The 80755-nt window shown below is 41.0% G+C and carries 75 protein-coding genes and 3 pseudogenes; 29 read left to right on the forward strand and 49 right to left on the reverse strand.

Features of this window, described 5'->3' with window-relative positions:
* Positions 1 to 125: 125 nt before the first annotated feature.
* Entirely contained in the window at positions 126 to 584 is a 459-nt protein-coding gene (locus F972_RS16570; protein ID WP_033198370.1) for an IS630 family transposase, read from the forward strand.
* Between the two features lie 183 nt (positions 585 to 767).
* Here the strand turns inward: F972_RS16570 and F972_RS06450 are convergent, their stop codons facing one another.
* Both F972_RS06450 and F972_RS06455 read right to left on the reverse strand, forming a co-directional pair.
* Positions 768 to 2141 (reverse strand): ABC1 kinase family protein, encoded by a 1374-nt coding sequence (locus F972_RS06450; RefSeq protein WP_004758108.1) that lies wholly within the window; start codon positions 2139 to 2141, stop codon positions 768 to 770.
* Positions 2142 to 2336: 195 nt separating this feature from the next.
* The gene (locus F972_RS06455) at positions 2337 to 2639 is read right to left on the reverse strand and encodes a hypothetical protein (protein WP_004683793.1); all 303 of its coding nucleotides are present in this window, start codon (positions 2637 to 2639) and stop codon (positions 2337 to 2339) included.
* Positions 2640 to 2808: 169 nt separating this feature from the next.
* Here F972_RS06455 and ybaK point away from each other — a divergent pair, with 169 nt between their 5' ends.
* The 15 genes from ybaK (at position 2809) to F972_RS06530 (ending at position 20429) form a co-directional block, all read left to right on the forward strand.
* The gene (gene ybaK / locus F972_RS06460; protein WP_004758106.1) at positions 2809 to 3276 is read left to right on the forward strand and encodes a Cys-tRNA(Pro) deacylase; all 468 of its coding nucleotides are present in this window, start codon (positions 2809 to 2811) and stop codon (positions 3274 to 3276) included.
* 316 nt (positions 3277 to 3592) lie between these two features.
* The gene (locus F972_RS06465) at positions 3593 to 5377 is read left to right on the forward strand and encodes an IucA/IucC family protein (RefSeq protein ID WP_004758104.1); all 1785 of its coding nucleotides are present in this window, start codon (positions 3593 to 3595) and stop codon (positions 5375 to 5377) included.
* Positions 5370 to 6851, forward strand: a complete 1482-nt coding sequence (locus tag F972_RS06470; protein ID WP_004758102.1) for a lysine N(6)-hydroxylase/L-ornithine N(5)-oxygenase family protein — start codon at positions 5370 to 5372, stop codon at positions 6849 to 6851. Before F972_RS06465 ends, F972_RS06470 begins: the two co-directional genes overlap by 8 nt.
* On the forward strand, positions 6848 to 8665 hold the full coding sequence (gene acbC, locus F972_RS06475; RefSeq protein ID WP_004769322.1) for an acinetoferrin biosynthesis protein AcbC: 1818 nt from the start codon (positions 6848 to 6850) through the stop codon (positions 8663 to 8665). Before F972_RS06470 ends, acbC begins: the two co-directional genes overlap by 4 nt.
* A gap of 27 nt (positions 8666 to 8692) precedes the next feature.
* Positions 8693 to 9331: an acinetoferrin biosynthesis acetyltransferase AcbD gene (acbD, locus tag F972_RS06480; RefSeq protein WP_004769323.1), complete on the forward strand. Its 639-nt coding sequence runs from the start codon at positions 8693 to 8695 to the stop codon at positions 9329 to 9331.
* The gene (locus tag F972_RS06485; RefSeq protein WP_004758096.1) at positions 9328 to 9699 is read left to right on the forward strand and encodes a hypothetical protein; all 372 of its coding nucleotides are present in this window, start codon (positions 9328 to 9330) and stop codon (positions 9697 to 9699) included. Before acbD ends, F972_RS06485 begins: the two co-directional genes overlap by 4 nt.
* Positions 9696 to 10934 carry an MFS transporter gene (locus F972_RS06490; protein ID WP_004758095.1) on the forward strand — a complete coding sequence of 413 codons (1239 nt, stop codon included), beginning with the start codon at positions 9696 to 9698 and terminating at the stop codon, positions 10932 to 10934. Before F972_RS06485 ends, F972_RS06490 begins: the two co-directional genes overlap by 4 nt.
* A 9-nt stretch (positions 10935 to 10943) precedes the next feature.
* Positions 10944 to 13190 carry a TonB-dependent receptor gene (locus F972_RS06495; RefSeq protein ID WP_004758093.1) on the forward strand — a complete coding sequence of 749 codons (2247 nt, stop codon included), beginning with the start codon at positions 10944 to 10946 and terminating at the stop codon, positions 13188 to 13190.
* A 26-nt stretch (positions 13191 to 13216) separates the two neighbouring features.
* Entirely contained in the window at positions 13217 to 14473 is a 1257-nt protein-coding gene (locus tag F972_RS06500) for an MFS transporter (RefSeq protein WP_004769324.1), read from the forward strand.
* 195 nt (positions 14474 to 14668) lie between these two features.
* Entirely contained in the window at positions 14669 to 16801 is a 2133-nt protein-coding gene (mtlD, locus tag F972_RS06505; RefSeq protein WP_004769325.1) for a bifunctional mannitol-1-phosphate dehydrogenase/phosphatase, read from the forward strand.
* A gap of 73 nt (positions 16802 to 16874) precedes the next feature.
* Positions 16875 to 17498 (forward strand): 2'-5' RNA ligase family protein, encoded by a 624-nt coding sequence (locus tag F972_RS06510; protein WP_010589527.1) that lies wholly within the window; start codon positions 16875 to 16877, stop codon positions 17496 to 17498.
* Between the two features lie 2 nt (positions 17499 to 17500).
* The gene (gene cobU / locus F972_RS06515; protein ID WP_004683800.1) at positions 17501 to 18019 is read left to right on the forward strand and encodes a bifunctional adenosylcobinamide kinase/adenosylcobinamide-phosphate guanylyltransferase; all 519 of its coding nucleotides are present in this window, start codon (positions 17501 to 17503) and stop codon (positions 18017 to 18019) included.
* Between the two features lies 1 nt (position 18020).
* Complete coding sequence (cobT, locus tag F972_RS06520; RefSeq protein ID WP_004683802.1) at positions 18021 to 19088, forward strand: nicotinate-nucleotide--dimethylbenzimidazole phosphoribosyltransferase; 1068 nt, start codon at positions 18021 to 18023, stop codon at positions 19086 to 19088.
* Positions 19081 to 19686 carry a histidine phosphatase family protein gene (locus F972_RS06525; protein WP_004683804.1) on the forward strand — a complete coding sequence of 202 codons (606 nt, stop codon included), beginning with the start codon at positions 19081 to 19083 and terminating at the stop codon, positions 19684 to 19686. The genes cobT and F972_RS06525 overlap by 8 nt, the downstream gene beginning before the upstream one ends.
* Positions 19686 to 20429 carry an adenosylcobinamide-GDP ribazoletransferase gene (locus F972_RS06530; RefSeq protein WP_004758088.1) on the forward strand — a complete coding sequence of 248 codons (744 nt, stop codon included), beginning with the start codon at positions 19686 to 19688 and terminating at the stop codon, positions 20427 to 20429. Before F972_RS06525 ends, F972_RS06530 begins: the two co-directional genes overlap by 1 nt.
* Before the next feature lie 540 nt (positions 20430 to 20969).
* On the opposite strand, the gene F972_RS06535 is transcribed toward F972_RS06530, so the two are convergent.
* Entirely contained in the window at positions 20970 to 21716 is a 747-nt protein-coding gene (locus F972_RS06535; RefSeq protein WP_004681963.1) for an iron-containing redox enzyme family protein, read from the reverse strand.
* Positions 21717 to 22168: 452 nt separating this feature from the next.
* Here F972_RS06535 and F972_RS06540 point away from each other — a divergent pair, with 452 nt between their 5' ends.
* Positions 22169 to 23398, forward strand: a complete 1230-nt coding sequence (locus F972_RS06540) for a GGDEF domain-containing protein (protein ID WP_004758084.1) — start codon at positions 22169 to 22171, stop codon at positions 23396 to 23398.
* 109 nt (positions 23399 to 23507) lie between these two features.
* Here F972_RS06540 and aroC read toward each other — a convergent pair whose 3' ends face one another.
* Positions 23508 to 24599 carry a chorismate synthase gene (aroC, locus tag F972_RS06545; RefSeq protein WP_004758083.1) on the reverse strand — a complete coding sequence of 364 codons (1092 nt, stop codon included), beginning with the start codon at positions 24597 to 24599 and terminating at the stop codon, positions 23508 to 23510.
* A 10-nt stretch (positions 24600 to 24609) separates the two neighbouring features.
* On the reverse strand, positions 24610 to 25620 hold the full coding sequence (gene prmB, locus F972_RS06550; RefSeq protein WP_004758081.1) for a 50S ribosomal protein L3 N(5)-glutamine methyltransferase: 1011 nt from the start codon (positions 25618 to 25620) through the stop codon (positions 24610 to 24612).
* A 185-nt stretch (positions 25621 to 25805) separates the two neighbouring features.
* On the opposite strand from prmB, the gene F972_RS06555 reads away from it, so the two are divergent.
* Positions 25806 to 26072, forward strand: coding sequence for an antitoxin (locus F972_RS06555; RefSeq protein ID WP_004758079.1), 267 nt, complete (start codon positions 25806 to 25808; stop codon positions 26070 to 26072).
* The gene (locus tag F972_RS06560; protein WP_004681970.1) at positions 26069 to 26482 is read left to right on the forward strand and encodes a type II toxin-antitoxin system VapC family toxin; all 414 of its coding nucleotides are present in this window, start codon (positions 26069 to 26071) and stop codon (positions 26480 to 26482) included. Before F972_RS06555 ends, F972_RS06560 begins: the two co-directional genes overlap by 4 nt.
* 16 nt (positions 26483 to 26498) lie before the next feature.
* On the opposite strand, the gene F972_RS06565 is transcribed toward F972_RS06560, so the two are convergent.
* The 9 genes and pseudogenes from F972_RS06565 to F972_RS06605 all read right to left on the reverse strand — a co-directional run bounded on the left by F972_RS06565 (position 26499) and on the right by F972_RS06605 (position 33323).
* Positions 26499 to 27686 (reverse strand): vWA domain-containing protein, encoded by a 1188-nt coding sequence (locus F972_RS06565; RefSeq protein WP_004681972.1) that lies wholly within the window; start codon positions 27684 to 27686, stop codon positions 26499 to 26501.
* Positions 27687 to 27698: 12 nt separating this feature from the next.
* Positions 27699 to 28550 carry an AAA family ATPase gene (locus F972_RS06570; protein ID WP_004769328.1) on the reverse strand — a complete coding sequence of 284 codons (852 nt, stop codon included), beginning with the start codon at positions 28548 to 28550 and terminating at the stop codon, positions 27699 to 27701.
* Positions 28551 to 28592: 42 nt separating this feature from the next.
* Positions 28593 to 28979 carry a hypothetical protein gene (locus F972_RS06575; protein WP_004677448.1) on the reverse strand — a complete coding sequence of 129 codons (387 nt, stop codon included), beginning with the start codon at positions 28977 to 28979 and terminating at the stop codon, positions 28593 to 28595.
* A complete protein-coding gene (locus F972_RS06580; RefSeq protein WP_004681976.1) occupies positions 28972 to 29277 on the reverse strand; it encodes a YcgL domain-containing protein in 306 nt (101 codons plus the stop codon). The genes F972_RS06575 and F972_RS06580 overlap by 8 nt, the downstream gene beginning before the upstream one ends.
* Before the next feature lie 91 nt (positions 29278 to 29368).
* Complete coding sequence (locus F972_RS06585; protein WP_004769330.1) at positions 29369 to 29683, reverse strand: ribonuclease D; 315 nt, start codon at positions 29681 to 29683, stop codon at positions 29369 to 29371.
* Between the two features lie 326 nt (positions 29684 to 30009).
* Positions 30010 to 30837, reverse strand: a pseudogene (locus F972_RS06590) (ribonuclease D); the annotation flags it as partial.
* A gap of 293 nt (positions 30838 to 31130) precedes the next feature.
* Positions 31131 to 31727, reverse strand: a complete 597-nt coding sequence (gene recR / locus F972_RS06595; RefSeq protein ID WP_004677443.1) for a recombination mediator RecR — start codon at positions 31725 to 31727, stop codon at positions 31131 to 31133.
* 67 nt (positions 31728 to 31794) lie between these two features.
* Positions 31795 to 32124: a YbaB/EbfC family nucleoid-associated protein gene (locus tag F972_RS06600; RefSeq protein ID WP_004677441.1), complete on the reverse strand. Its 330-nt coding sequence runs from the start codon at positions 32122 to 32124 to the stop codon at positions 31795 to 31797.
* Between the two features lie 11 nt (positions 32125 to 32135).
* A complete protein-coding gene (locus tag F972_RS06605; RefSeq protein ID WP_004681980.1) occupies positions 32136 to 33323 on the reverse strand; it encodes an O-succinylhomoserine sulfhydrylase in 1188 nt (395 codons plus the stop codon).
* A gap of 135 nt (positions 33324 to 33458) precedes the next feature.
* Here F972_RS06605 and F972_RS06610 point away from each other — a divergent pair, with 135 nt between their 5' ends.
* Positions 33459 to 34544, forward strand: coding sequence for an alpha/beta fold hydrolase (locus tag F972_RS06610; RefSeq protein ID WP_004681981.1), 1086 nt, complete (start codon positions 33459 to 33461; stop codon positions 34542 to 34544).
* A gap of 3 nt (positions 34545 to 34547) precedes the next feature.
* Positions 34548 to 35420, forward strand: a complete 873-nt coding sequence (locus F972_RS06615) for an NAD(P)-dependent oxidoreductase (protein WP_004681983.1) — start codon at positions 34548 to 34550, stop codon at positions 35418 to 35420.
* Positions 35421 to 35499: 79 nt separating this feature from the next.
* Here the strand turns inward: F972_RS06615 and F972_RS06620 are convergent, their stop codons facing one another.
* On the reverse strand, positions 35500 to 35700 hold the full coding sequence (locus F972_RS06620) for a hypothetical protein (protein WP_004681984.1): 201 nt from the start codon (positions 35698 to 35700) through the stop codon (positions 35500 to 35502).
* A 391-nt stretch (positions 35701 to 36091) separates the two neighbouring features.
* Between F972_RS06620 and F972_RS06625 the strand changes: the two genes are divergently transcribed.
* The 3 genes from F972_RS06625 to F972_RS06635 all read left to right on the forward strand — a co-directional run bounded on the left by F972_RS06625 (position 36092) and on the right by F972_RS06635 (position 38276).
* Positions 36092 to 36361 carry a YARHG domain-containing protein gene (locus F972_RS06625; protein WP_004677435.1) on the forward strand — a complete coding sequence of 90 codons (270 nt, stop codon included), beginning with the start codon at positions 36092 to 36094 and terminating at the stop codon, positions 36359 to 36361.
* A gap of 81 nt (positions 36362 to 36442) precedes the next feature.
* Complete coding sequence (locus F972_RS06630) at positions 36443 to 36856, forward strand: HIT family protein (RefSeq protein WP_004681986.1); 414 nt, start codon at positions 36443 to 36445, stop codon at positions 36854 to 36856.
* 253 nt (positions 36857 to 37109) lie between these two features.
* Positions 37110 to 38276, forward strand: coding sequence for a porin (locus tag F972_RS06635; protein ID WP_004681987.1), 1167 nt, complete (start codon positions 37110 to 37112; stop codon positions 38274 to 38276).
* A gap of 61 nt (positions 38277 to 38337) precedes the next feature.
* On the opposite strand, the gene F972_RS06640 is transcribed toward F972_RS06635, so the two are convergent.
* Both F972_RS06640 and F972_RS06645 read right to left on the reverse strand, forming a co-directional pair.
* Positions 38338 to 38958 carry a YidB family protein gene (locus F972_RS06640; protein ID WP_004681988.1) on the reverse strand — a complete coding sequence of 207 codons (621 nt, stop codon included), beginning with the start codon at positions 38956 to 38958 and terminating at the stop codon, positions 38338 to 38340.
* A gap of 165 nt (positions 38959 to 39123) precedes the next feature.
* Positions 39124 to 39585 (reverse strand): DUF6231 family protein, encoded by a 462-nt coding sequence (locus F972_RS06645; RefSeq protein ID WP_004681990.1) that lies wholly within the window; start codon positions 39583 to 39585, stop codon positions 39124 to 39126.
* 30 nt (positions 39586 to 39615) lie between these two features.
* Here F972_RS06645 and F972_RS06650 point away from each other — a divergent pair, with 30 nt between their 5' ends.
* Complete coding sequence (locus F972_RS06650; protein WP_004681992.1) at positions 39616 to 40485, forward strand: DUF2797 domain-containing protein; 870 nt, start codon at positions 39616 to 39618, stop codon at positions 40483 to 40485.
* Between the two features lie 29 nt (positions 40486 to 40514).
* On the opposite strand, the gene lpxB is transcribed toward F972_RS06650, so the two are convergent.
* The 14 genes from lpxB to F972_RS06720 all read right to left on the reverse strand — a co-directional run bounded on the left by lpxB (position 40515) and on the right by F972_RS06720 (position 57827).
* The gene (gene lpxB, locus F972_RS06655; protein ID WP_004681993.1) at positions 40515 to 41699 is read right to left on the reverse strand and encodes a lipid-A-disaccharide synthase; all 1185 of its coding nucleotides are present in this window, start codon (positions 41697 to 41699) and stop codon (positions 40515 to 40517) included.
* Between the two features lie 377 nt (positions 41700 to 42076).
* Positions 42077 to 42763: an ATP-binding cassette domain-containing protein gene (locus tag F972_RS06660; protein ID WP_004681995.1), complete on the reverse strand. Its 687-nt coding sequence runs from the start codon at positions 42761 to 42763 to the stop codon at positions 42077 to 42079.
* On the reverse strand, positions 42763 to 43449 hold the full coding sequence (gene modB / locus F972_RS06665) for a molybdate ABC transporter permease subunit (RefSeq protein ID WP_004681997.1): 687 nt from the start codon (positions 43447 to 43449) through the stop codon (positions 42763 to 42765). The genes F972_RS06660 and modB overlap by 1 nt, the downstream gene beginning before the upstream one ends.
* Before the next feature lie 12 nt (positions 43450 to 43461).
* Positions 43462 to 44217, reverse strand: coding sequence for a molybdate ABC transporter substrate-binding protein (modA, locus tag F972_RS06670; protein ID WP_004681998.1), 756 nt, complete (start codon positions 44215 to 44217; stop codon positions 43462 to 43464).
* Positions 44218 to 44231: 14 nt separating this feature from the next.
* Positions 44232 to 45479, reverse strand: a complete 1248-nt coding sequence (locus F972_RS06675; RefSeq protein WP_004681999.1) for a molybdopterin molybdotransferase MoeA — start codon at positions 45477 to 45479, stop codon at positions 44232 to 44234.
* Complete coding sequence (gene moaCB / locus F972_RS06680; protein WP_004682001.1) at positions 45476 to 46399, reverse strand: bifunctional molybdenum cofactor biosynthesis protein MoaC/MoaB; 924 nt, start codon at positions 46397 to 46399, stop codon at positions 45476 to 45478. Before moaCB ends, F972_RS06675 begins: the two co-directional genes overlap by 4 nt.
* A gap of 45 nt (positions 46400 to 46444) precedes the next feature.
* Entirely contained in the window at positions 46445 to 47011 is a 567-nt protein-coding gene (locus tag F972_RS06685) for a molybdenum cofactor biosynthesis protein MoaE (RefSeq protein WP_004682003.1), read from the reverse strand.
* A gap of 1 nt (position 47012) precedes the next feature.
* Entirely contained in the window at positions 47013 to 47279 is a 267-nt protein-coding gene (locus F972_RS06690) for a MoaD/ThiS family protein (protein WP_004682006.1), read from the reverse strand.
* A gap of 1 nt (position 47280) precedes the next feature.
* Positions 47281 to 48339 carry a GTP 3',8-cyclase MoaA gene (moaA, locus tag F972_RS06695; protein ID WP_004682007.1) on the reverse strand — a complete coding sequence of 353 codons (1059 nt, stop codon included), beginning with the start codon at positions 48337 to 48339 and terminating at the stop codon, positions 47281 to 47283.
* Positions 48340 to 48565: 226 nt separating this feature from the next.
* A complete protein-coding gene (gene mobA / locus F972_RS06700; protein WP_004682009.1) occupies positions 48566 to 49189 on the reverse strand; it encodes a molybdenum cofactor guanylyltransferase in 624 nt (207 codons plus the stop codon).
* Positions 49189 to 51966: a nitrate reductase gene (locus F972_RS06705; RefSeq protein WP_004682010.1), complete on the reverse strand. Its 2778-nt coding sequence runs from the start codon at positions 51964 to 51966 to the stop codon at positions 49189 to 49191. The genes mobA and F972_RS06705 overlap by 1 nt, the downstream gene beginning before the upstream one ends.
* 294 nt (positions 51967 to 52260) lie before the next feature.
* Positions 52261 to 53871 (reverse strand): nitrite reductase small subunit NirD, encoded by a 1611-nt coding sequence (gene nirD / locus F972_RS06710; RefSeq protein ID WP_004682012.1) that lies wholly within the window; start codon positions 53869 to 53871, stop codon positions 52261 to 52263.
* A 24-nt stretch (positions 53872 to 53895) separates the two neighbouring features.
* Positions 53896 to 56442 (reverse strand): nitrite reductase large subunit NirB, encoded by a 2547-nt coding sequence (gene nirB / locus F972_RS06715; protein ID WP_004758042.1) that lies wholly within the window; start codon positions 56440 to 56442, stop codon positions 53896 to 53898.
* A 35-nt stretch (positions 56443 to 56477) separates the two neighbouring features.
* Positions 56478 to 57827 carry an MFS transporter gene (locus F972_RS06720; RefSeq protein ID WP_004682014.1) on the reverse strand — a complete coding sequence of 450 codons (1350 nt, stop codon included), beginning with the start codon at positions 57825 to 57827 and terminating at the stop codon, positions 56478 to 56480.
* A gap of 515 nt (positions 57828 to 58342) precedes the next feature.
* Here F972_RS06720 and F972_RS15240 point away from each other — a divergent pair.
* The 3 genes and pseudogenes from F972_RS15240 to F972_RS06740 all read left to right on the forward strand — a co-directional run.
* Positions 58343 to 59170, forward strand: a pseudogene (locus tag F972_RS15240) (IS3 family transposase); the annotation flags it as partial.
* 186 nt (positions 59171 to 59356) lie between these two features.
* Positions 59357 to 60244 (forward strand): sulfite exporter TauE/SafE family protein, encoded by an 888-nt coding sequence (locus F972_RS06735; RefSeq protein WP_004682016.1) that lies wholly within the window; start codon positions 59357 to 59359, stop codon positions 60242 to 60244.
* Positions 60245 to 60361: 117 nt separating this feature from the next.
* The gene (locus F972_RS06740; RefSeq protein WP_004677392.1) at positions 60362 to 61453 is read left to right on the forward strand and encodes a 3-deoxy-7-phosphoheptulonate synthase; all 1092 of its coding nucleotides are present in this window, start codon (positions 60362 to 60364) and stop codon (positions 61451 to 61453) included.
* 106 nt (positions 61454 to 61559) lie between these two features.
* On the opposite strand, the gene F972_RS06745 is transcribed toward F972_RS06740, so the two are convergent.
* The 15 genes from F972_RS06745 to F972_RS06815 all read right to left on the reverse strand — a co-directional run bounded on the left by F972_RS06745 (position 61560) and on the right by F972_RS06815 (position 77774).
* Positions 61560 to 62255: a GntR family transcriptional regulator gene (locus F972_RS06745; RefSeq protein ID WP_004639207.1), complete on the reverse strand. Its 696-nt coding sequence runs from the start codon at positions 62253 to 62255 to the stop codon at positions 61560 to 61562.
* Positions 62256 to 62266: 11 nt separating this feature from the next.
* A complete protein-coding gene (uca, locus tag F972_RS06750) occupies positions 62267 to 65872 on the reverse strand; it encodes an urea carboxylase (protein ID WP_004682018.1) in 3606 nt (1201 codons plus the stop codon).
* Positions 65873 to 65887: 15 nt separating this feature from the next.
* On the reverse strand, positions 65888 to 67714 hold the full coding sequence (gene atzF / locus F972_RS06755; protein ID WP_004769341.1) for an allophanate hydrolase: 1827 nt from the start codon (positions 67712 to 67714) through the stop codon (positions 65888 to 65890).
* A gap of 266 nt (positions 67715 to 67980) precedes the next feature.
* Positions 67981 to 68565 carry a uracil-DNA glycosylase family protein gene (locus tag F972_RS06760; protein WP_004682022.1) on the reverse strand — a complete coding sequence of 195 codons (585 nt, stop codon included), beginning with the start codon at positions 68563 to 68565 and terminating at the stop codon, positions 67981 to 67983.
* Positions 68566 to 69210: 645 nt separating this feature from the next.
* On the reverse strand, positions 69211 to 70083 hold the full coding sequence (locus F972_RS06765) for an MBL fold metallo-hydrolase (protein ID WP_004682024.1): 873 nt from the start codon (positions 70081 to 70083) through the stop codon (positions 69211 to 69213).
* A gap of 11 nt (positions 70084 to 70094) precedes the next feature.
* Positions 70095 to 70505 carry a YeeE/YedE family protein gene (locus tag F972_RS06770; protein ID WP_004769343.1) on the reverse strand — a complete coding sequence of 137 codons (411 nt, stop codon included), beginning with the start codon at positions 70503 to 70505 and terminating at the stop codon, positions 70095 to 70097.
* Positions 70502 to 70921: a YeeE/YedE family protein gene (locus F972_RS06775; protein WP_004677353.1), complete on the reverse strand. Its 420-nt coding sequence runs from the start codon at positions 70919 to 70921 to the stop codon at positions 70502 to 70504. The genes F972_RS06770 and F972_RS06775 overlap by 4 nt, the downstream gene beginning before the upstream one ends.
* Positions 70922 to 71024: 103 nt before the next feature.
* Positions 71025 to 71768, reverse strand: a complete 744-nt coding sequence (locus tag F972_RS06780) for an ATPase (RefSeq protein WP_004682029.1) — start codon at positions 71766 to 71768, stop codon at positions 71025 to 71027.
* A gap of 4 nt (positions 71769 to 71772) precedes the next feature.
* Entirely contained in the window at positions 71773 to 72027 is a 255-nt protein-coding gene (locus F972_RS06785) for a hypothetical protein (RefSeq protein WP_004677348.1), read from the reverse strand.
* 77 nt (positions 72028 to 72104) lie between these two features.
* Positions 72105 to 72581, reverse strand: coding sequence for a DUF6438 domain-containing protein (locus tag F972_RS06790; RefSeq protein ID WP_004682030.1), 477 nt, complete (start codon positions 72579 to 72581; stop codon positions 72105 to 72107).
* A gap of 144 nt (positions 72582 to 72725) precedes the next feature.
* A complete protein-coding gene (gene ispD / locus F972_RS06795; RefSeq protein ID WP_004682031.1) occupies positions 72726 to 73430 on the reverse strand; it encodes a 2-C-methyl-D-erythritol 4-phosphate cytidylyltransferase in 705 nt (234 codons plus the stop codon).
* Positions 73414 to 73785: a cell division protein FtsB gene (gene ftsB / locus F972_RS06800; RefSeq protein ID WP_004682033.1), complete on the reverse strand. Its 372-nt coding sequence runs from the start codon at positions 73783 to 73785 to the stop codon at positions 73414 to 73416. Before ftsB ends, ispD begins: the two co-directional genes overlap by 17 nt.
* A 128-nt stretch (positions 73786 to 73913) precedes the next feature.
* Complete coding sequence (gene eno / locus F972_RS06805) at positions 73914 to 75203, reverse strand: phosphopyruvate hydratase (RefSeq protein ID WP_004677344.1); 1290 nt, start codon at positions 75201 to 75203, stop codon at positions 73914 to 73916.
* A gap of 45 nt (positions 75204 to 75248) precedes the next feature.
* Positions 75249 to 76106: a 3-deoxy-8-phosphooctulonate synthase gene (kdsA, locus tag F972_RS06810; RefSeq protein ID WP_004677343.1), complete on the reverse strand. Its 858-nt coding sequence runs from the start codon at positions 76104 to 76106 to the stop codon at positions 75249 to 75251.
* A 30-nt stretch (positions 76107 to 76136) separates the two neighbouring features.
* Positions 76137 to 77774 (reverse strand): CTP synthase, encoded by a 1638-nt coding sequence (locus F972_RS06815; RefSeq protein ID WP_004682036.1) that lies wholly within the window; start codon positions 77772 to 77774, stop codon positions 76137 to 76139.
* A 368-nt stretch (positions 77775 to 78142) separates the two neighbouring features.
* Here F972_RS06815 and F972_RS06820 point away from each other — a divergent pair, with 368 nt between their 5' ends.
* A complete protein-coding gene (locus F972_RS06820) occupies positions 78143 to 78613 on the forward strand; it encodes a hypothetical protein (protein WP_004677340.1) in 471 nt (156 codons plus the stop codon).
* A 53-nt stretch (positions 78614 to 78666) separates the two neighbouring features.
* On the opposite strand, the gene F972_RS06825 is transcribed toward F972_RS06820, so the two are convergent.
* From F972_RS06825 to F972_RS15830, 3 genes and pseudogenes are all read right to left on the reverse strand, one after another.
* Positions 78667 to 79755: a YheT family hydrolase gene (locus F972_RS06825; protein ID WP_004682038.1), complete on the reverse strand. Its 1089-nt coding sequence runs from the start codon at positions 79753 to 79755 to the stop codon at positions 78667 to 78669.
* Between the two features lie 19 nt (positions 79756 to 79774).
* Complete coding sequence (locus F972_RS06830) at positions 79775 to 80491, reverse strand: SGNH/GDSL hydrolase family protein (RefSeq protein WP_004682039.1); 717 nt, start codon at positions 80489 to 80491, stop codon at positions 79775 to 79777.
* 115 nt (positions 80492 to 80606) lie between these two features.
* Positions 80607 to 80755 (reverse strand): annotated as a pseudogene (locus F972_RS15830) (IS4 family transposase); the annotation flags it as partial.

An 80755-nucleotide genomic window follows, 5' to 3' on the forward strand; every position in this document is an offset into this window, starting at 1 on the left:
GAAAAAAGAAGAGTTTAAGGAAATTTTGGCAATTTTAAGAAAGCAGAATCCTGATAGGATAAGGGTTCTGTGAAATTTGTCGTGTACAGAGAAAAGATTTAAACCGATTAAGGTGTCAACACCCGATCATCTATCTTGATGAAAGTGGATTTAAATCTCATGAACATAGACCTCATGGTTATTCAAAACAGGGAACTCCTTGTTATGGAACATATAATTGGCAATTAAAAAATCAAACCAATGCAATAGGAGCAATCCATGAGGGTAAGTTATTTGCAGTTGGTTTATTTGATTGCAAAGTAAATTCGGATGTATTTCATTTTTGGGTAGATCAGTTTTTATTACCAGAATTACCCTCGAATAGTGTAATTGTCATGGACAATGCAGCTTTCCATAAACGACAAGATATACAAGATCTATTAACCCAACATGGGCATCAAATACTTTGGTTACCACCGTATAGTCCTGACCTTAATCCTATTGAAAAAATGTGGGCATGGGTGAAAGCAAAAAGGAAAAAATGGTTGGTTAACTCAATAGATAAGCTTTTTAGTCGTTTCTTTAACGAGTGTATGGGTAATTAAACGGTTTGACTATATGTCTTGTTTGACATGCTCATTTGAGAAAGATAAAGGGTAATATAGGGGGGATAAACGAATTATCTTTTTGTTTTTTATTTGTTTTTAAAAATATTAAAAAAAATAGCTGTTAAAAAATTGACCAATCTGACACATCAGATTGGTCGAAATAACTTTTATAAATGTACGTTACGCAAACTCACGAATCATTTTACGCACATTGGTCTTTGCTTCAATCACTGTCATAAATGTATATGCACCAATAAACTTACGGCTAATGAACATAAATTCTTTTGGTGGAACAGAGAAATAACGTGATGCCATAGACTGTGCTGCCTGTTGCATGACGCGGCTATGCAGTTGGCTTTTCTTCCAGTCATAACGATCCTGCTCATCCATAACACCTGCTGGCATGTCTGGATTATTGGCTGGACAGCTAAAAGCTTCTGTTGCGATCAGGAACACATCTGCCATACCTGGTTTGATACTTTCAGGCATTGCATCAAAAAACTCGTAGCCTGTCATCGCTTTAACCATTTCATCTTTGTTATGGTTATAACCAGCATGGATCAGGTTACGTGCAACAGTGAGCAAATTCTCATCGAACTGACGAATTGCACCAAAGTCGAGGAGAACGATTTTGTCATTTACATCATCGCCGTTACCCAAACGAACCAGGTAATTACCGAAGTTTGGATCAGTTTGCATTTCGCCCCATTCAAACAGCTCACGTACTGCAATCTCTAAAGAGGCTTCACCAAGCTTGTTGCGGCGTTCCTGTGGCAGGGAGAGCATGACAGGGCTATTTACAGGCACACCACGCTCAAAGGTCATGCACAGCACTTTTTTAGCGCAAAATTCATCGACAATTTCAGGAACGATATAACGAGGGTCATCTTTCAGACGTGCAGCAAAGCGGCGAGTTGTTGCTGCCTCAATCCCGTAATCCACTTCACGATGCATCATTTCACGGACTTCATCAAACCACTGATCAAATTCGCGTGTTTGCGGCACCATACGAGTGAGTTTTAACATGTTCCTGAAAAGGTTCATGTCTGAATCAATTGCTTCAGCGACACCTGGATATTGAATCTTTAAGACAAGCTCTAAACCATCCGATTTACGTGTGGCACGGTGTACTTGAGCCAGTGAGGCCGTTCCGATTGGTTCATGATCAATGGTCAATTCATCGAGTTTTGACCCCAACTGTTCCTGCAAATGTGTCTTAATTGCTGGCCAAGCCAAGGCAATAGTCTGGTTGTTTAGCGTGTTTAGCGCCTGTGTGATTTCTTCTGGTAGAAAATGTTCGCCGTATAAAGCCATCATTTGCCCAATCTTGACAATTGAACCTTTTAGTTTCCCAATTTCAGAAACCAAATATTGTGCCTGTTCAGCCATGACCTTTTTACGTTTCTTCTCTTTTTCTTCTTCACTGGAGAAAATAGAAGTCGCACTTGCAGTTGCCCAGCGTGTTCCAGCAAGTAAAGAGGCTTTTGCAATAGATAAGCGGCGATCCACCGATGAAGTTTTTAGGTTCTTAAGCTTATCGTTCTGATCTGACATGAAAGAAAAATCCTATGCTGAAATCGGAGGGGAGGAAAGCCGAGAGTTAAATTTTAGTGGATATTACAGCTTTTGAACGTATTAAAATAGTTCAATCGCTTGAATTATTAGTCTAAATTTGTGAAGTAGATCAATATTATTAAAATAGCCTAAGTAGAATTTTTATCTTTAGACTGGTTCCAATATACATTTGTGCTAAATCTTAAACTGAATTTTTAGCGATGACTTCCGCATTAAAGCTGCTCTATTGGTGTGAATATGCTGAATAAGCATACGCTTCACATGGCTATGATGAAAACCCAGTGCATGGGCTTTGACAATAATAATACTGGGGAGGGTGAAGAAAAAATACTTAGTATCTTCTAAAGTCGCATCCTTAAAAATACCTTCTTCGATAAGTGTATCTCTCAGAAATTGCTTTTCAGCTTGTATGGTAGAGGATTCATCATCCCAATAATTCTGGCGCATTGCCATTAAATTATTATGTTTGTAACTCATAAATGACTTGAGCCTTTTTCATTTTCACCGTGAATGAATATATGAGGTTCATTGTCCAATTATCAAGATGTGGATTTATATCAAAATAGCCTAAGTAAAATTTAATTATCTATCCAAATTTGCTACACTTATACCCGTTTTAAACCCAGATTTAATTAAACTGAAAAATATGACACCAGCCTGCAAGTTATTAGAAAAGAATAAAATCCCGTTTTCAATTCATGAGTATGAACATGATAGCAATGCTAAAAGCTTTGGTCTGGAAGCGGCAGAAAAATTGAATCTTCGGGTAGAGGAAGTATTTAAAACCTTACTGGTCACTGACGAAAAAAACTTTTTCGTTGCCATTCTGCCTGTCAATCATCAACTTAATTTAAAGAAAGTTGCCACAGCAGTTGGATGCAAGAAACTACAGATGGCCAATCCAAAAGATGCGGAGCGTTTGACAGGTTATCTGGTGGGAGGAATCAGCCCATTGGGACAGAAGAAACGCCTAAAAACGGTGATTGATGCAACGGCGCAAGCGTTGACCAAAATTTATGTGAGTGGTGGAAAAAGGGGATTGGATATTGGTTTAGATCCTAATGATCTAGCAAAGTTATTAAATGCAACTTTCTCTGATCTGTTGGATAGTTAGGGACTTTATCTGACATCTATTGCTTATGCTTTAATGTTTCAATCTACTAAAACAATAAAATTTCAGATTTTCATTAGAATATATAATAATGAGAATTATTATCTTTTGTATCAATAATCATCTATTTTTTTATTTAATCTATATTAATCAATGCTTTGTGCTGTTAATTTCAAAGGAAGTATTATAATTGCTATTATAAATGATAATTATTATCATTACTTTAATCTTATATGCAGTCGTTGCTGTATTTGAGAAGTGTTTTGAGCTCAAACATTCGAAAAAAAACTAACTCTCTCTTTATAGAGGATACCGACAGATGCAATCACTTGCCAATCGGTTGGCGATACAACATTTCGTCAACGCATATACGCAAGAAACTGGCAAAGGTCACTTGCTTAATCAAAATCAGCAAAGTCTGCAACAACAAGCGTTTAGCCAAGGTTTGACGCTGTTATCAATCCCAATACATTCTATTCAAGCACAATGTAATTTCCCTTTATCTTATGTCAGTCGAGTCGGGAGACATCGCTTAGCAGATCTTCCACAAATTATTATTCATGGTCAAATCAAGACATTTAGTCCTGTTGCAATAGTCGGGTTATTGCTTGAAGAACTGGTTTTTGAATCGTCTATTCCATTAGATGCTGCATCTTTAGTAGAGAAGTGGATTCAAAGTCGTGATGCGCTACAACAGTTTTTAGCACACCGTGAAACTGATTTTGATGATTTGGTCAAAGCAGGTCAGAGTTTCATTGAAACTGAGCAGGCACTCATACTGGGGCATAGCATGCATCCAGCGCCGAAAAGTAGAACAGGTTTTGTACATGAAGATTGGTTAAAGTTTTCACCTGAACATAAGGGCAAGACACAACTTCATTATTGGCTAGTGCACCAAGATTACATTGCGGAAGGTAGTGCGACTGATGAACCTATTTCAGCGCAATTAAAAACGGCATTACAGTGGTATTTATCTGAAAATGATCTCAATCTAGTTAAAACCCATAGCGAATATAAATTACTCCCATTACATCCTTGGCAAGCCCGTTATTTACAAAGTAAGCCTTGGTTTGAACGTTTAAAACAAACGGGGCAGTTAATTGATGTAGGCTTACGAGGCTGGCAATTCTCTCCAACAACATCCATTCGTACATTGGCAAGCTTCAACGCTCCGTGGATGGTGAAGCCATCTCTTTCGGTGATGATCACCAACTCTATTCGAGTCAATTTAGCGAAAGAATGCCACCGTGGTGAACTCACTCATCGTCTGTGGCACAGTGAGTTTGGTCAGAATATTCTAAAAAAATTTCCAAGCTTAAAGACAGTCAATGACCCAGCTTGGATTGCCTTAAAAATTGATGATGAAGTGGTGAATGAAAGTATCTGTATTTTCCGTGATCAGCCATTTCATCCTCAACAGCAAGTCACTTGTATTGCATCCTTATGTCAGGATCATCCAAATAGACCTTTAAATCGTTTTAATGCTTTATTTGCAAAAATTGCAAAAGCACATCACGAAACCGATTTCTCAGAAATTGCTTTGGATTGGTTTAATCGTTTCCTTGAAGTCAGTTTGCAACCGTTGATGTATGTCTATCATCGCCATGGCATGGCATTTGAATCACATCAGCAGAATGTGCTGTTAGAACTAGAGAATCATTTCCCCAAAACCTTATGGCTACGTGATAACCAAGGTTTTTATTATATCGAAGAGTTTGCCACTGAAATTCTGCAAGCGCTGCCTGAGCTAAAAGAAAAAGCGTTTGCCGTCGGGCCTAAAGATTTCGTGGATGAACGTTTTAGTTATTATTTCTTTGGCAATGCCTTGTTCGGCATTATCAATGCGATTGGCGCAACAGGCTATATTACTGAAGATGAATTACTTGGGCATCTAACAAGTTTCTTGCAAGAGCAATTGCAGCAATATCCAGACAGTAGCTTATTACAGGGATTATTGTTCAATGTAACCTTGCCTTATAAAGGTAATTTGCTCACACGTTTACATGAATTAGATGAGCTGATTGCGCCTGTCGAGAACCAATCTGTCTATGTCGAACTGCCAAATCCGCTGTGTATTTCACAGAAGGATGTCAGTTATGCTTGATTTTATTGGAATTGGTTTAGGGCCATTTAATCTGAGTCTGGCCAGCCTGCTGCATAATAAAAGCACACTTAACTATGCAATTTTCGAACAGAAAGCTCAGTTTGACTGGCATGCAGGGATGCAGTTACCCAATACGGTATTGCAAGTGCCGTTTATGGCAGATCTGGTCTCAATGGTTGATCCAACTAGCCCATTTAGCTTTTTGAATTATCTGCGTCATCAGCAACGCTTATATAAATTTTACTTTTTAGAACAGCCGCATATTCCACGTTGTGAGTATAACCATTACTGTCAATGGGTTGCAGAACAACTTGATTGTATTGAATACCAATCTCGTGTTTTGAAGATCGAACCTCAAACTATTGGTTTTAAAGTTGTGGTGGAATCGGAGGGTGTTCAGCACAGTTATTTATGCCGTCATCTGGTCATCGGAAGCGGTAATGTGCCTTACTTGCCTGAATGCTTGGCTAAAGTACAGCAGCAGCAACCACAAAAATGTCTGCATTCTGCGCAATATATGACGCATACAGATATAGATTTACACGGCGATGTTGTAGTACTTGGTTCAGGGCAATCCGCCGCCGAAGTCTTTATTGATCTGCTTGATGAGCAGCAAGATACAGCCAATCATCAGTTCGACCTACACTGGTTTACTCGTTCTCTGGGCTTCTTCCCAATGGAATATGCACCATTGGGACTGGAACATTTTAGCCCAGACTATGCACAGCATTTTTATGCTTTGCCAGCTGAAAAGAAAGAGCAACAATTGCAGCAGCAGTCTTTGTTGTACAAGGGCATTAGTGCAAAGACCATCCGTGAAATCTATCAAAAACTTTATCACCGTAGCATTGCGGGTCAAAGTTTGCAGACACATTTGCATAGCCAATGTGATTTGAAAGATGCAGAAGTCTTAGATATGCAAAAAATTCGACTGCATTTCCAGCATCGTGCCACGACACAGGCTTTCCATTTAGATTGTGATTTTTTGGTTGCTGCAACAGGTTACTTTACCCCTGATTTTGGTTTTATGCAGTTGCTGAAACCTTATATTGAATTTGATCATAAACAGCGTTGGCAAATCACGGAAGACTATCGTGTTGTACATCATCTAAATGGTCATATTTTTGTCCAGAATCAGGAAATGCATAGCCACGGTGTTGGTACACCAGACTTAGGGCTTGGTGCTTATCGTGCAGCGACAATTATCAATCAGTTGCTTGGTGAGTCGCTTTATGAACTCGATCAGCAGGCGCAGACATTCCAACACTTTAATCTCTCTCAAAATCCAAAAATTTGTATGGCAGATGACAAAGCACAATCAAACGAGTGCGTTTGTGAAAATTCTGCCAATAAAAACCATTCAATTTTCAAGAAAACAGAACAGAACGTGATGACGGCGCATCCTAATCGTCGTGGTGCTAATACACGGACACAAACTGCTTCTGTACATTCAACTTATGAGAAACTGATATGAACTTTGCAACTTTAAAAATTAATCAGCAGCAATGGCGTGCCGCAGGACAACGTCTTATTGAAATGGCGATTGCAGAGTTTCTATACGAAGAAATTTTTGAAGTTAAATCATTGTCAGCAGGTCGTTATCGTTTAGATTTAGGCAATCGTCAGTATGAATTTCAAGGACATCAATATCTACTTGGACATTGGAATATTCAGGAAGCTTCTGTACGTGATGTGACTCATAGTCAGGAAAATGATCAACCTGCTTGGAACTTACATGAGTTTATTGTCGCAATGTCTGACAGTTCTAATGTAAAGCCATTTACCAAAGCATATTTGATCAAAGAAATGAACAATACTTGGTTGGCAGAAGCACATTTGTTCAATGAAACGCGTTTGCCAAGCACAGCGGTTTTGACTGAGCCTCATTACAAAGTTGAAGGCATGCTACGAGGTCATCCTTGGCTCATCATGAGTAAGGGGCGTATGGGTTTTGGTTATGATGATTATTTAAGCGCTGCACCAGAGCTTTCACCTGAAGTTAAAGTATTGTGGTTAGCCGTACATCGTGATTTGGCAGAGTATCGAAGTACTGAAGATTGGAGTGCCTGCGGTTTATATCAACATGAATTTGATGCCAATGAACTACAGCAATTCATCAATATTCTCCAAGAAAAAAATCTAGACCCGCAAAATTACTTTTTAATTCCAGTACACGCATGGCAATGGCATCAATGGCTCGTTCCGACTTATGCCAATGAGATTGTCGATCAGAAAATCATTGAGCTGAATATCAGCCAAGATAGTTATGTACCGATGCAATCGATTCGTACATTATGCAATACATCAAATCTACAACGTCATTACATTAAGCTGCCAGTCAGTATTTTTAATACCGCTGTTTATCGTGGATTACCCTCAAAACGTAATCTTGCAGCACCCGCAGTGACCGCATGGTTGAAACAGATTCATCAACAAGATCAGGATTTACAACATACAGGTGTGATTTTCTTGGGAGAAGTTGCGACTTTAACTATTCATCAGCCTTGTTTCGATCGCATTGATGGCGCACCGTATCAATTTAAAGAGCTGTTCGGTTGTTTATGGCGTGAAAGTGTTGATCGTTATGTTGATTCATCTCATCAAGTGTTATCTCAAGCAGCATTGTTACACCGTGATATTTCAGGTCAATCGATCTTGAGCGTGTTGATCCAGGCATCAGGTTTAAGCCCTTTGGCTTGGTTAGCACAATTTGCTCAAGTAAGTATGAGTCCATTATTACTTTGCTTATACCGCTATGGTTTGGCATTTTCACCACACGGTGAGAACACGATGTTGGTACATGAAAATGGCGTACCAAAAGCTATGGTATTAAAAGATTTCATTGATGACATTAATTTGGTGGATGAGGATTTCCCTGAGTTAGCTCAGTTACCACCTGAAGCGGCTTTGTTATTACGACATGAGGCGACCGATCTAAGTCATTTTATCTTCACTGGTCTGTTCATGGTGCATTACCGTTATATCTGTAATGTGTTCTTGCAAGACTATCCTGAATATTCTGAGCTTGATTTCTGGCAGACCATTTCCAACACAATTGTTGAATTTAACCAAAAACACCCAGAACTGGCTGAGCGCGCTGACAAATTTGCCATGTTACGTCCTAACTACACCAAAATTTGCCTAAACCGTGTGCGTTTATTTACCACAAGTTATAACGATGAAGCAGAGCGTCCTGTTCCTGTCTTTCTTGATCCCATTGCAAATCCAGTTAGCCCAGAAACATTGAAAACATGGGCAGAACAACCTCGCCAAGCGAAAGTGGGATAATTTTATTCGTCATTTTATAGGTTCGATATGAAAACAATCTCTCAGCAATTACCCGATTATTTTGAATACTTTGAGGATGGAACTCAGTACTACTTACGACAAGTGAAATATCCGCAGGATATTCCTTTATTACACAAATGGATGCATGAACCACATGTGATTCCACAGTGGCAGTTAAATAAATCGGAACTGGAGTTACAAGTTTACTTCGACAAAATGTTAGCAGATGACCATCACCGCTTATTAATCGTCGGAATTGATGGCAAAGATGTGGGTTATACCGAAATTTATGAAGGTAAACGAGATCGTTTAGGCCGTTATTACGATGGTGATGACAATGATCTCGGTTGGCATCTCCTGTTTGGTGACAAATCTGTGTTTGGCAAAGGCTTCTTGCGACCAACCATTCGGTTACTCAGTTTTTACATTTTTGAACATTCGAAAGCTAAAAAAATTGTGGGTGAGCCAGATCATACCGTTAAACCATATGCAGCAGTAGTGGCAGAGCTTTGTTATGAAAGCCAACGTTTAATACCGATGCCTGAAAAAACAGCGATGTTGTACTACTGCTTCCGAGAAACTTTTTATCACAAGTTTGGGGAATATTACCAAACATCACAACACAAGCTAGCAGATCAGCCAGCCAAACTCCTGAGTGTTACATGAGCTTATATATCAATGAAATGCATATCTTAGACATGCGCTTTGCGGCGAATGTCTCTGTTGCAGAATTTGAACAATGGTTAGCACGGATTCAGCACTATTTCGAACATAAGCAAAATTTCGTGTTGATCATGCAAACCGATGTAAATACTGAATTTCCTGAAGAATATAGAGCAATCCAAGGCAAATGGTATAAGCAATATAAACAAGATTTTTACCAATATTGCTTGGGTTTTGCTCGTATTGCTCAAGATGAAGATGATCGTATTCGATTGGATACACCAGCTCTGCACAAAGCTTGGCATGTTCCATATTTTGTGAGCGTAGATAAAGCTGAAGCCACACAATGGGCTTTGCAGAGGTCGTTATGAATTCGAAAAATACACTCAATATTCAAAAAATATCTGCATTAAGTCTATCGGTGGTCGTGGTTTTGTATCTTGCCCACGCCTTACCACTTTATTTCTATAACGTTGCACTGCCTGCAATTTTACGCCATCAAGGGGTAGATTTACGTTGGATTGGCATGTTGTCGCTGCTTTATATTCCCTGGGCACTCAAGTTCTTTTGGGCACCGCTAATCGATCGTTTTTATTTCAAAAAACTGGGTAAACGCAAAACGTGGCTTTTGTTGACGCAAATGGCTTTGGTGTTGGGTGTCGTGGCTTTGGCACTCACCCAGTTTGATTATGGTTTAGCTGTTTTTGTTATTGTGGGTTTATGGATTTCAACCGTTGCCGCAACTCAAGATATTGCCATTGATGGTTATACCGTTGAAACTTTTACTGAGTCTGAATACCGTCTTGGCAGTATGGCGCAAAGTATGGGGGTTGCGCTAGGTAGTATGGTAGGTGGGGCGGCGACTTTATGGCTGTATCAACTTTATGGCTGGCAAACGGCGTTAATGTCTTTGGCGGCCATGACCGCACTGACCATGTTGGCTGTTTTCTTCATTCAAGAAAAAGAGACGAGTGAAAAAATCGCAAAACCAACGCCTAGCTTAATTCGTGCATTTAAACGCCCTGAAATGTTATGGGCTTTAGCATTAATTGTGTGTTATCGCGTGGTCGAAGCACCGGCTATGGCGATGCTGAATCCGATGCTGATTGACCAAAAATGGTCCTTGTCAGAAATTGGCATTTTAATGTCTGTTGTGGGTGCAGGTGTGGGTTTATTGGCCGCAGTATCCGCCGCATTTTTATTGAAAAAATTAGCAGCAACTCAATTGCTGATTTGGGCAGGTTGGGCGCGGACCTTGGTTTATGCCTTGTTGGGTAGCGCCGTTTTACTTAGTTGGCTTGATCAATGGCATTTGCTGCTTGGTGTGTTTGTCGTGGTCATACTCGCTATTCGTTATATCGCCATGACGGCACTTTATGCACATTTCATGCAGACCTGTTCTAAAGATCAGGCTGGTACAGATTTCACCATTTTAGTTTGCTTTGAGTTACTGGTGTATTTCATTGGCGGCGCACTGTCAGGTTTTTTAGCGAAATCACTGGGCTATGGAAATTTTTATCTGATTCTCGCAGTTTCATCGGTTTTGAGCGTATTGCTCAGCCAAGTTCTCATCCACAAAGCAAAACAAACGCAACAACTCACCTAGGGGTAATTTATGAAAGTTATGTCAATTTCGACATCATTGACACTGTTAAGTTTGGCCGTCAGCACGCAGCTTTATGCGCAAACTGTTGAGGCAGATGCCGCAGCTGAGGCACCAAGCAAAAACTCAGTACAACTCGCGCCAATTGTGATCACGGCAACACGTTCAGCGCAAAGCATTGCGGAAATTGCAGGAACAGTTCAATCCATTGAACAAAAACAGATTGAGCAACAGGCCGCGGCAGGTCGTAAACTGGCCGATATTTTGGCGCAGTTAGTGCCTTCACTTAGCCCAAGTAGTGGCACCACAACCAACTATGGACAAACCATGCGTGGTCGTCAGGTGCTTGTGTTAATTGATGGCGTAGCGCAAACCGGTTCACGTGATGCGGCTCGTCAACTCAATAGCATTAGCCCAGATTCAATTGAAAAAATTGAGGTGGTTTCAGGTGCGAGCAGTATTTATGGCTCAGGGGCAACAGGCGGTATTATTAATATTCTGACCAAAAAAGGCTCTGGTGACAGTTTAAGTTTTGAATCTAAAGTCGGCGTGACTTCAGGTGATAATTTTAAAAATGATGCATTGGCTTATGAAGCTTATCAATCCGTTGCGTTTAACCAAGGCGATTGGAATGGTTTCTTGGGCGCAGGTTATACCCAGCGCGGTGAAATTCAAGACAGTCATGGTGATCGAATTGGACCTGAAGTTGCACAGACTGACCGTCAAGATACGGAAACTGTTGATGTCAATGGGCGTTTAAGCTGGCAATTTACGGATCAGCAAAAGTTAAGTTTGGGTGCGCAATATTATGATGATCAACAAGATTCAGAATATGGCCCTGACTATGGTACAAACTTCGCTGTTTTCTTAGGTGCAAAGCCAAGTTTAAAAGCGTTAAAAGGTTTTGAAATTGATGATCAAGCCTTTACCAAGCGTTATGCGGTCAATGCACAGTATCAAAATACTGATTTGCTTGGGCAAGAGTTAAATGTTGAAGCGTACTATCGCAATGAAAAAGCCAGATTCTATCCAACGCTGCTAGCGAACTTTATTCCAGCAGGTTATTACTTTGCTTATCAGTCAGAGTCGGACATTGATGTTGCGGGCATTCGTGCAGCAATGACATCAAAACTGAATCTAGCTGATCGTGATTTAAAAATCACCTATGGTATTGATTATGATCATGAAAAAGATCAACAAACGGCAGATCTCTATAGTTTTACGCATAATGGCTTAAAATATCAAAATACAGGTCGTAGTTATGATTTCGGCCCAGATGCCACCATTAAAAACCTCGGTATCTTTGTACAAGGAAATTATGATTTAACCAATGCGGTCAACATTCAGGCAGGTTTGCGTCATCAACGTATTGAAAGTGATACCAGCGCATTTAAACCAACGCTTCCTGCAATTCAAGGTGATATCACGGGTCAACCAGTCGGCACTGTAGCGGCAGGGACTGTAGAGCATGATAAAACCTTATTTAATTTAGGTGCGGTATATAAATTAAATGATCAACAACAAGTCTTTGCGAATTTTTCACAAGGTTTTAGTTTGCCTGATATTCAACGTGTATTACGTGATGTTTCAGCAGGTTATGTTGTGCGCTCAGGTAATGTTGATCCGATTACGGTCAACAACTATGAACTTGGCTGGAGATTCCAAAATGATCTAGGAGCAAATTTAGGTTTAACCACGTTCTACAATACATCAGATAAAGTGGTTCAATTTAAGGCAGATCGTTCTGTAACCGTTGCAGATACAGATCAGCGAATTTATGGCGTTGAAGCAAATGCAAGTATGCCTGTTTTAGATCAGTTTAGTGTTGGTGGAACAATTGCCTATACGCGTGGGCAATTCAAGGATGCAGGTGGTTCTTGGCGTGAACTGAATGCCTTACAAGTTTCACCAGTTAAAGGTACATTATTTGGTGAATGGAACGATGACAAAGGTAATGGTTTAAGGGTTCAGATGTTAGCTGTGAAGGGAACGGATAAAGCATATGAAGATTCTCTAAAGGCAAAATATGATACCAATGTTCGCCCAAATGCAGCGACGAAGATCAAAGGCTATGCCGTTATGGATGTGATTGCTAATGCGAAAGTTGGCCCAGGAACGGTAGGCTTTGGTGTTTATAACGTTTGGAATACAGAATATAAAACTGTATTTAGTCAAGCAGCTGAAGCTGTATATGGTCCTATCTCTAGCCTGCCTGCACAAGGCCGTACTTATGGTTTGAGTTATACCCTCAAATACTAATCTAATCAAAAAGGCATCTGTTTTAGATGCCTTTTCTTTTGATGATTTTCATGATGAACAATAATTTAAAGTTTTTAGCGCTGGCTGCTTTGATCAATGGAACTTGTTTTTCCATGATTCTCCCTTTACTTGCTCCATTGACACGACAATTACATTTATCTGAATTCCAAGGTGGTGTGATTGTTTCAGCAGGGGCAATCTTTATGGCGATTGCCTCGATCTGGATTGCGAAAAAGAAAAATCAGCTATCTCCCAACCAACTCGTCAATTATGGTTTTTGGGGAATGACCTTTACTTGGGCTATTTTTACCTTGATTCTGTATTTTGGAACACATGCGATTTTACCCACGTTATTCATTTTTATCTTACTGGTATTGAGTCGTGCTTCTACAGGCATTTTTATGGCTTTGCCACAAATTGGTCTGCAAAGTTATGTGATGACACATGCAAGTGAAGCCGCTGATCGTAGCAAACAAATGGCTATGTTTGGTGCGATGAATAGTTTTGGGATGATTATCGGCCCGTTTGCAACATCAGTTTTATTGTTTGGTGGTTTGCTTTTCCCGATGTGGATTGCTGTGGTTTTACTTTGCTTAGTCAGTATTGCACTCGGCATCCTGTTTAATAAAAGTCCGCAAGTTCAGGCTGAGTCATTCAATCCGCAACAAGATAAAGAAAATGCACGAGCGAATGAGCCAATTCTGAAGCAAAGTCTGATTTGGTTAACTCTAGGTTTTGTCACTTATGTTGCAATTGTAACTTTAAATATGACGGCAGGTTTTTATATTCAGGATAAGTTTTATCTTAGTAGCCAACAGAGTGCAGTTTATTTTTCTCAATGCATGTTGGTTGTCGGGGTCTGTTTGGTGCTAACCCAGCTTTTAATCGTGAAAGTGTTTAAACTCAAATTAAATAGTTTGGTGATTATTGGTTTGGTCACCATGTGTTTTGGTCTATTACTTTCACTCTACGCACCTACAATTTTTGTGTTTCAGGCCAGTTATATTTTTTATGGTATTTCTGTGGCATGTTTATTACCCGCATTTACTACAGGCGCTGCCCAAGCGGTATCTCAGCAATCACAGGTTAAAATGGCAAGTTTTTGTACGGCGACACAGGCATTAGGTTTAATTGTTGGCCCCTTACTCAGTACATTTTTGTACCGTTTTAATACCCATTTCCCATTCTATTTATTACTGTTCTTAACCCTATCGATTGGCCTTTATTTTAGTTGGATGTTGATTCGAAAAGAGGGTGAAACCGCATTGCTACTTAATGAATAAAAGGGGTTTTGGCTAAAAATGACTCATCTTTTTCCTCATAATGCAAGTATTTCGACTGTTTCAGTCATATATTGCTATGATGAGGCGCCTTTATGTTTATTTTTTAATCAAATTTATTTCATTTGTTTACTATTTGAATTTTAAGCCTATTTTTTAGTTACCCTATAAAACGTATAACAAAACAAAGGAGTAACAATGCTGATTTTTCATGATTATCCTGTTCAGGGGGCAATTTTTGATATGGATGGAACAATGTTTGATACAGAGCGATTACGCTTTCAGACATTAAAACAGGCTTCTCAGGAACTCATTGGACAGGAATTTTCAGATGATTATTTGATGCAGTGCCTGGGCTTAAGTGCAAAAACTGCTGAACAACTTGCAAAAAAATATTATGGAGACAACATCTCCTATCCAGAGATTCGTCAGCGTGCCGATACCTTGGAACTTGAATTGATTCGTCAAAATGGTGTTCCAGTCAAGAAAGGGCTGATGCAGGTTCTGGAACGCTTAAGAAAATCTGGTTTAAGAATAGCTGTAGCGACTTCAAGCCGTCGGGCAATTGCGGAAGAATATTTAATTAACGCCAATGTCTATAAATTTTTTGACCTACTGGTCTGTGGTGATGAAGTTGAACGGGGCAAGCCACATCCTGAAATTTTTTTACAGGCTGCCCAAAAGCTAAATTTACAGCCTGAACAATGCCTTATGTTTGAAGACTCCCAAAATGGAATTTGCTCAGCCTGTGATGCAGGTGGTATTACGCTGTTATTTAAAGATATTAAAGAGCCCAATGATCAGATGCTTTCCAAGGCAAAGTTTTATTACCAGGATATGTACGATTGTCTGAATGCTTTGGATCAGTATATTCCTGAAATGAGCATGCCACAGTTACAGGAACCATTTCCACAAAGCCTGAACCAGTTGACTGTGGGGATTCATGGTTTTGGCGCGATTGGCGGTGGCTATATTGCCCAGATTTTATCTCACTGGGATGGTTTCACCCGACCACAGCGAATTTTGGCATCGACCCGAAACCGTTTATATCTTGAGTCAGTCAATAGTTTTGCCAGCTACAGCATCCGCTATGGCCAATGTTCTTACGATGAGCGGATTGAGAATCTAACAGTAATCAATGCTGACAATGAACAGCAGATGCTGGATATGTATATGCAATCCAGTTTGATTGCACTGTGTCTACCTGAACAGGCGATTGCATCTGAAGCAAAAATCATTGCCAAAGGTTTACTGGCACGTTTTATGTCACAGGACACACAGAACGATGAGCCGATTACATTCCTGATCGTGTTGAACAAGGTTGGGGCCAAGTTTCTGATTCTGAAATGTCTCCGTGAAGCACTGCTTGAAATCACCGATGAGGATATTGCCGAGCATATTTTAAGTGAACACTATTTCTGTGACACCGTGGTTAATCGCATGGTGTCCAAGCTCAGCGATCAGGCACTGTATCGCCAGTTAAACATCAAGCACCGTTTATTTAAGCAATATCAGAATGATTTAAATCAGGACACCATAGAATTATCAGATGAAACGGCGTTGTCTGAAAAACAGGAACAGCAACTCAAGGTGTGTCTGGAAGATATGCGCGGACAATTTCAGGCGGGGCAGTTTTTACAAAATATGGACTTAATTTTGTTCAATAGCGAAGTGGATATGCCGATTTATGTGGAAAATCGCAGTCCGTTGCTGAGCAAAATGCGCCAAATGATTCTAGTTGATCATATTTCCGATATTCAGATTATCAAGAACCGTTTGTGGAATGGTTGTCATGCCATGCTGGCTTGGCAGGCGAGTCTGGCGGGACATGAAACCATCGGTATTGCATTGGCCGATTCAGAACTTAGAAACTTTATGACTAAATTGGTTGATGAGGTGAAGCTGGGTTTGGGAAGTATTGTGCCAAACCAATCGAAAGAGCTGGATCGTATGGCAGAAAGTTTTTTAAATTCTTGTCGATCAGCTTATAAAGACCCTTGTGAACGTGTCGCAAGAAATCCTTTATGCAAGCTGAATGTGAATGAGCGCGTTTTGGGCAGTCTTGAGAATCATATTCAGCAACAGCTTCCTTATCAGAACCTATTAACAGGCGCAATTGGGGGTTATGTCTATGCCTTAACCATACTGGCATTGGATGAAATTGAAATTGTGCAGCATCTACAGGAAAATGTTGAAAAACTGGACATTTTAGATTCCCAAAAACAGGCCTTGCTTAACTTGTTATATGAGGGAATTCAGCAACAACTTCAAAAAAATCCACTTTATTTCAATGTTCAAAAAGCCTGGATGACTTTGGCTGAATATGTCTAAATTCAATATTCAGCCTTAAGTTTTTTGGCAAATTATGTTTGAATAGCACAACTTTAAAGTCATTCTAAATGTTGTGTTATTACAAGCATCCAGTCAACTGATGGCCACTGAAATCCGAGACTATCCTGAATGGCATCGTGGGCGTTCGGATTATGGGGTGTGGTATATTGAGATTTACCAACCTGAATTCATCAGCTATTTAGATGGTATCAGGGCACAATTTTCAGATTTACTGATCAAGTCTAACCAGCGCCAATATCATATCACACTGTTTGTTTGTGGTTTTCTAACTTCTCATCATCCCAATTTTGATGATGATTTTGAAATTAAGACCTTAAATCACCAAATTGAATTACTTCAACAACTACGGCTAGAACCTTTTGAGCTGGAAATGACCCAGATTGATAGCTTTAGTAGTGCATTATTCCTGCATATCCATGATCAGAACAACATCCTAGGCAAAATCCGTAAACAACTTGCACAAAGTTCAACAGAGATTGCAGCAGTTGATTATTGTCCACATATCACATTGGGGCTTTATGGTGATACTTGGGCCAGTGATTTGGTTCTGCAACGTATTCAAAAACTGCCACGAAAGAACATGAAAATTCAGGTGAACCAACTCACTTTCGGCTATTATAAAGCCCAGATTTTACAAGGATTACTTTATCCTTATCATCAAATTCAATTAGGTTAAATATGTTGCAACTGATTTTAGGTGGCGCACGTTCAGGTAAAAGCCGTCTGGCTGAACAAACAGCCAAAGAAAGCGGATTATCAGTTGTCTATATTGCAACGGCGCAGGCATTGGATGAAGAAATGCAGCAACGCATTCAACATCATCAGCAACAACGTCCAAGTCATTGGCAACTCTGTGAAGAACCCATTTTTCTGGCAGATCAATTACTGCAACTTGATCAGGAAAATCAACTCATTTTGGTGGATTGCCTGACCTTATGGCTGACCAATTTATTATTGGCTGAAGATACAGCATTACAGCAGCAACAAACCGAAAAATTAATGAAAGTATTGCCCCAATTGAAATCAGACATCATTTTAGTGAGTAATGAAACAGGGCTTGGTGTTGTGCCGATGGGTGAAATCAGCCGACGTTTTGTGGATGAGGCAGGGCGTTTACATCAGGCATTAGGCCAATTGGCGGATAAAGTGGTGTTTTGTGTGGCAGGATTTCCAATGATTTTAAAAGGTGAAAAATAATATGGCTGAACAAACTCATTGGTATTTAGCACCAGTTCAGCATCCTGATCTGGATGCAAAATTGCAGGCTGAGCAACGTCAATTACAACTGACCAAACCGACAGGCGCATTGGGTGATTTAGAACAGATTGCAATTACCTTGGCAAGTTTACAGGGTACAGTTTTTCCAAAAATCAATAAACCGTGGATTAGCATTTTTGCAGGCGATCATGGCGTGGTGGAAGAAAATATTTCTGCCTATCCGCAAGCCGTAACCCGCCAAATGCTGCAAAATTTTGCATCAGGTGGCGCAGCGATCAGTGTGATTGCCAAGCATCATCAGGCTCATTTACAGGTGATTGATTGTGGAACTGTTGGTGATGCTTATGAGTATGCAGGCGTTGAACGCCACTGTATTCGTGCAGGTACAGCAAACTTTGCCAAACAGGCTGCAATGACTGAACAAGAGTGTCAGGCTGCATTACAATTGGGTAAAAACAGCGTAGACCTAGCGAAATCGAAAGGGGCTGATATTTTTATTGCAGGTGAAATGGGGATTGGCAATACCTGTTCAGCTTCGGCACTTGCCTGTTTACTGCTAGATGAATCAGCGCAACAGCTTACAGGTGTGGGCACGGGGATTAATATTGAACAATTACAACACAAGATTCAAGTTATTGATCAGGCCATAAAGCTGCATCAAGCAGATGTTGAGAATAATCCTTTGAAAATTTTGGCAGCGGTCGGTGGACTGGAAATTGCCGCCATGACAGGAGCATATCTGCGTTGCGCACAAATGGGGTTGCCAATCGTTGTTGATGGTTTTATTAGCTCGGTTGCTGCCTTATGTGCGGTTCGTATTCAGCCACAGGCCAGAGAATGGATGTTATTTGGTCATCAATCGGCTGAATATGGTCATCAACGTATTTTAAAAGAACTGAATGCCCAAGCAATTTTAAACATGAACCTGCGTTTAGGTGAAGGTAGTGGTGCAGGCGCAGCATTATCCATGCTTCAACTTGCCTGTGCGTTGCATAATCAAATGGCAACCTTTGCAGAAGCGGTGGTTTCAGGTGATAAAGTTGGCTAAGTTACGGCTGGACTTGTTGCGTCATGGTGAGACAACTTTAGGTCATACCTTGCGTGGCTGGCTGGATGACGAACTGACAGAACAGGGCTGGTCACAAATGCAGGCGACCGTTCAACATCATCTTAATCAAAAGAATTGGGATGTAGTTGTTAGTTCACCCTTACAGCGTTGCCGATTATTTGCCGAAAAATTATCAAATGATTTACAGCGACCCTTATTTATAAATGAATATCTCAAGGAAATGTATTTCGGTGATTGGGAGGGCATTTCAACTCAAACCATCTATGAAACATTACCTGAGTTATTGGCAAATTTCTGGCAATTTCCAACCCAATATCATGCGCCAAACGGGGAATCTTTAGTCGAGTTTCATCAACGTGTCTTCAATGGTTTTCAGCAGATTGCCGAATATATGCGGCAACATCACTATCAGTCTGCATTGGTAGTCACACATGGCGGTGTGATTAAATTATTAAGTTGTTTGGCACAACAACAGGGCCTGGATAACCTACTCAGAATGTCTGCTGAACTTGGGCAATTACATTCCTTTAGGTTGTCTCATCAACCAGCACAATTATCTTTTGAAAAGGTTGAGTAATGTTGCCATTTTTGATTGCCTTGCAATTTCTCACCATTGTTCCTGTGCAATTAAAGCAAATTCCCACGGCAAGGCAAAATGCACAATCCCTATTATTTTATCCTGTAATTGGTTTATTGATTGGGTTGATTTTATTTGGATTATCTGTTGCTCTGATCGAGTTACCCGCCATTCTGTTAGCCAGTATTGTCTTGGTCATCTGGATTTGGCTTACTGGTGGCCTACATTTGGATGGTCTTGCCGATACCGCAGATGCATGGGTAGGCGGTTTTGGAGATCGAGAACGTACCTTACAGATTATGAAAGACCCAGCATCTGGTCCAATTGGTGTGCTCAGCCTTATCATAGTGTGCTTGTTAAAATTTACAGCACTTTATGTGTTAATTGAACAGCATTTGAATGCATTTTTGATTCTGGTTCCTATGCTTGGACGTAATGTCGCCTTATTTTTGTTTTTAACCACAACCTATGTCAGAGATAAAGGTTTGGGACGTTCAATGACGGATTTTCTTCCCAAAGCTATTTCATGGATAGTATTTGTCATTACATTATCATTGCTTTATCTGTTCAAATGGTATGGCTTAGTCGTACTTATTAGCTTTTTACTGTTACTTTTTTATTTGCGTTCACTATTTATCAAAAGAATTGGTGGAATTACAGGCGATACTATTGGCGCAAGTATTGAATTAATCGAAATGAATGTACTCATTGCATTTGTGGTTGCTTATTTTTATATTGCTTAAAATATAAAAAGACGGGTTGAGAGTGTGAAAATGTTTCCATTTTCTCGTTTACAAAAGGCATTACTGGCGGTTGGTTCATTTTCATGTTTAGGCCTGAACTCAGGAGTAGAAACCGATGTTGTTAAAAACGATGCCTATGAACTTAAAGTATCATGTACTAAATTTAACATAATATACATTATGCGAAATACAAACTAAATATTTTTCCATCTTAATTTTTAGGATAATTTGCATGATGCTCTGGATCATTTAGGTATCCCTGTAAAAGATCAGACTTTTTCGCTTCAATAACTTCAGCCCTTAGTTTGTAGAAATCTCTCTATAAAATAATGCTTTGAAAAGATGTTTGCTCATTCGTGAGCTGGCGCTGCAAGGTCCTTTCTGATGTATGTGGTTTTTACGCTACCTGTTTTGATGAATTGCAACATTTAAAATGTCTTGTTCTAGAAAACTTTGATGAAAAAATGCAACTATTAAATTGATCAAAATATAAAAACCAGACAGCTATTTAGTATTAACTAAATAGCTGTCTTATGGATTTTAATTTTTATGCTGCAACTTATAGCACTCATCAAGAGCAAGCTCATAATAGGCCAATCCTTCTTTGGCAGCTAAAAAAGCCTTTCTCTGCAAAACTGGATCTTTGTCACACAGTCGCTTGATCAGTTCCATAGCCTCATAAGGATGTAGGTCATCATAATGTGCATGTGCTCTTAACCAGGCAAGTGATCGTTTATTAATATTGACTTCTGGATGTTGGGTGTAGGTTTGAATTCCCTTATACACCTGTATAGTCCAGTCCCCTGTTGCCCACTCAATTGCCAGATTTGTTGCGGCAATGCTTTCGGCCAGACTCCCTCGATAATTGGTTGTCCAGAGAAAATGATTGACTGCATTCATGGCGGCAGGTGGTGTTACTTCATTCAGCATTTCCAGTGTAAGGCCAAAACCCATTGCCCAATCCTGATACCAGTTTAAATGGCGTTCTTCAACCTTAATATTTTGAATAAGCCAGTCCCTGGTTTCAGTTACACCATCCAATGAGAAAGAAGTTGCCTTGGCCAATGCTCCTGCCATATAGGATGGAAAATGAGCAACTAAAGGGTAAAAGTTAAGTAATGCCGAACGAAAACATTCAAGGCTTAATGAACCACTCGCCATGTCTAAAAATAAAGGATGTTTACTCACTCTTTCTTTTGCAGGTAAAAGTCCATCCCAGAACCGTTGAGCCCATTCAGTATGAGGGGTAATTTCTAGTTTTGTTGCATATTGATTCATAGCAGTCATTGCGATGCATCCTATTTCGTATGACTTGATTCAATCACATTCCATGATTGTTGTTTTTGTCTAAATTGCATTCTAATACAGTAAATATACAATCATTACTGTTTAATTTGTAACATTTTTTGTTTCTTTAAGATTTTAGTAAATTGAAACATTAGATCTCTTTAGAAAGTATTATTTTTGACTATTTTAGAATTTAATATATATTTAAAAATCAACGCTTATCACTGATAAAATTTTGATTTTCGCAAGAGGTCTATCATACTAGTTCATAATTAGAACTTCTGATGAAAGTTAGACGTATGATAAATTCTGAATAATAAAACATGATTGAGTTAAAAAAATTAATAATTTTTTATAATATGATACACATTTTTTTTAAAATCAGTGTAACGTAGTAAAAAATAATTCCTATTTGATATTTATAACAATATTTGGAAGTGGTGAGAGATAAGATGAAGTTGAAAGCTTCCAATATATTGAGACAAGAACAAATCGACTTACTAATTTCTCGCGGGCTAAATTTAGTTTGGTTTCCTAAAGAATTAGAAGTGATCTATCGAGATCAATACAGAAATGAGGCTGCCCATGAGTTTCGTTATCGTGCGCCTATCATTCTAGGTTTATATTTATTTCTTAGTTTCGGTACCTATCAGGTATTACCCCCTGTTTTGCGTCTTGAATGGGGTGCGTATTACGGTTGGGTCGGTATTATCATTTTACTCGCCTGGCTACTAGCCTTTGTTCCCATCATGAATAAATGGTTTGATCATTATGTTTGTCTGGGATCAATGGGCGCTGTTGCAATTATATTCACCTTGATCAACGTATTAGAACAAGGCCAACATAATGTGCTATTTCATGCTGCCATGATGTATGCAGTCGTGATTATTTATGGCTTTGTGGGAATGCGTTTCTACACAGCCATTCTTGCTGGATGGTGTGGTGGGCTTGTGGGTTTGATCGCTAGTACATGGCTAAGTGGCTATATTGATTGGACTTTTTTAAACCGCACCTATACTTTTAGCAGCTTTTTGGGTATGGCATTGGCATATGCCACAGACAGGCAACATCGGGAAAACTATTTACAGAATTGTATGATCGAACTTAATCGGCTGGAGCTCATACGTCAGGCACAGCAGCTTTCGGTTCTATCGCGGCAGGATGCCTTAACTGGTTTGGCCAACCGCCGTTATCTAGATGAGGTTCTTGAAAATGAATGGAAACGAGCCATTCGCCATGAAATGCCTATTACAATCATGATGATTGATATTGATTTCTTTAAACTATACAACGATACCCTGGGGCATATCCAAGGAGATCAGTGTTTAAGGCGGATTGCCATTTTATTGGGTTCAATTGCCTCTCGTAGTGGCGATCTCGCTGCCCGTTATGGTGGTGAGGAGTTTCTATTGTTATTCTCCATGACAGATAAAGATCAAGCTGTGATACAGGTACAACGGTTAATGGAGCTGGTTCGCAATATAGGAATTATTCATCCAAGAAGTCATGTTTCCGAGCATGTTACGATTAGTGTGGGGGTGGCAACAGTCACACCGCGTTTAAATGACAGTCTTTCGGAATTTATTTCTCAAGCTGACCATGCATTATATGTGGCCAAGAGTAATGGTAGAAATCAATATTATATTTCCACTTCAGATAATGTTATTTCTGAAGCACTATAATTTTGTTGTTGAATTTAATAATACTTAAAAAGTTTTAAAGATATATTTAAAATACTATTAAAGCCACACATAGAATGAATCATATGTGTGGCCTAATTATAAGCTTATATTAAGGTTCGATTGGCTGAAATGGTGAAATCACATCTGCGTTCTGTGCGCGATGGCGTAGGAAATGATCCATTAACACAATCGCCAGCATGGCTTCGGCAATTGGCGTGGCACGCACACCCACACATGGGTCATGACGACCTTTGGTTAACACATCCGTATTTTCCCGCTCAATTGTAATGGTTTTTCCTGGGGTGGTAATACTTGCAGTTGGTTTTAAGGCAATCGCAACACGAATGGTTTGACCACTTGAAATTCCCCCTAAAATGCCGCCAGCATGATTGGCGAGGAAACCATCTGTGGTCAGTTCATCACGGGTTTCGTGACCAAACTGCCCTGCAACAGCAAAGCCATCACCGATTTCGACACCTTTAACGGCATTAATGCTCATCATGGCATGGGCAATATCCGCATCCAGACGATCAAAAACAGGCTCACCCCAGCCCACTGGCACTTTTTCAGCAAGAATTTCCAGTTTTGCACCACAACTGGTTCCTTGTTCACGTAATGAGGTTACAAGCTGTTCAAAACGCGGCACGGCATCAACATCCCCACAGAAAAATGGGTTGTTCGGTACTTCCGACCAATCCAGCTTCTCAGCAACTTCATTACCAATTTGGGTGACATGGCCACGAATATCAATACCAAATTTTTCAGCAAGATATTTCTTGGCAATTGCACCAGCGGCAACTCGCATTGCCGTTTCACGCGCACTTGAACGTCCACCCCCACGATAGTCACGGAAACCGTATTTTTGCGTATAGGTATAATCAGCATGTCCAGGGCGGAATGTCTGCGCGATATTGCCGTAGTCTTTAGATTTCTGGTCGGTATTACGAATCAACAAGCCAATTGGTGTGCCTGTAGTTCTACCCTCAAAAACACCTGAAATAATTTCAACCTGATCAGGTTCTTTACGCTGGGTCGCAAATTTAGAGGTTCCTGGTTTACGGCGGTCCAAGTCCTTTTGTAAATCATCTTCGCACAGTTCCAGACCTGGTGGTACACCGTCAACAATCGCCATTAACCCGACACCATGTGACTCACCACAGGTGGTTACCCGAAAAAGTTGACCAATACTATTGCCTGCCATTTTCAGCCCCTTAATTTTGAATAGATTGCTGGAATATATCTTTATAGCGGCGGCATTGTTCAGCAGTGAGTGCAAAAATACCTGTACCACCTTTCTGGAATGTCAGCCAATGGAAGTCCACTGTATTAAAGTTCTGACGCATTGCCCATTCAGAGTTGCCCACTTCAATCACAATCAGGCCATCCTCTGTAAGATAGTCAGCCGCCTGAGCCAGCATTTTACGAACAAGGTCCAAACCATCCTGACCCGCAGCCAAGGCTAACTCAGGTTCATGCAGGAATTCATCAGGTAAATCTGCCATATCTTCTGCATCGACATAAGGAGGATTGCTCACGATAAGATCATATTGATTTTCAGTAGGAATTTTTGCAAATAGATCAGATTCAAGCAACGCAATTTGATATTGCTTGTTATGATGCTCCACATTGATTGAAGCGACTTCGAGAGCTTCTTTGGAAATATCGGTTGCATCCACTTCCGAGTCTGGGAAAGCATAAGCCAAGGCCACAGCAATACATCCCGAACCTGTACACATATCCAGAATACGTTGCGGCGTTTTTGCTGCTGGATTCTCAGGTAAATTATTCAAGGCTTCACGCATCTGCCCATTTTCATCCAGACAATATGGCGCAAAACGTTGTTCAATCGCCTCAGCAATTGGTGAACGTGGAATCAGTACACGCTCATCCACATAAAAAGGTTTATTAAAGAAATATGCAAGATTCAATAAATATGAGGTCGGAACACGCTCATTAATACGGCGTTCCAATAAACTTAAAAATTCAGCTTTTTCACTTGGTAAAAGTTTAGCATCTAGAATCTCTGCATCAGCAGACCATTCCAGTGACAATGTTTGCAAAACCAGAGCTGAACTTTCTGCAAAATAATCTTCTGTACCTTGCCCCAAATGTGCATCGTATTGGCGTAATGCGCTCACCCCAAAACGGATAAAATCCCGAATTGTTGATAAATGCTCAGACGCTTCTTGTAAATGTTCAGGGGGAATGGTTGGTCGATCCACGTAGGTCTCCACAGGCAAGGATTGCAAAACGGCTTATTCTATCGTGTTTTTCAACTATTTTTTAATGTTTCATCATTAATCCACTGAAAACAAAAAATAGATCAATTGGATTGATTAAATCCTATTCAATATTTTGATTTAATGCTTTAATGTACACACTATGTGTACATACATTGGAGGCTATGATGAGCACATCAATTACATCTCGTGTATTTATGAATGGCAATAGTCAAGCCGTTCGTATTCCACAAGAATTTCGTTTAAATACCAAGCGGGTAGAAATTTTTTTGAATCAGAATGGAGATTTGGTCATTCATCCTATTGCAGATTTAAATGAAAATCGAGGTGAAGCATTATGGCAAGCCTTAAATGAATTTGATGATGAATTTGTTGAGGCTCTAGAAAAAAATCGTTTAGAGGATAACCAAGTACAAGAGCGTGATGCTTTATGAAATATATGCTGGATACCAATATTCTGATCTATTTCATGAAGAATAAACCCCTGAGTGTGATTGAACGAGTCAATCAACTCTCACAGGATGATGAATTGTGTATGTCATTTATCAGTTATGCGGAATTATTAAAAGGAGCCTACGGCAGTCAGCGAAAGACTGTTGTTTTAAAACAGCTTGAAAACCTGATTCTGCGAATCCCTGTCCTTTATAGTACTCAACAACAACTTTGTGAGTACTATGCTCATCATGCACTATTACTCAAACAAGCTGGAACACCGATTGGTAATAATGATTTATGGATTGCAAGTCATGCACTTGCCGAAAAATGTATTTTGGTGAGCAACAATTGTAAGGAATTTAATCGCATTACAGATTTAACACTGGAAAACTGGGCTGATCCAACATGAATCAGCCTTATGAAGTTTAACGAGATAAATATTTGGTCATATCTTCAATGCCTTTTAGTGTCATTGGATACATATGATTTTCAAAAATTTCTTTGATCCAGTTAATGGTCTGGGTGTAATGCCAGTAACCTTCCATTTCAGGATTTAACCAAGCGGTTTTGTCAAAATGCTGACGTAAACGTCTAAGCCATACTTCGCCCGACTCATCATTCATATATTCAACTGAACCACCTGCCGACTTGAGTTCGTATGGTGCCATACTGGCATCACCCACCACAATCACACGGTAATCACGTCCATAGGTATGGAATAGATCCCATGTATTCATGCGTGTTGAACTACGGCGATGGTTGTCTTTCCATACATAGTCATAAAGACAGTTATGGAAGTAGAAATATTCCAGCGTTTTGAATTCTGATTTTGCGGCGCTAAACAACTTCTCACATTCAGCGATATAAGCATCCATTGAACCACCAACATCAAACAGCATCAACACCTTGATACGGTTACGGCGCTCAGGCACGAGTTGTACATCCAAAATACCCTGTTTGGCCGTTTCACGGATGGTACCGTCAACATCGAGTTCTTCGGCTGCACCCTGACGGGCAAACTTACGCAAACGACGCAACGCAATTTGCATCTGGCGTGTTCCCAACACTTGATCGTCATCAAGATTCTGGTATTTGCGCTGTTCCCACACCTTTACCGCTGAACGTTTACGCCCTGGCCCACCGATGCGGACACCTTCTGGATGATCACCAAAAGCACCAAAAGGTGAAGTTCCACCTGTACCAATCATACGATTGCCACCCTGATGTTTTTTATGCTGTTCCCGCAAGCGTTCTTCCAGCATTTTCATCAGTTCTTCAAGCGAACCCGCTTTGAGTAGTTCTGCACGTTGTTCAGGAGTGAGATGTTTCTCCAATAGCTCAAGATCAAACCAGTCTTTTGGCAATTTGTGAACTTGTTTAAGTAATTCATCAAGATCAAAAGTTTCAATGCCATCAAAATAGTCTTTCATGGCACGGTCAAACTTGTCAAAGAAACGCTCATCCTTGACTAAAATGGTTTTAGCCAATTGGTAGAATTCTTCCTGATCTGCAAAAACCAGACCTGATGCCACCGCCTGATTGAGATCAATCAGCTCACGAGTTGTTACAGGTACACCATATTTGCGCAAGGTGTAAAACAATCGTACAAACATTGGTAAACACTCTTAGCGGCGTGACATAAATGCTAAACGTTCAAGCAGTTGCACATCTTGTTCATTCTTGATTAACGCGCCATACAACGGCGGAATCGCTTTTGACTTATCGCGATTACGCAACACATCCTCAGGCATATCATCTGCCATGAGTAGACTTAACCAGTCGATCAATTCAGAGGTTGATGGGGGTTTCTTCAAGTTTGGAATTTCACGTAACTTAAAGAACACCTGTAGGGCTTCACTGACCAAAGTATTTGCGATATTCGGGAAATGAACCGCGATGATGTCACGCATGGTGGCTTCATCTGGGAACTCAATATAGTGGAAGAAACAACGGCGTAAAAACGCGTCTGGAAGTTCTTTCTCATTATTTAAGGTGATGATCACAATTGGACGTTGGGTCGCAGTGATGGTTTCACCTGTTTCATAGACATAGAACGACATTTTATCGAGTTCATGTAGCAAGTCATTTGGAAACTCAATATCAGCCTTGTCAATTTCATCAATCAGCAATACACAACGTTCTTCGCTGGTAAAGGCTTCCCATAATTTACCTGGTTTAATATAGTTCTTGATGTCATAAACACGATCATCACCCAACTGACTGTCACGTAAACGTGAAACAGCGTCATATTCATACAGGCCTTGCTGGGCTTTGGTGGTTGACTTGATATGCCAGGTAATCAGCTTTAAACCCAGACTTTCAGCCACCTGTTCTGCAAGCAAGGTTTTACCTGTGCCTGGCTCACCTTTGACCAAAAGTGGTTTTTGCAAAGCACGCGCAGCTTTTACTGCAAGTTTAAGGCTTTCAGTTGCAATATATTGATCTGTACCAGTGAAGTGTTGAGTATCAGCAGACATTTAAACAACCTTATTTTTCTATCTTTACTTTAGTGTGAATATTTAAGCGGAACGTACAGTTTTATTTGCGGAATACTTTGACCAGCAAAATCCAACCAGTAGACCTACACCAATGACAAACAGGATTAATGACAGGTTTGACCAGATTAAAATATGCTCTTTGGTCAATATACCAAAAATCAGGCCAAAGACTGCTGGTGCTAATGCCGAGTTTGGACCCTCGGAAATCGTAGGTGTTGCCAGAATGGCAAATACAATAATCCATAGGATTCCACCGACTGGATTGGGTAAACGCGACATCAGGCGATACCAGCACCATAATGCAATGAGTGTTCCTGTCACATAAACAATGATCGCAACATTCTCTTCAGGGAATTGATCCAGCACTGACAGGATGTTGGACCAGATCGCTGTTAAAGTTTCAAGCACCGCGCAAACCCTCTGGTTCCACCGCATTTGGATTAATTAATCCCTCAGGCGGCATCTGGATAAAAAACCCCTTGCTGTGTAGTGAGTCCAAAACATGAAGAACGTTCACACGGGCAAGCTTGCGCTCATTGTGCAGCTCCAGATGCATGACAAAAGTCGCCTTGCCAAATGCTTGCAACACGGCTTCAGGAATACCATCAAACAGATTTTCTGGTTCCTTGTCATCAGGATAGTTTGGACGAGCAATATACATATACATTTCGTCTTTTTTGCTCGATCTATAAATATCGCAGTGCATATTTACTCACAACTCTTATCAATCAAAAACAGCATACATGAAAAAAATAACAGGTACATCAAGGAATGTTAACGCAGCAGTCGTGTTTTGTTTACTGGGAAATCTTCATCTGTGTGCCCAAATATTCAATATCCTGCCGCAACAGTTCAATCAATGGTCTGGTTAAGATTTCATAACGCCAGCCCAATAAATAGTTGGGTAAATCCTGCTCATCCAGATGAAAAACCACATGCTCATAAATCGCGTTCAGCCATTTTTTCCGTAGCAAGACTTCTTTGGGAATGGCTGTTTCAAGAACCACACGCTCTATTAAAATCTCTATTTGTGGTACCACTTCCTTGGAATTACTTTTTACAGGCCGAGCCATTCTTAATGGCCACTCATTTTCAGGGGGCAAAAACTTCATTGACATCCTCCCCGACCTAAAGGACGGGGATTCCTACTGCTAGATGGCAATGTCCTGCCACGAAACAGATACTATAGTTCTCTGCTTCTTATTCCAATGTAGTCCTACCTTTCGGATTGCAAAGAGTGCACGGATTACAATGGGGAAAACTGTTTTTTTCGTGTTGTATCAGTCTGCTGACTAAAAATATACAACGTAATTATCATAGCACATGGATTACTAGATTCAAATGTTTTTAGCAATCCTAGCTAATCCCCACAAGGGGGACTAGCGGATTGCAGCCTTATATCCTCGGGCTAAACCCCGAGGTTTTACGGCTATTCGGATAAATCTAAAATGGTTTTACCATGTTCACGCACAATATTCGGACGTATGCCTTTCACCTGAGCAAGCTGGAAATGATTACGTGGATTTTTCTCCACCAAATCAATCATGGTGGCATTTTTAAGGATAAAACTGCGTGGTTGATTGAGTGCCTTGGTGATTTGTTCCCGCCAGATACTGAGTTGTTGTAACTGCATTAACTCTCTACGTGAGTGGCGGTAATTACCAATATCGGTATAAAGCGCTGCAAGTGGCGTTTCCAGTGCAATTTCTTTGGTGAGATTTTGGCAATCCTCCAATACATATTGATAGAGACCTTTCACTTTTAGGTCATTCTTCAATGCATCAGCAAGTTTGGTTAAATAAAGAACATCATTGGCTGCATAGCTCATTTGCTCCTGAGTGAGCGGTCGAGCCAACCAGTCTGAACGTGTCTGGTCTTTCTCTATATCAATATTCAAACGAGTTTTTAAGGCATTCTGGTAGCTGACTTGTAGACCATGTCCCAAAAAAGCCATTGCCACTTGAGTATCAAAGACATTGCCAAGTGGTTTCTGGTCTGCATAGTGATAAATCAGGTCAATATCTTCACCACAGGCATGGAAAATGTTCTGTTGTGCGTCAAATATTTTTTGCCAGAAGTGTGCCAAATCCAGTGCAGTCCCATCCAACAGGGAAACCTGACCATTCAGATTGATTTGGCACACCCCAAGTTTTGGATATAAGGTATCAACCTTAATAAACTCAGTATCAAGTGCATAGGTGGAACATTGTTCCATTTGAGTAAGGAGAACAGCTAAATCTTGTTGCTGCTGGATAAACTGAAACATATTTGCTCAAGTAAAATAATAAAGAACCATTAGCAATGGCACTGCCAAATTGCAGTCATTGCTCAAGCGAAATCAAATACAAAAATAAATTTAATCAGTATTCCACATGCAAAACATAAAATTACTCCTTTTTCTATATCATCAAAAAACGAAAATCCTTTTCGCCTGTCCATAGTGCCACAAATTACAGCAAATATATCAACGATAATGTTAGACAAAATGTAAAAAATTAATTATTTGTTTAAATTAACATCATAAATTTAAAGTAGATAAAATAATAATGGATAAACATCCTATTTCATCTTCATACGGTTATGTACAGCCTGACTTAGTGTATGGCTATCCACATACTCAAGTTCACCACCCTGAGGTACACCTTGAGCAATTCGGGTCATGTGAATTGGCAAATGTTTAGTTGCCTCAACCAGATAATGCGCCGTTGCCTGCCCCTCAACTGTCGCATTGGTGGCAAGAATCACCTCTTCAATTTTCCCCTCACTTAGGCGTTGAACCAGATAGGGAATTCCAATTTCCTCAGGGCCTATCCCATCCAACGGTGACAAATGCCCACCGAGTACATGGTACTTGCCACGAAAACTGCCGCTTTGTTCAATTGCCATTACATCCGCAGGTGATTCAACCACACAGAGAAGTTGTTCATCCCGTTCCACAGAGGCACAAATGTCACAAATTTCGTTTTCAGTTAAGGAATGACAAATGCGGCACTCATGGATATGGCTTGATGCCTCATGTAAGGCGTGCGATAAAGCAAATGCACCCTCACGGTTTTTCATCAGCAAATGCAATGCCATACGCTGTGCTGATTTTGGACCAACACTGGGTAAGATACGTAATGCCTGAACCAATTGTTCAAATCGTTCACTAAACACAAATAGACTCGATTGTTTTACAAAAGCTTCTCCAGTCTTTTATAAAAAGGCTGGAGATTTTCTTGAATTAGAATAAACCAGATAAACCTGGTGGCAAGCCCATACCTGAGTTGGCACCTTGAAGCTTTTCTTCAGAAATGACTTCGGCCTGACGTACCGCATCATTGATTGCAGCAGCGATCAAGTCTTCGATCATGTCCGCTTCGTCCTGTAACAGCTCTGGACTAATTTCGATACGCTTTACAACATTGCGGCAGGTCATGGTCACTTTAACCAAACCACCGCCCGCCTCAGCGTGAACTTCGGTTTTTGCAAGCTCTTCTTTGGCTTTCTTAATATTGGATTCCATATCCTTTTGCATGCGCTGGGCTTGCTGCATGAGCATATTAATATTCATAAGTCTCTCTCTTAAATCAAATCTAAACCGCGTGATAAGTCACGAATAATATCATTAATATCTTCCAAGCCAACAGATACACGGATCAATCCTTCTTCAATCCCTGCGGCTTGTTTGGCTTCGGCAGACATTCTACCATGCGAGGTGGTTGCTGGATGGGTAATTGTTGATTTTACATCGCCCAGATTACTGGTAATCGATAGGAAACGCGTGTTGTCAATCACCGCCCATGCGCCTTGACGCTCACCTCTTACAACAAATGAAACCACACCACCAAAACCTTTTTGCTGTTTTTTAGCAAGCTCGTGCCCAGGATGGTCAGGCAAACCTGCGTAATACACTTTTTCAACCTTGTCATGTTGATGCAACCATTCAGCCAGTTTTTGTGCATTTTCACAGTGCGCTTTCATACGGATACTGAGCGTTTCCAAGCCTTTTAGGAAAATCCATGCATTGAATGGACTCATTGAATTACCAAGGGTACGCACAACGCCGTTAATTTCTTCAACCAAATCGTTCTTACCAACAACTGCACCACCTAAAGCCCGTCCCTGACCATCAATATATTTAGTTGCTGAATAAAGAACCAAATCGGCACCAAACTTAATCGGCTGCTGTAACACAGGTGTACAGAAACAGTTATCCACTGCAAATAAAGCACCATGCGCGTGGGCAATATTTGCAATTGCCTGCATATCGCCCACCTGTGCCAAAGGATTCGAGGGTGTTTCAATAAAGAGAATACGTGTATTTGGACGAATTGCCTGTTTCCAGCCTTCAAGATCATCTAAATCAACAAAAGTCACTTCAACAGCAAATTTTGCAACGTACTTTTCAAATAAGGCAATGATTGAACCAAAAACGGCGCGTGAACAAATCACATGATCGCCCGCTTTTAAATACGCCATACACATGGCATGTACTGCTGCCATCCCTGAACTGGTTGCTACCGCACGCTCTGCGCCATCCAGAACAGCTAAACGTTTTTCAAAGGCTTGCACTGTTGGGTTGGTATAGCGTGAATAGGTATTACCTACGATTTGCCCAGAAAATTTTGCGGCAGCATCAGCTGCACTTTCGCAAACAAAAGAAGATGTTAAAAAGATAGGTTCACTATGTTCGCCCTCAAAGGTGCGATCATGCCCTGTGCGAATTGCCAGAGTGTCGAGTTGATATTCTAAATCATCGCTTGGATTCATGGTTTTGTATGCCTTATGATCATCATGCTTCAATATGCCAACATTTTGAGCGTCCAGGGTATTTAAGGTCAAGGCGTAAGATGAAATTATCGCTTAGACTTCGTGCAATCTTGACTCATGATGAGACTTTCAAAGATGAAATCGCTTATGGATCAACAAAAAATAAACTTTAAACATTTAGCCATGCGTGTATTTGACACAGATCGGCTGGTGCTGTCTCAATCAACCGCCTATCAAGTGATTGCCGAGTTTAAACAAACCCGTGTTCGTTTTTATGGCTCAGAAAACAAACGTTATAAAGAGCCACTGGTCTTTGTTGCGCCGCTTGCGATTAATATGGATATTTATGACCTATATCCCTATCGCTCTTTAGTCAAACATTTCCAGGACAGTGGTTTTGATGTGTACCTGATTGACTGGGGCAAACTCACTTATAAAAACTATCAGGTTAATTTCTTGTCATTTATTGATAAGTTTATTCCACGCTGTATTGAAGCCATCCAGAAACATTCTAAATCTGAAAAAATTTCTCTACATGGCTGGAGTATGGCTGGCATTTTTGTCACACTTTACACAGCCCGCCATCCATCCAATCCAGTTAAAAATTTGGTCGTACTCGGTAGCCCAATTGACAGTTATGCTTCAGGCTATATTGGCAAACTATACAAAACACTGGCATATATTACGACGCGTAACCCAACCATTAAAGATTATGCCTATAACCGTTTGCCAAAGCTGATGATTCATTCACCAGGCTTCCTAAACTCTTTAGGGTTTAAACTACTTGATCCAAAAGGCTGGATTGATGGCAATATCCAGTTACTCAAAAATCTGGATAATCTCAAGCTGGTTCAGGAAAATGCCACACTGAGCCATTTCCTGAATAACATGATTGACTATCCAGGTGGTATCAATCAGGACATGCTGTTTAATGTATGGCTACAAAATCCATTGAAGCATGGCGCAATCAAACTCAAGAATGAGACGATTGAACTGAAGAACATCAATTGTTCTTTATTGGTAGGTGCTGGTAAAGGTGACCAACTGGTGACTTCCGATGCCGCTTTTCCACTGACCCAGTTGACAAGCAGTCAGGATGTCACCTTTACTTTAATCCCTGGCGGACATTTAGGTTTAATGTCCAGTCAAAACAGTTCTATTGAGTTCTGGCCAACACTGACCAACTGGTTGGCCGAACGATCAACTCCTATCAAAAGGTAAACTATGAGTCAATCTGTTGCATTTATCGGTTTAGGCGCTATGGGCTATCGTATGGCAGCCCATCTACCAAAGCATTTCGAGGAAGTTTATGTCTGGAATCGAAACTTTAGTAAAGCTCAACAACATGCAACAGAATATGGAACTATAGCGGTTGAACTGGCTCAGGCAGTACAGGCAGATATTATCTTTTCATGCCTGCCAACAAGTGCAGATGTTGAAGCCTTGATTGATGGTGTGAATATTAAATCAGGTGCAATCTGGATTGACTGTACCAGTGGTGTGCCCGAGACAGCTCGCCGTCTGGCCGAAAAGCTAAAAGTACAGAACGTCGATTTTCTCGATGCACCTGTGAGTGGACAAACCATCGGTGCAGAAAATGCGACTTTAACCGTAATGGTAGGTGGCGATGTTAGTGCTTTTGAGCGTACTTATTCTGCGATGGCAGCCGTTGGAAAATTGATTCAGCATGTCGGTGATTCAGGTGCAGGCTTTGCAGTAAAAGCCATCAACAATATGTTGCTTGCCGTCAATTTATGGTCAGTTGCCGAGGGATTTACCACATTAAAGGCACATGGTGTCAATCTGGACGCGGCACTCAACTGTATTAATGCTTCCAGTGGCAAAAGTCTAGTCACTGAAAATATTTTTCCTCAACGCGTACTGAGTCGTGAGTTTCCCTGCACCTTTGCCTTGCCTTTATTGGCAAAAGATACAGGAATTGCGCTAGATTTAGTACATAACGCGAAACTTCCAGCGCCTATACTTGCCCTGACCCAAAGCTTGATTCAGGCTGCAAGTTTAACTGCCGAAGCGAATAGTGATTTCTCCGCAGCAGTTAAACTGTATGAATCATGGAGTAAAATTACACTGGAATAGAATTACCATTTAAAAACAATATTTTATATCTAATTAAGATACCAGTCTAAAAAAGCCCGCTTAATAAAGCGGGTCTTGTTTATTCCTCAATTTCTATTGGATCACCATCTTTTGGGCGAATATGCCGTTCACCATCATCGGCTGGGTCAACACTGGAACCATCTTTGGTAATGCTGTTGTATAACTCATCCTCTTTCTTATCATCTATAAATTCCTCATCTTCAAAATCCAGAGGTTCATCATCATCTTGAAAATTTAAAGGCTTATTCTGATCTATCATGTTGTTTTATTCCTTAATCAAGCTATGTCACTTCATGCTTAAATAATTGCCAGACAGATTCAACAGTGAACAGTCATCATTTTTGTAATTATTTGAATGAGTCTATTAATAAATTAAGCAGTCTGGACGCTTCTTCCTCATTACTCTGGTTTACCACGTATGAACCATGACCGCTTGCTGCGGTAACTGTATCAATCGTTATCTTTACATTGCCATCTGGTGAAGTAAAAGTAGAAACCGCCACAATGTAAAGCTTATTAGATATTCAAATACACTATTGAATTTTCATTAAAACGCCTTATATTAGTACTAACGTTGCGACCAAAGCATGTAGAATATTTCTATTCCACAAGACTTTTGGTTTATACCTTTTAAATTAGAGGATCACCTCATGAAGAAGTTTACAGTTGCGGTTTTTGCTGGATTAATAACCCTTACAGGGTTTAGTGTTCAAGCCGCAGCCCCAGAACAAGACTGTAAAAAGTTGCAGGATGACTATAACCTCATTTATGCGTCTAAGGGTTTCTGTTTCAAGGATGCAGATGCTAAAGCCAAGTACGGCAATGAAAACTGCCATACCACCAAACCAAAGTTTTCTGACAAAGAGCAACAACGTCTCGATGAGATTAAAGCTCGCCAAAAAGAGCTAGACTGTAAATAGAAACTGATTATTAGATTTTGTCCTCTCCTTTTTATTTTTTTAGGAGAGGAAACTTGAATTATTTATATTAAGGGACTCATCATGGCTTACGATGACCAAAATATTTTTGCCCGAATTCTTCGTGGCGAATTGCCTGCGATTAAAATTTATGAAGATGAACAGGTTCTTGCCTTTATGGATATCATGCCTCAGGCAGATGGTCATGCTTTGGTTATTCCCAAAACGCCAGCAGTGACATTGCTAGACCTGCCTGCCGATGCGGCTGCCTATACCATCCAGATCGTTCAAAAGATTGCCCGTGCGATTGAGTCTGCATTGGATGTTAAGGGTATTGTACTGATGCAACTTTCTGGCGAAGCTGCGGGTCAAACTGTGCCGCATGTACACTTTCATTTGATTCCAGGCTCAATTCATCATCTAGGTCGTCATGCGGCTCAAATGGGTGATCAGGAGAAGATTAAGGCGCTTGCTGAAAAGATTAAGGCCGCCCTGTAACTGATAATTTTTTCGTAAACGGAGTTGTTACTCCGTTTTTTTATTTGATAACTATTTAATAATCAATAACAAATAGAATTATTACCAAATATAAACTGTCATCAAATTGTCATTTTCCTTTCACTTCTCTGTCACAAAGTTTACCGATACTGCATACAAGTCAGTGAGCTGTGTAACTTTTTGTACATAAGCAAGCTTATAACCGTAACTAAGGCAACTGCCATTTACAAAAAAGTGTTTTGGAGAAATCTCAATGAAAAAATTGCTTCTTGCTGCTACTGTAGCAACTTTAGCCATGAATGCAGCGCAAGCAGCACCAACATTGTATGGTAAGCTCAATGTGACTTTGGATCAAATTGATAAAAATGGCTTTAAAGACGAAAGCGTAACTAAAGTAAATTCTAACGCTTCGCGTATTGGTGTAAAGGGTGAAGAGAAACTTACTGATAGTCTTTCAGCAGTTTACTTGGCTGAATGGCAAGTCAATACTGATGGCGACGGTACAGACTTAGGTATGCGTAACCGTTTTGTCGGTATTAAATCTAACGGCGTTGCAACATTAAAAGTTGGTCATTACGATTCTTACTTCAAAACTGCAGCTGGTAATAACCAAGATATTTTTAACGATCACAATGAACTTGATATGACAGCAGTTTTAGCTGGTGAAGATCGCCTAAAGAATGTTATTGGTTTTGAAACTGATAAAAAATTACTGGGTGGCTTAGCTTTCAACATCATGTTCCAGCAAGGTGAAAATGCAGCAACATCTGCAACTGCAAAAACATCTACAACTTCAACAGCTGGCGTTACTAAAGAAACAACTGTAGTTACAAACTATGGTTTAAAAGATGCACGTGATGGTTTTGGTGATGGTGTTTCAGCATCTTTAACGTATGAAAATAAAGATGTCGGTTTAGCTGCGGCAGTTGCTGCAAACCGTGCTGTAGCAACTAAATTTAGTGCACATAACTTAACTGGCGTTTATGCTGATGCCGTTCGTGTTACAGGCTCTTTAGACTTTACCCCAATTGGTGTTGATGGTTTGGTATTTGGCGCATTATGGCAAACAGCTAAGCCTACAGATGATGTTGTGGCTGTCATCACAACGACTAAAGAAACTGGGAAACCAGACACAGTCACTAATAATTCATTTAAAGGCTTAAAAGAAAATGCTTTTGGTGTAACGGCTGCGTATGCAATTCCATCAACACCTGTGAAGTTAAAAGCACAGTACATTTCTGCAACGACTGAATCAGACGGTCGTGATGATCGTAAACAAGATCTTTATGGTCTTGGTGCTGACTACCAAATCAACAAACAAGCTCGTTTCTACGGTATTGTTGCTCAGCAAAAACGTGACTGGTTAACTAAAGATGATAAGAAAACCAATATTGGTTTAGGTATGGAATATAACTTCTAATTTGAAGTTCAGTTCTAAATAAAGAAACAAAAGGGCGATATGCCCTTTTGTTTTATCCATTTTATTTCTTTAAGAAACCACTGAGCAAGTTTAAAACTTGTTGAATATCATTGTTGGCTTCCTGTGGATTAGTGTTTCCACCTTGTGGAGTTAAGGAATCAATCACTTGGGGCAAGACTGAAGCAATTGCGCCATAAATTGCTGACTTTGGTGTTTGGGTTTGCTGGGCAACCTGCTCCACATCCTGGTCATCGAATAGGCTTTGAATATTTTGTGCTGGAATATCCTGTGCATTTTGCTGGTGTGGATCGACCCAGCTTTGTACCTGATTTGCCAAACCTGCATTTTTCAGTTTATCCAATGCACCTTGCAAACCGCCCTGTTTTTGAATCCATGCAAGAATTAAAGGCAAAACGGCGATTAACAATGTTTGTGCTGTGTTACCACCTGCTGCATTACTTTGTGTTGAAGTATTACCAGCACCTAATTGACCCAGTACAGAACCCAAAATTCCGCCTAGACCACCTTGTTGCTGGTTTTGGGTATTTTGTTGCTGTTGTCCACCAAGCTGTCCCAATACCGAACCTAAAATTCCGCCTAAACCACCACCCTGACCTGATTGCTGCTGACCGCCTAAAGCCTGTTTTGCTAAAATTTCAACAATGTTGGTTAAATCTGTCATGACTTATATGTTCCTTTTGGAATTATTTATCCAAAAGAATACGCTGCTTTGAATACACAAAACAAAATTGAATTGTTAAATTTTGCAAGAGCTTGCGATAAATCTCTATCCAATCTTGCCTATTGAATGGTTGAAGTTCCACAGAAATTAAATCATTGCTGAGATTTACCAGCGGAATTTATTCCAGTTTTCAGGATTGGCCCAGAACTTGGAGTTAAACCAGTCTGGTACATGCTTATAGGTCAAGATATTAAACTGCCATAAAGCAAAATTACTATCATGTGTGGTCTTGTCAATGAGCTGGGTAAAACCCAGTGAACGCAATAACTTTTCATCATCCAGTTTACTGACCACAACAATTCGTTTTGCCATGAGGTCACGCAACTTCACCAATAACTGTGCCTTTTGCGTTTGATTGATGTCCTGCATTTCTTCAGTATCAAATAATACAAAACCTAAATCATAACGCTGTGTAAATGGCAGATTTAAAAAGTCAGTTACGTTAAAATAATGCCATTGAATTGAAGCATGATGGTCAATGTTTTGACCAATACACAGTGCGGTAGCAATGGGCTGTTCCTTAGATAAATCGTCTAGCATCGAAGTGATGACATTTTGTCCAGCCATAAGCCACCTAAGTTGAAAAGAGAGAGGATGATGGAACTACAAGGCATTTGCCATAAAATGCACGCAGCGCTCAAGACGCATAGTGTACCTGATCAGGCAATACACAAGGCAAATGTTGAATATAAATTTATACTGGATCGTTCAGAAATCGACCTACCCTTTGTCTTGGGGCAGGAGTTGGAGATTGAATGGACAGGTAATATTTTCTGTACCTCATGCGGTGCCAAAACCCCAAAGTCATATTCACAGGGTCATTGTTTTAAATGTTTTAAAACCAAGGCGGAATGTGATTTGTGTATTATGAAACCCGAAACCTGCCATTACCATCTGGATACATGCCGTGAAGATGAGTTTGCACATAGTGTCTGTTTCCAGCCGCATATTGTTTATTTGGCCAATTCCAGTGCTTTAAAAATCGGGATTACCCGTATTATGAACATGCCAACCCGTTGGCTGGACCAAGGCGCAACGCAGGCGCTTCCCATCCTGAAAGTAGGTTCACGCCGCTTATCTGGTCATCTGGAAACATTAATTGGTACTCAGATTGCCGATAAAACAGATTGGCGTAAATTACTCAAAGGTGAAGCTGAACCTTTAAACCTGATTGAACAACGCGATCAGATTCTTGAGGAATTTGCTCCTAAAATTCAAACAATTCGTGATGAATTTAGCCAAAACCTTGAGTTTGATGAAAATCTGGAATTTTTGGAAAATGAATTGCCCAGAGAATTTATTTATCCAGTTGAGCAATATCCAGAAAAGATTAAATCGTTGAATCTGGACAAGACACCGAAAATTCGTGGTGTCTTGCAGGGCATTAAAGGTCAGTATTTATTACTGGATATTGGGGTGATCAATATCCGTAAATATACGGGTTATGAATTAATCCTACGTGCATAAATAAAAAGGTGGCATTTAAGCCACCTTTTCTATACTTCTTCTGTTTTTAAGCAACTCAAAATTGCCTGTACGGGGTCTTCGGTATTTCCTGAGATTAACTGTTTATGCATACTCAGGTGTTGCATCATTTGAATATGTGCGGTTTCGTAATCCATCAATCTTTCAATTTCTGCTGCCAAATGCTGTGGTGTGGCATCTGCCTGAATCAGTTCCTCAATCACTTTCTTGCCCGCAATAATATTCGGCAATGAGTAATAAGGAATTTTAACCAGAAACTTGGCAATAATATAAGTCAGCCAGTTCAGTTTATAGAACGTCACCATTGGACGATGCAACAACATGGCCTCAAGCGTCGCCGTACCAGAGGCAAGTGCCACAATATCGCTGGCATTCATCACCATACGACCAATTTTGGATTCTGCATCAGTATTTTCCAGAATATGGATTTTTACCTTTAGTTCGGTATCCATATTCTGAATTCCTTGCTCAATCTGCTGCTTACGTGCGTCATTAATTGCAGGGATTAAAAACTCAAGATCGGGATATTTCTTATGCAAAATTTCGGCTGTACCGATTAATAAAGGCAGTAAACGCTCGATTTCACCCCGACGGCTACCAGGGAGTAAAGCAATATGGGTTTTATGGGCAGACAGTCCAAGCTGGTGTTTTGCTTCGGTAATTGGATTTTTTAAGGGCAATTGCTTTGCCAGTGGATGCCCGACAAATGCCGCAGGGACATCATAGTTTTGATAAAAGGTTTTTTCAAAGGGAAATAAGCACAGTACTAAATCAATACTTTGTTTAATGCCATGTACCCGTCCTTGCCGCCATGCCCAGACCGATGGGCTGACATACTGAACGGTTTTAATGGGTAGACTGTTTTCCTTGATGCTTTTAGATAAACGTAAATTAAAATCAGGTGCATCAATCCCAATAAAAATATCGACTGGATGTTCAGTCCAGCGCTCAACCAGACCATCGCGGACTGCAAATAATTTTTTCAGGTCCTTTAATACTTCAACAATCCCCATGACGGATAGAATTTCCATTGGGTAATAACTATGGAAACCCTCAGCAATCATTTGTGGACCACCAATCCCCTCAAATTCAGCATCAATTCCTTGTTCGCGAAAACTACGCATGAGCTTTGCCCCTAAAGTGTCTCCAGAGACTTCACCCACAACAATGCCAATTTTTAGTTTTTGCTTTAACAAGACCTAAGCCCCTTGCCAGTATTTAAAAGTATTCTAACAAAATGATTTTACACCGAATCATAAAAAATCATCTAATTTGTTGATGTGCAGTAAAAATTGCGTCTCATCTAAGATAGCATTAAATAATCCTTATACCATCTGGATTTGCGATAAAGGAATAATTGCTTGAACTTTACTTAAATAATATTATTAACAATAATCATTTTCATCTTTTATTTCTTCTCGGCTTAGTGTTTTATGACTGTTTATGGCTAAATCCACCACCCCAACTTTTGTCTATCGACTCAGTATTTTTTATCTTTTTGCTTTCACATTCATACTGGGTGAACCGTACCGGGTTTGTCGGAGACTTTTTTATTTAAGTTAGGCCACCTGACCTAACGGATTAATCTTATCATAGTAGATTGCTTCAAACTCAAAATCGGTGAATTACTTAGCTGATGATCCTGTAATTCAATAATTTCTGCATCCAGCTGTTCCAGCTCTTCATGATGATGGGTCACATAAATCATCGGCACCTGTATTTCATCACGGATGCGAGTAAAAAATGGCAGGATCTGCTGTTTCAGTTTGGTATCTAGGCCAGTCAATGGCTCATCCAAGAGCAGTAATTTAGGACTGGACAACAGCGCCCGCCCGATCGAAATACGCTGTGCTTCCCCACCCGATAATTGCTGAACCCGACGCTGCAATAGATGATCAATTTCCAGTAATTCGGCAATCTCTTTTAATTGGAATTTCTCCTGTTCCAATTTGCCCCATTTTTTGGCATAAAGCAGGTTCTGTTCAACATTCATATGTGGAAACAGCATCGCCTGCTGAAATATCAAAGCGATTTTACGCTGATGGACTGGAATATGAATTTTCTGATTTGTATCAGTCAGGATCTGTTTATTTAAATGAATATAGCCAGATCGTGGTTGATAGAGTCCAAGGAGTAATTTAAGAAAAGTAGTTTTGCCTACTCCCGAAGGTCCAACAATTCCCAGGACAGAATTCTGCATCTGGACTGCTGCATCTAAACTAAAGGCATCCTTTTGATAATGAAACTCACATTGCAGCATTAGCGCTCCTGAATTTTCTGCTGATATTTTTGCATAATCCAGTAATTCGCCAATAATGCTGCAAAAGCCAGACCTAAAGATAAAAGCATTAGTCGTAAAGCCATCTGTTCGCCATCAGGTTGCTGTAATAGGGAATAGATCGCAATCGGAATAGTGCGGGTTTCGTCAGGAATATTGCCAACAAAGGTGATGGTGGCACCAAACTCGCCAAGACTGCGGCTAAAACAGAGAATACCGCCAATCAGAATACCAGGCAACGCCAGCGGTAAGCTGATACTGCAAAAAACTTTATAGGGCTGAACACTCAAAGAATTTGCTACCTGTTCCAGCTGCGGATTAATCATCTGAAATGACACCCGGATCGGTTGCACCATTAAGGGGAAAGCCACAATCATGGCAGCCAGCACTGCACCTTTCCAGTTAAAAGCCAGCTGAATGCCCCACTGCTGCAACCATTGTCCAATCCAACCATTGCCACCAAAGACGATCAATAATAAATAGCCCAATACCACAGGTGGTAAAACCATCGGCAGGTGTAAGAGGGCTTCCACCACATATTTCAGGCGAAACTCATAACGTGCCAGAATCCATGCCAATAAAATGGCAAACGGTAAACTGATCGCTGTGGCAAAACCTGCAACTTTTGCTGACAGATACAATGCACTGAGTTCCTCTGGTGTCAGCATACTGGAACCATCCTAGAGTTTAAAACCATAGTGCTGATAAATCTTTTTCGCCTCGGTATGCTGACTCATAAAATGCATGAAATTGACTGCATCGGCATTTTTACTGCCCTGCTCAGTCAAGGCAATTGGATAGACAATCGGGCTATGCGTATGAGCTGGAAAGACCCCAGCAATTTTCACTTTTTTACTCTGTAACGCATCGGTCTTATACACCATCCCAGCCTGACATTCACCACGTTCCACAAAAGCCAAGGCCGAACGAACACTATCTGTTTCGACAATGCGGCCTTGCAGACCCTTTAACCATTTCAGATTGGTTAGACTCTGTTTGGCATATTTACCGACAGGCACAGATTCCATTTGTCCGGTACATACATACCCCTGAAAGGACTGGGCAAAATTAAATTGAGAACTGGCCTGAAAGCTTTGCTGACGCTGTAGAGGAATGATTAATACCAGTTCATTGGTTAATAAGGGCTTTACTTGAGATCTAGCTATTTTTTGTTTTTTTACCAGATAGTTCATCCAGTCCTGATCGGCAGAGAAAAAAATATCAGCCGGTGCGCCAGTTTCAATTTGTCGGGCGAGCGATGAAGATGCTGCAAAGACCAGCACTACTTTGATTGAGGGATACTGTTTTTCATAACGTCTGGCAATCTCCGTCACCGCATTGCTCAGACTGGCGGCCGCATAAACTCGGACGGTACTTCCGGCCTGGACTGAACAGGACAGTAAAACTGCACTGAATAAGATCAATCCCTTTTTCATCGGTGACATATTCCTTAAATAAACAGACCTTGCAGGATCTGACCAGCCTGGATGCTTTGCGCTGCCGGAATACGGACAATACAATTGGCCTGCATCAGGTTACTCAGCATATGTGACTGTTGCTTCGGCAAGCTGGAAAGCTTTAGCATTCCCGAGTCAAAACTTAATGCCATACGCAAAAAACGTTCCCGGCTATCAACTTTCAAGTCATGACTTATTACTGCACTAAACCATTGCGGTAATTGCTTTTGACCTTGTACCGTACTGATTAAGGTTGATACATAGATCTGCATGGCTATATAGACTGCAGCCGGATTACCCGGCAGGCCGAGTAAATAACATGGATTTTGATCGGGTCGCTCAGATTTGGCGAAGAACATTGGCTTGCCAGGTTTCTGTTTGACTTTCCAGAATAACTGTTCAAAACCAATTTTCAGTGCTACCGGGCGGACAAAATCATAATCTCCTACCGATACACCACCAGTGGTCAAAATCAGATCATACTGGGTTCTCAACCTTTGAAATAGCGCGCTGACCGCCTGTTCGGTATCGGCAACATGCATGATCTCAACCTGCTGGTTTCTGGACTGGAACCAGGCTTGAATTAAAGGAGCATTGGCATCAAAAATTTTGCCGGAATTCAGGTCTTCCACAGTGTCAGCCACTTCATCCCCAGTAATCACCACTGCAATTTTAGGATAGCGATAAACTGAAACCTCCTGGATCCCTGCCATACTTAAGGCTGCAATTGTCCCAATACTGAGTTGCTGCCCCTGAACAGCCAGACATTGGTCCATACGAATTTCTTCACCCGCTTGACGAATATCAGCATCCAGTCGCAAGGCTTCAGTCAAGATAATGGTCGAGTCCCTGAGCTGTACAATTTCCTGTCGTGCCACCGTCGTGGTCTGCAACGGAATTTTCGCACCAGTAAAGATGCGTACTGCCTGACCTGGTTCAAGTATCAGATCAGCTCCCTGTCCAGCACGAATTTCCCCGATCAGCTCAAAACTACTTTCTGCTGGCATGTCGGTATCCATACAGATGGCATAACCGTCTACAGCACTTTGCGAAAATATAGGCAGCTGAGTTTTTGAGTAAATATCTTCGGCTACAAAACGGTTCAGTGCCTGACTTAAGGGCAGTGTTTCAACGCCTAGATGATCAGTATGATCTAGAATCATCTGCAGAGCCTGATCGACAGAAATTAGGCCGAGTTCACTGCCACAGGCGGAATGTGCTGTCGTTACAGCAGAGTTCATTGATAACCTCCTGCATGGGGAATATTTTTCTGTACATCAAACAGATGTACGAGTGCAGGTAAAATCGCCACTAAGGATTCTTTAGCCCCTTGGCGGCTACCTGGTAAGGTAAGGATCAGACTGTTTTCAATATAACCTGCGACCCCGCGGCTCAGTGCTGCGTAAGGTGTACGACGTTGACCAAAACTGCGTGCAGCTTCCATCAGTCCCGGAATTTCACGGGTTAGTAAGGGTTGAATAGTTTCCACTGTCAGATCTTTAGGGCCAAGTCCCGTACCACCCACTGTCAGAATTAATGAATATTCATTTTTTTGCTGTTCAATTAAAGCTTTTAGCTGTTCAGGGCTGTCCGAAATCACCTGATAGTGGATATAGCCAAAATTAGCTTCTTCCAGAATTTCCATCACATTCTGCCCAGCTGTGTCGGCTTTCTTGCCAGATGCCACGGTATCAGAAAGTACAATGACAGAGGCTGCTAAAGGTTCTTTCAGAACACGGGTGAAATGTGATTTTCCTCCCTTTTTTTGCCCCAGTTTAACCTGATCCAGACATAATTCTTCCGGCTCACAATGTGGTTTCAGCATATCGTAAAGGGTCAAACCTGTCAGACTGACTGCTGTCAGTGCTTCCATTTCCACACCCGTTGGACCAATCGTTTCCACTACCGCAGTAATCACTACATGGGCTTCTTCAAGCTCATATTCCACATCGGCCCGATAAATTGGCAGTGGATGACATAGAGGAATGAGTTCATCAGTACGTTTTGCGCCTAAAATCCCTGCGATCCGGGCGGTTTTTAGCGCATCACCTTTGTCGGTATTACCATTACGCAGTAATTCAATGCAGTGTGGCGGCGCATGCAGAATTCCGGTGGCAATAGCAGTGCGGTAACTCTCTGGTTTCATTCCGATATCTTTCATGGCTTATCCTTCTTGAATCTTTTCATTTTTTACTCAAACTTGAATTTATAGCGGCCATTGATAAACAGGAACATCTGGCTGGATCAGGTTCAAAGGCAATTTTTCAGATTTATGTGCATCAGTACAGTTATGCGTATGCACATGCTTTCTATGAGTGTGATGATCTGAACCCTGGTCACGACGAATGCAGCAACCTTCGACATATTGGCTACTGCCATCCATATAGAATTCTTCTTTCCAGACCGGTACTTCATGCTTGACTCGTTCCACGACTTTTTCGCAGGCTTGAAAAGCTTCCCGACGATGTGATGCATAGGCCATGGCAATAATGGCGATATCACCAATATCCAGTGAACCGATACGATGTACAACTCGGACATAGGACACGTCATATTCAGCCTGAATTTCCTGCTCGATCTGGCGAATCATCTTTTCAGCAACAGGTGCATAAGCGGTATATTTCAGTGCCTTAACCGCTTTACCTTCATGATGATTTCGTACTGTTCCGACAAAAATACCGATTCCCCCACATTCAGGAAAATATTGAATCCCATCAAATACGTCCTGTTGCAGCGGTGTGTCCTGAATACGGGTAAATTGTTTTAGTTGCATTTCAACCTCCTGCGACCGGTGACAGCAACACTAGAGTACTGTCCTGGGTTAACCGGGTCTGGCGAGAAATAATGTCTTCACCGATGGCACAGGCACAACGCTCTAACAACCTGAAAGCCTCTGGAAAGGAATGAATGACTTCATTGAGTACATCGGCAACCAGACTGTCTATCTGACATTGCACAGTTAAATCTTGAGGCAACTGACGTTCGATCGCACCGAAAGATTCGATTTTGATCATAATCGATGATTGAAGTTTTGTAGTCATATTAGCCTCCTATCATATGCATACTGATTTTTCGGAAATTTGAATGGGTTTTATGGGATGGATTGAACAGTTTTTGCTGAGCCTGAATGGCATGAAAGCCAGCAGCTTTATTCCAGATATAGGGTTGCAGCTGTTGTTGCAGCATGTATTCAGCTGATGCTAGGTGCTGTCTTAACTGTTGAATACTGTTTTTGAGTTTTAGACCTTGAGTTGAGAATAAGCAGTTAAATAATTCACCTTGAGCATTCAGTCGTAAACGGTCACAGTTACCACAGAATGAATTGGTAATCGTTGAAATAATGCCGATCGACATACCTTCAATGTAATAGCTTCGTGCTGGATTAGCCCCCTGATCTTGTCTGATCTTTACTTCAAATGCTTGTGCCAGGTGATCCAGAATGTCCTGCTCGCTAACCACATGATCACGTGACCAGTTCTGGTCGCCATCGAGTGGCATATACTCGATAAAACGCAATTCAACTTGTTCGCGTTTAGCCCAGTGTGCCAAAGACAGAATCTGGTCATCATTGATGCCTTTGATCAGCACCGTATTAATTTTGATTTGAAAGCCAGCCTGTTGGGCTGCTTGGATGCCTTCTAATACGGGTTGCAGTTTTTTTCCAGTTAATTGTTCAAATTGCTCTGCATCCAGACTATCCAGACTGATATTCAGGTCATCTAGTCCGGCCTGCTTTAATTCTGTTGCATATTGTTTGAGATAATGACCATTCGTAGTCATTGAAATACGTTTCAGGCCGCTTTTTTTTAGTTGTTGTAATTCGGCAATAAAATGCACCACACCTTGGCGCATTAAAGGTTCGCCACCAGTAATCCGGATCTGTTCAATACCACGGCGAACCATGAATTCACAAAAATGGTAGAGTTCTTCAAAGCTGAGTAAATTGTGTTTTTTCATCCATTCCGGATGTTCTGGCATGCAATAAACACATTTAAAATTACAGCGATCCGTCACAGAGATACGGAGCTTACGCTTATTACGTCCAAACTGATCCCGAAATACTGAGGCCTCAGCCTGCTGTAAAGAGTTGCTGTGATTCATTGCTTATTCCATCAGGGTCGATCATCAACTTTGTTTCTAGCCAAATTTTTGCTGACCGATGCCCTATTAAATTACTATTGCTCTAGTGTTGAAATGCAATAAGTGTTCCAACTTTGCGCAGAAATTGCGGCTTTTTAATATTTGAGTGCGATTTATTGGAGTTTAAGAAAAATAAGAGTTTTAAAAAGGTGTATTGCCCTGCTTTTAAGCACTACTCAATCAGCACTTAGAGAAAATGCAGTTGCTGATGCTGCTGCAACTCATCAAAGGAGTTAATGCTGTGAAAAAACAGTGCATGATTTTTAAATCGCGCCTTTTGCATGTGCATTTTCGCAAAACAATGTCTTAAGCTGCGCTGATTTTGTTCGAGATGCTGAACCAGTGTCGGCAAACTGCTTCGTTTAAGTAAGCAGAATGGATACAACGCTATATCATTTATTTCTACTACAGCCACTTCACAAAAAGGATCTCGCTGCATAGCCCGATATAATCCAGAAATAACCTTTTTTGGAATGTAAGTCACATCACACGGTACAAATAACACATAGTCAGACTGCACATGAGACCAGGCACTTTTCATGCCCATCAAAGGTCCTTGAAAGCCTGGTTCATCATCCTGAAAATAACGGATTGATGGAATAAGGCGTTCATAAATAGAGTGATCACGGTGGCTGTTGATCCAGACCTGACCAACGCATGATCTGAGCTGCTGGTGAATCTTGATCAGTTGAATTTCATCATCAAACTTTTGCAGCAACTTGTTAATGCCATTCATCCGACGCGCCTGGCCACCGGCTAGGATGACTAAATCGGTGGGTGGATAATTCATATTCTTATGGATTCTTTTCATTATTCGGACTCCGTTTGGCAAGCTTTAATCAGGCCACGAATTTCAGGTAAGCAGGAACCGCAGTTGCCGCCGGCTTTTAGACATGCGGTCACCTGTTTTTCATTGGTGATATTTTTTTCTTTAATCGTCTGGATGATGCGGTTTTTACCGACTTTAAAACAGCTGCACACTAGCTCACCTTCACTCTTGCTCATTGAGATCGCCTGACCAGCCAACAACGCTTTACGGTGCATGGCACTGAGTCGTTCACGCTGAAATAGCCCCGATAACCACTCGCGATCTAGCAACAGCTCTTTTGGTGCGATATACAGGCTGGCAATCAGCTTGCCGTCCTGCAACACTACGCTATGACTGATATGTGCAGTCTGGTCATCCAGATTCAGCCATTCAAAATCTTCTTCAGTAAATGGCAACAGGCTTTTCAGCTGCTCGGTCGTGGTGCTAAATTTCTGACGATCCGCAATTTCATAACGCGTTGCTCGGACCGCTTTGACCTTGGTCCACCAGATGCTCTTGTCAACAAATGACTGCACATAACTTTCAAAACCTTCACGCACATATAGCACGCCCTGCCACTGGGTATGGAATGGCTGGATCAACACTGGCGTATGCTTAAACTCAGGCTCGCCAGAAATGGCATCGACCACTGGATTCACCAGCTTGCCGATACGTGCATCGGATGCCACCTGATCATTCCAATGGATTGGTGCAAAGACCTGACCACGACGGATATTGTCACTAACCTGAGCACGTAAAATACATTGTCCCCATTCAGAACGAACTTCGACCAGCTCACCATCCTGAATCCCGTATTTCAGTGCATCATTCGGATGAATTTCACAATACGGTTCGGCACGATGTGTACTGAGATTGGCAGATAATCCAGTGCGGCTCATAGTATGCCATTGGTCACGAATCCGGCCGGTATTCAGAATTAAAGGATATTCACTGGAAACCTGATTGACCGGATCAATCGCAGTTGTAGCAATAAACTTGGCTTTACCATCAGCATGACTGAACTGGCCTTGGGCAAATAATCGGGCTACAGATTTAACAGGTTGCTGTTTATCCCAAACTGGCCATTGTACTGGTTCCAGTTTGTCATATTCTTGTGTGGTTAAATTACTCAAGCCTTGAAGATTAAAATAACGAAAATATGGGGTTTCTAGACGTTGGGAAATTTCTACATTCTGATAAGCAGAGAGCTCGGCATGCTCTTTAAAAATTTCATGGCTATTGTGAAAATCAAACCCTCTGAAGCCCATTTGCTTCGCCACCTGTGCAATCGCCCACCAGTCGGCTTTGGCTTCACCCGGCGCATCTAAAAAGGCGTGTTGCCTTGAAATACGGCGTTCCGAATTGGTGACGGTTCCATCTTTTTCGCCCCAGCCTAAAGCTGGAAGTAATACATCAGCATATTGAGTAGTATCCGTATCCTGACAGATATCAGAGACCACTACGAATTCACATTTATCTAGAGCACGCTTCACTTGATCCGCATCGGGCAAGCTGACGACCGGATTAGTGGCCATGATCCAGATGGCTTTGATCTTGTCGCTTTCAACCGCCTGGAATAGATCAACTGCCTTGAAACCCGCTTGCTTGGCAATATATGGACTTTGCCAGAAGTTTTGCACTAGCTGTTGATGCTCCAGATTTTCTAAATCCAGATGTGCGGCCAGCATATTGGCCAGACCACCGACTTCACGTCCACCCATCGCATTTGGCTGGCCAGTCATAGAGAATGGGGCTGCACCGAGCTTACCAATTTTACCCGTGAGCAAATGGCAGTTAATAATACTGTTGGCTTTATCTACGCCACGGGAGGATTGGTTTACACCCATGGAGAACAACGTCATGACTTTGTCAATCTGGGCAAATTTTTCAAAGAATTGACTCAGCTTAGCAGTTGAAATACCGGTGCGTGCCGCAACATCTTTAATCGAAGCTTCCGCAGTACTGCTGGCAAAGGCCTGTTCCAGCCCTTGGGTATGTGCAGCAACAAATTCCTGATCTACATCACCATGCTGATATAAGTACTGTAATAGGCCATTAAATAGTGCAACGTCTTGCCCCGGCAGAATAGGCAAATGCAGATCTGCTGCTTCACAGGTACTGGTAAAACGCGGATCAATCACGACCACGAACAGGTCACGCTGTTCCCTGGCTTTCATGATACGCTGGTAGAGCACCGGATGACACCATACAGTATTGGAACCCACTAGTACCACCATGTCAGTATATTCAAAATCTTCATAACTGGCTGGAACCAGATCTTCACCAAAGGCACGCTTATGTGCAGCTACAGCGGAAGACATACATAGACGTGAATTGGTATCAATATTTGCCGTGCCGAGATAGCCTTTGACGAACTTATTGACCACATAATAGTCTTCAGTCAGCAGCTGACCCGAGACATAAAAGGCAATGCTGTCACGGCCATACTGCTCAATGTATTGCTGGAATTTATGGGCAATCGTTGAAGTTGCAGTATTCCAATCAGTAACTTCACGCTGGTCTTTACGGCCTAACATTGGATGCAATAAACGGGTTTCCAAGCCTAAAGTATCGGCCAGATTACTGCCTTTGATGCACAATTTTCCGTAATTCGAAGGATGTTTGACATCACCTTCAACAGTCACTTTCGGACCTGATGTGGTCGGCGTTACATGTGCAGTCACACCACAACCCACGCCGCAATATGGGCATGTGGTCTGTGTGGTTTTAGTTTTTAATTCTGTGGAGCTTTCAATTTCCACAACGGGAATACTGTTCATGCATGCTCCTTAGGAGTTGAAACACAATTTAATTTTTTTCAAAAAATGTTCATTACAACGATGTCTTTTCAATGCAACTCATTTATTTGGATCAACCTTCGGTTCAACCTACTTTTCTTTTGGGAAAGTAGGCAAAACCTGAGCCACACTGTGGCGTAAGATCCGCAAAACTCGCCCTCATCCGGCATGTATCAAAAAGGTCGCAGAAACATTCATTCCCATATTTTGTACTGGCTCAAACAGTTGCGGATGACGTTTCCGCGGATCTTGGTTTCACCATGACAAATTGATTTTTTAACCTGCTTTCTTTAATGCAAAATCCCGACCAAATAGCAGTTTATTTCGAATCGAAGTGATTGGTGTCTGATCTGCAATTAGCTCAGCATACCAAGCACCATCCTCAGTATCACCAAACAGCACGGCACCAATTACTCTATCTTTTTGAATAATAATGCGTTTATAGATCTGACGTTTCTCATCATTTAGCACGATATCTTCAAAATCCTCTTTTGGCTCGAAATCACCTGCCGAAAATACATCACAGCCACTTACTTTCAGCTGAGTCGGAACAGTTGGCGCTTTGAACGTCAGACTGCCATGCTCGGCCAAATGTGATGCACAAATAAACGCCTGGCCCCAAAGTGGTTCAACCAGACCAAAAGTTTGACCTCGATGTTCAATACATTCACCCACCGCATAAATACTTGGGTCAAAAGTCTGCATGGTGTCATTCACTAATACACCACGGTTACAACGTAAGCCTGCGCTTTGTGCTAAAGTCATGTTTGGACGGATCCCCACGGCAAACACCACCAGATCAGCATCCAGCACAGTCCCGTTTTTGAGTTTGACTTGAGTCACATGACCCTCTTCACCAATCAAGCCTTCGGTATTCGCTGCAGTCAGAATCGTGATACCTTTCTGCTCAATCGCTGTTTTCAGCATCTGGCTGGCTTTACTGTCCAGCTGGCGATCCATAATGCGATCCATCAGATGCAATACTGTGACATTCATGCCTTGCTGTTTTAGTCCATACGCTGCTTCCAGACCTAAAAGTCCTCCGCCAATGACTACGGCATTTTTCCAGGTCTTGCAGTAATCCAGCATGCTGTTGACATCATAAATATCACGGAAGCTCAGTACACCTTTTAAATCACTCCCTGGAATCGGTGGAACAAATGGTTTGGAACCAGTCGCCAGAATCAGGCGATCATAACTGATCACTTCGCCCTTTTCGGTATATACGTGTTTACGAGGACGGTCGATGCGAACTGCCAGATCACCGGCAAACAGACGGATGCCTTTGTCAGCATACCAGGCATGTGGATGCAGCATGATGTCATCAATAGTTTTCTCACCCGAAAGTACTGGTGATAGCATAATACGGTTGTAGTTACCCCACGGTTCTTCACCAATCACAGTAATTTCATAACGGTCAGGTGCCATATCCAGCAGGTCTTCCAAACAACGCATACCAGCCAGGCCATTACCCACCAAAACCAGCTTCATCTTTTCCTGAGAAATGCCATTATTGGTGATATAGGTTTTTTGAGGGGTCGGACTGATCCAGACTTTGCCATTTTCAATCTTGCTCGGAAATACCAGCAGCTTTTGGTCTTTATCTTCCAGACAGCGTCCGGTTGCCAGACTGAAATGCTGCTTGTAAATCGGTGAAGCGACGACGCGTTCCCCTTGCAGATCACCCAGAATCCCGCGTGACATTACAAATGCTTTACTAAATGGATCCTGGTTACTTAAGGCATAAACACGCTTTTCATGTCCTACACGGAACAAAGCAATTTGCTGATTTTCAATTAATGCACCTACACCGGTATTCGGGGTAATATCATCCAGTGCACACACTTCCACCCAATTCAGTTCATTCATATCTTTTAAAATGGTCATCTTCATTCTTCCTTATGCTTTGAATCAGGCTTCAACTACTGGAATACGTGTGATATCACGTTCAGCTTCAGTTTTCGGACGGATCTGGCCGCGTACTTCAGTAAATTGAACATGAGGATCATTTTGCAGTTCAGCTTTGGCATTAATAAAGGTTTTAAAGCGTTTACGAACTTGAGGATCTTCAATCGCAGTACGCCATTCGTCCTGATAAGTACCCACCACACGCTGCATACGGTGTTCCAGTTCAGCGGCCAGACCAAGCGAGTCATTCACGATGACATCTTTCAGATAATCCAGGCCACCTTCGAGGTTGTCACGCCATACCGATGTACGTTGCAGACGATCTGCAGTCTGGATATAGAACATGAAGAAACGGTCGATATAGCGGATCAGGGTTTGAGTATCTAGGTCAGATGCCAGTAGTTCCGCGTGGCGGGGTTTCATACCGCCGTTACCGCAAACATACAGGTTCCAGCCTTTTTCAGTGGCAATCACGCCCACGTCTTTGCTTTGTGCTTCGGCACATTCACGGGTACAGCCAGACACAGCCATTTTCAGTTTGTGTGGAGAACGCAGGCCTTTATAACGGTTTTCCAGGAAGATCGCCAAGCCAACCGAGTCATCTACGCCATAACGGCACCAGGTGCTACCGACACAAGATTTCACGGTACGTAAGGATTTACCGTAAGCATGACCTGATTCAAAACCGGCATTGATCAATTTTTCCCAGATTTCAGGCAATTGATGCACTTGTGCACCAAACATATCGACACGTTGACCGCCTGTCAGTTTGGTATATAGGCCATATTCTTTAGCAATCTGACCAATCGCAATCAGGCCATCAGGCGTAACTTCACCACCCGCCATACGTGGCACTACTGAGTAAGAACCATCTTTCTGGATATTGCCCAGGTAGTAGTCATTACTGTCCTGCAAGCCAGCATGGCTTGGTTTTAAGACGAAATCATTCCAGCAAGATGCGAGAATATTCGCTACTGTTGGTTTACAGATGTCACAGCCCAGCCCATGCCCATGTTGATGAATCAGGTCATCAAACGTTTTGATTTCATTAACCCGAACTAGGTGATACAGCTCTTGACGTGAGTAAGCAAAATGTTCACACAAATGGTTATTTACCGTTACGCCTTGGCGTTGCAACTCGGACTTCAATACTTGAGTGACGAGTGGCGCACAGCCACCACAGGCGGTTGCTGCTTTGGTGCATTTTTTCAGAGCGCCGAGTGAAGTTGAACCATCAGCAATCGCAGAGCAGATATCTGCTTTAGACACGTTATTACATGAACAGATGGTTGCACTGTCTGGAAGTAGATCTACACCGCTACCACCTGCTTTAGCAGTCGCCTGATCGAAGCCTGGCATAATCAGGCTTTCAGGATTCTCAGGTACAGCCAGCCCATTCAGCATCATTTGCAGCAGGTCGTTATATTCTTTGGCACAACCGACCAGCACTGCACCAAGCAGTTTAGTTTTTTCTGCGTTTACGACAATTTTCTTGTAAATCTGTGTTGCTTCATCGGCGTAGAAGTAGCTTAGTGAACCTGGTGTCATGGCATGTGCATCGCCCACCGAAGCAACATCTACACCCATCAGTTTCAGCTTGGTGCTCATGTCTGCGCCAGCAAATGCGGCACATTCTTCTTGTAGTACATGCTTTGCAGCGATACGTGCCATGTCATAGCCTGGAGCCACCAGACCAAAAATCTTGTTATTCCAGAGTGCACATTCACCAATCGCGTAAATATCTGGATGAGAAGTCTGACAATAATCATTGATCATGATTCCGCCACGTTCACCAATGGCCAGCCCGCTTTGACGTGCCAATTCATCACGTGGACGAATCCCTGCAGAGAACAGGATAATATCGGTTTCCAGTTCCGCACCATCACCAAACTTCATCACATGTTTGGCATTGGCACCGTCTTCAATAGATGAGGTTGCTTTTTGGGTATGAACTTTAACACCCAGATTTTCAATTTTTGAGCGTAAAACTTTTCCGCCAAGATCATCAATCTGGACTGCCATCAGACGTGGCGCAAATTCAACCACATGTGTTTCCAGATTTAGATCACGCAGGGCTTTAGCTGCTTCCAGACCCAACAGACCACCACCGATTACCACACCAGTTTTTGCATTTAAACTCGCTGCACGAATGGCATCCAGGTCTTCAATCGTACGGTAAACAAAACAATTTTCACGGTCATTCCCCGGGATTGGCGGAACAAAAGCATAGGAACCTGTTGCCAGAATCAGCTTGTCATAAGTTAACTCTTCACCATGCTGGGTAGTCACAGTACGAGTGTGCTGATTTATTGAAACTGCTTTAGTGCCCAAGCGCAGGTCGATCCCATATGCATCCGCAAAGTCGCTACGGCAAAGGGTCAAGTCTTTTGCTGATTTTCCACTGAAATATTCAGTTAAATGAACACGGTCATATGCCAAACGTGGTTCTTCAGCCAGAATAGTGATTTCAACCTCATCGCCCGCCTGTTCAAGTACAGATTCGATAAATTTGTGGCCCACCATGCCATGACCAATCATGATAATTTTCATATGTTTACTTCCTACTAATTTTAAAATATCTGGTCTTAATTTTGCGCTTCAGCAAGGTTGCGATCCTGGATCGCCTGTTCAAACAGACGCTGTTCTTTTTCCTTATGCTCAACCGAGAAACGGATCATCAATACACAGCTCGCAGCAATCACTACCAGCCCACCCAGCACCATTAATGTGGTCTGGATATCCAGCATGCCTTTTAATAAGAAGCCCGCTGCAACTGCGCCTACGTTACCGCCTGCACCGATAATGCCCGCCACGCCACCCAGTGCATCACGATCAATAAATGGCACCAGCGCATAGGTCGCACCGCAGGCCATGTGGGTAAACAGGGCAAATACCGTCATGGTCAGGATTGCCAGCATTGCACTGTTCATTTGTGAGAACACCACCAGGAACACACCTTCCAGCAGGATCATCAGAAACAATACTTTGGTACGGCCATCCAGACCTTTGCTTAGTGCGATTCTGTCAGATACGATGCCGCCCAGGGCGCGTGCAAATAACGCCAGCAAACCAAAGATCCCCGCAGCCATACCCGCTTCTTTCAGGCCAAACTCGAAGTTTTCTACGTAGTACATTGCCACGATGTTATGAATGAAGATTTCGATACCGAAACAGGCAGCATAGGCACCAAACAGGATCCAGACGCGGTAGTTTTTCGCTGCATGCATCAGAATCGCCATGCCGCCTTTTTTATCGCTGCCGACACTGACGCCTTGGGCACGTAATTCACTAAAGTTGCCTTGCGGACAGTCTTGAGTCAGTTTCCAGTACAGGAAGCCTACTATCACCATCATCATGCCTGGCACAATCAATGCAATTCTCCAGCCCATTGCCTGTTCAACACCGAACATCACCAGGGCAGCCAGCATTAATGGCATCAATACCTGCGTGGCGCCACCACCTGCATTGCCCCAGCCTGCAGTTGTCGCATTTGCCGTACCTACGACATTTGGTGCAAACATGATGCTGGTGTGATATTGGGTAATCACGAAGCTGGCACCAATGGCACCAATCAATAAGCGGAAGAACAGGAAGGATTCGTAGCTATTAGAAGCTGCGACACCAAAGACAGGAATACTGCCGATGATCAGTAATGCAGAATAGGTTTTACGTGGACCGTATTTATCACATAAAGGCCCCACAATCAGACGAACCAGAATAGTGATAGCAACCGCAGCAATATTGATATTGGCGATTTGTACTTTGGTCAGATTGAATTCACCCGCAATGACCGGCATCAGCGGCGCACAGGCAAACCAAGCGAAGAAACAGACAAAGAATGCTAGCCAGCTCATGTGGAAGGCACGCATCGCTGCGCTGGAAAAACTGAATAGACTTATTTTTGTTGCTTTTTGAGCTTGTAAATTTGAAGACATGACCATCTTCCTCCAGAACTGAACGTTATAAATATCCTAGCCTGTGGGTTTGGCAGGTCAGAATTGAACAGAACGGACGTCATTGGCCGTCTAAATTTTCAGGTATAAGTCGCCTTTGACTCAGTACTTTTATCTTGTTAAATACTTAGCAGGATCTGTGCCAATTTTATAAAAAAGGCTTTTTTACTTATTTTTTAGGGATAAAGCGCTAGCCCAACTTCTTTATAAGCTTTGCCATCCCGTACGACATTGATGGAATTGCACTGTTTCAAAACTTTTGCACAAAAAAGAATCATAAAAATGCAGAAAACCCTGCTTAATATTGCATAAAAATGGCGCAGAAATTGCCTATAAATGTGTTCAAGATGTACCGATCATTGGATCAAAATAAAGCTGTAATATGTCAAAACTTAAAATTTCACTCATTGATGACAATGCCGAACGTGCTGAATTTATTCAAGATTCATTGAATACGAATGACTTTATCATCGTTGCCTGCCTGATAGTCCATGATTTCAACCTATTACCAGACTTTAGATCTCGCTGACAATCCAGAACATCGAGCGAAACGAGATCTACATGATGAGCATCATGCTGAACAAATTAAACGAATTTGGAAAGAAAGTTCAGGTCGATATGGTGTGCGTAAAGTCTGGCAAAAACTGAAACGTGAAGGCTATATTATTGCACGCTGTACTGTTGCTTGATTAATGAAAAAGCTAGGTATACAAGGTGTTTGGCGAGGTAAGAACTAACAAACCACCCGTAGCCGAGATGACCAAAAACGAGCACCTGACTTGGTGAAACGGAATTTTAGAGCTGATCAGCCTAATCACTTGTGGGTTGCTGACTTTACCTATATTCAAACAAATTCAGGCTGGGTCTATAGCGCCTTTATTATTGATGTGTTCTCACGAGCAATTGTTGGATGGAAAGTATCTACACGGATGAATACAGATATGGTACTCGATGCACTTGAGCAAGCATTGCACGATCGAGGTATGCCTAAGAATGTGATTCATCATTCAGATAGAGGTGTTCAATATCTTTCTATTCGCTATACCAATCGTTTAGAAGCTGCAAATTTACGAGCATCAGTCGGTACAACTGGTGATTCATACGATAATGCTCTGGCTGAAACGGTGAATGGCTTATACAAAACAGAGGTGATTGAATATTTAAAAGCAGATTGGCAAGGTTTAGCAGATGTACAACTTGCGACACTAAACTGGGTAGATTGGTTCAATAAAAAGCGTGTACACAGTGCACTGGGTTATGTATCGCCTTTTGAGTTTGAAGCAATGTACTATGATAAGATTAACCCGTTAGGTCAGTTGGCCTAACTTAAATAAAAAAGTCTCCGACAAGGGTATAGTTCACAATAAAAATATTGGAATGATCAAAAAAAGCTAAAGCGTTTTTAAAATTCTTTAGCTTTTTTTTGCATAAGTAAATCACTATTCATCACAACGAGTTATCTAAAAAAAGCATAAGATATGCGAGTTTTAGCATAATTAGGCATATTGTTGATGTTTGGTCCTATTGAGTTCATTTTAGCTGGTGTTTTAGTTGGCTTCTGTGTGGGAATTACAGGTGTTGGGGGCGGTTCATTGATGACCCCTATCCTGATCAGTTTATTTAAAATTGAACCCCATATCGCAATTGGTACAGATTTACTTTATGCCTCAATCTCAAAATTCTGTGGTTCAGTTGTTCACGCCAAAAAGCTGAATATTGTATGGCCCATCGTGCTCTGGCTTGCATTGGGAAGTATTCCCGCTTCTTTTGCAACCTCCTGGGTACTGGAGCATTACTTAAGCCAGTCAACACACTATAAAGCTGTTTTGACTATGGTTTTGGGCTTTATGTTGACCTTAACAGGGATTTCAATTGTCTTCCGCGCCCAAATTGAAAAGTTCTTTGATCGATTTAGAAATCGTGAACAAGTCAACATGGAAAGCGAGCAACATGCACTGCAACATAAACGTTTTTATATCGTTATTATGGGGATTGTACTAGGCGTGTTTGTTACACTATCTTCAGTAGGTGCTGGTGCTTTTGGTATCATGGCCCTGGTGATTATGTTTCCAAATTTGCCTATGATTCGTATTATTGGATCAGATGTGGTTCACGCCGTTTTACTGACTGCTGTCGCTGGTTTAAGCCATATGTCATCAGGTAATGTCGATTTTACATTATTGATGTGGCTATTGGTTGGTTCAATTCCTGCCATTATTGTGGGCACTTTAATTAGCTCCCGTATGCCTGAAAGACTAATTCGTAAAATTTTGGGTATCACATTATTTGCATTGGGGATCAACTTTATGGTCAATCCAATTAAAGCCAAGCCAAAACCAGTTGAAACGCATCAGGCGATGGTGATCCAACAGACTAGTTCAGCAACAAGCAGCGTTTAAAACCCAATTGCCGATTGATTCTGCACAAATCATGCGATTCACTAGTTAATCAATCGGCTTTTCATGCTATATTCGTAGACAAAATAACCTCTTCTTTCGATTGAATTTGTGACAGCAATGAATACTCTACAGCCAAATCCAGTTTCTCAGCCAGATATCAATGACGTTAATATTAAAAGCATTCAAACTTTAATTACTCCAGCGGAACTCAAAGCAGACCTGCCTTTGTCTGACATCGCCTCTCAAACGGTACTGCAAGGTCGTGAAACTGTACGTAATATTTTAGATGGTAAAGACAAGCGTCTGTTCGTGGTAATTGGCCCTTGCTCCATCCACGACCCAAAAGCGGCGCATGAATATGCTGACCGTTTAAAAGAACTGAGTGAAAAGGTCAAAGATACTTTATATCTGGTGATGCGTGTTTATTTTGAGAAACCACGTACCACTGTGGGCTGGAAAGGCCTGATCAATGACCCAGATATGAATGATTCATTCAATATTGAAAAGGGTTTGCATATTGGCCGTCAGCTTTTGCTTGATATTAATGAAAAAGGTCTGCCATGTGCCACTGAGGCGCTTGACCCGAACTCACCACAATATTATCAAGACCTGATTTCATGGTCTGCGATTGGCGCACGTACCACTGAAAGCCAGACGCATCGTGAAATGTCTTCAGGCTTATCTTCCCCAGTTGGCTTTAAGAACGGTACAGACGGCGGCTTAACTGTTGCAACCAACGCAATGCAGTCGGTTAAGCATGGCCACAGCTTCCTGGGTCTAAATGAAAATGGTCAGGTGGCAATTATCAATACCAAAGGCAACCCTTATGCGCATGTGGTATTACGTGGCGGTAATGGCAAGCCAAACTACGATGCTTCTTCTGTTGCGGAAGCAGAAGCAGCTTTGGCAAAAGCCAAAGTCAGCAACAAGATCATGATTGATACCAGTCATGCCAACTCAAACAAAGACCCGTACCTGCAACCTTTGGTTTTAAAGAACATCACGGAGCAAATTCTGGATGGGAATAAGTCAATCGTGGGAATCATGGTGGAAAGCCATTTAAAAGGCGGCCGTCAGGATATTCCTGAAAATCTTTGTGACCTCGTCTATGGTCAATCTGTGACAGATGGCTGTATCGACTGGGATACTACTGAAAAAGCCCTGTTGGAAATGGATGCGGCTTTAAAAGATGTTTTGCCAAACCGCTAATCTTTAAATAGATAAAAACAGGCTCTTATGAGCCTGTTTTTATTTGGAAGTTGAAATAATAATGGATTGAGAATCTGGTTTACCGAAAAACAATCTATGCAATCGCCTAATAAAACTGACTCGAATCCAACATCTGTAAGGTAATCTTTTTCACTTCATCACGACTTTGCATGATATGTGCTTCAATCGCTTGAATGGCTTCATCTACTTTACGATTAAAAATATAACCCAGTATTTTTTGATGCTCCTGATAAGTCGCTTCAACGCGATAATCTTTAGAGAAGTCTAAGCGACGAATAATACGGATTCGCTCACTCAAATCACGATGAATTCTCGCCATTTCATTATTCCCTGAGGCACGAACTAAAGCGCAATGGAAATCCTCATCTTGTTGTGACAATTGTTTAATGTCTTTTAGATATTGATGAGGTTCAATCAACCATAAATCTTTTAAAACGGATAATTCAACCGAGTTTTGATGATCCATCTGACAAAGTTTACGAATCGAATCTTTTTCTAATACGATCCGCACATCATAAAGTTCTTCATAATAACGAAAATTGAGCGGTCGGATTTGCCAACCGCTACGAAAACTCACATCAACATAACCCTCTTGTTGCAAACGATATAGTGCTTGTCGGATTGGGGTGCGACTTACATCATAAGCTTTTGCAACTTCAGATTCAGTGAAACGTTCACCTGGCATCAGTTTGAAATCAAAGATATCATTCTTGATGCGTTGGTAAACCAGCTCAGACAAATTGTCTGAGCTTTTTGTTGTTTTTATTTTGGTTTCTTTCATGCAACCTTGCCTTATTCCATATAAACCAGTGGTTCACCACTATGTACGGTTTGCCCTGCTCTACAAATAATAGCTTTTACAATGCCATCTTCTTCTGCATAAACAGGAAGTTCCATTTTCATTGCTTCAATAATAGCAATAGTTTCACCTTTTTTAACCTCTTGACCATGTTCAACAAAAATTTTCCAGATATTACCTGTCATCGATGCATTTAATGATGCTAAATGACTGTAATCAGAGTGATTATTTTCTTGAATCTGTTCTTCAGGTTGAGCTGCAAACTCCTCTTTCCAGCGATCCACTTCAGTTGTGAATGCTTGTTGTTGCTTAGCTTTAAACTCGGCAATACTTTCAGCTTCATTCTCTAAGAATTTTACATAATCCGCATAATCGAACTCTGTTTCTTCAATCTTGATCTCAGCACGACCATTTTCAAAGTCAGCGCGCCATTGATTCAGTTCTTCTTCTGTCACCTCAAAATATTTGATTTGATCAAAGAATTGTAAGAACCATTGTTTATCACCAAATTGTTTGTTTTTCTTAAACTTGTTCCAAATTGGTAAAGTACGCCCTATCAATTGATAGCCGCCCGGTGAATCCATGCCGTAGATACACATGTACATACCACCAATCCCAACCGTTCCCTCTGCGGTAAAGGTACGAGCTGGATTATATTTAGAACTGAGTAAACGATGACGTGGGTCAATCGGTACGGCACAAGGTGCTGTTAAATACACATCACCCAATCCAAGAATTAAATAGTTTGCATCAAAAATAATATCTTTAACTTCATTTCGATCTGCTAAGCCATTAATGCGTTGGATAAAGTCAACGTTATTTGGTAACCACGGTGCTTTAGAGCAAACACTTTCTTGATAGCGTTCAACAGCGCCTAAAGTGGCACTGTCTTCAAATGCCATCGGCAAATGTACGATACGAGATGGGATTTTTAATTGGCTCAAATCGCCCATTTCTTCTTCAAGTTGAAGTAATTGAGCAATCAATTGTGATTGTGGAATCACTAAGCCATCGTATTTAATCTGTAATGAACGAACACCTGGTGACAGTTCCAATACGCCCGCAATTTTTGCATCACGAATCATTTGAATCAGTTGATGCACACGTAACCGTAAAGCCAAATCTAAAACGTTTTCACCATACTCTAAGAGAATATAACTATCACCTGCTTGGCGGTACACTGTTTTTGGCGACAATTCAGTTGGTTCACGTTGTGACAAAATCGTACTGACAAGCTCTTGAATTGGCTCAATCGTTTCTACAACTTTGCTTGCTTCCGCGAAGTTTTGGATATTTTCAATTTGCTGACGTTCAAGTTCATTGGCTTGTTCAACCGTAATTGGATAAAAACGAATTTTATCATCGGCTTTTAGCTGTCCCACTTTCCAAAGTTCTGCTTTGGCAATCGTCACAGGACAAACAAAACCACCTAAACTTGGACCATCTTTTGCCAGAATTACAGGGAAATCGCCTGTAAAATTAATTGCGCCAATCGCATATTCACAATCATGGACATTGGATGGATGTAAACCTGCTTCACCACCATTTTCTCGTGCCCAGCTTGGTGTTGGTCCTGACAAACGCACACCTAAACGATTTGAATTAAAATGAACCGTCCACTCTGATGCAAAAAACTCTTCTACATACTCAGGTTTAAAGAAATCTGGTGCGCCGTGCGGGCCATATAAAACCGCAATTTCCCATACATTACTATATTCAGGAATCAAGTCAGCCGACAACGCTTGCGGTTCGTCATGTGCAAGTGGCAATTCTGCACCAGCAAATGCTGGATCAACCATTTTAATCATGTCGCCGACACGTAAAGTACGACCTGCATGACCACCAAAATTACCAAGCGCAAAGGTAGAGCGACTGCCCAAATATACTGGAACATCCAAACCATTTCGTACCGCTAAATATGTACGGCAACCTGATTCAACTTGACCGATTTTTAGAATTTGTCCTGCCTTAACTTCAACAGGTTGCCAAAAATCAATTTCCTGATCATCTAACAATGCAGTACAGCTTGCTCCTGCCAAAGCAATAATCGTATCTGTATGAAATTTTAAGGTTGGTCCAACTAAGGTAAACTCAAAACCTGCGGCTTTAGCATCATTTCCAACAATACGATTGGCAAGCTGAAATGCATAATCATCCATTGGACCTGATGGCGGTACACCAATATCCCAGTAACCTGTACGACCTGGATAATCTTGAATCGAGCTGAGAGTGCCAGCCTGAATCACTTCAATCACATTTGGCGTGTAGTTGAAATCATCCAACATTCTTGTCCAAATTTGCATAGATTCAAAACGCTGATCTGAAACGATGGCACGTGCATAATCCAAGTTGGTACTAATGCCATTTAAGCGAGTTTCCGCCAATATTGTTTTGAGTTTTTCAATCGCAGCCGCACGATCATCAGCATGCACAATAATCTTGGCAATCATCGGATCAAAGTATTGAGAAATCTCTGTGCCCGTTTTTACCCAAGTATCAACCCGAATCCCCTCTGGGAATGCAACCTCTGTCAGTACACCTGGACTTGGTTGGAAATTCTTCACAGGATCTTCGGCATAGACTCGTACTTCAATCGCTGCACCCTTCGGCTGAATATTACTTAAATAGTCCCAGTCCAGTTCATCACCTGCTGCCACTTTCAGCATACATTCAATTAAGTCTAAACCTGTCACCATCTCAGTGACTGGATGCTCAACCTGTAAGCGTGTATTCACTTCTAGAAAATAGAACTCATCTCGATTGGCATCGTAAATAAACTCCACTGTTCCTGCACTACGATAATTAACGGATTTCCCCAGTTCTATGGCTGCTTGATGTAGTTTTTTTCGTGTCGCTTCAGGTAAATTTGCCGCAGGAGTTTCCTCTACTACTTTTTGGTTACGACGTTGCAAAGAACAATCACGCTCACCAAAGGCAACGACTTGCCCTTTTCCATCACCAAAGATTTGTACTTCGACATGACGCGCTTTATCAATAAAGCATTCAATAAATACACCTGCATCCTTGAAAAACTGCTCGCCCAAACGTTTTACACTTTCGTAAGCATCGGTTAACGCTTGTGGCGTATCACAACGGGTCAAACCAATACCCCCACCGCCAGCGGTGCTTTTCAGCATAATTGGATAGCCAATACGATCTGCGGCAGTCAGTGCCTCTTCTAAACTATCCAGCAATCCTGTTCCTGGAGTCATCGGCACATCAGCAGCAGCAGCCAATTCACGAGCACGGTGTTTTAAACCAAATTCTAGAATTTGCTCAGCCGTTGGTCCCATAAAAGCAATATTATTTTCTTCACAAGCGCGAGAAAAATCAGCACTTTCAGAAAGAAAGCCATAACCAGGGAAGATTGCCTCAGCACCAGTTTGTTTAGCTGCCTGAATTAATTTTTCGATACTCAAATAAGTATCGGCTGGTTTTAAACCATCTAATCCAATCGCAATATCAGCATCTTCGACATGTTGTGCATAACGATCACTATCTGAATACACTGCAACACTGGTTACACCTAATTTTTTAAGGGTGCGAATCGCTCGAACAGCAATTTCACCACGGTTTGCAATAAGTACAGTTTTAAACATGATGATTTCCCCCAATTAATTCGCTGTGTTTGCTGCTTGGCTGTTACGATGCTGGATATAGGCTCTCCATCCACCAAAATGACTAATATTCTCTGCATCATCTATGCCATAAGGCTCACAGATAAAACCTTTTACCCAGCGTCCATCTTCTAATTCGACATTGCCCATGCCTAAAGGTGTTGGAATCTCTGCCACAAATTCACCAAATCGAGCAGTAGGAACATCCCACAATTCAACAATGATGCTTTGTCCATCTTGCTGACGTGCTAAGCCAGGTTTCGGCGGAACTGTTCCATTCAAAGCATAAAGCGCATAGTTTTTAGACGTTGTTGTGGTTTCGATGTGCACGGCATTGCGTGTGGTGAGCTGAAAATTCAGCGGCATACCTGTTAGATGAGCACCAACGACTGCAACACGAATATGATGCGGAGAAACAGATGTTACAGAACTTAAAGGCAGACTTTTATCCAATGCTCCTAATTTCAGTGCAAGATAGTTTTGCCATGCCTTACCAAAATGCACCAATGCCGCATCGTGCCAAGCTGGCGCAATTAGAGTGATTCCAAATGGTAAATGGTCAGCCCTAAATCCTGCTGGTAAAGCTAAAGCGCTCAAATCTGCCAAGTTGGTAAAGTTAGTGTAGGTTCCTAAACGAGCGTTATATTCAATCGGATTTTGTTGAAGCTGCTCAATGGAATAAATTGTAGGTGCGGTTGGAACAATTAAGGCATCAAAGTCAGCCAGTCTTTGTTGGATTTTTCGAGCTAAATCTTGTTTTAAATACTCTGCATTGTAGGCATCCACCGCTGAATATTTTTCGCCGTTTTTAATAATGTCTAATACCGTTAGATCAAATGCATCAGGATTAGTTTGCAGTAAATATTCAACGGCTGCGGTACGTTCTGCCACCCAAGAACCTTGATAGAGTTGCACCGCCAGTTGCTCAAAGTCTGAAAAATCAATCTGGCTAATTTCAGCATTTAAACTTTGCAGTAATTGAACTGTTTGCTGAAATGCTTTTTCAGCCAGTTGATCGCCAAAGAAATTTAGTTCCTCTGGAATGGCAAATTTTAATTTGCTAGAGAAATGCGCTGGAACATTCTTTGGATGTTTACGTGAATAACTATCCAATGGATCATAGATTTCTAAAACATTTGCAACCAAGTCTGCATCTGCAACGGTTAAAGCAAAGATCGAAATACAATCTAGACTTTTACATGCAGGCAATAAACCACGATTTGAAAACCGCCCTTTAGTTGGTTTGAGCCCCACAATATTGTTAAACGCTGCAGGTACACGTCCAGAACCTGCAGTATCTGTGGCTAATGCAAAAGGGACAAATCCACGAGCAACCACACTTGCTGAGCCAGAGCTTGATCCACCACTGATATATTCAGGTTTAAAACTGTTTGGTACTGCACCAAAAGGTGAACGCGTTCCCACCAAACCCGTTGCAAACTGATCAAGGTTGGTTTTACCAATTACAATCGCACCCGCTTGCTTCAACAAACGCACTGTTTCCGCATCTTGCTCTGCAATTGTGGTTAAAGCCTTGCAAGCTGCGGTGGTTGCAAAACCAGACACATCAATATTATCTTTCACTGCAAATGGAATTCCATACAATGGAAATTGCTTGTGTAAATTTTCAGTATCTTTCGTTAAAAGATTTAAAGCCTGAATTTGCTGTTCAATCTGCGCTACTGTGGCAATCGAAATCCACGCATTATCTTGAGGATCAATTGATGCAACTAAATCTTTTAAAGTATTAAGTTGGATTTCTTTTTTTGAATAAGCTGTTTGCCATTCTGAAATTGTCCAGCCTAAAGTTTTTATTTCATACATTTTATGAATCCTATCTTGTATACAAGTTTGGATGAATCAAAGCATAAAATGTGCCAGATACATTTTTTATTATAAATTAATAACTTATTTTTTTATTTAATTGATTTTTGATGAATAGATTTAGCTTTGGTGCCAAAACGGCTTCATTTTAATGCCTATGCCCCATAAATCAGCATAAGATTATTTAGGTGATTTTAAATAGCTGGATAATTCTTGAAAATCATGTTCAATTGCTTTGGCTGCCTGCTGTTCTCCTCTTTTTATAATTAAACCAAGCCAATTTGTTGAAAGAACTGTTTGTAAATGTCCGCTTTTTTTTCCAGTGCCAATGGATAGGCCCGTGATGATGAAGGCAACCGATATAAGCTTAGCTCACGATTATCATAACCCACCTTTACCGATTGACCGATCATGGGCTTGATAGGCTGATCTGGAAAATGCTGCATCAGCGTATCTGTAGCCTTGTCTCCCGTTGTCATAATGGTATTACACATTGGTATTTGCTCAAGCAAAGCTGACAAATCGGTTGGAGTCACAATTTCCAGGAACTTGTCTGAGGCATTGCCCTGCAAGCGTTTAATTTGATAGGCCGTATCAAATATCCCAATTCCAATTTGGGACAAAAACTCACGGATTTGACTTTCCTTAAAATTTTTATTGGGTAAATCTAAAAAGTGGTTTTTATCACTGAAAAAAATCAGGCCAAATATTCTCCACATATCATTTTGATAGTTTGGATAGTAGAAGTTCATCTTCCACCGATTCTGGGGTGGTGGAAAACTCCCCAGCATCAGCAGTTTTGCATTACCAGGCAAAAATGGAGTGAGTGGATGGGTTTCTATTTCTATCATCGTGCCGCTAAAAAATACCTATTCACTAATAATTTAAGCAGCTCAGGATGCAAATTACTAGGATAAACATCACCTTTCTATCTCTTAGTGTTGATTATCATATCTGCATCAAATTCGCCCCACTTCAAAATAAGAAATTAAATTCTTGTCAAACTGCTTGAGTTGTCACGATTTCCCCACGAACCACTTGCCCACACGTCACCATTGTCTAAACATTAAATCCTGTTTTTAAGTTATTGTTTAAGTGGGGATATTTTTACTAGAGAAAATTATGATAACTTTTTCTGGGATGAATTGTTACAGTAGAATGCTTTCTAAAAATTTTGACAAAAACATATCAAAGGAAGAAACAGTTATGGATTCTGGATTGATCACACTGTTCTTGCCAATTGCCTTAGCAATTGTTATGGCTGGAATAAAGAAGTTTTGACTAGTTAATTTTCAAATTCAATTTTAAAAACAGCGCATTAATGGATCCGCTGTCTTTATTTCTTTATTGATAATAAACAAGACATTGATATTTAATAATTGATTTAAATTTATGAGATAGTTTTATTCTGCAAATTTTTAAAATTCACTTAGGCTATTTATAATCGAACTAAAAAGAAACCTTATTGCAAAAATAAGGCTTCTTTGCGAATCAGCTTAGGACTTGAAATAATTTAATGGTAATTTCAAATAACGTATTCCATTGGATTCTGGTTCAGGAAAACGTCCTGCATCCATATTGATTTGTATGGAAGGTAGAATCAATTTGGGCATTGTTAATGTCGCATCACGCGCCTGACGCATATGCACGAAATCCTGTTTAGCTGTTTTGGCATTTAAATGAATATTTCCATGCTTTTGTGCTTGAATACTGGTTTCACACACAAACTCAGTTCTCCCATCAGGCTTATAATCATGGCAAAGAAAAACGCGAGTCTGTTCAGGTAACTTATAAAGCTGCTGCACAGAATCATATAAGACTTCCGCACTCCCCTTTGGAAAGTCACAGCGTGCTGTCCCATAATCAGGCATAAACAATGTATCACCCACAAAAACTGCATCGCCAACCACATAACTTAGACAGGCTGGCGTATGACCTGGTGTTGGAATATTGTAGGCATCCAACTCACCAATTTTAAAATGCTCATGATCCTTAAACAAATAATCAAAGGTTTGATGGGTATTAAAATATTTAAGATCAATATGATAGATTGCACTAAAAGTTTCCTGCACAATCGCGATCTTTTCACTCATGGCAATTCTGCCACCTACCCTGCTTTTTAAATATTGCGAAGCGGTTAAATGATCCGCATGAACATGAGTTTCTAAAATCCACTCCACCTTGAGCTGATTTTCTTCAATGTATTGAATAACTTCATCTGCACCCTGAGTCGATGTTGAGGCAGATGCCGCATCATAATTCAACACACTGTCAATTATTGCGCAAACCTGTGTACCTGGATCAGTGACCACATAACTGAACGTATTAGTCTTTTGGTCAAAAAAAGCCTTGACTTGAGGATGTTGCATAAGTATATCTCCTATCGTTCAGCCCATAAGCGATGTATAAACATTCCAAACATCATTGCAGCAATAAAATACCAGGCTTGTGAATAACCCAGTCCAATTAAAGTAATTGCAGGTGCTGGACAAATACCTGCAATTCCCCAGCCGATACCGAACAGTACAGCCCCAATCATCAGTTTTTGGTCAATTTGGTTATTGTTGGGTAATAGCATCGTTTCACCCAATAAAGTTTTAGGATGTCGAATGGCTTTTTGAAATGGAATGATTGCCACCGCAATTGCACCAATCATGACAAACATCAGGCTAATATCCCAATCGCCTAACACATCCAGAAAACCCAATACCTTTGCAGGGTTTGACATGCCTGAGACCATTAAACCTAAAGCGAATAAACCACCAAACAGGAAAGCAAACAGGTTTTTCATGAATGGACTCCTATGACATGACGCACAAGATAGACGGTGATCATTCCTGCAAGCATGAATGTCACCGTTGCAATAATTGAGCGTAGAGACAATCGGCTGATACCACAAATACCATGCCCACTGGTACAGCCTGAACCTAAACGTGTTCCAAAGCCAACCAAAAGCCCTGCTACAATTAAAGTGAATGGCGAGGATTCAATGATAATTTCAGGCTTTACAAATAATTGGTAAATAAACGGTGTGAGAAATAACCCAAGTAAAAACCAAAGTGCTGGATTCCCACTCAGAGACTTTGGTTGTAATAACTGGGCAAGTAAACCACTCATACCTGCAATACGACCATTGATATATAAATAGCCCACAACGGCAATGCCCAAAACTCCACCACCGATCAATGCTAAGAGAATACTAGACATCATTACACCATATAATATTATATTTTTTTATATTATGTTAATTAGGTGATAAAGCAAAGTTATTTTTTACGCATCTTTTAACCAATTGATTATTAGTATGTTATTAAAAATCAGATAGAACTTTTTCGACAAACCAAAGTGGAAATTCAGTCATATTCTCATTAAGTTTTAACACTTCGGCTTGTTCAATTTCCGCTAGAAAAGCAGCCTTTTCACCATCAGATGAATTATCAAATAAATAAGTTCGATCTGTGACTTCGACTGCTTGCATAAGCAGATCCAGGCTACGATAATAGCGATCACGAATCTTTTGTTCTGGTACAGGATGCCCACCTATACTTACCCGATAGTGGACACGTGCGATATTAATTTCAGGATTCACTGTTGCAACATAATATAAATATGTTTTAAACCCTTGTTCTTGTGCATCTTTTAAAAATTCAACTTTACTGATGTGAGACATTACCGTCTCAAAAGTAAAACTGATCTTTAATCTTAAAAATTCTAAACGAATAAAATCAATGATTCGGGCTGCAAGATAAGAATCGACATCAACTTTTGCAAAAAGGATTTGTCTCTCGGCAAATAATTCAGGTTCCTGACTCAATAAATCACATATTTGTTGATTTATCTTTTTCTTTTTGGTCTTTAAAAAATCAATGAGTTTTTCGACATCCAGCAACTCATGATAACTATTCAGATCAAGAATTTGTGTTTGATTTAAAACTTTTTCAAGCTCATCTGCATTTAAATATGCCCCAATATGTCGGGGCAATAAATAGTCCTTGATGGTACTTTTTCCAGAACCATTTGGTCCTGCAAACATACGAATACGTGGCTGTCGCATATTTCTAAACAGTCACAGACTTTTTCTTACGTTTGAAGATACGTTGAGAAGTTGCAAGTGATTGATACGATGTTGAAAGATCTTGTAGTACTTTGATCTCACCATTAGGGAACCGCTTTAACAATTGACGATCTTTTACATAAACAACTTCAGAACATTCACTTGCCTGCTTAAAGGCATTGCGGAACGCTTGTACAGCAAGGTCAGGAAGATGATCTTCTTCTTGCATACTCATTTGCATGATTGTAAAAGCTGTCATTGATGACTCCTCCGCAAGATTGCGCTTATAACTATACTAACATAAATGCTCATTTTGTCCATTTTTACAGCTTGGCATTAATGTACTAAATCCTCAATACCAATTAATTTCGGTATGTTTTCAATCAGCTTATTTAACTCAATATTTGCTGGTGAAATACAGCCCATATAGTGACTTAAACGTGTTACCGTACCATCAGGACGTTTCCACCAGAAATATGCACTTGGTTGATCGGTTGCTGTTTGCTGGCATCCTGTAGTCTTTACATTTGCTCCCGTTTCAGGACGATAAGTTTGTAATTCTTGTTGAAGCTTCTTATAAACAGATGGGCTTACTGTTAAATCTTGGGTTCCTGTTACTTTTGTATATTGTTTCCCATCAAAATGCACCGCTCCAGATGGAGAAATTTCCACTGAGTAAATTGGACAGGCACCAAAACATGGGCTAGATGAATAACGAATAGTTTCCTGCATCATACCCTGAGCTTGCGGTGGTGTAGATGCACAACCCACTAATGTAAACGTAAAAACACCCGCGATTAATAACTTTTTCATTTGTTGATCCATTATAAAGTATGTGGTTCAAATTTAACAAATAGTGAAATTGTTGTGATTTATATTGATGTTAAAATATTAATATTCCACTAATTTTACTTAGGCTATTTAACTATAAATTATGTAAAGCAAAACGGATTAAAACTAGTGAGAATTTTGTGATTGCAGAATTAATCGGGCAAGTTCCAGATCATCGGCATAGGTAATTTTGATGTTGTCTGAACGACCTTGCACCACTTGTACAGCCTGATTGATATATTCTAAAGCACTTGCCTCATCAGTAATTACAATGTGATTAGCTAATGCTGTTTCAAGCGCATTTTTTAATATCTTTAATTTTGCCATCTGCGGGGTTTGTGCCTGCCACAACAATTCACGGCTGACTGTCTTCTCAATCTGATTTTCAGTGTGCACCAGTTTTAAGGTATCACGAACTGGGATTGCTAAAATTGCACTTTGGTTATGCGCTATTGCAGTATTAACCAATAGCTGTAAATTTTCCTGCGTCACACATGGACGTGCTGCATCATGCACTAATACCCAATCATCTTCATGGGCAATTTCAGATAAATAAATGAGGGCATTCAGTACAGAATGAACACGCTCTGCACCACCTAAGCAAAAATGTAACTTATCTTTATGCTGAAAAGAAAGTGTTTTGGCAAAGTTATCTTGTGAGCCTATTGCAAGCACACATCCTGCTAAATCCAAGCTATTAAGACGATTTACAGTATGCTCAAGTACAGTATAGTTTTGAATATATTGATATTGTTTTAATTCAGTTTTTGAAAAACGACTGCCCAAACCTGCGGCTGGAACAACAGCCCACAGCTTAGTCTGGGTTTTCATTAGTTGCGACATCTACTTTTGCATTTGGATCAATATAAATCGGTTTGTAATGTGTACTAATTGTGCTCATCTGCACAAAAGTTTCATTAGGTTTAACTAAACCTAAATCCAAACGTGCATGTTCTTCGATCGCTTCCGTTCCATTTTTCAAGTCGAAAACTTCGGCTGCTAAAATACGGTTACGTTCCTTTAGCTCAGTATTAATTTCTGCTTGCTGCTTAATTTGTTGAGTTAAAGCCTGATGAGGGAAATAGCCTCCCTCACCCAACCAAAATTGATACTGTAAACTTGCAACCAAAGCAATCACAAGCAACAGAATCAATTTACTCGAAGTCGATCGAAACACATCTAGCATGAAAAACTCCCCACATCCCTCTTGAAAGAAAAACCTGTCACAAATTCTATAGGATTCTGAATTCGTAAAGTTTTTCTCTTTTGTAAAGAAAGGCTCTCAAGAAGTTTTAACATGGCTAAAGCTTGACCTTATTTTAGACCTTTGAACTCAGCCTTACCACGATAAGCGGCATGGGTTAATTCTTCAATACGAAGCAATTGGTTGTATTTCGCAACACGGTCAGAACGGCAAAGTGAACCTGTCTTGATTTGACCTGCTGCTGTACCGACTGCCAAGTCAGCAATGGTTGAATCTTCAGTTTCACCTGAACGGTGCGAGATTACAGTGCTGTAACCATTAGCTTTCGCAAGGTAGATCGCATCCAGAGTTTCACTTAATGTACCGATCTGGTTGTACTTGATCAGAATAGAGTTACCCACTTTCTCATCAATACCACGTTGTAAAATCTTAGGATTAGTTACGAATAAATCGTCGCCAACCAATTGGATTTTATCACCAAGGATTGAAGTCAGATAGCTCCAGCCTTCCCAGTCAGACTCATCCAAACCATCTTCAATCGAAATGATTGGATATTGATTTACAAGACCAGCTAAATAATCAGAGAATTGATTGCTTGTGAATGCTTTATTGCCTTCACCTGCAAGAATATATTGACCATTTTTGTAAAATTCTGAAGATGCACAGTCAAGTGCTAACATAATGTCAGAACCCGCTTTGTAACCAGTTTGACCAATCGCTTCAAGAATAACAGTGATTGCTTCTTCATTTGAACGCAAGTTCGGAGCAAAACCACCTTCATCACCCACAGCAGTATTTAAACCCTTTTTGTTTAAAACTGATTTTAGAGAATGGAAGATTTCAACACCCGCACGTAATGCTTCAGAGAATGAAGTGAAGCCTACTGGCTCAATCATAAACTCTTGAATATCCACATTGTTGTCTGCATGCGAGCCACCATTGATGATGTTCATCATTGGTACAGGCATGCTCAAAGTTGTTTGACCACGCAAGTCTGCGATGTATTGGAAAAGAGGAATTTTCTTTTCAGTAGCAGCAGCGCGAGCAGCAGCCAAAGAAACAGCTAGAGTTGCGTTAGCACCTAGTTTTTCTTTGTTTTCAGTACCATCAAGCTCGATCATCGTGTTATCGATGTCTTTTTGTTCAAATACTGATTTACCCACTAAAGCATCACGGATTAAAGTGTTTACGTTATTAACCGCATTTTTAACACCTTTACCCAAGTAACGCGACTTGTCACCATCACGCAGTTCCAAAGCTTCACGAGAACCAGTTGAAGCACCAGATGGTGCACATGCACGACCAACAACCCCAGATTCTAAAATAACGTCTGCTTCGATGGTTGGGTTACCACGAGAGTCCAAAATTTCACGTGCACGAATGTCAACGATTTGGCTCATGAACAATTCCTCTGTTGAATGAATAAAAAGATGCAACTGAATGCATCAATGGGTATCTAACTTTTTGAATCCTTTAACTAAAGTATCCAATTCTTTTAATTGCGCCAAGAATGGCTCAAGCTGTGATAAACGCAAGGCACATGGTCCATCGCATTTTGCATGTTCAGGGTCTGGATGTGCTTCAAGAAATAATCCTGCCAAGCCCGTTGCCATACCTGAACGCGCTAAAGTCGTGATTTGGGCACGGCGACCACCAGCGGAATCAGCACGTCCACCTGGTGTTTGTAAAGCGTGGGTCACATCAAAGAATACGGGTACATTCATTTCTTTCATGATGTCAAAGCCCAGCATATCCACAACAAGGTTGTTATAGCCAAATGCTGAACCACGTTCACAAAGGATAAGTTTGTCATTTCCCGCTTCTAGACATTTATGCAGGATATGGCGCATTTCATGTGGGGCAAGAAACTGTGCTTTTTTGATATTGATAATGGCTTGGGTTTTTGCCATTGCTTCAACGAGATCAGTCTGGCGACTGAGGAATGCAGGAAGCTGAATAATGTCGGCAACTTCGGCAACGGGTGCTGCCTGATACGGTTCATGCACATCAGTAATGATTGGGACATTAAACTGTTTTTTAATCTCCCCCAGCCATTCGATGCCTTTTTCCAGGCCAGGTCCACGAAACGAGTTCAGGCTGGAACGGTTGGCTTTATCAAAACTCGCTTTAAACACATAGGGAATGTTTAAGCGTTTACAGATATCAATATAAGTTTCAGCAATCTCAAACGCTAAATCCTTTGACTCAAGTACATTCATTCCGCCAAATAATACAAATGGCAAATGATTTGCCATTTGTATATCGCCTAAACGTACAACTTCTTGTGGTTTTAATTGTGACATTTAAACTTTCCCAGTTTATCTAAGTCTATATTATTTACTCTTTTGATGCTGTTTTTTTGCAGCGTCAATAAAACTGGCAAATAATGGATGACCATCACGTGGTGAGCTTGTAAATTCTGGATGGAATTGTACCGCAATAAACCAAGGATGTTCAGGAATTTCTACAGTTTCAACCAAATGTTGTACTGAAGAATAGCCTGAAATCTTCATACCTGCCTGTTCTATGGTCTCAATAAAACGATCATTCATTTCATAACGATGGCGATGACGCTCAATAATTTCTGATTGACCATAAATTGTACGAATTTTTGCACCATCAACCAATTCAGACTTTTGTGCACCCAAACGCATGGTGCCGCCTAAGTCTGATTCAAGACTACGGTGTTGTAATTCGCCACGTTCATCCAACCATTCAGTAATTAAGCCAATGAGTGGATATTTGGTGGAACGGTTAAATTCAGTTGAAGTTGCTTCAGACAACCCTGCGACATGACGTGCATATTCAATCACCGCCAATTGCATACCTAAACAAATACCCAGGAAAGGAACCTTATTTTCACGTGCATATTGAATCGCACGCATTTTACCCTCAGTACCACGCTCACCAAAACCACCTGGAACAAGGATTGCGTCAGCCGTTTCAAGAACCGAAATATCCTGACCCTCTAGAGATTCAGCATCAACATAGTCAATCTGTACTTTAACGCGGTTTTTAATGCCTGCATGTAAAAGTGCTTCATTGACAGATTTATAGGCATCGGGTAACTCAACATATTTACCAACCATTGCCACGCGCACGGTGTATTCTGGATTGAGTAGTGCTTCAACCACATTATCCCAGTCTTCAAGATTTGCTTCTGGCAAGTCATTAAAACCAAAACGTTCACAGATTAAATCATCGACATTTTGTTCGTAGAAATTGCGTGGAATTTGATAAATGGTTTTTGCATCTGGACATGCAATAACTGCACGTGCTTCTACATTGGTAAATAGTGCAATTTTACGAATGGTGTCCGCATCAACTTCATGTTCAGTACGGCAGATCAGGATGTCTGGCTGGATACCAATCGAAAGCAGTTCCTTAACAGAGTGCTGGGTTGGCTTGGTTTTTAGTTCAGCCGCAGACTTAATATATGGCAATAAGGTTAAGTGCATCAGCATGGTACGTTTATGACCCAGCTCAACCATAAGCTGACGTACCGATTCCATAAATGGAAGTGATTCAATATCACCCACTGTACCGCCAATCTCAACAATTGCAACGTCATAACCCTCGCCTGCGCGAAGTACACGTTCCTTAATATTATCGGTAATGTGTGGAATCACCTGAACTGTACCGCCCAAGTAGTCACCACGACGTTCTTTATTGAGTACGTCCTGATAAACACGACCACTGGTGAAGTTGTTCAGCTTGGTCATTTTGGCGCGACGCAGGAAACGTTCGTAATAGCCCAAATCTAAGTCAGTTTCAGCACCATCCTCTGTGACGAAAACTTCACCGTGCTGGAATGGGCTCATGGTACCTGGATCGACATTAATATATGGATCCATCTTTACCATCGTGACTTTTAAGCCACGAGCTTCCAAAAGTGCGGCAACAGAAGCAGCAGAAATACCTTTACCTAGTGATGAAACCACACCACCAGTGACAAAAATAAAATGGGTCATTGAGTTTCTCGTACAATCGAGCCGAAATCGGCCTACAATGTTGGGCAATTTTACTGTACTCTGCACCAAGAAAGCAAAGTCAAACCGCACCAATTCAAAGAACTATAAACAATCGACTATTCTATCAGCATTTTCGATAAAAATTTATGGGATTTGTGGATTTTTCATCCCTACATGATATTTGGCTGATCAATAGCATGGAACAAATACCGCAATTTTTCCCCAGATTTACTGTGATTTTATTTTAAAATAGCGCTCTCTCAGCAAACATTTATAAAATATCATCAAAGCCGATAACCGTAGGGATTTCTTCACCTGGTTTTATTGCTATAATCCGTGCTGTCCTTATTCAATATGTTGTTTTAGCAATGGCAAATAAAAAACTTTTAATTTGTGCAGCACTTGCGACTGGTCTTTTATTAACTGCTTGTGTGAAAAAAGAAGAACCGAAAGAAGAGCAGCAAGAACAGGCAACCGAGACACAAACGACTCAGCCTGAACCTGAAAAAATTCAGGAATTTGAGTCTCTAGAAAGTGCGGAACCCGCACCTGAGCCAGTGATTGAAACAAGCCGTGAGGAAACACCAAATACGACCACTGAAATTCGTGGTGAAACACGCCCTACTCAGGCACAAACTTCTACAGATACAAGCACTCAACCTGAAACGCCACGTACTGAACAGCCTAAACCAGCAGTTCAGGCTGAGCAAAAGCCTGCTAAAACAGAACAACCAAAAACTGAACCTGTAAAAGCACCAAAGCCATCGACACCAGCCCAAAGTGAAGATGATGCTGTTGCTGCCGCAATTGCCGCTGCAACCCCTGCACTGAACAATTAATTGATTGTAGTAAAAAGCCAGTTGAATTCAACTGGCTTTTTTACAGCTAAACTTTATGAATAACTCTTCAAAAAATCTGACATCAAGCGTGATGCCCATGATTTCACTGCTAAGCTTTCATAAAAACCACAATGACTGCCCTTTTTGGTAGTCACTACCACAACATTTTCCATCTGCTGAATAGTCTCTTTATAAGGTTCCAGATTTTTAATGGAACAGACAGGATCATCTTCAGCATTCAAAATCATCAATGGAATTTTAACATTCTCAAACACATAAATCGGGTTAATGGCTTGGCAATAACTTTGATAATCCTGAAAGCCTGCCATTTCAAAATATTCTTTTTCAAATTCTTCCAAACTGGTCGTGGTGAGCACTTTTTTAAGAGAAGCAATGTTGCTCCATGTATTTTGATAAGGATGAATAAAATACTTAAATAATTTTTTGGTCATCATTTTGCTATAAAAAGGATGTACATTTTTAAAGCTAAGTTCAGTGTTATAACCTGGACACATGGCAAAAGCGGCCTTAAATGGCGTATCTTCGCCTTGTTCGCCCAAATAGCGGACCAATAATCCAGTCCCAGCCGATGAACCCACCGCATATAAGTCTGAGTCTGGAAATAGGTTTTGAATATGTCCAAGTTGTTCTTTTAAGTCATGGGTTGAACCAAACAGGGAAATTTGTGGCACAGGCATCGGTAACCCTGCATGTCCACGGCGTAAACAAAGTGCAATCCGCCAACCCGTATATGCATGTAAGTCTTTAACAAGTTCACGCATACTTTCAGGTGTACCTGTAATAGTATGCATGATCACAACAGTTGGGGTATCGACTGGCAAATCATAGCCATACCATGCGATTGCAGTAACACCACCATCCTGCATGGTCAACTGATCAATACGATCATACTCAAGCTTGCTGGTTTTCTTCTTGATTAAATCAAAATATAAAAGATGAACATGGCTATTGCTGAGCCAAAAAGTTGGGCGATATTTCTGTTTTAACTGTGGTAATCTTTCCAGAACATCTTTAATTTTCCCTTGCGGGTCATAATACATTTTCGGTTGCTCAGCACCAACGACTGAATCCAGTACGTCCAAAGCTAAAACTTTAAGCTTGTTTAAAACAGATCCGCCCATGTTCAATTACCGTCTCTGACTATGCGTTAAATGTTTGTCGCACCAATGCTGCGACCTGTTGCCCCCAAATTGCATAAATTTCTTTACTTGGATGAAAGCCATCACTGGCCATCGGTAAATTCATCGCCTGAAAATTTTTAATATCGTATTGAATAAATCTAAATTGTGGCTGTGGAGCTAACCACTGTTTTAATGCGTCATTCATTTGTTCGGCATATTTTCCAAACAGCCAAGCCAATGGCTGAGGTAGTGCTGGAAAATGTTGCATGGGTGGCACACCTGACACAATAATCAGTTTTGGCTGGAAACGGTTTTGTATTTGAGTAAATAATTGTTTTTGTTGTTTTATCCAAGTTTTAGCAGAAATTAATTTGGTGACATCATTCACACCTATGGAAGTAACCACCACATCATAGCTTTGTGGTTCTAAATCATGGATCGCCTGTAAAACCTGTTTTGTGGTATCACCTGTTTTGGCATGCAGCTTCCATTGCAACACATACTCATTCTGCAACTCGGCAATAATTGCACCTAACAAAGCTTCCTGTTGTGTTTCCACACCAACACCTGCTGCTGCTGAATCACCCAGAATCAAAAGTGACAGGGGTTTTCCCTGCCCAGTCTTGCCCTCACGATCACCGCTTGCTTCTGGCAGACGTGGTGTATTGCTACGAACTTTTGTGCCTTGTATTAGCACTACGGGTAATAATCCAAAAGTTGCAAGTTTTAACCACATCTTTATAAACTCCACATATTGGTTATACCAATTTTCAAAAGCAAGTTAAGAGCAATTTGTAAAATAATAAAAATCAGCACAACTTTATAATTTTGGGCTCTGTACACGACAAATTTCACAGAACCCTTATCCTATCAGGATTCTGCTTTCTTAAAATTGCCAAAATTTCCTTAAACTCTTCTTTTTTCCCAAAACCAATTAAATGCTGAATCGCCATTTGAACATAGTCTAAACCATAGCGAAATAAACTCATTGAGAGTCGTC

It is taken from the genome of Acinetobacter sp. CIP 102529 (genome assembly GCF_000368325.1).
GTDB classification, from domain to species: domain Bacteria; phylum Pseudomonadota; class Gammaproteobacteria; order Pseudomonadales; family Moraxellaceae; genus Acinetobacter; species Acinetobacter parvus.

Excerpts from the sequence above, each read along its gene's own strand:
- F972_RS06490 (WP_004758095.1), top strand. The coding sequence starts at position 9,696 with ATGAATTCGAAAAATACACTCAATATTCAAAAAATATCTGCATTAAGT.
- F972_RS06465 (WP_004758104.1), top strand. The coding sequence starts at position 3,593 with ATGCAATCACTTGCCAATCGGTTGGCGATACAACATTTCGTCAACGCA.
- F972_RS06450 (WP_004758108.1), bottom strand. The coding sequence starts at position 2,141 with ATGTCAGATCAGAACGATAAGCTTAAGAACCTAAAAACTTCATCGGTG.
- F972_RS06685 (WP_004682003.1), bottom strand. The coding sequence starts at position 47,011 with ATGCAACTAAAACAATTTACCCGTATTCAGGACACACCGCTGCAACAG.
- F972_RS06535 (WP_004681963.1), bottom strand. The coding sequence starts at position 21,716 with ATGACTGCTATGAATCAATATGCAACAAAACTAGAAATTACCCCTCAT.
- F972_RS06790 (WP_004682030.1), bottom strand. The coding sequence starts at position 72,581 with ATGAAAAAGTTATTAATCGCGGGTGTTTTTACGTTTACATTAGTGGGT.
- cobT (WP_004683802.1), top strand. The coding sequence starts at position 18,021 with ATGGCTGAACAAACTCATTGGTATTTAGCACCAGTTCAGCATCCTGAT.
- ybaK (WP_004758106.1), top strand. The coding sequence starts at position 2,809 with ATGACACCAGCCTGCAAGTTATTAGAAAAGAATAAAATCCCGTTTTCA.
- F972_RS06540 (WP_004758084.1), top strand. The coding sequence starts at position 22,169 with ATGAAGTTGAAAGCTTCCAATATATTGAGACAAGAACAAATCGACTTA.
- F972_RS06765 (WP_004682024.1), bottom strand. The coding sequence starts at position 70,083 with ATGCAACATCCTCAAGTCAAGGCTTTTTTTGACCAAAAGACTAATACG.
- F972_RS06645 (WP_004681990.1), bottom strand. The coding sequence starts at position 39,585 with ATGGCTGGACAAAATGTCATCACTTCGATGCTAGACGATTTATCTAAG.
- aroC (WP_004758083.1), bottom strand. The coding sequence starts at position 24,599 with ATGGCAGGCAATAGTATTGGTCAACTTTTTCGGGTAACCACCTGTGGT.
- F972_RS06820 (WP_004677340.1), top strand. The coding sequence starts at position 78,143 with ATGGCAAATAAAAAACTTTTAATTTGTGCAGCACTTGCGACTGGTCTT.
- F972_RS06495 (WP_004758093.1), top strand. The coding sequence starts at position 10,944 with ATGAAAGTTATGTCAATTTCGACATCATTGACACTGTTAAGTTTGGCC.
- F972_RS06830 (WP_004682039.1), bottom strand. The coding sequence starts at position 80,491 with ATGTGGTTAAAACTTGCAACTTTTGGATTATTACCCGTAGTGCTAATA.
- F972_RS06740 (WP_004677392.1), top strand. The coding sequence starts at position 60,362 with ATGAATACTCTACAGCCAAATCCAGTTTCTCAGCCAGATATCAATGAC.
- F972_RS06640 (WP_004681988.1), bottom strand. The coding sequence starts at position 38,958 with ATGACAGATTTAACCAACATTGTTGAAATTTTAGCAAAACAGGCTTTA.
- moaCB (WP_004682001.1), bottom strand. The coding sequence starts at position 46,399 with ATGAAAGATATCGGAATGAAACCAGAGAGTTACCGCACTGCTATTGCC.
- mtlD (WP_004769325.1), top strand. The coding sequence starts at position 14,669 with ATGCTGATTTTTCATGATTATCCTGTTCAGGGGGCAATTTTTGATATG.
- atzF (WP_004769341.1), bottom strand. The coding sequence starts at position 67,714 with ATGTATGAAATAAAAACTTTAGGCTGGACAATTTCAGAATGGCAAACA.
- F972_RS06745 (WP_004639207.1), bottom strand. The coding sequence starts at position 62,255 with ATGAAAGAAACCAAAATAAAAACAACAAAAAGCTCAGACAATTTGTCT.
- F972_RS06500 (WP_004769324.1), top strand. The coding sequence starts at position 13,217 with ATGCCTTTTCTTTTGATGATTTTCATGATGAACAATAATTTAAAGTTT.
- F972_RS06605 (WP_004681980.1), bottom strand. The coding sequence starts at position 33,323 with ATGAATCCAAGCGATGATTTAGAATATCAACTCGACACTCTGGCAATT.
- F972_RS06610 (WP_004681981.1), top strand. The coding sequence starts at position 33,459 with ATGAAATCGCTTATGGATCAACAAAAAATAAACTTTAAACATTTAGCC.
- kdsA (WP_004677343.1), bottom strand. The coding sequence starts at position 76,106 with ATGTCACAATTAAAACCACAAGAAGTTGTACGTTTAGGCGATATACAA.
- F972_RS06760 (WP_004682022.1), bottom strand. The coding sequence starts at position 68,565 with ATGATAGAAATAGAAACCCATCCACTCACTCCATTTTTGCCTGGTAAT.
- F972_RS06570 (WP_004769328.1), bottom strand. The coding sequence starts at position 28,550 with ATGTCTGCTGATACTCAACACTTCACTGGTACAGATCAATATATTGCA.
- F972_RS06815 (WP_004682036.1), bottom strand. The coding sequence starts at position 77,774 with ATGACCCATTTTATTTTTGTCACTGGTGGTGTGGTTTCATCACTAGGT.
- F972_RS06735 (WP_004682016.1), top strand. The coding sequence starts at position 59,357 with ATGTTTGGTCCTATTGAGTTCATTTTAGCTGGTGTTTTAGTTGGCTTC.
- F972_RS06585 (WP_004769330.1), bottom strand. The coding sequence starts at position 29,683 with ATGAAGTTTTTGCCCCCTGAAAATGAGTGGCCATTAAGAATGGCTCGG.
- mobA (WP_004682009.1), bottom strand. The coding sequence starts at position 49,189 with ATGAAAAGAATCCATAAGAATATGAATTATCCACCCACCGATTTAGTC.
- F972_RS06650 (WP_004681992.1), top strand. The coding sequence starts at position 39,616 with ATGGAACTACAAGGCATTTGCCATAAAATGCACGCAGCGCTCAAGACG.
- F972_RS06690 (WP_004682006.1), bottom strand. The coding sequence starts at position 47,279 with ATGACTACAAAACTTCAATCATCGATTATGATCAAAATCGAATCTTTC.
- F972_RS06675 (WP_004681999.1), bottom strand. The coding sequence starts at position 45,479 with ATGAACTCTGCTGTAACGACAGCACATTCCGCCTGTGGCAGTGAACTC.
- ftsB (WP_004682033.1), bottom strand. The coding sequence starts at position 73,785 with ATGCTAGATGTGTTTCGATCGACTTCGAGTAAATTGATTCTGTTGCTT.
- F972_RS06455 (WP_004683793.1), bottom strand. The coding sequence starts at position 2,639 with ATGAGTTACAAACATAATAATTTAATGGCAATGCGCCAGAATTATTGG.
- cobU (WP_004683800.1), top strand. The coding sequence starts at position 17,501 with ATGTTGCAACTGATTTTAGGTGGCGCACGTTCAGGTAAAAGCCGTCTG.
- F972_RS06600 (WP_004677441.1), bottom strand. The coding sequence starts at position 32,124 with ATGAATATTAATATGCTCATGCAGCAAGCCCAGCGCATGCAAAAGGAT.
- F972_RS06565 (WP_004681972.1), bottom strand. The coding sequence starts at position 27,686 with ATGTTTGTACGATTGTTTTACACCTTGCGCAAATATGGTGTACCTGTA.
- ispD (WP_004682031.1), bottom strand. The coding sequence starts at position 73,430 with ATGAAAACCCAGACTAAGCTGTGGGCTGTTGTTCCAGCCGCAGGTTTG.
- F972_RS06485 (WP_004758096.1), top strand. The coding sequence starts at position 9,328 with ATGAGCTTATATATCAATGAAATGCATATCTTAGACATGCGCTTTGCG.
- F972_RS06775 (WP_004677353.1), bottom strand. The coding sequence starts at position 70,921 with ATGTCTAGTATTCTCTTAGCATTGATCGGTGGTGGAGTTTTGGGCATT.
- F972_RS06560 (WP_004681970.1), top strand. The coding sequence starts at position 26,069 with ATGAAATATATGCTGGATACCAATATTCTGATCTATTTCATGAAGAAT.
- F972_RS06620 (WP_004681984.1), bottom strand. The coding sequence starts at position 35,700 with ATGATAGATCAGAATAAGCCTTTAAATTTTCAAGATGATGATGAACCT.
- F972_RS06705 (WP_004682010.1), bottom strand. The coding sequence starts at position 51,966 with ATGAACAGTATTCCCGTTGTGGAAATTGAAAGCTCCACAGAATTAAAA.
- F972_RS06825 (WP_004682038.1), bottom strand. The coding sequence starts at position 79,755 with ATGGGCGGATCTGTTTTAAACAAGCTTAAAGTTTTAGCTTTGGACGTA.
- eno (WP_004677344.1), bottom strand. The coding sequence starts at position 75,203 with ATGAGCCAAATCGTTGACATTCGTGCACGTGAAATTTTGGACTCTCGT.
- F972_RS06630 (WP_004681986.1), top strand. The coding sequence starts at position 36,443 with ATGGCTTACGATGACCAAAATATTTTTGCCCGAATTCTTCGTGGCGAA.
- F972_RS06625 (WP_004677435.1), top strand. The coding sequence starts at position 36,092 with ATGAAGAAGTTTACAGTTGCGGTTTTTGCTGGATTAATAACCCTTACA.
- F972_RS06785 (WP_004677348.1), bottom strand. The coding sequence starts at position 72,027 with ATGACAGCTTTTACAATCATGCAAATGAGTATGCAAGAAGAAGATCAT.
- F972_RS06530 (WP_004758088.1), top strand. The coding sequence starts at position 19,686 with ATGTTGCCATTTTTGATTGCCTTGCAATTTCTCACCATTGTTCCTGTG.
- F972_RS06635 (WP_004681987.1), top strand. The coding sequence starts at position 37,110 with ATGAAAAAATTGCTTCTTGCTGCTACTGTAGCAACTTTAGCCATGAAT.
- nirD (WP_004682012.1), bottom strand. The coding sequence starts at position 53,871 with ATGACCATTTTAAAAGATATGAATGAACTGAATTGGGTGGAAGTGTGT.
- modB (WP_004681997.1), bottom strand. The coding sequence starts at position 43,449 with ATGCTGACACCAGAGGAACTCAGTGCATTGTATCTGTCAGCAAAAGTT.
- F972_RS06470 (WP_004758102.1), top strand. The coding sequence starts at position 5,370 with ATGCTTGATTTTATTGGAATTGGTTTAGGGCCATTTAATCTGAGTCTG.
- F972_RS06580 (WP_004681976.1), bottom strand. The coding sequence starts at position 29,277 with ATGCACTGCGATATTTATAGATCGAGCAAAAAAGACGAAATGTATATG.
- F972_RS06615 (WP_004681983.1), top strand. The coding sequence starts at position 34,548 with ATGAGTCAATCTGTTGCATTTATCGGTTTAGGCGCTATGGGCTATCGT.
- modA (WP_004681998.1), bottom strand. The coding sequence starts at position 44,217 with ATGAAAAAGGGATTGATCTTATTCAGTGCAGTTTTACTGTCCTGTTCA.
- F972_RS06770 (WP_004769343.1), bottom strand. The coding sequence starts at position 70,505 with ATGAAAAACCTGTTTGCTTTCCTGTTTGGTGGTTTATTCGCTTTAGGT.
- moaA (WP_004682007.1), bottom strand. The coding sequence starts at position 48,339 with ATGAATCACAGCAACTCTTTACAGCAGGCTGAGGCCTCAGTATTTCGG.
- acbC (WP_004769322.1), top strand. The coding sequence starts at position 6,848 with ATGAACTTTGCAACTTTAAAAATTAATCAGCAGCAATGGCGTGCCGCA.
- F972_RS06720 (WP_004682014.1), bottom strand. The coding sequence starts at position 57,827 with ATGTCTTCAAATTTACAAGCTCAAAAAGCAACAAAAATAAGTCTATTC.
- nirB (WP_004758042.1), bottom strand. The coding sequence starts at position 56,442 with ATGAAAATTATCATGATTGGTCATGGCATGGTGGGCCACAAATTTATC.
- F972_RS06780 (WP_004682029.1), bottom strand. The coding sequence starts at position 71,768 with ATGCGACAGCCACGTATTCGTATGTTTGCAGGACCAAATGGTTCTGGA.
- F972_RS06660 (WP_004681995.1), bottom strand. The coding sequence starts at position 42,763 with ATGCTGCAATGTGAGTTTCATTATCAAAAGGATGCCTTTAGTTTAGAT.
- uca (WP_004682018.1), bottom strand. The coding sequence starts at position 65,872 with ATGTTTAAAACTGTACTTATTGCAAACCGTGGTGAAATTGCTGTTCGA.
- F972_RS06555 (WP_004758079.1), top strand. The coding sequence starts at position 25,806 with ATGAGCACATCAATTACATCTCGTGTATTTATGAATGGCAATAGTCAA.
- acbD (WP_004769323.1), top strand. The coding sequence starts at position 8,693 with ATGAAAACAATCTCTCAGCAATTACCCGATTATTTTGAATACTTTGAG.